Here is a 111656-nt window from a genome sequence, read left to right on the forward strand (position 1 = left end):
ACCTACGACGCCATCATCGATGCCGCTTGTCAGGCATGGCGAAATCTCGTCGACCAGCCGACAACCATAACATCGATCGGCATGCGTGAATGGGCACACACCGGTCAATCGTGAGCGCCGTTGGTATGATACCGGTGATCTTCATCCTCTCTGACTTGATCTGATTTGCGGCAGCCTCTTGCGATAGCTCTAGCGGTTGGCGCGCGGCGACCTATCTGACAGGGTAGACGTTAAGCCACCGAGGAATTGCCGATGAAGCTGTCCACGCGCTGCCTGCTCCCCGTTGCCGCTGCACTGGGACTCACCGCCCCGGCTTTGGCCGATCCCGGCATGTGGGAGGTACGCGATGGCGACAGTGCAATCTGGCTGTTCGGCTCATTCCACATTTTACCCAACGGGCTGCAGTGGCGCACCGCGCTGTTCGACAAGGTGCTGACTGACGCCTACAAGGTGGTGTTCGAGACCGATATCGGACCGGCAGCCATGGCCCAGGTCGGTGCGGCGGCCTTCGTTCGCGGCATCTATATGGATGGCACTCTGTTGACCGACGTGATCGACCCGGATCTCGAGGCCAACTTGCGGCAGCAGGCGCAAACTATCGGCCTGCCGCTGGGCCCGGTACTGGCGATGAAGCCATGGATGGCAGCTAATGCCATCAGCGTCGCCGCGCTGGCGGCCGAAGGATATTCCGAGGAAGGCGTTGAGTTCGTGCTGCAGCCTGAACTGGCGCCCGGGCGAATGGAATTTCTGGAGACCGGTGACGAGCAGCTGGATGTGCTCGCGGGGGCGTCCGAGGCCGAGCAGATCGCCATGCTCGAATCGACGCTGGATGAAATTGCTACCCTGCCAAAGGTGATGGACAAGATGCTTGGCAGTTGGGCCGATGGCACGCCTGAGCGGCTGTCCGAAATGTTCAAGACTGAAATGGGCGGCTTCGAGACGGCGTTTATCGACCGGCTGCTTTATACGCGAAATCGCAACTGGATGGCACCGTTGGAAACTATGCTGGCGGACAATCAGGAAAATCTGGTGGTGGTCGGTGCAGCCCATCTGATCGGAGATGGCAGCGTGCTCGACCTGCTCGACAAGGCCGGCTACGAGGTCGAGCGCATTCAATAAATAGGGCACCGCGAACGGTGCCCTATGATTATTAGACCTCGCTGAGCTTGGTCCACTTGCCGTCGTTCTGGCTCGACTGCACCGAGGCCACGATGAACTGCATGCCTTCGACGCCATCGGCCAACGTGGGCAACAGGCCCTCATAGGCCGCTCCATCGCCGCGGATAACGGCTGCGAACTGGCTGTATAGCGTCGCAAAAGCTTCGAGGTAGCCTTCGGGATGTCCGGACGGAATGCGGACATTCATTGTGGAGGCGGCATTGCCAGAGATGGCGCCGCCACGGGTCAACAACTGCTTGGGCTTACCGAATTCGGTGAACCACATGTAGTTGGGGTTGTCCTGACGCCATTCGAGGCCGCCCTTGTCGCCGTAGATGCGGAGCTGCAGGCCATTCTCGCACCCAACTGCCACCTGGCTGGCCCAGAGCATACCCTTGGCACCGCCTTCGAAGCGCAGCATGATGTGGACGTTATCATCGAGCTGGCGGCCGGCGACGAAGCTGGTGAGATCGGCCGAAACCGCGTCGGTCTTCAGACCGGTGACGAAGCGGGCCAGGTTGTAGGCATGGGTGCCGATATCGCCGATGGCGCCGCCAGCGCCGGATCGGGCCGGATCGGTACGCCATGAGGCCTGCTTGTTATCGTCGCTGGTCGCTTCGGTGAGCCAATCCTGCGGGTATTCAGCCTGGACGACACGGATGTTGCCCAGCGCGCCCGACGCGACCAGTTCCTTGGCCTGACGGATTAGTGGATAGCCGGTGTAATTGTGCGTCAGAAGGAATTTGGCGCCGTTCTTGGGCTTGATCTCGGCTAGCTTGCGGGCGTCTTCCAGCGTCGAGGTGATCGGCTTGTCGCAGATGACGTGGATACCGGCTTCAAGGAAGGCCTTGGCCGGGCCATAGTGCATGTGGTTGGGCGTCACGATCGACACCGCCTCGATGCCATCAGGACGGGCAGCTTCGGCGCGCGCCATCTGCTCATATGAGGTGTAGATGCGGTCTTCGGCGAGGCCGAGATTGCGACCGGACTCCTGGGCCACGTCGGGGCGCGACGACAGGGCGCCGGCCACCAGATCGTAGTCACCATCGATGCGGGAGGCCACGCGGTGCACGTAGCCGATGAAGGCCCCCGTGCCGCCGCCAACCATGCCGAGGCGAATGCGCTTTGCGCCATTTTCAGCCATAATTGTTCCCTCTTGCCTAATGTGTCTCGGGGGCAGCGATCGGATCGATGCCGATATAGAGATCGTGCGGTGTAACTGTTCCATCGGCCTGATAGCCGAAATCGAGCTTGAAGATGCCCGCCGGAATGCCAAGCTCCTCTGCGTCGTCATAAATCGTCTGAAACGTCGCTGCTATTGCCCTGAGCGGCCCAGTGTGGCGACGATGCCGATAATTATTGGCAGGAATGTGTAGCAGCTTCAGTCCTGCCGGAGCCGCCTTGCACCCGAAGACGCGCTGGCCGACAAATTCAAAGAAGGTGCCGTCTTCCATGGCGAGGCTGACGCCGACATAAGCGTCCACTTTGCGGGCCAACGCGGCAACCGCGTCCGCTTCGGCGAAGAGGCGTCTCCACCCCTCCGGCACGATTTTCGGCAAGTCCTGCCAGCCCCCTGAGACCGGGAGGCCGACAAGCGTCAATGCGTCCAGCGATACGGTTTCGATCTCCGATCCGGTCATCAGCTCAGACCCAGAATCTTCCGGTTCGCCGCCAGATCAGTGCCTGCCGAAGCGAAGTCATCGAAGGCGTGTTCGGTGACGCGGATGATATGGTTCTTGATGAATTCGGCGCCTTCGCGGGCACCGTCCTCGGGGTGCTTGATGGCGCATTCCCATTCGAGCACCGCCCAGCCGGCGAAGTCATACTGCGCCATTTTGGAGAACACCGAGGCGAAATCCACCTGACCATCGCCGAGCGAACGGAAACGTCCTGCCCGGTTGATCCAGCTCTGATAGCCGCCATAAACGCCCTGGCGGCCGGTCGGATTGAACTCGGCGTCCTTGACGTGGAACATCTTGATTCGCTCCTGGTAGATGTCGATGTAGTCGAGGTAATTGAGCTGCTGCAGCACGAAATGGCTGGGATCGTAGAGCAGGTTGGCGCGCGGGTGATTGTTGACGCGCTCCAGGAACATCTCGTAGGTGACGCCGTCGTGCAGATCCTCGCCGGGGTGAATTTCATAACAAAGGTCGACGCCATTCTCGTCCATGGCATTGAGAATAGGCATCCAGCGGCGCGCCAGTTCGTCGAATGCTTCTTCGACGAGGCCAGCGGGACGCTGAGGGAACGGATAGAGAAATGGCCAGGCCAGCGCGCCCGAGAAGGTTGCGTGCTCCGTGAGGCCAAGATTTTTTGATGCCTTTGCCGCCCAAAGTAGCTGTTGCACGGCCCATTCCTGACGAGCCTTGGGATTGCCATGCACCGATGCGGGCGCAAAGCCGTCCAGCATGGTGTCATAGACAGGATGCGCGGCGACGAGCTGGCCCTGCAGATGGGTCGACAGCTCGGTGATTTCGAGGCCATGGCTGGCGACGACGCCCTTGAGCTCGTCGGCATAGGTCTGGGAGGTCGCGGCCTTTTCCAGATCGATCAGGCTGCCGACCCAGGTCGGGATTTGCACACCCTTGTAGCCATAGTTGGCGGCCCAGCCGCAGATTGCGTCGAGGGAATTGAACGGGGCATTGTCGCCCGCAAATTGCGCCAGAAAGATTCCCGGCCCCTTGATGGTGCGCATGTTGTTTCTCCTCTGTCAGGCGCTTGGCGCCATGGTCTTTTATTGCTTGATAAGAAACAGGCGGCGGGTTGGCCGCCGCCTGCTGGTATTACCTGAAACGCAATGTTGACCGGCAGATGATGCCTGTCAATGAGGTGCGCACCTCACTACTTCAGCAGGCCTGCCGCGTCGGCCGGGCTGAGCGCCAGCGGGCGTTCGCAGGTGGTCGACAGCGTAAGCACCTGGCCGCTTTCGCCGGCCTTGAGCAGGCTGGTCATTACGTCCACGGCATGCAGCGCGACGTCGAGGCCGCAACGGGCGCGATAGCCACCGTCGATGGAGGCCATCATGTCTGCGAGACCGGCCGTGCGATAATTGGCGCGCGGGTGATCCTTGTCGAGGTCCTGGTTGAGTTTGCCGAAGGGGTGATCCCACGGCGTGACGTTGGTGCGCGTGCCAGAGATATCGGTCGTGACCAGATCGCCGCCGAAGAAGTTCGGATCTGGAACGAAGATCGTGCCGTCGGTGCCGTAAAGCTCGATATTGTGGTGGCCATGCGCCGCCACGTCCCAGCTTGCGCCAATGGTGATGATGGCGCCCGAATGGAACTCCAGCAAGCCGTGGATGGTAGTGGGGGTCCCGACCTTGACGAAGGTGCCCTTGTAGGGGCCTTCGGCCGTCACTTCGCGTTCCGCACGCGCCTTATTGGTGAAGGCGGAGACCCGCTTCACCGGTCCGAGCAGATGAATAAGATCGGTGACGTAATAGGGCCCGATGTCGAGGATGGGACCAGCGCCAACCTGGAAGAAGAAATCCGGATTGGGGTGCCAGTGTTCCATGCCGCGGCTCATGACGTGGGTAGTGCCGCTCATGATCTTGCCGAGCTTGCCACTGTCGATGATTTCGCGCGCTTGCTGGTGCGCGCCACCAAGGAAGGTATCGGGGGCCGAGCCGACCTGAAGCCCGCGATCATCGGCAGCCTTCTTGAGGGCCATGCCCTCTTCGAGCGACAGCACGAACGGCTTTTCGGAATAGGCGTGCTTGCCGGCCGAGATGATGTCCATCGAGACCGAATAGTGGGTCGATGGAATCGTCAGGTTGACGATGACGTCGAGTTCGCTGTTCTTCAGCAGCTCGTCGGGAGTCTGCGCCTTGACGCCATATTCATCGGCACGCTTCTGTGCGGCGGCCGGCAGGATGTCAGCCACAGCACGAACTTCGAGCCCCTTGAACAAGGGCGCGAGCTTAAGATAGGCGGCGGAGATGTTGCCGGCACCCATAATGCCGACGCCAAAGGTCTTTGCCATCTGGATTACTTCCACTTGGTGGCGGTTGCGATCGAACGCGTTGCGAAACGCACTTCGTCGGACGGCTTGTCGTGTTCGGCAACGAAATATTCGGCCTTGGTCTTGGCCTGTACCTTGCCGATTAGGTTGTCCCAATCGAGCACGCCGTGGCCGACGTCGGCCCAGCCGTCTTCATCGGCATTCTGACCCGCGGGGGCTATGTCCTTGACGTGGACAGCGGTGATGCGGCTGCCATAGCGATCGAACCAGGCAATCGGATCGGCCTTGCCACGCACCACCCAGGCGACGTCGCATTCCCATTCGATGGCGGGCGCGGTTTCTAGGATGATTTCCATCGGGGTACGGCCGGACGAGGTGGGCACAAACTCGAAGTCATGGTTGTGCCAGCCGAAAGCGTAACCTTCCTTGGCATAAGTTTCGCCATGCTTGGCCAGCATCTCTGCCAGTTCGAGCCATTTGGACTCGTCGGTGCTGCGGCCTTCTGGACCAATATGTGGCACGATGATCTTCTTGATGCCCAACGCTTCGGCGGTCTTCAGTGTGGTCGAGACGTCAGCCACCTGGGCGGGGCCAAAGTGGCCGGTCGGCATGGCCAGGCCGTTCTTCTTGAGCGTGGCGGCAAGCGCTGCCGGGTCGCCATAGAGACCGCCATAGCCTTCGACCTGCGTGTAGCCGAGGGCGCCGAGCTTGGCGAGGAATTCTTCCTGATTGGGGTAGTTGCGGGCGCTGTACAGCTGGAATGACAAAGTCGTCATTGTGGCCTCTTTTGTAACGTTAGAATGGGCAAGGGCATCGCATTGGCGGTGCAGGACTATCGGTATTTTCCGGATGCTGTTGCGCCCGCCGGACAGGCCAACCAGCGCAAAAGTTACATCGGGCCTAATGGCATCGGTTGGGGAGTGCGGCGCCCACCGGCGCCGCACTATTAGCCGTTAGAGGCGGTTGGTGGTCTCGGCGCTGAAAATAGAGCCACGGGCCGGATCGAAACCGATGCGGACCTTGTGGCCCGTCGCAATGACCACGTCGCTGTCGCAACGGAAGGTAATCGCCTGGCCACCGATCTTGGTCCAAGCCAGCGTATCCGAGCCCATGGGCTCGACGATCTCGATTTCCACATCAATGGTGAAGGGCATGCCCGCCGTCTCGTCACCCAGGACGATATGTTCAGGACGGACGCCGAGCACCGCCGCTGTGGAACCGGTCGCCGGAGTGTCGAAAGCGTAGGTTTCCACGGGGATAACGATGCCATCTTCAGTGGTGAACGTGGAGTCCGACAGCGTGCCCGTGAACATGTTCATCTGAGGCGAGCCGATGAAGCCCGCGACATAGAGGTTCACCGGCCTATTGTAGATGGTGTGCGGATCAGCCAGTTGCTGGATGACGCCGTTCTTCATCACTGCGATGCGGTCGGCCAGGGTCAACGCTTCGATCTGGTCGTGCGTCACATAGATCATGGTGTTCTTGAGCCGGTGATGCAGCCGCTTGATCTCGACGCGCAGATCCGAACGGAGCTTGGCATCGAGGTTGGACAGTGGCTCATCGAACAGGAACACGTCCACGTCACGCACCAGGGCGCGACCAATGGCAACGCGCTGGCGCTGGCCGCCGGACAGGTTTGCAGGCTTGCGCTCCAGCAAGGGCTGGATCTGGAGGATTTCCGCGGCGCGAGCAACGCGCTTTTCGACCTCGTCCTTCTTCATGCCGGCTACACGCAGGCCAAAGGAGAGGTTCCGCTCGACAGTCATCTGCGGATAGAGCGCATAGGACTGGAACACCATGCCGATGCCACGGTCCTTGGGCTCAAGCCAGGTGACATTCCTGCCACCGATGAAGATCTGCCCGTCGGAAATGTCCAGCAAGCCGGCGATACAGTTGAGCAGGGTGGACTTTCCGCAACCCGAGGGCCCGAGCAGGACGATAAACTCGCCCTGCGCGATTTCGAGGTCGAGGTGCTCGAGCACCTTCACGCTGCCAAAATTCAGTGAAAGATCGCGGATGGAAACACTGTTTTGCATTCGAATTATCCCTTCACCGCGCCAGCAGCGACACCGCGGACGAACCACTTGCCGGACACGAAATAAACCGCCAGCGGCACGAGGCCGGTCAGAACGGTGGCGGCCATGTTCACGTTATATTCGGGCGTGCCCTGGGCCGAGTTGACTATGTTGTTGAGCTGCACGGTCATCGGATAATTCTGCGTGCCGGCGAAGACGACGCCGAACAAGAAGTCATTCCAGATACCGGTCACCTGCAGAATGAGCGCCACCACGAAAATTGGTAGCGACATGGGCAGCATGATCTCAAAGAAGATGCGCCAGAACCCTGCCCCGTCCACACGAGCCGCCTTGAACAATTCCTGGGGCAGCGACGCGAAGTAGTTGCGGAACAGCAGTGTCAGGATCGGCATGCCAAAGATCGTGTGGACGATGATGACGGCTTGCAGCGTGCCGAAGATGCCCAGTTCGCGGGCGATTATCACCATCGGATACAAAAACACCTGGTAGGGAATGAACGAGCCGAAGATCAGGATAGCAAAGAATATTTCCGAGCCCTTGAAGCGCCAGTTGATCAGCGCATAGCCGTTCACAGCCGCGATAAAGATCGAGATGATCGTGCTCGGGATGGTGATCTTGACAGAGTTCCAGAAGCCCGGCGCGAGGCCCTGGCAATTGAGACCCGTGCAAGCGCTGGTCCAGGCCTTCACCCAGGCGTCGAAGTTTGGTGCCACCGGCAATGCGAAGATGTTGCCAAAGCGGATTTCCGGCATCGACTTGAGCGATGTGGTGAACATCACGTAGAGCGGAAACAGGTAGTACATCGAGAAGACCACCAGCAGAGAATAGATGATGATCTTGCGTGGGGTGAAAAAGGGCTTTGGCCGGGGGCCGCGCGCTTCTTGCACTGCATTGGTAGCGGCGACGCGAGAAGCGCCGGCCATGGTTGAGGTCTGACTCATGTGCGACGCCCCTTTCCGCCGAATTCGAGATAGGCCCAAGGGACCATGATGATGACGACCGTCAGGAGCATCATGGTGGCGCCGGCCAGGCCCTGGCCGATATTGCCGCCCGAGAACATGTAGTTGAAAACGTATTTTGCCGGCACTTCCGAGGAGATGCCCGGGCCGCCATTGGTCAGCGCCACCACAAGGTCATAGAGGCGGACGATGCCGGAGCCGATGATCACCAGCGCCGTGACCAGCACGCCGCGCATCATTGGAAGGACGATGGAAACGTAGGTACGCCAAGTCGGAATGCCGTCGATACGGGCAGCTTTCCAGATTTCTTCATCGACGCCGCGCAGGCCGGCCAGCATCAGCACCATGCAGAAGCCCGTGCCGTGCCAAAGACCGGCGATGAGCAGCGCGAACAGAACCATTCGCGGATTGGCGATCCAGTCGAAGGAGAAATTGGTCCAGCCCAGGTTGCGCAGGGTAGTCTGCAGGCCGAGGGTGGGGTTCATGATCCACTGCCACACCAGGCCCGTCACGATGAACGACAGGGCGAATGGGTAAAGCATGATGGTGCGGAAGGCGCTTTCGAAGCGGATTTTCTGGTCGATCAAAACCGCAAGGATGAACCCGACAACCAGCGTGAAAACCAGCGACATCGCGCCGTAGGCGATCAGGTTGGTTACCGATACGTTCCAGCGTGAGGTTGCGAACAGGCGCTCGTATTGATCGAAGCCGACAAATTTGCCGGTCGGCAGAAGCTTGGAATTGGTGAACGAGTAATAGATCGTCCAGATCGTGCAGCCGACGAAGACGACCAGCACGGTGACCATCATGGGCAGCGCGGCGATCTTGGCGGGCAGGTTATTGAAGAGGATTCTTTTCAGCAGGCTGGGTCGATTGACCGTTGTCTCAGCGCCTGCGTCCAGAGGAACGGCAGCGTCCGCCATATGAGTATCTCCAAGAAAAGGTGGCCGACCTTTAATGATCAAGGCCGACCACCATTTTTATCGACGAGAGCAAACCCTCGCCTTTACAGGCGTGTCGTTACTCGTCGGACTCGAGGATCGAAGCGTAGCGCTCGATGTAGTCATCGACAGTGATGCTGTCGTCATCGAGGAACTCGGTGTTGAGATCCTGGAACTGCTGCTGGGTGTCGCTGGAGAGCGAAAAGTCACCGGAGGGCAGCAGACCGTTCTTGAGCATGCCAAGCGCCTTCTGCATGCAGGGGTTGGCTGCAGCCAGATCGATGTCGGTACGGATTGGCATCGAGCCCTTGACCAGGTTGAACTTCAACTGGGCTTCGGGGGAGATCAGGATGCGAGCGAGGTCGGCCTGAGCCTGCAGAACTGCGGGGTCGGTGCCTTCAGGCAGTTTGGGGAAGTAGAAGGAGTCGCCGCCGCCGGTCAGCTTGTCGCCGAGGCCGAGAGCTGGGAGACATTCGTAGTCCTTGCCGGGTACGCCGCCAGCAACCTGAAGGTCGCCCTGGAGCCAGTCACCGTGGATATTACCGGCAGCAGTGCCTTCGAGAAGCTGATTGCCGACGTCACCAAACGACGGAACCATGGTCTCAGGCGAGATCACCTTGCGAAGCGAGTCAAGAGCCTCAGCAACCTTGCGGAACTGCGGTCCACGAACGGCTTCGACATCCTTGTCGCGGTTGATGGCCAGGACCAGGTCGGAGCCGCCGATACCGGACATCAGGACACCGGGAATGCCGGAGAAAGGCCAGCCGGTTGCGAGACCGAAGGGCAGGATGCCAGCTTCTTCCAGAGCAGGCCAAGATGCGACGTATTCGTTCCAATCCTTTGGAACGGGCTGGCCGATTTTTGTGTAGGCCTTTGTCGACAGCCACAGCCAATCCCACGAGTGAATGTTCACGGGCAGGCAGTAGAGGCCACCCTCGTAGCGGCATGGGGTCAGCAGGGATTCATCGACGTAAAAACTGTCGATGTTCATGTCGGCGACGACGTCGGTCAGATCGCGCATCAGGCCAGCCTTGATGAGCTCCTCGGCGTCACGGCCGGTGTTCATCTGGGTTGCGCCCATTGGATCGCCGCCGATGATGCGGCTGATGATGACTGGGTTGGCGCCAGTGCCCGAACCGGCAAGCGCACTATCGACCCAGGTATTGCCGGTCTGTTCTTCAAAGACCTTGGCGAATTCAGAAACGGCCGCTGCTTCGCCGGCCGACGTCCACCAGTGTGTAACCTCAAGGTCCACGGCCATGGCGGCCGTCGAGCTCATCAACGCGGTTGCCATGACGGCAGCCACTGCAAACTTCTTCATAGGGTGTCCTCCCAAACGATCACTTGGAGCGATGATCGCTCCCGCGAAGCTGCCAGCCGCAAAGTTGCCTTCTGTGAGGCATCCCGAGCTGACCGCATGTAATCGATTGCATCCCTCGTTTCCGAAACCTCTGCAATCGATTGCATTACTTTCCTACACGTCTTGCGTGGCTGTCAATACAGATTTACATAGAATGCATAGCTGACAGCGGAAGGGGGCGCTGGCAGACATGAATTTGATCAAGAAAACGCCGACGATACAAGAAGTTGCACGTTTCTCCGGAGTATCGACTGCAACTGTGAGCCGAGCCCTTTCAAACCCTGAAAGAGTGAGCGAAAGTACTCGTTTGCGAATAAGCGAGGCGGTTCGGGTCACCGGCTACACGCCAAACCAGTCGGCGCGCTCACTGCGCCAGAAAACCGCTCGAACCATCCTCGTTGCCCTGCCCGATCTCCGCAATCCGTTCTTCTCGACCATCCTCGATTCGATCGAGCGGGAAGCCGTTTTGCGCGGCTATGGCGTGCTGATTGCCAACCGGTTTTCCGGCGACGATTCGGGCCGCAGGATGCGTGACTACTTTCTCTCCAACCGCGTTGACGGGCTGTTGCTGTTCGACGGATCGGTCGACCTGGCGCAATTGATGATGTTGACCGGCAACCCTGCCCCGGTGCCGCTGGTGGTCGCCTGCGAGGAGATCCCCACCGCGCCGTTCCACACGGTCCGGACCGACAATCTCTACGCTGCCGAGCAGGCGACGCGTCACCTGATTGGACTTGGCCACCATGGAATCGGCCACATTCGCGGACCCGTCGGCAATGTGCTCACGGGCGAGCGCGAGGCGGGCTACCGCAAGGCCATGGCCGATGCCGGGCTAGCAGTGCGAAGCGACTGGATATTTAAGGGAGCATTTGACATGGACGCCGGGCACGCGGCCGGGCAACTGTTCGCCGCCCTGGCCGACAGGCCAACCGCGGTGTTTGCGGCCAATGATGAGAGCGCCATCGGTTTCCTATCGGCGCTTAACCAGCATGGCATTGCCTGCCCGCGCGATGTTTCGGTAGTGGGTTTCGACGACCTCGGCATTGCCGCTCATGTGCTGCCGCCGCTGACCACGATGCGCCAGCCACGCGAGGCCCTGGGCCGCATCGCTGCCGGAGCGTTGATCGACGTCATCGAGGGCCAGCGCCGCAGTCGCTTGCCCATGCATATGGTGCTTAGCTCCGAGCTGATCGTGCGCGGCAGCACGTCCCCGCCTGCCCACCGGGCGATCGCGCCCGAGGCAGCGGTCCAGCTGCAATAGCGGCCAAAAGCCGGTTCCCTTTGCGCTGAAATGGGGTAAATGGGTTTATCTGCGTGGGTCCCGTAGCTCAGCTGGATAGAGCAGCAGCCTTCTAAGCTGTTGGTCACAGGTTCAAGTCCTGTCGGGATCACCAGATTTTCGGTATCGCTGTGGCTTCAGAGGCACCGCCCGCGTGACTGAAGGGGCAGGATTATGCTCGAGGTCAACTCGTCAACCGCACCCTACAATTGCGAATGCGTCGGCGGCTGGTCGTGTGAATCCAGTCCGCTACAACAATGCCGGTTCGTCCGATGGACCCGCTAGGTCGACGGCCAAGGCGTTGTCGCGCCACAAACTTCATCTGAGATCGTATGGGGTACGCGACCAACCGCACCACATTGCCAACGGCCAGACTGCATTCCCAGACAAGCCTTCATTTCTCGCTCAATCGCGCTGAGGCATTTGGGCAACAATCATTGCCGCATGGCTGCCAGTCATGTGGAAACGTATTGTGAAGCAGGTAAGGTAGGGGTAGTTCCGGTGCAGAATATCTAGGAGACTCAAATGTCCGTACGTGCACTACTCGCTGGCGCCTCGCTCGCCATTCTTGGTTCGGTTGCTGCTCAGGCCGCTGACCTCATCATCCCAACCACGCCTGCACCGATCATGGAATCGGCTGGCTTCAGCTGGGAAGGTCTCTATGCAGGCGTTCGCGCCGGCGGCCAGTTCATCGGCACCGATGCTAGCCTCTATGCTGGCTCGCCAGCTAACTCCACTGCAGGCGTCCTCGGCGCTTCGGTTGGCGTGAACTTCCTGCCAGTCGAGCCTTTCCTGCTCGGTGCTGAAGTTACCGCTGACTACATCTGGAACAACGCTGCTCCGAGCACTGGCGAGTACTTCGTCAACGTGCGCGCCGGCGCTGTCGTGACCGACTCGGTTCTGGTCTACGCAATCGGCGGCGTCGGCACCAACAGCCGCACTGGCTTCAACCAGGGCGTCTATCAGCTCGGTGGCGGTGTTGAACTTGCAGTGACCGACTCTGTGTCGGTTCGCGGTGAAGTTGTTGGCCAGGGCGACTTTGACGGCGCTTCGGACTCGTTCTTCGAAGCCGCCAAGGCAACCGTTGGCGTTGCTTACCACTTCTAATAACCGCTTTACGAACCGATCAACGGCTGCCTTCGGGCAGCCGTTTTTTTTTGCTTGCGATCTGGCGCCAAGCTGGAACTAGCCAAGGTCGCAGCGATATCGAACATCATCTTGCTGCATGTGCCCGGAGGCCAGAGTAGCACTGACGCGTTGCATGGTGGGCAATCGGGACAATCGGCGTAGCCTATCTCGATCTCACCTAGAAATCGAAGCCCATCTGCGAAACTGAGGCAGCCGGCCGAGCTTTACGCGCGGCATGCGCCACAGTGGTTTGCGCTGCGGTGACGGTTTCAGGCGCCGTTATCGGCGCCAGGACGGGTTTGGGGTGAGGCAGCGCGCTTGACTTCGGAACGAGCTTTTTTGCAGGTGGCTGATCTGCGGTCACCGTGTAGGAGGCTTCCGAACCGCGCATTTTGGCAAGCCAGTCTGCTATCGGCTTCAATTTTTCGGCATGTAGCGCGTAGCGGTTTTCGCGGCCGGTCTTCTTTTCGCTGATAAGCTTGGCCTGTTTCAGCACGCGCAGATGGCGTGAGATCGCCGGGCGGCTGATCTTGAATGAGCCCGCCAGCACATGCACCGGTTGTGGGCCGTCATGCAGAATTTCCACAATCCGGCAACGGGTTGGGTCGGCCAGAGCGATGAGGATTGCGATGGGCGGCATGCTGGATTCCATGGGTGCACAGGCCCATTAGTAATGCCGACGTTACGCGTCAAGCGCGGTACGGCGCAGGCAACCGGTTATTCACCAGAAGCGTTGAGTTGAGCTTTACCGTGCCATACGATTGGCCGGTTTGTGAAATCTATGGTCATGTTGCCCTGCCAAGCTGGGCTAAGGAGTAACACGCCGGTGAACGAGATAAAGACCAGCTATTCATGGTGGAGCCGCGAGCAGCGGCCGTTTACCGTCGCCGAAATGGTGGTCGACGGCATTGTCCATGTGCTTGGGCTGATCGTTGCCGTTGCGGCAGGCTCAGTCCTTCTAGCCTACGCTATTCTTGAGACGGCGCCAGAGGCGGTCCCTGCCCTCGCGGTCTATGTGGGTTCGCTGGTCGCGGTGCTGGGTGTTTCGCTAGCCTACAACATGTGGCCGGTGTCTCCGATCAAGATGTGGCTGGCGCGCTTCGACCAAGCCGCGATCTTCCTGTTTATTGCCGGCACGTATACGCCTTTTCTCGCGGTACTTGGTGGCACCACCTCGGGCATCGTGATGACCACTTTCGTCTGGGGCGCTTCGCTGATCGGTGTGGCCCTCAAGCTTATTGTACCGGAGCGCTTCGGGCGGCTTGCCATCGCGCTTTACCTGGCGATCGGCTGGAGCGGGATCCTCGTGTTCCAGTCGTTGGCGCAGAGCCTGCCGTCATCCACGATGATGCTGCTGCTGGCCGGTGGCGTTACTTACTCGCTCGGTATCATCTTTCATCTCTGGGAAAAACTGAAGTTCCAGAACGCTTTATGGCACGTCTTCGTAGTCGGAGGCGCCAGCCTGCATCTTTGGGCCGTAATCGACTGCATGGTCATCCACAGGCTTTGAATTCGCTGATGCTGTCTGCAAATGTCGGTTCGTTGCGCTTCCGGTGCTCACGTACCGCTAGGTACGCTGCGCTTCGGTTCTCACAAACCAACATCTTCGACTCAGCCTGAGAAAATTGGGCCGTGCGGCGCCTAGTTTGCAGCCGGTACGGCGATGCGGTCATGGTCCATCTTGTCGCCGGGCTTGAGGCCGATTTCTACCGAACGGCCGCCCGGGATTTCCAGAACGTATTGCACAGGGCCTTCAGAGGGGATGCCCGTCGGGTCGTGGGGGTGGGCGTTGACGTGCACATTCTTCACAATGCCATTGGCATCGACAAATATCATATCGAGCGGGATGAAGGTATTGCGCATCCAGAAGGAGACGTCGCGCTCGTCCTTGAAGTCGAACAGCATGCCGGCGTCTTCCGCCAGTTCGGTTACATACATCAGGCCCTTGGCGCGGGTTGCGTCAGTATCCACCACTTCCACATTGAAGCTGTAATCGCCCGTGCCGGTATGCAAGGTCAGCCTGTTCTCATCGGCAAAAGCGGACAGCGGCGCCAGGATTGCGGCGACAGCAATTGCAACTCCAGCGCGGCGGAGCGCTGGAGACAGACCTTGGGCGAACAGCATCATAACGGGAATTCCTAGTGGGAGGACGGCGCGTCGCCCCAACCATCAGGCCGGATTTCGGCGACCATAAGGCCCTTTGGACCATTGCCGTAACGCACCAGCACATATTGTCCGGGGCGCAATTCGGTAATGCCGAAGCGGCGCAGCGTTTCCATGTGCACGAAAATGTCCGGCGAGCCGTCGCCTTCGGAGAGAAAGCCGAAGCCACGAATGCGGTTGAACCACTTTACCTCAAGGCGAACCATTCCCGAGGTTGCCTCGACCACCACATGGGTGCGCGGTGCCGGCATCTGGGCTGGGTGGCGGGCAGTGGATTCGTCCATTGAAAGGACGCGGAAGGCTTGCAGGCCACCGGGCCGGTTGAGCGCTTCGACAACGATGCGGGCGCCCTCATAGGCGGTCTGGTAGCCGTCGCGGCGCAGGCAGGTAACATGCAGCAGAACATCGGCCATGCCATTATCGGGCACGATGAAGCCAAAGCCCTTGCCGGCGTCGAACCACTTGATAGCGCCGGTGACCTCGATGGTGTCGAGGCCTGCATCGCCAGACGAAGCGGCCGCATCGGGGTGATCAGACACGCCCTCGCCGGTTTCGTGATCGCCAGTAAACTTGGCCCCCATGCTTCCCCAAAGCCCTTCGTACTCGCCTCGCCGCCGCGAGGTACTAAACAAGACAAAGCTCACTGTGGCCGATTCAAAGGCAATTGTTAAGACTTTGTTTGGAAATGCACCGGTTGCGGTGCATTGCCTGACTTGGTAGGCCTCGGACAACGCATTTGCCAAGGAGAACAGCGATGAAATACCTGCACACCATGGTCCGCGTGACCAATGTCGAGGATAGCCTGCGGTTTTATTGCGAAGGTCTGGGGCTCGAAGAAGTGCGCCGGCGGGAGAGCGAACAGGGCCGGTTCACCTTGATTTTCCTGAAGGCGCCGGGCGACGAGGGTGGCGAGGTCGAGCTGACTTACAACTGGGATCCCGAGGAATATACCGCCGGGCGCAACTTTGGCCACCTGGCCTATCGCGTCGCGGATATCTACGCACTGTGCCAACATCTTAGTGACATGGGTGTCATCATCAATCGCCCACCGCGCGATGGCTACATGGCTTTCGTCCGCTCGCCCGATGGCGTCTCCATCGAGCTAATCCAGGACGGATCGCTGCCGCCACAGGAGCCGTGGTTGTCGATGCCCAATACCGGCAAGTGGTAGCCATCGGTTAGCATTTTGCTAACGTTTCAGTAGCGTTTTGCTAACCGTAGCGCTTAGCCCGCGGTTAGCAAAGCCGATCGTATTTTAGCGACTTCACAAAACGGGTCATTGTCTGTTGCCCAGGCGCAACGACGGCCAGTCGGAAGTCGCGATGCATACCCCTCTCCGCTCGATAATCGCCGTCATGGTCTGCGCGCTGTCGCTGGCGGCGTGCATGCCCATGGCCATGTTCGCGAGCAGCAGTGGCGCCTCCTACTCGGGCAAGAAAAACGACTGGGGCACCTTCGTCTCGAGCCGAGAGGTCAATGCGCTCTGCCTCGCGCCCAAGCTGCGTTTCCTGATCTGGGAATTCGAGGGTCAGTTCGGCCGCAAGGTGATCATGAATTCGGGCTACCGAGACGGACAGCATAATTCAGCGGCCGGCGGCGTGGATAACTCCTATCATACCAAATGCATGGCGGCGGATTTCTACATCCCCGGCGTCGACAAGCAGACGCTGATCTCCTTTGCTATCAACCGCAGCAGCGCTGGTGGCGTGGGCTGTTATCCGGGCCGCCAGTTCATCCATGTCGATGTACGCGACCGCCCACGCGGCTACAATCGTCCGGTGACATTCTCGGGCTGTTGAAAAAATTGAACTATCTGTCGCAAATGGGTTGCGCGGATCAAACCGCCCCATTATACGACCCTCACAAGCGCTTAGGCGCCCTTCGTCTATCGGTTAGGACGGCACCCTTTCACGGTGCAGAGAGGGGTTCGACTCCCCTAGGGCGTACCATTCCTTCCCAGCAGGGAATGATATAAACTAAGTCTGCTAGTTCCTAGGTTCGCGGCCATCGTCTATCGGTCAGGACGGCACCCTCTCACGGTGCAGAGCGGGGTTCGATTCCCCGTGGCCGTACCAGGAACACATTCACTCAAGTCACCTTCGTTCACGGGAGCCGAACTTGGCTCTCTTCGAAGGCGAGTCACCCCTTGCTGGATGGCAACGGGTGACTGGTCAATGCGCTACATGGCGACGCGCCATCGGTGGCTGTTGCACATAGCAAGGTAGTACCGAAGGTTCAGGCTCAGGCTCTGAACGGTGCTAATGCCGCCACGGGAATTATCGAGCAGGACAGTGCCGCGGTCTGTCTGCACGCCCAGGATCGAATGCCATCACCGGTTACCCAGCGTGCCGATCAGGATAACCATTGCCGAAACAGCGATGCCCCGATCGCGCAACTCCAGTATCTTTGCCAGGACAAAATCATCGCAGTCAGCGGCGTTGCCTAAAGGCACGGTCCAATAATCGCTGACTTCGTAAGTCCCTCGGTCAGATTGGTACTGGTAGCGGGCATTTACTTCGGTATTGGCACACGAGAGGGACGGCGACAGTTCCTCATTGAAAGTAAGCTGCTCAGGACCGGGAAACGTACCGCAAAAGTCCATGGGCTGGTCGTTGCGCCGGCACATGGCGTCTCAGCCGGCCTGCCTTGCCTGACGTAGATCAGCGGCAGATAAATTAGGCACGGGCAAAAATTTTGCAAGAATCGTACACAGTATTTTTCCAGTTTTTGTTTTACTTGCCATTGAAAGTAACCAATATTTCCGGTCAAAAGTTCTCCACTTTTTGAACTGACCGGCAGGAAAAATCCTCCATAGAACCTTTGTTATTGAGCTTATGCGAATTATAATGACATCCAGAGCTATCAATCCTCAACGTAATTTTTCGTTGCTAATTATTACTGCATCGATTTTTTTAAATATGCAGGTGGGGGCCGGGTGATGCGATCAGCTTTCGATAACTGCCCGACCAGATGTGCCTGCACATGATGCCGCATAATGGGGACGAAATTGCCGGCTTTGATGGCAACGATGTGATTGGCGTAGCGGCAGGCGGGTTGTGATGCCGCCCATCATATTTTGAGGGGTTGTGCTGATCCAAATCGTGGCGCACCACGTACAGGGCTTACACAGGCGGAGCAGCCGATGTATGCGGTAGTCATGACGAATTCAGATATTGGCCAGCCGCCTGTCCTGCCAGGGATCGATGACCCTGCATCGCTGATGCTTCGCATTGCGCAGCAGCAAGACAAATCTGCCTTGGCCGCCTTGTTCGGGCTGTTCGGCCCACGTGTCAAATCGATGATGATCAAGCTGGGTGCCGGCGATGCCTTGGCCGAAGACCTGGTGCAGGAAACTTTCCTCACCGTCTGGCGCAAGGCGGCGCTTTATTCGAACCAGCGCGGTGCAGCGAGCACCTGGATTTTCACGATCGCCCGCAACCTGCGCATCGACCAGCTGCGCCGACAATCGAACAAGCCCTATGAGGACTTGGAAAAAGTCACTCTGGCCAGCGACAGCCCGACCGGCAGCATGCTGGTCGAGCGGCATCAAGTGATCGATCGGGTGACCGCCGCTCTGACAACGCTTTCGGAAGATCAACAGGAAGTCGTTCGCTTGAGTTTTATCCACGACATGCCGCACGCCCGGATTGCCGAAACCATCGGCATTCCCCTTGGCACAGTGAAATCGCGACTTCGTCTCGCCTATGAACGGCTCCGGCCTATGCTGGAGGATCTGCAATGACCATTGAACACCACCCCGATATTGCCACCTTGATGGCCTTCAGCGCCGGTACGCTTGACGGACCATACGCAACCGTGATCGCGACCCATCTCGCCATGTCCGAGGGCGGCCGCGAGACTTTAAGTCATATGGACTCCATCGGGGGCGCGCTGCTGACGGCAGAACCGGCCGCGCTTATGTCGTCCGGCTCCCTGGACCGGCTGCTAGGCACTTTGGGTGACGAGAAGATCGAAGTCGTGCCGCATGACGAGCGCGGCGACGACGCGCTTCCCCTGCCCGTTCAGAGCTATCTGCCTGAGGGGCTGGTTGCCGTGCGCTGGAAATGGACCGGGCCGGGCGTGGCGACGGCTGATCTTGCCTGGGGCGATGACGGCAAGTCTCGCCTGATGCTCCTGCGGGTGGGTGCCGGCCGTCGCGTGCCTGAGCATGGCCATGGTGGCCATGAGCTGACGCTGATCCTGCAGGGCGCCTATCGGGACCGCTTTGGCGTGTTTGCCAAGGGCGACATCGCCGACCATGACGAGGATATCGAGCACCAGCCGATCGCCGAGCCTGGCGAGGACTGCATCTGCCTCGTGGCGGTTGACGCGCGCCTCACGTTCCGCGGCCGGCTGATGCGGGTGCTGCAGCCGCTGTTTGGGATTTAGCGATGAAACCAGGTGTTGCATGGATTATCGGCGGCGGCTCGGGGATCGGCGCCGCCGTGGCGAAACTATTGGCCGCACGCGGCTGGACGGTAGCTATCTCGGGCCGTCGGCAGGAAAAGCTGGGTGAGGTTGCGAAGGCTAACCTGGCTATTCGCCCTTATGTACTGGACGTCACCGACAGCAATGCGATCAAGGCGACTATCCAGTCCGTGGTGGCCGACCTGGGGCGGATCGATCTGTTCATCTTCGGTGCCGCTGCCTGGCAACCGATGGATGTCGGCGATTACGCTTTCGAGAAGTTCGAGAAGGTCATCGATACCAATTATCTCGGCCTGCTGCGCATTGCCGATCCGCTGCTCAAGCAGATGGAAAGCCAAGGCGGCGGACATTTTGCGGCTATTGCCTCGGTGGCGGGCTATTTTGGCCTACCCCGCTCGGCCGCCTATTCGTCGACCAAGGCCGGCATAATCAACCTGCTGGAAACGATGCGGGCGGAACTGGCGCCGCGCAATATCACGGTGCGGATGATCGCGCCGGGCTTCGTCAAGTCCGAATTGACCGACAAGAATGATTTCCCGATGCCGTTCCTGATGGAGACCGATGATGCGGCGCGGCGGATCGTCGATGGGCTGACTCGGTCGGACCGGTTCGAGATCGCGTTCCCCAAGCGCATGGTCTGGCTGATGAAGACGATACGGTGGCTGCCCTATCCGGTGTTCTTTTGGCTGACGGGGAAGATGTTGCCGAAGCAGTGATGGCGAGCACGCCATTTCCACCGACTTTTCCCTAGGGCTTGACCCGAGGGGCCACTCTCAACACGGCGCAGGCCGCGATAGGTCCTCGGATCAAGCCCTAGGGAAAAGTCGGTGGGTGGGAGACTACTGTACCCAGCAGCGCAGCAGTCCGCAGTGACTCAAGCCGGCTTGCGGTATTGGTAGATACCCACGTCGATTGAGCCTTCGATAAATCCGGCTTCGCAATAGCTGAGGTAGTAGACCCACTTGCGCTTGAACTCCTCATCGTAGCCGAGAGGAGCGATCATCGGCCAGCGCTCGAGGAAGCGTTCCCGCCAAAGCTTGAGCGTCTTGGCATAGCTCAGGCGGAAGGTATCAACGTTCTCGAGCACCAGATTGTACTTGTCGCCAAACTCTTTCATCACCGTTTTGGTCAGCAGCATGCCGCCCGGGAAAATGTAGCGCTGGATGAAGTCGGGACCGCTGCGATAACCGACGAAATCGGCCTCATTGATGGTGATTGCCTGGATTGACGCAGTGCCGCCGGGCTTGAGGCGATCGTGCACCGTCTGGAAATAGCTCGGCCAATTGTCCTCGCCCACGGCCTCGATCATTTCGATCGAGCCGATGTGGTCGAACTGGCCTTCGGTATGGCGATAGTCCTCGAATACCAGCGTGGCGAATTCGTCGAGACCCTGGCGCGCCAGGCGCTCCTGTCCATATTTCAGCTGCTCGGCCGAAAGAGTGATGCCGCGTAGGTGGGCCTTGTAATCGCGCGCAACGGTTTCGGCAAAGCCGCCCCAGCCGCAGCCGATTTCAAGCACTGAAGACCCCGGCGTCACGCCAGCCATGTCGGCGACGCGGCGATATTTTTCGCGCTGCGCCTCTTCGAGACTTTGATCGCCAGAGGTAAAAACGGCCGACGAATAGGTCATCGAGCCGTCTAGCCACTGACCGTAGAAATCGTTGCCCAGGTCATAGTGCTCGGCGATGTTCTTCTTGGAACCTTCGAGCGTGTTGCGACGCGACAGGTGATAATGCAGGTCGCCGGCTGCCTTGCGGAAGAAACCCGGATTGGCTTCTTCGAACATGTCACGGTTTTGCAGGAAGAATCGGAACAGCGCGGTGAGGTCATCAACCTCGATATCGCCTCTCATATAAGCGGACGCAAAGCCAACTGTGCCTCGCTGCATGGCCTCGGTGATGACTTTGAAATTGTTGAGACGAAGCACCGAATGCTCACCCGTCGCCGGATCGCCGACTGTGCGCGTACGCCCGTTGGGCAAGATGACGGTTACGGCGCCGTGCTTGGGGTGGCCGACCAGCCGGTAGCCGATTTTTTCGACGGCCCAAGAGGCAAATTTGGCCCACGGCGCGACGCCGGTATTGCTGTTTTCTGCAACGGTCTTGTTCATCGTGCCGCGTGATCCAAAATTCTCTAGACTTGACGATGGCGCTTAGGCTGCCGTCTCAGTTTGAGCGTCGGCGGCACACCCTTCAGCCACAAAAGTAGCGCTTCCCAGTAAATGCCCAGCACCACTTTAGCGGTCATAAAGGGATATGCAAGGAGCAGTTTCAGCAGACCGAAGTCGCTCAAAAGACGCCGTTCACCCTTAAAATAAGCAGTCAGCAGGCCGCCCTCATCGTCCGACAAAGTAATGCCGAGAAACACCGTTTCAGCGGGCGGACGCACCGAAAAACGATAGCGCCCCTCAAGCGTATTGAAGGGAGACACGTAGAAGGCCTTCCTGGCTTCATGCTGGATTTCGCCCTGCTCGGGTAGCACGCCAGCTTGATAGAAGTGGTGCTCGCCGAAGGTGTTGCTGACCTCGTAGGCCATGAACCGCACGACGCCTTCGGCATCCTCGCAATAATAGACCGTGATCGGATTGAAGGCGAAGCCGAACAGCCGCGGGTATGCCAGCATGCGGATGCGGGTGACGTCCAAGACGCCGGCCGCAGCGGCCCTGCGGCGGATGAAGGCCGCGATGCTGGTGCCGTCGCGTGGACCAAAGTCCCTGGTCACCAGCGACACAAGGTTGAATCTATCCAAGGAAAATAGACGTAGTTTTTCATCTATTGATTCAAGCTGGTCGAGATCCACCAACATGGAAAAAACCCGGTAGCGCAGGGAATGTCGCTTCGGCCGCGCGCGCTTGTGCACGACGTCGCCGACATAGATGGCGCCGAGCGCCGAGATGCCCTCGCCTATTCCGCGGCCCACAGGTGCTGGTCTCCTTCGACCCAGTTGTGAGCGATACGGCCGCGCTGTTCGGGCACCTGCCAGGGGCGCTGCACCGGCCCAATGCGCTCGGCCACTTCCAGGCCCGACTGCAGCCCATCTTCGTGAAAGCCGTAGCCCATCCAGGCGCCGGCGAACCAGGTGTTGTTGACACCTTGAATTTGCCAGAGCTGCGGCTGCGTTGCGATCGCCTCGGCATCGAACAGCGGATGCTCGTAGTCAACGTCGTAGACCACCGACTCTGGCGCGATGTCGCGATGCGGGTTGAGCGTGACGAACAAGTTCTGCGTGGTGGGCAGCGGCTGCAGCTTGTTCATCCAATAGGTTAGGCTGAGATCATCTTCGCCCCCGGTGCCACGCAAGTAGTTCCACGCGGACCACAGATGGCGGCGCTTCGGCATGAAGCTCGCATCGGAATGAAGCACAGCGCGATTGTGGGTGTAGCGGAAGGCGGACAGTACCCGCTGCTCGGCTTCGGACGGGTCGGCAATCAGGGCCAGGGCCTGGTCGGCGTGAGTAGCGAACACGACCTGATCGAAGTGACGATGGCTACCGTCTTCGAAGTAAACCTCGGCGCCCTGGGCGTGGCGACGCACCGATGTGATCCCGGCATTGAGCACCGTTTCCATTTTGGTCTGAGCGACCAGCTTGTCCACATATTGGCGCGAACCCGATTTTACCGTACGCCATTTGGGCCGCCCGCCGACCTGCAGCAGCGAATGATTGGCAAAGAACTCGATGAAGGTCCGTGCCGGAAAGTCCAGCATGCCACGCGATGGGGTGGACCAGATAGCCGCCGAAATGGGCAGGATATGATCATCTATGAAGGCGCTGGAATAGCCGAAGCGCTCCAGGAACTGGCCGATCGAGATATCGTCGGAGCATAACTCAATCTGCTGCTCGGCCTCGCGGAAGAACCGCATGATGTCGCTGACCAGCTTCCAGTGGCGCGGCCGGATAATGTTGCGGCGCTGGCCGAACAGGCCCCAGAGATATTCGCCGGAATATTCCATCTGGCCTTCGCCAACCGAGACCGCAAAGCTCATGTAGGATCGCGTCGTCTCCACGTCGAGATGGTCAAAGAACGCCGTCAGGTTTGGATAATTCTTCTCGTTGTAGACGATGAAGCCCGTATCGACCGGCACCGGCCCCTGCGGGGTGGGAGCGAGAACCGTATTGCTATGGCCGCCAAGGACCGCATTTTTTTCGAACAGGGTGACGTTATGAGTCCGCGAAAGCAGCCAAGCCGCTGAAAGTCCTGATATTCCCGATCCGATGATGGCGATATTGGAGGCGGTCATGATCAGGGCAGGTCTCCGCGTGGCCGCAATGGTCTTATTACGCACACAGCAACGGGCTGGATCAGCGAAAAGTTTCTTCTATCCCTTGGGTTTAGCCATGTCCGTCAAACGGAACTGTACCTGCTCGCGGCCCTGATAATAGTCGACCGAAAGCGCTCCTGCGAAATGAAAGACCGCGTCGGCATCGCGCAGCAGGGCATCGCCAAGGGCGGTATTTGCCGCACGGAAGGCGATGGCCTTGAGGCGGGCGCCGTCTTCCGAAGTCAGGGTGAAGCTTACATGGCCGCCCTTGCCGACGATCTGAGCATAGCGGGCGCGATGAGCGGGGAAGGCAAACAGTGGGCCGGGATTGCCCGAACCGTAGGGTCCGGCGCGCTCCAGCGCATGCACCAGATCGAGCGTCGCCCCCCGAGCGGTAAGCGCTGCGTCGACCGGCATGGCAGTCACGGCGCGGGCCGCCGTCACATCAAGCGAAAGCTTTTCGATCAGGAAAGCGCGGAAGGGGCCAAGCTGGCCGGGCTTGATCGAGACACCCGCCGCCATGGCATGGCCTCCACCTTTGGGAATGAGGCCCAGTTCCACCGCTTCGATGACGGCGCGACCGATATCGACCCCGGGCATGGAGCGGCCCGAGCCGGTGCCGGTGCCGTCGGGCTGCAGCGCAATGGCGAAAGTCGGACGCTCGAAGCGTTCGCGCAGCCGGGAAGCAATGAGACCGGCGACGCCAGGGTGCCAATTAGCCGACGCCAGCACCAGGACGGGCGGTCCCTCGCCGCTGCCGATTTCCATTTCGGCCACGGCTGCCGCCTCTTCGACGGCCTCGACCTCGATGCGCTGGCGCTCGGTGTTGAGCTCGTCAAGCCGCGCAGCGATGACCAGCGCGTGGTGCTCGTCGTCAACGGTGAGCAGTTCAGTGCCGAGCGCGGCATTGCCGATACGGCCACCGGCATTGATGCGCGGGCCGAGCAGGAAGCCCAGGTGATATGGATTGATCGGGCCACTCAGGCGCGCGGCCAGCGCCAAGGCCGCCATGCCCTTGTTGTCGCCGCGGCGGGCGACTTCCAGCCCCCGCACCACGAAGGCGCGGTTGAGGCCGGTGAGCGGGACGACGTCGCAGACTGTGGCCAGGGCCACCAGATCGAGCAGTTTCAGCAAATCCGGAAGGCCGGTATCGCCGCGCTGACGAAGCGCCCGATTGACCGCTACGAGGACCATGAAGGTCACGCCGGCAGCGCAGAGATAGCCGAGGCCGGAAATGTCGTCGGGGCGGTTCGGATTGACCAGCGCATTGGCATTGGGCAGGTCGTGGTCGCTCAGATGGTGGTCGATGACTAGCACGTCAGCGCCGCGGCCGCGCGCATGGGTGATGGGCCCCTCGCTGGTGGTGCCGCAGTCGAGCGTGATGATCAGCGTGGCGCCCGCATCGATCAGCTTGTCCATCGCCGCGACATTGGGGCCATAGCCCTCGAATATCCGGTCGGGAATATGCACCTGGGGCTCGATGCCGAAATGGCGCAGGTAGCGGGCCATCAGCGCGCAGGAGCAAGCGCCATCGACGTCATAGTCGCCAAACAGCGCCACGGATTCATTGTCGGCAATGGCCTTGGCGAGCCGGTCCGCCAGCGGATCCATGGCCATCAGGGTCGAGGGATCTGGCATCAAGCCGCGAATGGTCGGCTCCAGATAGGTATCGGCTTCCTCGATGCCGACGCCCCGCCCCGCGAGGATGCGGGCAAGAATTTCCGAAATACCGGTGCGCTGGGAGATTGCAGTGGCCGTCCGCGTGCCCGCGAAATCCAAACGGTCGGTCCAGGCCCGTCCGGTCAGTGAGCGGGAGACATCAAGAAATGGTCGCGGCGCATCGAGCATGGAGGGAGAGGTAGGCGATTTGGACGGTGGTGGGAAGGGCGCCTATAGCGACAGTGGCGGCCCGACCACCTCCATGCCGTGCTTGCGGCTCAGGGCGCGAAATTCCTCGGAGCGCGGATCGAGCAAGGCATGAGCAAAAAAGGCTTCCATCGAACCGGCAGGTAAGAAGGCGACCAGCAGCCTCGCGGCAGGCGTCAGGTTGAGGAAAGCGTGGGGAATGCCCTTGGGGCCGAGGATGGTATCGCCGGGCCCGAGCTCGTGTAGTGCCTCGCCGACCTGAATGCGAAAGCGGCCGTCCTGCACCAGGAACCACTCGTCCTGATCGTGATGGTAGTGCAGCGGCGGGCCACCATGGCCGCTGCGCACCGTATCGACGACGAAAATTTTGCCGCCGCTGTCGGCAGTCGATAGCTTGATGTCGAAGCGACCGTTGAGAAATTGTACCGGCCGGTCGAAGCGGTCGGCGTCGTGGCGCACGAGAATGGCCGGATCGACGGTGTCCATGGCTTGCACCTCATCGCAACGACAGCGCTGCAGCGTCTGCTCATTGCCGACGGACGTCAAGGCTCGCCTCACCTCGCGTGCTGCGCCCTGATCCAGCGGACTGTCTGGCTCCAGCTTCGCATGACGATGGTGTTGGTTTCGACCGAGTTGCGGCGGAGGCGGATGCCGTCGAGCAGGGTGCCGTCGGTGACGCCAGTGGCGGCGACGAGCACATCGCCGGAGGCCAGTTCGGATACATCGTAGATGCGGTTGGCGTCGGTGATACCCATGGCGATGGCGCGTTCGCGCTTGGCCGAGGTGTCGAGGATCAGCTTGCCCTGCATCTGGCCGCCGATGCAGCGCAGGGCCGCAGCGGCCAGCACGCCTTCGGGGGCGCCGCCGGAGCCGAGATAGATGTCGATGCCAGTGTCTTCGGTGTTGACCGCATGGATGACGCCGGCAATGTCGCCGTCACTGATCAGCTTGACGGCGACGCCGGTGGTGCGCAGTTCCTCGATCAGGCTCGCATGGCGCGGACGGTCAAGCACGATCGCGGTGATTTCGCTGAGCGGACCGCCCTTCGCTTTAGCAAGCGCCTTGACGTTTTCGGTTGCCGTCCAGTCGATATGGACGGTGCCCGGGGCGTATTCAGCACCGATGGCAATCTTGTGCATGTAGACGTTGCGGGCGACGTTGAGTAGTCCGCCGCGTTCGGCCATGGCCAGCACAACGATGGAATCGGGCTGGTTCTTGGCGCAGAGCGTGACCCCTTCGAGCGGGTCCACGGCGATATCGACTTCAGGCCCCTGCCCGTCGCCAACGTGCTGGCCGATGAACAGGTCATCACATTCGTGCTCTTCGCCTTCGCCGATGACAATACGGCCCGAGATTGCGACCGTGTCGAGTTCGGACTTCATCGCCTTGACGGCGGCCTCGTCGGCGGCTTGTTCGTTGCCTTTACCGCGCCATTCGGCGGCGGCGATGGCGGCGCGTTCGGTGACGCGCACGAGTTCAAGGGTCAGGTTGCGATGCAGATTGGCGGGGCTTCTATCACCCTCGACCTTGCTCAGTCTCATATGTCCTCCCGGGCCTGACTTGGCCCGGGATCGGGTGTCAGAACGTTTCGATCCGGATCAGTTGCGGTTCACCCACGATAAACCCGTCAGCGGCGATCTGTGCAAGCGATTCACGTACCGATGATTCCAAAGTCTGTTGAGTGATCATCACTACGGTCCGCGTCGGCGCGCCATCGGATGAGACTGCCTTAGCGTTCAAATCCGACCGCTGGATGACACTGTCGATGGAAATGCCCCGCTCGCCCATCCGCGTCGTGATCGCTGCGAGAGCACCGGGCACGTCCTTGGCATTGAGGCGAATGTAGTACCCACCCTCGTGGGCACGCATCGGCGCCTGCTTATAGGGCAGCAGTTCCTCACTCGGCACGCCCAGCGGCGGCACGCGGGTGCCGCGGGCGATGTCGAGGATATCGGACAGCACCGACGACGCCGTGGGCGGGCCACCGGCGCCGGGACCGGCCAGCAGCAGCTCATGCACATGGTCGGTTTCGAGCGCCACGGCGTTCATCACGCCATCGACGCCGGCGATGGCTGAGCCTTTGGGCACGAAAGTCGGGTGCACGCGCTGCTCGATACCTTCATCGGTACGCTGGGCAATGCCGAGCAGCTTAATCTTGTAACCAAGCTCGGCGGCCACCTTTATATCGTGCTGGGTGATGCGGGAAATGCCCTCGACGCGGATCTGGTCGGGAGCGATCTCGTAGCCGAAGCAGAGCGTCGAGAGGATCGACAGCTTGTGCGCCGTGTCGAAGCCTTCGACATCGAAGGTCGGGTCGGACTCGGCATAGCCGAGTGCCTGCGCGTCCTTGAGGCAATCGGCGAAGCTGATGTCTTCGTTGCCCATGCGAGTCAGTATATAATTGCAGGTGCCGTTCATGATGCCATAAACCTTGGCGATCTTGGCCGAGCCCAAGCCTTCGCGTAGTGTCTTGATGACTGGGATGCCACCGGCAACAGCGGCTTCAAACCCGAGCTGAGCGCCGGATTCCTCGGCCATGCGGGCCAGCGCCACGCCATGCTTTGCAAGCAGGGCCTTGTTGGCGGTGACGACCGGACGGCCAATTTGCAAGGCAGCTTTGACGGCGGCAAAAGCCGGGCCGTCTTCGCCGCCGATCAGTTCAACAAACAGGTCGATGCCGTCGGACTTGGCCAAAGCCACCGGATCGTCGAACCACTCGAGGCCGGAAATATCAATGCCACGGTCGCGAGAACGCGAGCGCGCGGCAACCGCTGTCACGACCAGCTGTCGACCGAGCTTTTTGGTGAGTTCGGCGCCATCCTTCTGCAGGATGCGCACCAGTGTCGCCCCGACATTGCCGAGGCCGGCGACGCCAACGCGCAACGGCGCCTGGGCTTGGCCATCGCCGAAATCCTGCATTGCCTTGAGAATTCGCGTCCGCGTATCGGAACGTGGTTCGCGGCCCTCCCGCAGGTCGAACACAAACAGCGGATCGCCCGCCACGGTGCGGCCGAAACGGGTCGGCGTCCAACCCCGGGCTGAGATGAAAGTTTCGACGGCATGGCGGAAGGAAGCAATGTCACTCATGGTGGCGCATCTGCATAGGAATTCGCCTAGCCGTCAATAGGAGTTTGGACGGCATTGCGGCCGACCAAGGCTTTATTTGGTGGCAGGGTTAGATGGAGATGGCACGGCTACTTTGCTGTATTCCCTCGGGCTTGACCCGGGGGTCGTTCGCCGCTTGGGCCGTGGGGAGAGTGGCCCTCGGGTCAAGCCCGAGGGAGAAAGCGTGGGTGGGATGGATAGGCGGTGACGGAAGAGACTTTAGCCGACCAGCGGGACGACGTTGCCGGAGCCGGTTTTGGAGCCGAGCAGCTTCTTGATGTTGCGGGCAGCCTGGCGAATGCGCTGTTCGTTTTCGACGAAAGCGAGGCGGATATACTGATCACCATATTCGCCGAAGCCGACGCCCGGCGCGACGCCGACCCCGGTTTCCTTGATCAGCAGCTTGGCAAACTCCAGCGAGCCGAGATGGGCAAACTGCGCGGGGATCGGCGCCCAGGCAAACATGGTGGCTTTTGGTACGGGAATGTCCCAGCCGGAGCGGCCGAAGCTTTCGACCAGCACGTCGCGGCGCATCTTGTAAACCTTGCGAACTTCTTCGATGACATCGTCCGAACCGTTCAGCGCAGCTGTCGCCGCAACCTGGATCGGGGTGAAGGCACCATAATCGAGATAAGACTTTACCCGCGCCAGCGCCGCGATGAGGCGTTCATTGCCGACGGCGAAACCGACGCGCCAGCCGGGCATGGAGTATGTCTTGGACATCGAGGTAAATTCCACCGTGATGTCGATGGCACCGGGCACCTGCAGGACCGATGGCGGCGGCTGGTCGGCGTCGAAGTAAATCTCGGAATAGGCCAGGTCGGACAGGATGAAAATGTCATTGGCGCGGCAGTACTTGACCACCTCGGTGTAGAAATCGAGGTCGGCCGTGTAGGCGGTCGGGTTGGCCGGATAGTTTAACACCAGCGCGATAGGCTTGGGGATCGAGTGCCGCACGGCACGATCCAGCGAGCGCATGAAGTCTTCGTTGGGATCGGCGGGCATGGAACGAACGACGCCGCCGGACATGATGAAGCCGAAGGAATGGATCGGATAGGTGGGGTTTGGAACCAGCACCACATCGCCCGGCGCCGTGATGGCCGAGGCCATGTTGGCAAAGCCTTCCTTGGAGCCAAGCGTCGCGACGACCTGGGTGTCGGGATTGAGCTTCACGCCGAAGCGGCGGCCGTAATAGCTGGCCTGGGCCTTGCGCAGGCCGGGAATGCCGCGCGAGCTGGAATACCGATGGGTGCGGCCATCCTTGACGGTTTCCTGCAGCTTTTCGACGATGTGCTGCGGCGTCGGCATATCGGGATTGCCCATGCCGAGATCGATGACATCGACACCTTCGGCGCGCGCCTTGGCCTTGAGCGGGTCGATATGGGCAAAGACATAGGGGGGAAGACGGCGGATCTTATGGAAGTCTTCGCTCATGATTTCCTCGACGGTCCTTCCAGGGACCTGAACTGGGCCGCGACGCGCTGACGCGCTACGCCTCTCTTTGAGGCGTGGATTATCGCGGAATTATGGTTGTGAACGGGTTAAACAGCCCATTACGGGCCGTGATATGGTGTTCGGCTCTTCCCGGCCCGGCTTGGGCCACGCGGGAAGAGCTAGCGGGCGTTCGCCGCCGCCAAACGGACGGCCGCAGCCACTGCACCAATGGCGAGCGAGGCTCCAACCTTTGCAACAGTGTACAGAGACTGCATGTCCCTTGCCCTTCGGACGTGATTTTTGTAAGGAAATCAGCTATCGACAAGCCGTTCATAATTCCTCTGTCAGTTATTGTAAATGGTCCCGGGGACGCCAACCTTCGGCTCCAGAGCGGCATATGGTGAGGTAAAATCTTGAAGCGCATTGCCCTCGTCACGATCGGCACGCAAGGCGACGTTCAACCCTATCTGGCCCTTGCTATCTCCCTCAAGGAGCGTGGCTACTCTGTTGTCCTTGGGGCTTCGGAAGAATTCCAGGTCATGGTCGAGGGGCATGGCCTCGAGTTCCACACGCTGGGACCGTCGATTCAGGCCTTCCTGTCGCAGCAGCGATTCGAAAATGCGATGAGCCAGTCCATGCTCATCAACGGGCCTTCCCTGCTGCGCCAAGGTCAGCAGATCGTCGATACCGCAGCGCGTCACGCCTGGGATATGTGCCAGGGCGCCGACATGCTGATCCTGAACATGAACACCAGCTTCGGCATCGACATTGCCGAGGCGCTGCATATCCCCGCCATCATGGTGGCCCTGCAGCCGCTGAACTCGACCAGTGAATTCCCGCTCTGCATCTATTACGGCGCCGATTTTGGCCCGGCTTTCAACAAGCTGAGCTACGCGACGATGTCGGTGCAGCAGATTTATTACAATCTGCCGCGCAACAAGCTGCGCCGGGAGTTGATGGGTCTCGATGCGCGCAAGAAGGGCGGCTTCTTCCGCAATACCGACGGTACGGCGATGACCACTCTATACCCGTATTCGCCGGTGGTTTCGCCGCGTCCGCGCGATTGGCCCAAGAGTGCCATCGTCACCGGCTACTGGCAGCTCAAGGATAGCACCGACTGGCAGCCGTCGGCCGAATTCCAGAAGTTCCTCTCCGAAGGCGAGGCACCGGTCTATATCGGCTTCGGCTCGATGCCGTTCGGCGCCGAGCGCAATACCAAGATTCTGAAGGAAGCGGTCGCCCTGTGGGGCGGCCGTGCCGTGGTGGCGCGCGGTTGGGGCGGCATCAATCCGCAGGATCTGCCTGACAGCATATTTGCCATCGAGAAGGCGCCGCACGACAAGCTGTTCAAGTATGTGTCGGCGGTCGTGCATCATGGCGGCGCCGGCACGACCTCGGCGGGCCTGCATCTCGGCCGTCCGACCTTCGTCGTGCCACAGGCAGTCGATCAGCCCTATTGGGGCCGTCGCGTCTATGAACTCGGGTGCGGTCCCAAGCCCGTGCGGCTGCGCAAGCTGACCTCGGAAATCCTCGCCGGTGCGCTAGCCGACCTCACGACGAACGAAGACTATCGCCGCAACGCCGCCGAGATAGCCGAGCAGTTGCAGGGCGAAGATGGCATCGAAAAGGCCATCAAGGTCATTGAGCGCGTCATGACCAGCTATGTGCCGCGCGTGCCGACGATCAAAAAGGCCAGGAAAGTCAAGGCGCCGCTGAAGCTGGTAGGCTAAGGGGCCGCAAGGCCGGACCCTTAATGCCTTCGCGTTGCCAACGTCGCGAGCCCGGCCAGCACCGGGGGGATCAGCACGGCAGCTGCGTATGCAAGAACCAGCATCCCTGCCCCGGCGTCCAGCCACGCCAGCATTGCGAGGCCGATGGCGGCCAGCCCGAAGGCTATTCCGGCGACTCGATGAACCAGCCGCCAGGCGTTGTCGGTGCGGATGGGCCACGGCATGCGCAGGCCGGCATAGGTATGCCGCTCTGCCTCGAACAGCACGACTGCTACCAGTAACAGCGCGCCGCCCAGGCCAAAGCCGGTAACGCGGATAAAATCCAGGTCAGAGCCTATACCTGTCAGCAGCATGCCAAGCTGGCAGGCGGCGACGAGCAGCATCAGGAACGTCAGCATCGGGTCGAAGATGTGCTGGGTCTTGGCATAGTGGTTTTTGGTCAGCGACTTGCCGAGCGCGAAGAACGCTACCAGCAGCACGGCTTGGATGATTGGGGCCACCAACATGGCATTGCGCGGCCATAGCCAGTCGGCAGCGCTGCCGGCCCAATGGGCGGGGAACAGAAAGTCGGCCGGAATGCGAAACAGGCCCACGCCTGTCAGCGCCAGCGTTACGGTCAGCAGCAGCAGATGAAAACGGGTGACGAGGATTTGCATGGCGTGGTGGATATGGGCTGTGCGAGGCAAAAGAAAAGGGCCGGTTTCCCGGCCCTTTGCATGATCTGAATTCGAAGCTTAGCGCTTGCTGAACTGGAAGGACTTGCGGGCCTTGGCCTTGCCGTACTTCTTGCGTTCGACGACGCGGCTGTCGCGGGTCAGGAAGCCACCCTTCTTCAGCAGCGGGCGCAGGCCCGGCTCGAAGAAGTTCAGCGCCTTGGAGATGCCGTGACGAATGGCACCGGCCTGGCCGGAAAGACCACCGCCGGCAACAGTGACGACAACGTCGTACTGGTCGGTGCGTTCGGTCGCGACGATCGGCTGCTTGACGATCAGCTGCAGAACCGGACGAGCGAAGTAGGTAGCGAACTCACGGCCATTAACGACCACAGTGCCCTTGCCCGGCTTGATCCAGACGCGAGCGACAGCGTTCTTGCGCTTGCCGGTTGCATAGGCACGACCCTGCGCGTCGAGCTTCTGGGTGTGCACCGGAGCGGTGTTGATCACAGGAGCAACGGTCGAGGTGCCGAGTTCTTCGAGGGAGTTGATGGTTTCAGCCATATTACTTCACCCGCGCATTCTTGGGATTCATCGCAGCAACGTCCAGCGTAGCCGGGTTCTGCGCTTCATGGGGATGCTCAGCGCCCGAATAGACGCGGAAGTTCTTGAGCTGGGCACGGGTCAGCGGGCCGCCAGGCATCATGCGGCGAACGGCGTTCTCGAGCACGCGCTCTGGAAAACGGCCTTCGAGGATTTCGCGGGCCGTACGGTCCTTGATGCCGCCGGGGAAGCCGGTGTGCCAGTAGAACTTGTGCTGGTCGAGCTTGCGACCGGTAAATTTCACCTTGTCGGCATTGATGACAACGATGTTGTCGCCCATGTCCATGTGGGGGGTGAAAGTAGGCTTATGCTTGCCGCGCAGGCGTGCGGCAATGATCGAAGCAAGACGACCCACGACGAGGCCATTGGCATCGATCAGGATCCACTTCTTTTCGATCTCGCTCGGTTTTGCCGAGTAAGTGCTCATGCTTGAATTCCCTAGATAATTTGGGCTTGCAGCCTTCATCCAAGGAAGAAAGCGGCACGTTCGGCGGTTCGTGTAGGGGGGATTCTGCGATGCGTCAATAGGCTTGTTTTATAGCAGTAAAATCAACGACTTACGTTTGCGGTATTATATTACCGCAGGCGACGAGCCCGGTGCATGTCCGCAATATAGGCGATGGTGACGCCGGCCAGCATAAAGGCGAGGGCCTGATGTCCGACCGCCAACGAGATCGGCACTGAGTGCAATAGCGTCATGATGCCGAGCACCACCTGCAGCAGCACGAGGATCGCTAGGCGCGGCAGCCAGCCATGCACACCCTTGAAGCCGCCCGTGGCATGCTGTTGCCAGAGCAGGACGGCGACATAGGCGGTGATGAGGTAGGCGATAGTGCGGTGGATGAACTGCACCGTCAGGTTGTTCTCGAACAGATTGCGCCAGAGCGGCTGCATGACGCCGAGACCGTCCGGGACCAGGGCACCATCCATCAGCGGCCAGGTGTTGTAGCCCATGCCGGCATCGAGCCCGGCAACGAAGGCCCCTGCCCCGATTTGCATGATGATCAGCACCAGCAGGATCATGGCGGAGGTTAGGTTCTGTCCGGTGACAAGGCCGGTTACCCGGCCCGGCTCAAGCGAGCGCGGCACATAGATCAGCGCGATGAACAACAGCGAGGCCGCCGTCAGATGCGCGGCAAGGCGATATTGCGAAACGGACGTCAGCTCGGTGAGGCCCGACGATACCATCCACCAGCCGAGCAGCCCCTGGAAACCGCCGAGGATGAACAAGGCAAACAGCGGCAAGGCTAGCTGCGGAGTGAACCGCTTCTGGATCAGGAAGACCACGAAGGGGATGGCGAACAGCACACCGAGGACACGTCCCAGCAGGCGGTGCAGGTATTCCCAGAAGAAGATGTATTTGAAGTCGTCCAGTGACATCCAGCTATTGTTGACCTGGTATTGCGGGATCTGCTTGTAGGCGTCGAACTCGGCCTGCCACTGCGCGGCATTGAGCGGCGGCAGCGTGCCGGAGATCGGTTTCCAGCTGGTGATCGAGAGGCCAGACTCGGTGAGCCGGGTGATGCCGCCGACAATCACCATCAGCAGCACGAAGGCCGCCATGCCATAAAGCCAGATGCGCACGGGGCGGAGTCGATCGTTGGCAAAACGAGATTCACTCAGTGCGGCATTTTGGGCGGTGGTCACGGTCGTTTCCCGGTGTCGGTCAGTGGCCGGGAGTGGTATTCCCGGTTGACCATCCCCGCAATAGCCGCGTTGCCGCACATGACCCAGCGTAGTCGCAAAGCCTTCGGAATCCTGTTGACCCTCGGCTCGATCATAGCCTGGCTATCGGTGTTCACCTCTGTCTATCTGGCGTTTCCGCCCGACCTGCCGATCTGGATCCTGATGCCGTATTTCATCGTCGCGGGCGTGGGCTGGCTGTATCCGGCAATGGCGATCATCCGCTGGATGGCAAAGCCCGACGCCTGATCAGCCGGTGAGCCTGCCGATGGCCGAGAAGATCGCGCCAGTCGCGAAAACATCGACATAGCGGCGGGACTGGAAGTAACCGTTGAGCGAAATACGCGGCAAAGCGTGTGGCGTCTTCGCGTGGCGCGCATAGAGCCCGCCGGGGCGCGTGGTGACGGCGGAGCGGAAACCGAGCTCCTGCGCCAGGTCGAATTCGCGCTGACCGGCCGATAGCGGTCCGCCAAGTGGATACGAGAGATGGATCGGGCGCTGGCCGAACTGCGCCATCAGGATATCGGCAGATTGCACGATTTCGTTACGGGCCTTCTCCAGCGGCAGCTTGGCCAGTTCGTAGTGATGCACGGTGTGGGCGCCGATGGTGCAAAGGGGATCGCCGGCAAACAGCCGCAGCTCCTGCCAGTCCATGATCAGCTCGCGGCATTGCTTGTCGAGGTCATAGCCATATGAGGTGGCAAAACTGCGCACCAGCTTGACCCGTTCGGCCTCGGGCATGTTGCGCATCTGCCAGTATAGCGCATTGAAGGCCTCGGCTTTTTCCGAGGTGGTCAGCGTATCGACATAGTCGGTTTCGCCACCCGAAGTCAGCGCGATGGCCTCCTGACGGGCGATGATGTCCTCGATCGCCTGCCACCACAGCTCGCCGACGCCATCGACCATCGCGGTCGGCACATAGAGCGTGAACGGCGCCTCATGCCGACGCAGGATCGGCAGCGCGTGGCGAAGGTTGTCCTTGTAGGCGTCATCGAAGGTCAGCACCACGAACCGCTTGCCGGGTTTGGGCGCCGCCAGTCGTTCGAGCGCTTCGTCGAGAGACACTATGTCGAGATCGAGATCGCGCACTCGCTCGATGACATAGTCGAGAAAGTCTGGCTGCACCTGCAGGATCGCATTGGGCGAAAAATCCGCAGGCTCATCCGGCAGCACGCGATGCAGGGTGAAAATCACCCCACGCGACGATGACAAGCTGCGGATAAGATGGGGCAGCCGCGACAGCCACATTGCCTCGAACATGGCCCGGATGGCCGTATATTTCATCGACATGCGACGGTTCCCGTCAGGCGGCAACCCGGGTGGGGGCGGTCGCGACTTCGCAACGCTCAAAGCCCGCATCGAGCAGCATCTGGCGTTTTTCAGCGACCGCATTGAGATCGTCGTTCGGCCCGGCAACCAGCACCAGCCGGCCGTCGATACCGCTGAAGAACGGCAAGCTTGAGTTCATGCCGACACGACCCGTTATAAGCACGACAACCTCATAAATGTCGCCCAGAGCCTCAACCAAAGTCAGTGGCTTGGTGGAGCTGCGAGACAGCACACGGCCGGTGCCCCACGGCACTTCGGCAAAGCTGTTATCGGCCGACTTGTGCACGACATCGCCAAAGCTGGCGGTATCGGCGCTTAGATCGGTGAGGCCAGGTGCGTCGGCAATGCGGGCGCTGCCGGCATCGACAAGAGCCACGCTCAAGCCGCGGGCGAGAGCGTCCTCGGCGAGTTCTTCCGCCAGCAGTTCGCAGTCTGCGTTGGCATTGGTGGCCGCGAGGATGACCAGATGCGTGCGACCCAGCACAAGGTCCGAAGCCAGCTCGGAAAACTGCACCAGACTTACAGCCGGGCGCGGCGGCGTGGCGACTGTTGCGACTGGCTCAGGAGCCTTGGGCGCAACCTCATGCTCGACCTTCGCAGCGATTTGGCCCCGCATGTTTGCAAGACGCGAGAAGCGCTGCTTGAAGCCTTGAATAGCTGGCTCCTGCACCGGGGCGTCGTCGATGACGGCAACAGGCTCGACCTCTGCAAGTGTCACGTATGGAGCTTCAGGCTGCGCAACGGCATAGGCATCGGGGTAATCTACGGCTGCGTCCGGCTCCATTTCCTCGGCGACAACTGCAGCTTCGTCGAGTTCGTCCTGCTCCTCAGGCGGGCGCACCTTCACGATGGCACGGCCGGACGTCAGGTCGCCAAATATCACCAGGCCAACCTGGACTGCGAGTGACACAAAGCCGACCGATATCAGCAGCAGCGCGGTCTTTGGCGAGGCTGGGGTAACCGACGGGGCGGCAATGCTGACGACGCGCACGTCGGGTAGCGCCGAATTGGTATCGGTGCGGGACACGGCTTCGCTGTAGCGCTGCAGATAGCCTTCCAGCAAATCGCGCTGTGCCTTGGCCTCGCGCTGCAATGCGTCGAGGGTGACGGTGTCCTGCGTCACGCTCGACGAAGACGACTTGGCGCGGGTCAGGTCAGCCTGCAGCGAAGCCTCCAGCCCGGCTTCGACCTGAGCCTCGGCTTCGAGCGCATCGGCAACGCGACGCCCCTCGATGCCGATCTGCTTATCCAGCTCGGCAATCTGTGCAGTGAGTGCCTGAATGGCGGGATGGTTGTTTAGCAAGGTTGCGGCGCGCTGGGCTTTCTCGCCCTGCAGGCGGCCCTTCTCTTGGCTAAGCTGCTGGATCACCACGGAACCACGCACGTCGGCGACGCCATCGATCGACTGTCCGTTTCCGAGCATCGTGCGGATCAGGGCCGCACGCGACAGCGCCGTGTTCTTGCGCTCCTGCGCAGCGGTAATCTGGGAGGCGACAGCAGAGACCTGCTGATCGGCCAGGCTGGTGTTGTTCGAGCCAATAAACAGGTCATTGTCGACCTTGAAGTTGGCAACTGCCGTTTCGGCGTCGGTCACCGTGATGCGCAGCTTCGCAATCTCGTCGCGCAGCCAGGCCGATGCCTCGGCGGTATCGGAGAGCGACAGTTCGGCGCGGCGGGTTACGTGTGCATTGGCAACGGCATTGGCGATATCGGCCGCCAGCTGCGGATCGGTCGAGCTGACGACAACGGAGATCAGGCGTGAGTCCCGCTCCTGGCTGACGTTCAGGCGTTCATAGAGGGAATTGAGCACGGTTTCGTCGATGCTCATGGGCGTCGATGCGCCGCGGCCCAACAGGCGCGTAACCATGCTCATCGGGGAGAAGCCGCCGCTACCGGCGCCGTTGAATTCGGGCACCGAGCGCAGATCAAGCAGGTCTATGACCTTGAGCAGCGTATCGCGCGACTTGATCAGCTCGATCTGGCTGGAAACCACACCGGCCTCGCCGCCGCTCGATGATGGCGCCTGCTCGTTGAGGGCACGCGAGTAGACGTTGCCGCGGGGCTCAACCAAAATCGACGCCGAGGAGTCGTAGGAGCGCGGCACGAAGAGGAGCAGGACAAACGTCAGCGCCAGCAGCGCCAGCGTAACCAGCAAAATTCTTGGGAGGCGCTGCACGACACCGCCAAACAGTGCGGCGACGTCGATGCGCGCATCCTGCGCCTCTGGTGACTCGTAGGTCATTTTGCTTCCTCGGTTATCGCCTCAGTTATTGTCACCGCGTAGTAAGTATTTGGTAAACGCGCCGCAGAGATAGCAGACGGCGCGAAGGGCTTTATTAACCAAGACAAGAGAGAGTGGCGGCATTGTAAAAGTGCGTGAGAGTGGAATGCGCTGGTTACCCCTACTTGCCCTAGCCCTGTTGCCGCCGCTTGCCGGCTGCGCCACTACACGCCCTGCCAGTTACCTGGTGGAGACCAAGGGGCCGTATCAACTCGACACCGGTGACGCCCTGCGCGTCAGCGTTTATGGCGATGCCGAACTCAGCAACACCTATCGCGTCGATGACAGCGGTTCGATCGCATTCCCGCTCGTCGGCCCCGTGCAGGTACGTGGCGCCACGACCAAAGTCGCCGCCGGTCGCGTCGCTGCGGCCCTGGCCAATGGCTATATGCGCAATCCTGATGTTGCAGTGGAAGTCGCCGAATACCGGCCCTTCTTCATCCAGGGCGAGATCAAGAATGCCGGCCAGTTCCAGTATGTTTATGGCATGACCGTTCGATCCGCGATCAGCACATCCGGCGGCTTTTCCGACACCGCAGATCGCGACCGTGCCGTGGTGTATCGCCGCCAGGACGACCAGATGGTCAAGGGTACTGTCGATATGGATTTCCCGCTTTATCCGGGTGATACCGTCGTCATTCTCGAACGCTGGTTCTAAAGTGCCTGCCGGACCGGGGTTGCGCATCCTTCAGGTGATGCGGGCGCCGGTCGGCGGCCTGTTCCGCCATGTGGCAGACCTGACGCGGGAGCTGACCGCGCGCGGCCACAGTGTGGGCCTCGTCGTGGATAGCCTGGCCAATGATGCCCAGACCGAGAGCAGGCTGAGCGACCTGCTGCCCCACGCCGCTTTGGGCATTCACCGCTTTGCAATGCCGCGCCTGCTGGGTCGCGGTGATCTCACCACACCGTTTGCCGTGCGCAGGCTGGCGCGCGCTCTCGACATCGACGTCATGCACGGCCACGGCGCCAAGGGCGGTTTTTACGCCCGCCTGGCCCGTCTTGCCGGCAGCAAAGCTGCGGCGCTTTATACGCCTCACGGCGGCGTGCTGCACTTTTCCACGAGCTCGGTCTCCGGACGGATTTTTCATCGGCTCGAACGCGCGTTGATGGCGCAGACCGGCGCGATCATTTTCGAAAGCGCCTATGCGCAGACCATCTATTCGGCGCTAATCGGAGCTCCCACCTGCCCAACCGAGGTCATTCACAATGGCCTCGCGCCCGAAGAATTTGTGCCGGTCACCGCTTTGCCCGACGCTGCCGATTTCGCCTTCGTCGGCGAATTGCGCGAGCTCAAGGGCATTCATGTCCTGATCGACGCATTGGTGGGTCTGAGCCTGCCGGATACTCGACCCGCGACGCTGGTGATGGCCGGGGACGGCGCCGCCCGCGCCGAACTCGAAGCCCGGATTTCCAAGCTCAACCTGTCGCAGCGCGTTACCCTGCTCGGCGCCCAGCCGGCTCGTCCAACGTTTGCCAAGGGCCGCATCGCCGTAGTGCCCTCCCTGGCAGAGTCCCTGCCCTATGTGGTGCTGGAGGCCGCGGCCGCCCGCTTGCCGGTCATCGCGACGCGTGTCGGCGGCATTCCCGAAATCTTCGGCCCGACCGCAAACAGCCTGGTGCCGGCCGGCGATGTAGCCGCTTTGCGGGCTGCAATGCAGGCCGCGCTCGACCAACCCGCGCAAGCCGAAGCCGAAATGGAAACCCGTCTGCGGCATATCGAGCAGAACTTCTCGCTGTCGGTCATGGCAGACGGTATCGAGGCGCTTTATCAGACGGTGTTGGGTAGAGCTTAGTCGGTCAACTTCACCGACTTTAAACCCCTTGGCGCCAGAATGGGCGCTAGAATTCCTTGCCGGAAGCGTCCCATGTATCGAGTAGACCCCAAGCAGGCCGTGCTGGATCACGTATCCAAGCAGACCGCTGCCGGTGAATCCGGGCGGCAACTGTCGCCTCAGGCCGAATCCATCATTGCAGCTCCCGTCGAGCGCAGGATCTCCGGCGCGGTGGTTGCGGGCGTTGCCCAGGTCGTCGAGGCGGTGCTGCTGGCCCTGCTTGGCTACGGCATTTACGAGTTTTATGTCGAAATAGGCCACCCGGCCTTTTACATTCCCGTGATCCTGACCGCTTGCTTGCTTGCCAACGTGCTGTTCAACGCCGTTCGAGCGCATCGCATTGCCGCCTACCGCATGGTTTTCACCCAGCTTGGTCGTGTTCTGGTGGCCTGGACGGTGGTGATGACCATACTCACCGTCGGGCTGTTCCTGCTCAAGGCCGGTGATCATTTTTCGCGAGTCTGGCTCGTGGGTTGGTTCATCGGCGGCGCCGTTCTATTGCTCAGCTACCGGCTTGCCTTGCGCGCTTTGGTGCAGCGCTGGACCGCGCAAGGGCGCCTGCGTCGTCGCACCGTCGTGGTCGGCGGCGGCAAGGATGCCGAAAATCTGATCGAGCAAATCCGCGCCAGCGCCAGCCATGATATCGAGTTGCTCGGCCTGTTCGATGATCGCATCGATGACCGATCGCCCGAGACCGTTGCCGGCTATCCCAAGCTTGGCAAAGTGGTCGATCTGATCGAGTTCGCGCGTCGTACCCAGGTCGATCTTGTCATCGTGTCGATGCCGCTCTCGGCCGAAAAACGCGTGCTCGACATGCTGACCCAGCTCTGGGTGTTGCCGGTGGACATCCGGCTGTCCGCCCATATGAGCAAGCTCAAGTTCACCAACAAGGCCTATTCTTATGTCGGTGACATAGCCGTTTTCGACATGGCTGACCGTCCGATCTCGGATTGGAACCTGGTCTTCAAGTGGGTGTTCGACAAGATCGTGGCGCTGACGGCGCTGATCCTTCTGTCGCCCATCATGCTGGCGACGGCGATTTCCATCAAGCTCGAGAGCCCTGGCCCGGTGTTCTTCCGGCAGAACCGGCATGGCTTCAACAACGAGTTGATCAAGATCTACAAGTTCCGCTCGATGCGAACCGACATGCTCGACGAGGCTGCCACCAAGCTGGTGACCAAGGGCGATGCGCGCGTCACGAAAGTCGGCAAATTCATCCGCCGCACTTCCATCGACGAACTGCCGCAGTTGTTCAACGTGCTCAAAGGCGAGTTGTCCATTGTCGGACCACGGCCGCACGCGCTGCAGGCCAAAGCCGATAACCAGCTGTATTACGAAGCGGTCGAAGGCTACTTCGCGCGCCATCGCGTCAAACCGGGCATGACCGGCTGGGCCCAGATCAACGGGTGGCGCGGCGAGACCGACACGATCGACAAGATCATGAACCGGGTGAACCACGACCTTTATTACATTGAGCACTGGTCGATCTGGTTCGACGTCTACATCCTGGCCATGACGCCGATCCGGCTGTTCGACTCGGAAAACGCCTACTGATGAAAGCCGCCCTGCTCTCCGCTGCAGGCTTCATTGCCCTTGCCGTCCTGGGGATGGCTGGGTCTGCGCAGGCCGAAAGCGATATCTGCGTGGATTGCCTGCGGGTGCGGGTGGGGTCGCCCGTGGTCATCCGTGGGCCGTTTCCGGACGAGCTGGATGCAACTTTCACTGCGCTGAAACTGGCCGACGGATCGTTTCGCGGCTTCAGCGCCAATGGCGCTACCTACGCCATCGACGGCCCCACAATTTGGGACATGGGTGGCGAGCGCCGCGCCGTTCTGCGGGGTGGCGAGCCCGGAAGCATCAGCGATTGCGGGCGCTGGCTGACCTCCACCACGAGATCTGGCGACGAGGTGATTGGCCTGGTCCACCAGGAGCGCGACTGCGACTACGAAGTGGGGCGGACTGGAAAGTCGATGGCCATCGCCACATCGCCCGATGACGGCCTGAGCTGGAGCGAGCCACAAACAGTGATTACCGGCACCGACACGCTGCAGCCCGACAGGATCACCGGCGAGGGCGACTGCTCGATGGTCGATGGAATGGACGGCTATTTATACGCTTATTGCCTGCGAAATTCCGACTGGCAGACCATCGTGGCCCGGGCGCCGCAAAGCGATTCAACGAACTGGCACAAGTATTACGAGGGCGGCTGGACCGAGCCGGGTCTCGGCGGCAAGGCGACGGCCATCGGGTTTCTCGGACCCGGTGCGGGCTATCTGCTGAATGATGGCTGGGTAGCCGCGGTTGCGACCGACCCCTGGTTTGGCGGCGTGCGATTGTCCCTGTCGGCGGACAAGATATCCTTCGTCGACCTCGACGAGCCGCTGCTCACCATCGACGGGTCCAACTGGGACCGGCCGGCAGAAACCGACCTGATCGCCTATGGCACCATTCTCAATCCGGATAATGGCAGCAACGCCGTCGATCAGGATTTCCTGCTGAGCTACATTTACGTGCCTCCCGGCAAGGGGTTCGAAAGCCGCTACCTCGTGTTCCACGAAGTATCAGTGACAGTTCAGGACATCCCGCTGCCAGTCCAGGCCGGGATGGCGCTGACGCGCTGGTCGGATCCTGGGCAGCAAATCTATGTCACCTCCACCGGACCGCTGACCGGCGACCGGCAGGCCTATCGCCGCGACACGACTGTCGCCTACATGCTGACCCGCGCGCCCGAAGGCATTGCGAGCGTCAAGTTTGCCGAGTGTTCAAGCAACTGGGCCGGGCATCTGGATCAGATGCTCGCCGCGGACGGCAGCTGTGGGGCCGGTGGCTATGACCGGGAGCGCACCGCCGGCTGGCTATTTGCCGATGAGCAACCGGATGCCGTGCCGGTGTATCGTTGCGTCAACGAGCAGGCGCGGACGCACTTTGCTTCGAGCGCGCCCGACTGCGAAGGGCTTGGAAACATGGAATTCCTGCTTGGCTATGGACTGGCCCCATGAGCATGACCGCCGACAGCCGCAACGAAACGCACGCGGTCGGGGTGAGCCTCGACGGGTTGCGATTCGCCATTTTCTCGACGCGGAACATGGTGTTCCTGGTCGCCGTCCTCGCCATGAACTACACGCTGATGCGGCCCTCGCCGGTCGATATGCTGTTCATCGGGTCGTTCCTGATCACCCTAATTCATATGACGTTGTTCAAGAAGCAGCAGGTGACGCGGCGCGCTATCATGCTCGTGCTGCTTTTGCTGGCATGGGTGGTGTCTTACTCGCTGGCGTCGTTTCCCCATATCTCCGAGGAGTTTGTCGCTTTCGAGCTGCTGGCCAAGACCTTTGCCATTTCGATCGGCGTGATCGGCGCCATTGTATCGATGAGCTGGAGCCGACGAAACTTCGAGACCTTCATGAAGGTCTACATCTTTTCCTGCGTTATCGCCTCGATCCTCGGCACCATTGGCTTTCTGACCCAGATGGAACTGTTGACCTGGGACGGGCGCGCCAAGGGGCTCATCGACGACCCCAACATGTATGGATCGTTCCTGATCCCGGCCGTGGTTTTCTGTGCCTACTTCCTGTCGCGCGGCCGGGATAGCAAGGTGCTGCTTAGTGGGGCGCTGGTGATTGTGCTGCTGGGCATTCTGCTCTCATTCTCGCGCATTGCCGTCGTCGCCTCGCTGTTCTGCCTGTTTGCCTACATCTTTTTCCACAACCGCGGCCACCCAAAGCGGCTGCTGCTGATTGTCGGCGGCCTTTTCGTAACCGGCATCGTGCTGTTCGTCTTTGCCAGTCTCACCTCGGCGGAGTTCACCGCCAAGCTGATGGATCGCCTGACCTTCGCCAAATCCTACGACCTCGGCGAGGAAGGCCGGTACCACCGCTATCTGCTGGTGTTGCCAATGATCGCCCAGAACCCAATTGGGATCGGGGTGCTGCAGCTCGAGAAAATATTCCCGGAGCCCATCCACAACATCTGGCTCAGCTCCTTCGTCAACTACGGCTGGGGCGGCGGCATCGCTTATGTAACCATCGCAGTCGGCAGCGTGGTCGTATCGCTGCGGAATTACCGGCGGACAAAAAACGAACTCGCGATTGTGCTGCTCATCTCACTCGTGGGCATCATTTTCTGCTCGACGCTGCATGAGGGTGAACACTGGCGGCATTCATGGTTGTTCTACGGACTGGTATGGGGCTTTAACGCCTTCAATCCAGGCATGAGCGCCAAGCCGGTCGCGGCACGGCAGGCCGTGGCGAGCCAGCGTCCTCCCCCGCCCCGCACACGCGTGGCGACGGCGGCACGCCCTAACGGCTAATGGGCTACGACCATATCCGGCCGCGCAGGTAGCGCTCGGCCAGTTGCGCCGTACCATCGGCAAAGCCGCGCATATGTTGCTGGGCTAGCTTGGTTTCGGCATGCGAGCCGATCCAGGCAAGCAGTGCCATGCGACGCAGCATCACCATGGAATCGATGGCGGCGATGTCCTCGGCCTGCAGCGGGCGGACAGCCTGATAGCCCTGGATCCAGCTCGCCTTGAGCGCCGGAATGGCGGGATTGGTCTCATGAAACGAGATCGCGGCGGCGAAGTCATAGGCAAACCAGCAGAAGCCGCAGTCATCGAAATCGATCAAGTGGGTGGTGTCGCCATCGACCAAAAGATTGCCCAGCCGCATATCGGCATGGATCAGGCCGTAGCGATCGGCAGTGGTGCCGTACTCGGCAAGCCGGTGCCAAAGGGCCGCATCGAGGCGATCAAGGATCGCACGGTTGCCGGCATTGACACCCGGCGCTATGCGCCAGTCACCCCACGGGGCATCGGCGTCGAGAATGGTGGAGGCCTGCCAAACCTGCCGCTGAAAGCCGGCCGGCCGCTGCCACCGCGTCACATGATGGTGCATGATTGCGGCATAGCGCCCAAGCGTGCCGAAAAGATTGCCCATATTGCTGTCCGGAGACGGCTCACCACCCGGCAGGTGCCTGAACAACACGGCAAGTCGGTCGCCACGCGGCGTTGAAAAGTGCTGCAGCAGCGCGCCGTCGGTGCCGACAACTGGCTCCGGAGTCGGTAGCGCCGTGTCACGCCGCAGCGCCGTCAGCCATGCCAGTTCACTGTCGATGGAAATACGCGACTGGTAACCGATGCGATGCACACGCAGGGTGAAACTGCCGCGTTCGGCAGTGTCGATCTGAAACGTCTGGTTCTCGGAGTGATTGATGAGTCTGGCGCTACCACCATCAACATCGGTCCAGCATGACAGGGCGGGCTCGACCTCAAGCGCCGTCAGAGGCATTTGCAAGGCTCCAGACTGCAGCAATGAGCCCATGCAGGCGCATCGCTATGGCACAAAGGAGAGATAATGGTCGGAGCGACAGGATTTGAACCTGCGACCCTTTGTCCCCCAGACAAATGCGCTACCAAGCTGCGCTACGCCCCGACTGCGCGGAGACATAGAGAAACGGGGCTTTAGGTGCAACCCTGATTTCTCGCTTGGCGAGAACAAAGTGCGATTTTCCGATGGGTACCGACTGCGTAGGAGAAAAAATCCTACGAAGTCCCACGGATGTTCGGCACTTATTCCCTCTCCTTCCCTCCTCTGGGGCCAGCGCCGGTGCACCGCGAGGTTTGTACGAGCCTCAGCTAGCAGGTTCGGGGGGTACATCGGCGCAAAGTGCAAACTGTTCCTGTTCAGGACAGCCCACGCTTTCGTACGACCTGCTGCCCTTGGCGCGGGCGGCCGGGGTTTCGAACGAAACAATCTATGCCGTGTTCGGCAATAAGCAGGCGCTGTTGCGCGCCGTGCTTGAGCGTGCGGTGCGGCGGCCGGAACCAGCCGTGCCACTTCTGAAACAGGCCGCGTCACAGGCCATCGCAGCAGCGGCAAACCAGCGAGCGCAGATCGCGCTCCTTACCGAGGACATTACGCGCCAATCTCTAAGTCACAACTCTGTCACAGCGCTGGTAGATGTTCCGCGGGTGCAGCGCGAAACCAGCAAGAGTATTACGGCAGAGAAATTGCAGGCTGCCTGTGAGGACCTGCTTAACACTGCTGAGCACCCCGACGAGGTCACCGTGCGCAATATTGCACAGCGAGCCGGGGCCGGCGTGAGCGCGATCAGCTATCATTTCGGCAGTGTCGAGCATCTGATTTTCTCGGTCGCCGAGCGGGTCTATCTGCGGCTGAATGCTGAGCGTCTTGCCTTGCTGCAGGCGGCGATACAGCGGGCGCATCCCGCGCCTGCCCGCATCGAAGATCTGATCGCGGCGATGGTCGGCCCGTCCATCCGCTGGAGCCTTGATGCCACCTCAAGCTACAGCGTCTTAAGGCATATGACGAGCCTGGCGCAATCCAGCGACCACCCGGAAATATTTCGTCCGATGATCGAGGATATTGACCATCACCGCCTGTTTGTGCCGCACTTTCGCAAGATTTCACCGTGGCTGAGCGACGTCGATATCGGCTTCAGGATTTCCTGCCTGCTGGGCGTTCGCTCGCAGATGACGCGTAATCGACGCCGTACCGACGAGTTGACCAATCATATGCTCGACCTGGGCGATCCACAGGTTGTGCTGGACAACGTCATTGCGGCCACAGCGCCTATCTTCACGACGCGTCCGCCAGCCAATTCAAACACTGTTCCAAACTCGTCACGTCACTGAGACGGGAGGAGTCTAGGTCGTGCCCCAGCAACGGAGCATGGCTTATGGGCGAGACTACTTTCATTCACCTCACCGACCTGCACGTCGGCAATCCTGCCGTCGCGGACGATCATCTGTTCAGCGATACGTCGGCAACACTGGCCCGCGTTCTCGAACTGGTCGGCAGCATGGACCAGGCGCCCCAGTTCATCATCGCAAGTGGCGACTTGACCAATCGCGGCGATGCCGACAGCTATCGCCAGCTCAAGACCATCATGGCGGCGACCAACCTGCCGGTGGTCTATGCCATCGGCAATCACGATACCCGTACCGGTTTTTACGAAGGCATGCTGGGCCGTAGTAACGGTCTCGACCTGCCCTATGATCATGAGCAGGTCATCGCCGGCGTGCATGTCATCACGCTCGATACCACGACGCCCGGCCAGATTGGCGGCAGCCTCGAGCCAGAGCAGTTTGCGTGGCTGCAAGCAACTCTCGACAGCCATCCAGATCTGCCCAAGCTGATCGTCGCGCACCATGCTCCTGCGCTGGGCGATGCGCCGCCGTGGGATCACTGGCGCACCATTGAGTTCAACCAGTCGCAGACGCTGGCGGCCATGCTCAAGGGCCGCAACGTTCTGGCCATCCTGTCCGGTCATATCCACCACGACCGCTTCTCGGTCTGGCACGGCATTCCGGTGATCGTCGGCATGGGCCAGCACGCGGCTACCGACATCCTGACCGTCGATGTGCTGCGCATGGTCGAGGGCTCGTCCTTCGGCATCGGCACCATCAGGAGCTCAGGCCTCACCATGGCGCTGGTGCCCCTGCCCCAGACCCGCGCGGAGCTCAACCGCTACGACCTCAAATTGCTGCGGCAGAAGCAGGAAGCTGCTCTCGCCGAAGCCACTGCCGGCTGATCCCCTCCCTTAAGGACACCTTCCCATGATCAAACGCAATTTCCTGAAACTGCTGGCCGCCGCCAGCCTGGGCTTTACCGCTCTCTCCGGTACGGCCTTCGCTCAGATGGCCGATGCCATCACCGAGCCGGTGACCATCACCTTCTACAATTACAACCTCGCCACCGCGAGCGCCGGGGCTGACGCGACGCGCGAACTGTTGGCCAAGTTCGAAGAAGAAAATCCCAACGTCAAGGTCGAGACGGTCGGCGTGCCGTCCAACGAGATTGTCACGCGCCTGCAGGCCGACATGGCCGCCGGCCAGCAGCCCGACGTGGCGCAGCTAGTGTTCCGTGACCTCTACTACATTGCCAGCGACCTAGGCGCCAATGCGCTCGAAGACATGGCCGGCCCTGAGGGTTTCGCTGCCCTTACCGAGGGTATGTTCCCGCGCGGTCTCGATCTGGGCAAGATCGACGACAAGACCTATGGCCTTGCATACACGTTCTCGACGCCCGTCCTGTTCTACAATGCAGACCTGTTCCGCGAAGCCGGTCTTGACCCGGAAAATCCGCCCAAGACCTGGGCCGAAATAAAGGCCGCTGCCGACGCCATCGTCGAAAAGACCGATGCCGAGGGCTTCTTTCCCGGCGCCTATGGCCCAGCCGACGGCACCTTTGTGTACCAGGCGGTACTGATGTCGAATGGCGGCAAGGTCCGCGACGGCAACACTCTGACCTTTGCCGAGCCCGAAGGTGTCGAAGCCGTGCAGATGCTGCGTGACATGGTGGATAGCGGTGCTCACGCCAAGATTGACACCGCCGGTGCCAACGAAGCAATGGCAGCCGGCAAGCTGGGCATGTTCCTCTACACCAGTGCAGTGCAGAGCAGCCTCTCGACGGCGTCGGAAGGTAATTGGGAACTGCGCGTCACCGGCATGCCAAGCTTTGGCGACAAGCCCACCGCACCGACCAATTCGGGCAGCGCGCTCTATACGTTCTCTAAGGACCCGATCAAGCAGCGGGCTTCCTATGAGCTGATGAAGTTCCTCACCAGCAAGTATGGCTACACAATCATCACCAGCAAGATCGGCTACCTGCCGCTGCGCCTCGACATCGTGGATGATGCCGAATATCTGGGCGCCTGGACCGAAGCCCATCCGTTGATCCGTCCGAACCTGGAACAGTTGTCCCGCCTCACCCCCAATGTCGCCTTCCCCGGCCCGAACTACCGCCAGGCCGAATCGATGATGAAGGAAGCCGTGACGGAAGCCGTGCTCGGCACCGGCGACGTCACCGAAGTCCTGACCGTCGCCCAGCAAAACGCGCAGAGCCTGATGCCCTGATAGCGACCGGGCGCGGTTCCAAGGACCGCGCCCCCTTCCCTTAGACTTGACTGGAGGCCGCCATGACCATGGCAGCGATGCGTCACTGGCCCCTGCCCGATACGCACAATATCCGCGACCTGGGCGGCTATGCCCGCAGCAGTGGTGGCACGACGCAATGGAGCCGCATCCTGCGCGGCGAAGCGCTACACTACCTCAGCCGGCAGAGCGCAACAGAGCTCGCCGAACACGACCTGACGTTGGTGATCGACCTGCGCGGGCCGCATGAGACCACCGTCACGCCACACCCTTTCCGCGATCACGCCACGGTCTCATATCGCAACATAGTCCTGTTCGACGCGCTGGCGCCGATCGAGATGACACAGACGCCGTTCGACATGGCCCGGCGCTATTGCGATGCCCTCGACACTTGCGGACCACAAGTCGCCGAAGTGCTGCGCGCCATCATCCACGCGCCACCGGGCATCGTGTTGTTTCACTGCACCGCCGGCAAGGACCGCACCGGCATCATCGCCGCGCTGCTATTGCTCGTCGCCGGTGTCGCCCGTGCCGACATCGTGTCGGATTATGCACTCACTGCCGAGGCACACGGCCTGATCGGAAAACTGCGGGAACGCGCGCTCGAAGCCGGCGGCCAGCCCGAACATATCGACAGCGTCCTCGCCAGCGATGCCGCCACCATGACGAGCATGCTTGACCATCTCGACACCGAACGTGGCGGTACCCAAGCCTATCTCGCGGAAATCGGACTAACCTCGGCCGAACTATTCAGACTGGTCGACCGGCTATGCGCCTAAACCGATCATGCTTTGATGGCGGCCCAGCACATGTCGGCGACGACTTGCTTTTCCGCCGCGGCAAGCGTGCCATCGGTTTGGCGTCGGCGTTTCAGCGCGTTGCGGATCGAACCGCGCACAAAGCTCATGATCATCGAAGCCGGTCCGGCTCGGACGAACCCCGCCGCCTGTGCCGCCTCCATGATCGCAATGCCATGCAGCACATGCGTGCCGAAAATAGCCTTGGCTGCGGTCAGGGTAATGAGCGGCGTGTTGTCGAGATAGTCGAACAGCCGGGCGCGGTCCGGGTCCTCCCAGATGAAGTCGATGTGAAGCTCGATATAGCGCCGCACTTCGCCTTGCAGCGTCAAACCATCGGACGCCGGAGCCGCCGCAAGACGTTCGGACATCTCCATGCTGACCCGCGTGTAGACGCCCAGCACCAGCGCTTCCTTGGAGGCGAAATGGTTGTACAGCGAGCCGGTAGCGACACTCGCTTCCTCGGCAATCGCCGCCATCGAGCATTGCAAACCATGGCGAACGATCGGCCGGGCCGCCGCGGCCAGGATGCGCTCGCGCTTGTCGAGTCGAATGTTAAAAACTTAGGCGAAACAGTTAGTTACCGCAAAAATTTGCCGTTTTGGTGTCTGCCAGAACAAGGAGAGCGCTCGTGTCCGATCCCGTGACCTTCATCGATCTCACCGACCTGCATGTCGGCAATCCGGCCGTGCAGGACGACCATCTTTATTCAGACACCACCACCACGCTTCGCCGCATCCTGGCCGAAGTGAAAACCCTGGTGCCACAGCCAAGCTTCATCGTCGCCAGCGGAGACCTTACCAATCAGGGCGACGCTGGCAGCTACGGCAACCTCAAGGTCATCGTGGCAGAAGCCGGTCTTGGTCCGCCGGTCGCAACAGCACTGCCGGAAAGCTCCCTCCCTGGCTTTCCCGACAGGCTGCAGCACGACTGGCGGGCCAGACCGTCTTCTCGAACGGAGCGCGACATGGCAGATGTTTCCGCCGCCCCCAAACGCCTGCGCCGTGTCAGCAGCACGCGCTGGACGCCATGGCTCTACCTCGCCCCGGCATTGATAACCCTCGTGGTCTGGATCTATTGGCCGCTGGTCGATGCACTGCGCCTGAGCTTTTTCCAGTGGAACATGCTGCCAAATTCGCCACAGCTGTTCGTCGGCTGGGAGAACTACCAACGCATTTTCGCACTGCCCAAATTCTGGCAAGCGCTACGCAATACCGGCGTCTACATCCTGGGCCTGCTGCCGCTTGCCGTGCTGATTCCGCTGGGCATCGCGATCTACACCCACGACCTGCCCGAGCGGTCGCGCAACATCTACCGCGCCATCATCTTCGTGCCGATGATCATCGCGCCGGTGGTTGGCGCCGCGGTGTGGCGCTGGCTGCTCGATCCGAGCTACGGCCTTGCCAACCAGATGATCAAGGGCGTCGGCCTTGATCCGGTGAAGTTCCTGTCCGATCCCAATGTGGCGATCTGGACCATCATCGTCATCACCGGCTGGAAGCTGATGGGGTTTTCGACGCTGATCCTGTCGGCCGCCAATGCCAATATCAACCCGACGCTGATCGAAGCGGCCCGCATGGATGGCGCCAGCAAGTGGGAGGTCATCCGCGACATCCGCCTGCCGCTGCTCAGTTCCACCGTGCTGTTCCTCGTGGTGATGACCATCCTGCTCGGGGCGCAGTGGAGCTTCACCTATATCAACGTGCTCACCGGCGGCGGCCCGCTCGGCTCCACCACCAATATCTACTACCTGCTCTGGGATTTCGGCTTCTCCACCATGTCGGTGGGTTGGGGCTCGGCCTCGGCGGTCATCCTTTTCCTCGGCTTCGGCGTCATAGCCTTCGTGCTGTTCCGCCTGATCGACAGGTATTCCTTCCATGACAATTGATGCTCTCGCCCGCCCCGGGCTTGCCAAGCCAGTCGCGCTGCGCCGGATTTCGGCCCGGTCGGGTCTGAACAGCGCCGCCGGTCACCTGATGATGGTGCTGCTGTCGATCTTCTGCCTGTTTCCGGTGTACTGGATGCTGGTCAGCTCGTTCCGCCCGGCCAATACGATGTTCGAGACCAGCCTGTGGCCGACGCAGCCGTCACTGGACAACTTCACCCGCGCCATCGACGCCATCCCGATCGCGCGGATGCTACTGAATACGCTGGTGTTCTCAGCCATCTCGACGGTGTTCCAGTTGCTGACCGGCATTCTGGCGGCCTTCGCCTTTGCCCGCTGGAAGTTCCGCTTCGATACCCTGGTCTATACCGCCATCGCCCTCACCTGGCTGGTCCCCTTCCAGGTGGTGATGATCCCCAACTACCTGCTGATCGCCCATATGGGCCTGCTCGACAGCATCCTGGCGCTGATCCTGCCCAATGTCGCAGCGGCCCTTGCCATCATGCTGCTGGCCCAGGCGATGCGTGGTTTCCCACGCGAGGTAATCGAAGCGGCCCGCATGGATGGCGCCAGCAACTGGCGCATCCTGTGGGAAGTGCTGGTGCCCAACCTGCGCGGGACTATCGCGTCGCTGGCCATCCTCATCTTCATCTCGACCTGGAACGAGTATTTCTGGCCGCTGCTGCTGAGCCGCACCGCTGAAAACAGCGTCATCCAGATCGGCATCCAGATGTTCATGACCGCCGAGGGCAACCAGTGGGGTCCGCTGATGGCCGCATCGACCCTCGCCAGCCTGCCCGTTCTCATCATCTATGTCGTCCTGCAGCGCCAGGTCGTCCAGTCCTTCATGAAATCGGGAATTCGCTGATGCAGCCCGCACTCACTCGTCACCTTCCGATCGCCGGCACCTATAATGTCCGCGACCTCGGCGGCTATCCGGTCGCCAATGGCCAGACCCAGTGGCGCCGCATGCTGCGCGCCGATGCGATGCACCGGCTCGACACCGGCGTCACCACCGTCATCGACCTGCGCCACGGTGATGAGTTGACCCACCAGCCCAACCCGTTCACCGACCATCAAGATGTCGCCTATTACAATGTCTCGCTGCTCGAAGGCCTCGCGCCCAACCTGATGGGCGAAGGCGACCTGCTGCTGGAACTGTACCAATTGGCACTGACGCATCGTCAGCCGGCCCTGGCCCAGGTGCTGACCATCATCGCCGATGCCCCGCCCGGCGCCGTGCTGTTCCACTGCACCGCCGGCAAGGATCGGACCGGCATCGTCGCGGCTCTTTTGTTGCGCATTGCCGGCGTCGAAGCCGGGCTGATCGTCGAGGACTACGCACTGACCGCCGGCTACCTCGCCCCGATCATGGCCGAAATCACCGCCGGGGCCGTGGCACGCGGCGCCGACCCGGTCGGTTTCCAGCGCCTGCTGGCCTCCGAGCCGGCGACCGTGAGTGCCACCCTCGCCTTCATCGACGCCGAGTTTGGCTCGGTCGCTGCCTATCTCGACCGTATCGGGCTCGCACCCGCCACGGTTGACCGTCTGCGCAATCGTCTCGTGGGAGAAATCTGATGGCCGATCTGTCGATCACCAACGTCAAGAAAACCTATGATGGCAAGCCCGTGCTGCATGGCATCGACGTCACAATCCCGGATGGTCACTTCGTGGTCATCGTGGGCCCCTCCGGCTGCGGCAAGTCCACGCTGTTGCGCATGATCGCCGGCCTCGAGGACATCACCTCGGGCACTATCGAAATCGGCGGCATAGTGATGAACGACATCGAGCCTTCCGATCGCGGCTGCGCCATGGTGTTCCAGAACTATGCGCTTTATCCGCATATGACGGTGCGCCAGAACATTGCCTACCCGCTGCGCATCGCCAAGCTCCCCGTCGCAGAGCGCGACAAGCGGGTCGCCGATGCGGCAAAGATCCTGAACCTCACCGACTATCTCGACCGTCGCCCGGCCCAACTGTCCGGCGGCCAGCGCCAGCGCGTTGCCATGGGCCGCGCCATCGTGCGCGAACCGGCGGTGTTCCTGTTCGACGAGCCGCTGTCCAACCTCGATGCCCTGCTGCGCGTGCAGATGCGCATCGAGATCAAGCGGCTGCACAAGCGGCTCAAGGCGACCTCGATCTTCGTCACCCACGACCAGGTCGAGGCGATGACGCTGGCCGACACGCTGATCGTGATGAATGCCGGCCGGGTCGAACAGATCGGCTCGCCCGCCGAAATATATCGCCGTCCCGCCTCAGTGTTTGTTGCCGGTTTCATGGGCGCGCCCGCGATGAACCTGCTGTCGGCCACCGTTGTAAAAGGCGGCAGGGTCACGCTCGACGGCATCGCCAATGACGTGGCAGTCGGGCAGTCGACCCTCCCGGCGGGCACCACGCTGACCATCGGCATCCGCCCCGAAAATATCGTGCTCTCCACGGTGACTGGCCAAGGCCTGCCGGCGATTGTCGAACTGGTCGAAGAGCTGGGCGGCTCGCGGGTAGCCTATTGCAGCCTCTACGGCAGCGAAGTCGCCGTCGTCCTGCCGCCCGGCGATGAAAATATCGACGGCAGCACGGTGTGGCTGACCTTCCCGCCCCATACCATCCAGAGCTTCGACCGCATCACCCGCCTGCGCCAAGACCTGGCGTTGACAAGTGCAACTGCTCGCAGCAAGCAGCGAGAAGACGTCTGAAGTGCGTCGGCAGCGGCCGATACGGAGTGGGCGCAAACTGTCCGCTCACGTCATGAAAAAGGCAAAAATGGACATCTCTGATCGCCGCGCGGGAGGCCGGAAGCAGGTTGGCACTGCCTGGCGTCCAGAGGGCCAATGTCCGACGTGCAGACAGATTAAACCAATCTCGAAATTGCCGGCCGAGGCGTTCCATTTTTCTCAGCGTTGGTCCGGCAGGAATGCGCTTTCCACTTCGGCGAGGACTTCCAGCATTCCGGCGATGTTGGCTTCGGCGATGATCCTGCCTTTGTCGGCAGAAGCGAGGGTTGCGTCCCCCACAGCACCCGCGGGATTGATGTCGGAGGCGATCCACGCATAGACGTGGCCAAAGGCTCCTGTGGGGCGCAGGTACTTGAACTGCTGTTCGTCACGGGCTGCGATCGAGACGAAGTTCTGTGCCAGAGCCATGTCCACCAGGTGTGGCTTGAAGTGCAGGATCAGCGAGGTCTCGGCGTCGCCCCCATGGATGCCGTGGCGGCGTTCGAGATCGGTCAGCACATCGGGCGGAGTGAAGCGCCAGCCGCTCTTGACCGCCAGCATGCCGGCCCGAACGCGCAACTCGCGCGCCACGATGCCCATGATTTCCTCGTTGCCGCCATGGGAATTGACGAAGACGATCTTGCGGATGCCGGCGCGCGCCACTTCCAGCCCGATCTGCGTCCAGGCATCGATGAGATTGGTCGCGCCGTGGGTGATCGTGCCCTTGGCCCAAATATGCTCGTTGGACTTGCCGATGGCCTGCACCGGCAGGATACGGATGTCGAGTGCTGCGGGGGCGCGTTCGCCGAGCAGGTCCATCATGGATTGATTGATGATGGTATCGGTGCCGACCGGAAGATGGGGGCCATGCTGCTCCACAGCGGCGATCGGCATGATGGCAATGGTCTTTCTGGGGTCGATATGATCGAAATCAGCGGCCGTGAAGTCGGTCCACCAGATCTTGCGGGTCATGGATTGTCCTTAGGCTGGGCCGGCGGCGATAGCTTCGATCTCGACGACGAATTCGGGCCGGGCAAAGCCGGAAACCAGCATGAGCGTCGAGGCCGGGTATGGTTCTGCGAACAGCGCGTTGCGTATCGCCATATAGGCGGCGAGATGCTCACGGCCGGTCACATAGGCATTGATGCGCACGATATTGCCAAGACCCATCCCGGCCTCCGCAAGTATCGCGGCGATATTGTCAAAACAGATCCGGGCCTGTTCGGCACAATCGGGGGGAACAATCTTGTCCGCCGCGATACCCAACTGACCCGAGCAAAATACCAGTCGCTGCCCCGCCGGCACCAAGACACCATGGCTGTAATGCGCGAACGGAGGATGGATATGCGAGGGATTGAGCGGAATGGCCATTTGGAAATTCTGTGTGAGGGGGAATGCTAGCGGCAGGCCAGTCCCTTGCCTAGCCCAAATCGACATCTGCTGCACGCATAGCAGGCATTTTTGTTTGATGCCCATTTGTTGACTTCACAAAAGCCCGTAACCGGGGCAGGATTTGTGCAGACGGCACTGTCGCATAAAAAATAGGCCTCGGCGGTGTCTGCCAGGCCACGGGAGCGCAAATGCATAAGAGCACCAAACTGGTTTCGTCCTCGGCCGCCCTATTCGGTTTGCTGACTGCCGGCGCCATGGCGCAGGACAAAGTGACTTTCGCCACAAACTGGCTCGCCCAGGCCGAGCATGGCGGCTACTATCAGGCGATTGCCGACGGCACGTATGCCGAGTACGGCCTCGACGTCACCATCATGCAGGGTGGCCCACAGTCGCCCGGACGGCCCCTGCTGGTCAGCGGTGGCGTGCAGTTTTATATGGGCGGCGCGACCGGGGCAATCAACGCGGTCAAGGAAGGTATTCCGACCATCACGCTGGCCGCGATCTTCCAGAAGGATCCGCAGATCCTGATGTCGCATCCCGGCAAGTTCGCAACTTTTCCCGAGCTGGCAGGAGCCTCCAAGTACATCCTTAGCGCCGATGGTTTCAGCGGCTATTTCAGCTGGATCAAAACGGAATGGCCCGACTTCGTCGATGAAAAATACGAGCCCTATCAGTTCAACCCGGCCTCGTTCCTGGCCAATGACATGGCCATCCAGCAGGGCTACCTGACGTCCGAGCCGCTCTCGATCGAGCGCGAGGCAGGGTTTGCCCCCGATGTCTGGCTGCTGGCGGACCAGGGGTACCACCCCTATTCGACCACCATCGAAGCGATGAAGCCATGGGTCGATGCCAATCCTGATGTCGCCAAGCGTTTCGTCGAAGCCTCGATCATCGGCTGGACCAACTATCTTTATGGCGACAACACCGCGGCCAACGCGTTGATCAAGACCGACAATCCGGAAATGACCGATGACCAGATCGCCTATGGCATCGAAAAAATGAAGGAATATGGCATCGTCGTTTCGGGTGATGCCGAGACCAAGGGCATCGGCTGCATGACCGACGCCGGCTGGAACGACTTCTATACCAGCATGGTCGAGGTCGGCGTCTTCGAAGCCGGCATCGACGTGAGCCAGGCCTATAGCACCGAATATGTGTGCCAGGGCCTTGGCGTGGACCTGATGAAGTAATCTCCTGACGCAAATCGGCGCGGGCACATCGCCCGCGCCGTTCCGACCCCAATCCGGGCGACCTTGATTTGACCGACCTGACCCTAACCGAGCCGACCCGTCCCGGCGTAACAGCCGCTGCCCGCCTGGTGGTTTCCATGCGCAACGTCAGCAAGCAATTTTCCAATGGCACGCTGGCGCTCAAGGACATGTCGCTGGACGTTCGTCGCGGCGAGTTTTTGAGCCTGCTCGGTCCCTCCGGCTGCGGCAAGTCTACCGCCCTGCGCATCATCGCAGGACTGGGTGCGGCCAGCGCCGGCAGCATCGATTGGCCATCATCCAAGATCAACGCACGTGGGCTTCCCGAAGGCGATATCGGCTTCGTTTTTCAGGAGCCGACGCTGATGCCCTGGCAGACAGTGTGGGGCAATGTCTACCTGCCGCTGCGCCTGCAGCGCGTGTCCAAGTCCGATGCCAATGGCGTCATCATGGAGACCCTGGCCTCGGTGGGGCTGGCCGATTTTACCAAATCCTATCCGCGCGAACTGTCCGGCGGCATGAAGATGCGCGTCTCGATCGCCCGTGCGCTGGTGACCAAGCCCAGACTGCTGCTGATGGACGAGCCGTTTGCTGCGCTCGATGAAATCACCCGCCAGAGGCTCAACGACGACGTGCTGCGCCTGTGGCGCGAAACCGGCATCACGGTGATCTTTGTGACCCACTCGGTGTTCGAAAGCGCCTTTCTCAGCAACCGCATCGTCGTCATGCGCGCGCGCCCCGGCCAGGTCTATGCCGACCTGCCACTGGTGACGTCCGCCGCCCGCGACGAGCACTATCGCACCTCCGAGGAGTATCGCGCGACGACCGACACCGTGTCGCGCGCCCTGCAGGAGGCCATCATGCGCGGAGCCCAGGCAAAATGAGCCAAGTAATTGCCGCCATGAACGCAGAGGCCGTCAACGCAGAAGCCGGCACCGACAGCGCCGTAGCCATCGTACTCAGCCGCACCAGCTTGATCGAGCGCATCTTCTCGGTGGCCATTCCGGTGTTGATGGTGGTTCTGGCAATTGCCGCCTGGCAGGCCCACATCACATTGAACCAGGTACCGCGCTACATCATGCCAGCGCCGCTCGATGTGATCACGGCTCTCGGGACGGACTGGGGAACGCTGTATCCGTCGCTGCTGGTGACGCTGCGGATCACCGTCCTTGCGCTGGGGATTGCACTGCTGGGCGGCGTCGGCCTGGCGATCATACTGGTGCAGAGCCGCTGGATCGAGCTGGCCTTGTTCCCATTTGCGGTGATCCTGCAGGTTACGCCGATGATCGCAATCGCCCCGCTGCTGATCATCTACATGCCCGACACACAGTCGGCTCTGCTGACATGTGCATTTGTCGTCGCGTTCTTCCCGATCCTCTCCAACATGGTGGCGGGCCTCAAGAGCGTGGACCACAACCTGCTCAACCTGTTCGAGCTTTACGGCGCCAGCCGCTGGCAGACCCTGATCCACCTCAAGCTGCCATCGTCGCTGCCCTATTTCGCCACCGGCCTGCGGATTGGCGGCGGCCTTTCGTTAATTGCCGCCGTAGTCGCCGAATTTGCCGCCGGCTCGGCCGGCAGGGGCTCAGGCCTCGCCTTCCGCCTGCTGGAATCGGGTTATCGGCTCAACTATCCGCGGCTCTATGCGGCGCTGCTGCTGCTGATGGGGACGGGCGTCGCTATCTTTGCACTGACCTCGCTCATTTCGTGGCTGATGCTGCATCGCTGGCACGAAAGCGCCATCAAGCGGGAGAACTGATGTGGACGTTATTATTCCGGCCGATGGCCACTATGTCATCGCCAATGCTTCGGTCCCGGTATCCGTTATGGGTAATGCGTCGTCGGGCGCTCTGGCCCGGGTCGACATTACCATTGCTGACGGCCTTATCGCCGCCATTGGGCCGGCGGGCTCAATCACCGCGCTCAATATCATCGATCTCGATGGCGGCATCGTCCTGCCGGCATTCGTCGATCTGCATACCCATCTCGACAAGGGGCATATCTGGCCACGCAAGCAGAACCCCGACGGCACCTGGCTTGGTGCCCTGATGGCGGTGCTCGATGATCGAACGGTCAACTGGGCCGCAGCCGATGTCGAGCGGCGCATGGATTTTTCGCTGCGCTGCGCCTTTGCCCATGGCACCGCTGCCATCCGTACCCATCTCGACATGGCACCGCCCCAGCATGAGATTACCTGGGAGGTGTTCGAGGCCATGCGCGCTCGCTGGGCGGGCCGCATCGAGTTGCAGGCTGCCGGGCTGATGGGGCCCGACACCATCCTCGATCCCGAGAAGCTCCGTGCCGTCGCAACCCGCACCAAGACTGCTGGCGGCATTCTGGGCGGCTCGACCGCTGTGCACCCCGAAAACCACACCATCATGCGACGGCTGGTCGAGATCGCTGGCGAGCTCGATCTTGCAATCGACCTTCACACCGACGAATCCCCCGATCCCACTGCCAATGCGCTTGAATGCCTCGCGGACGCCGTGATCGAGGCTGGCTTTACGGGCAAGGTGACCGCCGGCCATTGCTGCTCGCTCGCCGTGCAATCGGACGACGTCGCCAAGCGCGTCATCGACAAAGTCGCGCGCGCAGGCGTCGCCGTCGTGTCGCTACCCATGTGCAACATGTATCTGCAGGATCGCGACAATGGATCGGGCGTGCGCACCCCGCGCTGGCGCGGCGTCACTCTGCTCAACGAGCTCAAAGCCGCCGGCGTTACCGTCGCCATCGCCTCCGACAATACCCGCGACCCATTCTATGCCTATGGCGATCTTGACGGGTTCGAGGTGCTGCGCGAGGGCGCCCGCATCCTGCAGTTCGATCACCCGCAGGCCGACGCCTTTGTCTGGGCACGCGCTGTTGGCGCCGATGCCGCAGCCATCGCCGGGTTTGCCCATAGCGCCATCATCGCCGAGGCGCTGCCTGCCGACCTGATGCTGTTTGGCGCCCGCAGCTGGACCGAGCTGATGTCGCGTCCACAGGCCGACCGCACCGTATTGCGAGGCGGCCTGGCGATCGACACCACCCTTCCCGACTATCGTGAACTAGACGACCTTATGGGGACCCGATGAGCATTTCTGCATTCCGAGCCGAACTTGGCGACATTCCGCAGGAGGACAATCCAAGACTTGTCCAGCAGCGCAGCCGCGACCATTACTGGTACTCGCCAATTCTCAAGGCCAAGCTCGATCATGTCACCGCCGAAGTGGTCGTGTCGCCGCGCAGCAATGACGAGGTCAAGACCGTCCTCGCTGCCGCCTTCCGGCACGGGGTTGCCATTACGCCGCGCGGCGCCGGTACCGGCAACTACGGCCAGGCCATGCCGCTTTCAGGCGGCGCCATGCTCAACCTCATGAACATGGACAAGGTGCTCGATATCAAGCCGGACCGTGTCCGCGCTCAGGCCGGTGCAGTGCTCGAAGAGATGGACCATCAGACGCGAGCGGCCGTGCACGGCGAGTTGCGCTTCCATCCCTCGACCTACCGCATGGCCTCGATCGGCGGCTTTATTGCCGGCGGTTCGGGTGGTGTCGGTTCGGTGCGCTGGGGTGGGCTGCGCAACCTTGGCAGCATTCTCGGGCTGAAGGTCATCACCTGCGAGGCAGAGCCGCGCGAACTCGATCTTGAAGGCGAGGACATCCTCAAGGTTGCCCATGCCTATGGCACCAATGGCATCATCGTCGAGGCCGAAATGCCGCTTGCACCAGCGCATGACTGGATCGACATGATAGTCGGCTTCGACGACTTCATGGCTGCTGCCCGTTTTGCCGAGGCCGTCGCTCTACAGGATGGCCTTCTCGTCAAGGAAGTTGCGCCTTGCGCCGCACCGATCCCGGAAGCCTACTTTAACCGCCACAAGCCCTATATAAAGGCAGGCCAGTCGGTCGTGCTGATCATGGTGGCGCCGGTTTCGGCGGCAGCGATGACGCTGTTCACCAGTCATAGCCGGGGCGAAATGCTGTATCGCTCCGACAGGGCAAGCGAAGAAGAACTCAAGCGTCTGCCGCCGGTCTATGAGCTGGCCTGGAACCACACCACGCTGCGCGCGCTCAAGGTCGATCCCTCGATCACCTACCTGCAGACCCGCTACCCCACCATCGACCATGTCGAAAAAATCGTCAGCCTGCTCGGCGACGAGCTGCCAATGCATATCGAGATGACGCGGCAGGATGGCATTGTCACCTTCGCAGGGCTTCCTCTAGTGCGCTACACCACCGAGGCACGCCTCGAAGAGATCATCCGCATCCACGAGGACAATGGCTGCAACGTCTTCAATCCGCATCGCTACACGCTCGAAGAAGGCGGCATGAAACGGACCGACCAGAAGCAGCTCGACTTCAAGCGCGAGGCCGATCCCAGGGGCATCCTCAACCCCGGCAAGATGGTGGCCTGGGAAAACCCTGACTTCGACTTCAAGGCCGGCAAGGCCTGGCTGTTCGACGGCCTCAATCCGGTACATGCCGCCTGATGCGCGTCCACGTCATCCACGCCCACCCGGTAGAAACCAGCTTCAATCGCGCCCTGTTTGATGCTGTCGTGGATGAGTTGACGCGCAAGGGGCACGAGGTTGACGCGCTCAACCTCTATGACGCCGGTTTCGATGCCGTGTTGAGCCGCGAGGAACGCCTCAACTACCACGACGTGCCCGGCAACCTGACCCCGCTGGTCAAACCCTATGTGGACCGCCTTGTGGCTGCGGAAGCGCTGGTTTTTGTGCATCCGGTCTGGAACTACGGCTACCCCGCCATACTCAAGGGATATTTCGACCGCATCTTCCTGCCCGGCGTATCCTTTGTACTCGAAGGCGGAGTCGATCGCGGCCGGCTGGTGCCCAATTTCAAGAACATCAAAAAGGTTGCTTTCGTCACCACCTATGGCGGCAATCGCTGGCGCACGATGGTGATGGGCGATCCACCGCGCCGGCTGGCCCGGCGCTGGGCATGGGTCACCTTCGGCACGCGCAATCCGCCGAAATACCTGGCGCTGTACGACCTCAACAACTGTACGCCTGACGGGCTTCTCCAGTTCCTCGCCAGGGTGCGGCGGGCGATGTCGGACTTTTGAGCAGGCAAGTTGCCAACAGACTAAGCCGTGATGGCGCCTAATCCGGTAGATTCCTGCGGGATGGGCGAAGCTCACTGGTCGCCAAGGGCTCCATAGCCTCCGATATCCTTTGAATGCGTCATTCATGAAGATGTGAAGAGGCCGAAACGTAGCGCCGCCAAAATCGAACGGCCATGTCGGCGCATTTTGTGCATCTCAAGCGGTTAGCTGGATCGCTCGTCGGGCGGCAGGCCGGCTGGAACATCATAACCTCTGCGACCGGCGAGAAAAGCTATGGCGCCGCGCCTCTGCCCGACCAGGACGTGCGGTACGAGCAGGCTGCCGAGTTTGTCGAGATCACCAAGCGGCTTTGGGATAGCTGGGATGAGCAGACGCTGAAGATCGACCGTGCCAGCGGCGTCTTCGGCGACAGCTCCGATATCCTGCCGACCGATTTCCATGGCAAGTTTTTCGATGTCAGCGGCCCGCTGAATATCCAGCGCCCACCGCAGGGCTGGCCCGTGCTGTTCCAGGCCGGCGCCTTGACGACGGCTGGACGCTGCGTGAACTGGTCAAGCTCACCGGTCGCTCCGGCGGCCACTGGACGCTCACCGGCAGCCCGGAGCAGATCGCCGACCAGATGGCCGAGCGCTTCCTGGCCGACGTCTGCGACGGCTATGTGGTGATGCCGACATTTCATCCCGAGGGGTCAAGCCTGTTCTTCAGCGACGTCGTGCCAATCCTGCAGCAGCACGGTTTATTCCGGAAGGAGTAAAAGGGAACTACACTGCGGTCGCATCTCGGACTGGACGTACCGGCGCGCAGGGGCAGGTAACGCCAAACATAGCACCACACGCTCAGGCCGCCTACGCGCGCGCGGGTCGAGCAGCACGCCACATTTGCCTAGTTCATCGGCGCGGTAGCATTGGTCCGCACGATGGGCGCCGCACTTGGTCGGCAGCGCACGTCTCGACGGAAATCGCTGGGTGACATGCCGGCGATCTTGCGGAACGACTTGTTGAAGGCGCTGAGCGAGCCGAAGCCGCTGTCCATCGCCACCTGCAAAACATTGGCGTCGTCCTGCATCAGCAAGGCCTGGGCATAGCTCAGCCGCATCAGGTTCACATAATCGTTCAGCGTCATGCCAGTCGATTTTTTGAACACGTTCATCGCGTACTTTGGATGGATATCGGCCGCTTGGGCAATATCGGAGGAGTCGATCTCCTCGCGGAAATTGTCGGCGATGAAATCGCAGATCCGCACCACGATGGGCGAAGAATGAAGGTCCAGCCCATCTACCGCACTCACCACCGCAGCCGGTCCCGGCAGCAAATCGTAGGGGTTGAAGCGCACGCGTTCGATACGCAGCAGGAGTTCCTCCACCGCCATGCTGGCCTTCATCGTGTCGCCTGAGCGAGCGTATTCATTCCAGCGCTCGAAGTTCAGTGGGTCGGAGGCATCGGTGGCCTTGGTGACCAGTGTGGCGCCCTGCATCAGCCGCGATTGCACATTCTGCGGCAGGCGCAGCCGAAAGAAATGCACCAACGGCAGATGACCGCCGCCATAGATCAGGTCATCGGAAGCGTCGTCTAGCCAGTGCGGCAGCCCGCCCCAGAAAAGCGCCAAGTCTCCGGCGTCGAAGCGCACGTCGTGGCCACTCATTTTATAGTGGGCCCAGCCGCGGACGATGTAGTTTACCTCGACCTGCGCGTGCCAGTGCGCGGCTCGCATCACCAGGGGCGATGCGAGGAACATCTGCAGTTCTGTCGGCAGGCGTTCGACCCCATTCGCCATGGGCTCGTAGTACGACTTTTCAGCGATCTTACTTTCCGCCAACTCTTCATGCCTTTTGGGATGGACGCCCTGCGCCAGAAGCATAGCTTAGGAAGCGCTCGGCATAAGAGCAAACGAAAAGGGAGGACTGTTATGAACCGCATTATCTCGCGGCGCGGCCGCATGTTTGGCATCGCCATGGCCAGCGTCAGCTTTCTAAGCGTCGCGGCTGTTTCGGCCGGCGAAATCTCGGTCTGGGTATGGGACGCAAATTTCAACGGCGCCGCCATGCGTGAAGCCGGCAGCCGCTACACGGCGCTAAAGCCCGACGCCACTGTCGTCGTCGACGACACCGCCAGCCAAGACGATATCCGTGCCAAGCTGCAGACGCAGCTACTGGCAGGTAGCACTGATGGCCTGCCCGATATCGTGCTCATCCAGGACGACGTTGCTCAAAAGTATCTGCAGTCCTTCCCCGGCGCCTTCGAACCGCTTTCGGACTCGATCGATATGTCGGCCTTCGCCGAATATAAGGTCGCGGCAGCCACTCTGGACGGGAAGTCTTATTCCCTGCCCTTCGATTCGGGCGTCACCGGGCTGTTCTATCGCTCCGACTATATCAAGGAAGCCGGCTTCACCGCTGAAGACCTCAACAACATCACCTGGGATCGCCTTGTCGAGATCGGTACCGTGGTCAAGGAAAAGACTGGGCATCAGCTGCTCGATCTGGATCTAAACGACTCCGGCCTCATCCGCATGATGATGCAGCAGGCCGGAACTTGGTATTTCAACGAGGACGGCAGTCTCAACATCATTGGTAACGCCCCACTCAAGAAGGCGCTCGAAACCTACGCGAAGTTCTATCAGGCTGATCTGGTCAAGCCAGTGTCCGGCTGGGCCGAATATACCGGCGCCTTCACATCGGGCGAAGTTGCTACTGTTCCAGTCGGTGTCTGGATCACTGCGACGATCAAGGCCAATGCCGATCAGTCCGGTCTCTGGGCCGTTGCGCCCATTCCACGTCTCGACATCGAAGGCTCGGTCAACGCCTCCAACCAGGGCGGTTCCAGCTGGTACGTGCTGGCCTCTTCGGACAACAAGGCTGAAGCCGTCGATTTCCTGAAGACCGTCTGGGCTGGCGACATCGACTTCTACCAGAAGATCCTCGTCAACCAAGGCGCTGTTGGCTCGCTGCTCGCGGCTCGTGAAGGCGAAGCCTACAAGGCAACCGACGAGTTCTTCGGCGGCGCGCCTGTCTGGCAAGACTTCTCGACCTGGCTGAGCCAGATTCCAAGCGTTGGCTACGGCGTCTTCACTGCGGAAGTCGATGCTGCCCTCCAGGCCCAGCTCCCCACGATCATCCAGGGCGGCGATCTCGACGCCGCCCTGCAGGCGATCAACGACCAGGCCACGCAGCAGATGCAGTAATCTGACGGAAGGAAGCGGGTTCAGGCCCGCTTTCTCAGCCGGGTGCTCATGGCACCCGGCCCCGATTGGCCATGACGACAACACCGGGGAGGGTGACAATTGGCACAGGCGCGACTTGATCGCAGGGAGCAGATTACCGGCTGGGCATTCATTGCCCCGGCTCTGATCCTGCTCGGATTATTCATGATTTACCCCATCGTCTGGTCGCTCTGGATGAGCTTCCAGGTCGGCAAGGGGATGAATCTCAGCTTCGGCGGCTTTGCCAATATCGTAAGGCTGACCAAGGACCCTGTGTTCCTGCGTGCCCTCGGCAACACCTTCACCTTCTTTATCTTCCAGGTGCCGATCATGATCGGTCTGGCGCTGCTGTTCGCCGTCGCGCTCAACGATTCCACATTGCGCTTTCGCGGTATCTTCCGCACTGCGATCTTCCTGCCCTGCGTCACCTCGCTGATCGCCTATTCGACCGTCTTCAAGTCAATGTTCGCCACCGACGGCATCTTCAACCAGGCGCTTATGGCGGTGCATCTCATCGCCTCGCCGATCTCGTGGTTCGGCGACCCCTTCTGGGCCAAGGTCGCCATCATCATCGCCATCACCTGGCGCTGGACCGGCTACAACATGATCTTCTACCTGGCGGCGCTGCAAAACATCGACCGCTCGATCTATGAAGCCGCCCGCATCGACGGCGTGCCCGCATGGGCGCGTTTCCGATACCTCACCATCCCGATGCTCAAGCCGGTGATCCTGTTCACCACGGTGATCTCCACCATCGGCACGCTGCAGCTGTTCGACGAGGTGTATAACTTCACCGCCGGCACCGGTGGCCCGTCCGACTCGACGGTCACGCTGTCGCTCTACATCTACAACCTGACCTTCAAGTTCATGCCCAGCTTCGGCTACTCGGCGACCGTCTCGTGGGTCATCGTGGTGTTGGTCGGCATCCTGACCTTCCTGCAATTCCTCGTGGCGCGTGACCGGAAGATCAAGCAATGACCGTCTCCCCGATGATAGCAGGGGCCGCTGCACGGCCCGTCGCAAGAGCATTCGTACCCGGCAATGCCTGGGCGCTGGCCCGTCGCGGCCTGGTCTATGTCCTGCTCAGCGTTGCGGCCTTCCTGTCGATCTTCCCGTTCTTCTGGATGATGGTAGGCGCCACCAATACTTCTGCCGAAATCATCAAGGGCAAGGCGTGGTTCGGCGGCGCCTTGCTGACCAATGCCGCGACTTTCTTCGCCCAGGTCGACGCGCCCCGCATCTTCTGGAATTCGGGGTTCATCGCCGTTGTTGCCACGGCCCTTACGCTGGCGATCTCGTCACTCGCCGGTTACGGCTTCGAGATGTTCCGCTCGAAAATCCGCGAACGCATTTTCGGGCTGTTGCTGCTGCTGCTGTCGATCCCGTTTGCGGCGATGATGGTGCCGCTGTTCGTGATGTTTTCGCAGGCCAAACTGGTGAACACCTTCGCGTCGGTGATCCTGCCCACCGTGGCGTCGATCTTCATCATTTTCTACTTCCGCCAGGCCACCAAGGCCTTCCCCAGCGAGCTGCGCGACGCCGCCAAGATCGACGGCCTCAAGGAGTGGCAGATTTTCCTGTTCGTCTACCTGCCGGTTATGCGCTCGACCTACGCGGCCGCGACCATCATCGTCTTCATGACCAACTGGAACAATTATCTCTGGCCGCTGATCGTACTGCAAACCGCCGAGAACAAGACCATCACATTGATCCTCTCGGCGCTGACCTCGGCCTATACGCCCGATTACGGCATGATCCTGTTTGGCACCGTGCTCGCCACGCTGCCCACCCTCGTCATCTTCTTCCTGCTCCAGCGCCGCTTCGTCGAAGGCATGCTGGGAGCTGTCAAATAGCCTGCTGAACGCCAGTTGGAGAGTTAAGTCATGTCTAGTTTGAAACTGCGCGAAATCCGCAAGGCGTTCGGATCGCTCGAGGTGATCAAGGGAGTGAACCTCGATATTGCCGACAAGGAGTTCGTGGTCTTCGTCGGCCCCTCTGGCTGCGGTAAATCGACCCTTTTGCGGATGATTGCCGGCCTCGAACAGATCACCGCCGGTGACCTGCTGATCGGCGATGAGCGAATGAACGATGTCGATCCGAGCAAGCGCGGCATCGCCATGGTGTTCCAGACCTATGCGCTTTATCCGCATATGACGGTGCGCGAAAACATGGGCTTTGCGCTCAAGTTCGCCGGCGTGTCAAAGCCCGATATTGCGAGGCAAGTCGATGAGGCCGCGCGCATCCTCGAGCTTGGCCCACTGATGGATCGCTTGCCCAAGCAGCTGTCCGGTGGCCAGCGCCAGCGCGTCGCCATCGGTCGCGCCATCGTGCGCCAGCCCGAAGTGTTCCTGTTCGACGAACCGCTATCCAACCTCGATGCAGAACTGCGCGTGCATATGCGCATCGAGATCGCGCGGCTGCACAAGGAACTGCAGACCACGATCATCTACGTGACCCATGACCAGGTCGAAGCCATGACGCTGGCCGACAAGATCGTCGTGCTGCGCGAAGGCGTGGTCGAGCAGGTCGGACGGCCCCTCGAGCTGTATGACAACCCGGCCAACCAGTTTGTCGCCGGCTTCATCGGTTCGCCCAAGATGAATTTTCTGGCCGCAACCGTCGTCGATAAATCAGCCGACAGCGTCAGGGTGGAACTAATTAACCACCAGGGCACGCGGCTCAGCATTCCAGCTACCGGCGGCACGGTCGGCGAAAAGGTCACACTGGGCGTCCGAGCCGAACATTTCGGCGAAGCAGGCGCGGGCGATGCCGACGTTACGCTCAAGATCGATGTCGCCGAACACCTCGGCTCGACCAGCTATGTCTATGCCAATTCCGGCGTCGAACCGCTGGTGATCGAGCGCGAGGAATCCCGCCACCAGTTCGGCGAGGATCGCATCGTGGTCTCGATCAGTGCCGACCAGGCCTATCTGTTCGACAGCAAAGGCCAGCGCATCCGTTAGCTCTGGATGGCCAGATGGCCATCCCCAAACACCGGCGTCTCCCTCGGGCTTGACCCGAGGGCCCCTCGCCACCCTCCCGCGCTGAGAAAGTCGCCTGGACCAAGTCCGAGCGCAGCGCGGAGTTTTCACGACGATCAGGAACACCAGCCACTTGGTGTCCACTTGAAGGATATGACTATGACCGATCAAAAAATCCGCTGGGGCATCATCGGGCCAGGCAGCATTGCCAAGGCTTTCCAGGGCGGCGTCGCCGGCTCCAAGCATGGCGTGCTCGCCGCAGTTGCCACGCGCGACCCGAACAAGCCGGGCCTCGCCACCGATTTCCCGGGCGCTAAAGTCGTGCATGGTTATGACGCCCTGCTCGCCGATCCCGAAATCGACGCCGTCTATATTGCAGTGCCCCACACCGGCCACGCTGAATGGGCGATCAAGGCGGCAGAAGCGGGCAAGCATGTGCTAGTCGAAAAGCCCCTCGCCCTCTCGTCCTTCGAGATCGACGCGGTGTTCCACGCGCATCGCAAGGCCGGCACATTCGCTGGCGAAGCTTTCATGTACCGGCTGCATCCGCAGGCCGCCAAGCTGGCCGAATTGATCCAGTCGGGCGTCATCGGCGAAGTGCGCATGATTCAGTCCAGCTTTGGCTTCAACATGGGCAAGTTCCAGCCCGAACATCGCCTGTTTGCCTCAAAACTCGCCGGCGGCGGCATTCTCGACGTCGGCGGTTACCCCGTCTCGATGTCCCGCTTCATCGCCGGCGCCGCCATGGGCAAGCCGTTTGCCGATCCCATCAAGGTTGCCGGCACCGCCAAACTCAACGCCGAGGGCACCGATGACTGGGCCGCCGCTGTCCTCACTTTCGAGAACGGCATCGTCGCCCAGGTGTCCTGCGCTGTAATGGCCAATCTCGATAACGTGCTGCGCATCCACGGCTCGGAAGGCCGCATCGAAGTGCCGGACTTCTGGTTTGCCGGCGGCGACCGCACCACGGGTGTCGGGCGCATCGACATCGTCAAGAACGGCCAGACCGAGACGATCAGCGTCAACGAGGAGCGCCACGTCTATTCCTTCGAGGCCGATGCGGCTGCGGAAGCGATCTTCGCCAAGCGCCAGGAACTCGCGGCACCGGGCATGAGCTGGGCCGACAGCCTCGGCAATGCCCGCGTCCTCGACGCCTGGCGCAAGGATGCCGGCATCGAATACTCGGTCGAAAAGTCAGCCAACCGCGTCAATACGCTGGATAACCGCAAGCTCGGCCCCAATACCGGCGTTATTCCGAAGCGCTCCATTCCGGGCCTTGGCAAGCAGGCTTCCGCCGTCGCGCTCGGCTTCGAGGATTTCCGCAGCTTCGCCTCAGGCGCCATTCTGCTCGATGCGTTCTGGGAAAAGGGCGGCAATATCTTCGATACCGCCTTCGTCTATGGCTCGGGCTACACCGAAAAGCTTTTCGGCGAATGGCACCGGAGCCGTGGCACCCGCGAAGGCGCCGTGCTGATCGGCAAGGGCGCGCATAGCCCGCTGGTTTATCCCGACGTCATCGCCAAGCAGCTGACCCAGTCACTTGACCGCCTGCAGACCGACTATCTCGATGTTTATTTCATGCATCGCGATAATCTCGAAGTGCCGGTTGGTGAATTCGTCGATGCCATGGATGCCGAAGTCAAAAACGGCCGCATTCGCGGGCCGTTCGGCGGTTCCAACTGGACCAAGGAACGCTTCGACGAAGCCGTTGCCTATGCCGAGCGCACCGGCAAGACCAAGCCGCAGGCGCTGTCCAACAACTTCGCGCTCAGCGAAATGCTGGTACCGATCTGGGATGGCTGCGTCACCGCGTCTACCGACGAGTGGAAAGCGTGGCTCAAGGCCCGTCAGGTCACCAACTTCTCCTGGTCGAGCCAGGGCCGCGGCTTCTTCACCGACCGCGCCGGTCGCGACAAGCTCGACAACGAAGAACTGGTCCGCTGCTGGTACAATGACAAGAACTTCGCCCGCCGCGACCGCGCCATCGAGCTCGCAAAGCAACTCGGACACAACCCGATCCACATCGCCCTGGCCTTCGTGCTGGCCCAGGATTTCCCGTCCATCCCGCTGATCGGACCACGCACGCTGGGTGAGCTGGATGACAGCCTCAAGGCGTTCGAAATCAAGCTGACGCCGGATCAGGTCAACTGGCTCGATAACGGGTAGAAGCCTCCGGGCTCTATTTCCCACGCTTTCTCCCTCGGGCCAGACCCGAGGGCCACTCTCAACCCGGCACAAGCGGCCAATGGCAGCAAGCAAGAATACCCCCACCTAACCTCCCCCTGAAAAGGGGGAGGAATCTGGCCGGTGGTTGAGCTTAGATGTTGCCTCAGACTCGATGAAGTCCCTCCCCCTCATCAGGGGGAGGCTAGGTGGGGGTACCCCAACAAAAACTCTTCCAGCCGCTCCCCCTCAACAAAACTTATCCCCACCCACCGCCGCCTCCCGCATACTCCCCCCATCTTCACAACAGAGCTAGTCATGACGAGTGACGAGCGTGGAGACTGCCGGGAATGGGAGGTCGCTCCTGTTGCGTGCGGGGAAATCGGGCGCGCTGGTCTGCGATAATGGCCAGCACGATCCCAACCCACGACAAATCCCGACTTGGTGGCGAGGCAACTGCCTCACTTCCTACTACCCTACCCCGAGGCAGTCGCCTCGCCACCATCGCTCACCTTGATAACCGCAGCCAGGCGGCGCTTCCGCACGCATAAACATTTTGCATTGTTCACAAACGACGCACAGTTACACCCGTGTGTCTACTTGCCCAGCGGCAGCCCCTGCCCTATCTTCATCGTCGCGGTACGATAGTTCCGCATAGTTCTCAGGGCGGGGTGCGATTCCCCACCGGCGGTAAGGCGGCAACGTCAAGCCCGCGAGCGCTTGGTGAAAATCAAGGTCAGCAGATCCGGTTAGATTCCGGGGCCGACGGTATAGTCCGGATGAAAGAGAACGGGACCAACGCTGGCTAGCGCACGTCCGTATCCTTTTGGGTGCGGGCACTGGCTGCGGCGAGACTTCCCGTAACCCTGAGGAAACTGGTTACGGAAAGGACTTCACATGAACCAGGTTTCCTCTACCCAAAATGCCGGCACCGCGGCGCTACTCATGGTCACGGCCGCCGTGGTCTTCGCCGGTAGCAACGTACTGCAATCGGTGCTGCCAACGCCTGCGGAATACGGTGGCTTCGGCATGAGCTCCACCGGCATGGCGTTCTGGCAATATGTCATCGCGTCCCTACTGGCGCTGCCGCTGATCCTACGCATCGGCATCGACAAGCTACGCACCCACCACCCATTGGCCCATCAAGTGCGTGCCTTCGTCTCGGCGCTGGGCGTCCACGTCTTCGTCTACGGCTTCGCCTCAGGCGTGCCGATCTGGCAAATGGTGACGCTGCTGGCCACCGGCCCGCTTTTCATCATCCTGGGCTCGACGATTTTTCTCGGAGAGCGCGCCACGCCCATCCGCATCATTGCGGCCCTGATGGGTTTTGCCGGCGCTGTCATTGTCTCCGGCGTCGGGGCTGAAGGGCCGGGCTGGACCACCCTGGTGCCGATCGTCGCCTCGGCGCTATGGGCAGGCACCGACATCCTGACCAAATACCTCTCGCGCGAAGAACCGCCGGAAACCCTGACTATTTCGCTGCTGGTTCTGATGACGCCAAACCACCTGCTGATCCTCCTGGCAGTTAACGCCTTCGCCTGGCTGGCTCCTACCGTCCTGCCGGCCGGCATTGCCACCGGCTTCCCGTTCGCCCTGCCATCGGGCATTGCCCTGGGGCTGCTGTTGCTGCTTGGCCTGCTGACCGCTGCCGCGCAATATCTGCTCGGCACTGCCTACAAGCTGGCCGACGCAACCTACCTGCAGCCGTTCGGCGACCTCAAGGTACCGCTCGGCGGCCTGTTGGGCTGGGTCGCCCTTGGCCAGGTGCCATCGGTGTTGTTCTGGCCCGGCGCGACATTGGTGCTTGCCGGCTCGCTGCTGATTTTCTGGGCCGAAGGCCAAAAACGCCCGGCCCTTAGCATGGCCTAGGCCACACCTGCTCCCGGTTCGCCGGGAGCAGTTATCCCCGCCAAGCCGATTGCGGTTATGGTGATCGCGAGGAGCGGTGTTGATGGGATCAGAATGCCAACGGCGGCAAGCCGTCAGTTCGGTAGCTGAGGCTATACTTCTCGCCGGCCTTGTCGGTCGCGTCACAGGCAATCAACGCCGCGCCGTCCGCCGGGTTTTCATAGCTGCAGGTTCCGGAAACGTCGCGCGTATCGAGGGTATCGCTGGCGCGGGTGCCGAGCAGTACGAATTGCACCGGATGATCGATCCAGGCGCCTCCGGCTTCCGTAGATTGCCCGCGAAAAATCACCATCCGCTCCGGGTCATCAAGACCGAAAAGGCCCTGCCCGCCTGTGCTGACAAAGACATCGACAACGCCGCCTTCGAGAATCTGCACGAGCGCAGTGCCGCATTCCGCGCTGAGGTCTTCGCCAGCAATGACCAGCCGATCGCAACTGCCATCGACGGCCAAGGCCTGAGCGGTGGTCTCCTGCGCAACGGCGGCGTCAATCGAAAGCGACGCCAGTCCCGCCAGTATGATGCGGAGAATGTTCATTGGTCAGATCCGGCACGCAGGCGGCTCAGTTTTCCCGAGCACGCTCAAGAATGCGCTTACACTCTAGCAGTTCGCGCAGCACACCGGAGAGTTTGTCACGCGACTCGCGGTCGAGGCCAGGGTTAGCCAGCATTACCGCCTCTTCGATTTCAGCCTCGTCGCCAGCGGCTTCCGCCTGTTCGATCATCGGCAGGATATCTTCGAGCGGCTTGCCTTCGCCGACCGCGATCACATAGCGGCTACCCTGATCCTTGAGGATGCGCTGCACGCCCTTGATGGTGAAGCCTTGATCGTACAGGAGATGACGAATGCCGCGCAGCAGCAAGACGTCCTCAGGGCGATAATAGCGTCGCCCGCCACCGCGTTTCAGCGGCTTGATCGTCGCGAAACGAGTCTCCCAGAAGCGCAGGACGTGCTGAGGCAAATCCAGCTCATCGGCAGCTTCTGATATCGTGCGGAATGCGTCTGGAGACTTGTCCACGAAGGCTTAGACTCGCTGGATGGCTTTATTTTCCAGTACGAACCATAGATTTGTTGATCTTGGACTTCAACACATTGGAAGGTTTGAACACAAGAACCTGCCTTGGCAGGATCGGCACCTCTTCACCCGTCTTCGGGTTACGGCCGATGCGCTCGTTCTTGGAGCGGACCTGGAAGGACCCGAAAGAGGAAAGTTTGACGTTGGCGCCAGTGATAAGGGCGTCCCCGATCAATTCGAGAACCCGTTCCACCAGTTCTGCCGACTCGGTGCGAGACAGGCCAACCGTGCCGTAAACGACTTCTGCGAGATCGGCTCGCGTAATGGTCTTCTGCGTCATTCGAACCCCCGTGTTGCCGAAAGGTACAAATCCCCACGCGGGACAACCCAATGTCCCCGATCAAAGTTGCTGACGGCCCGCCCCATATTCGAGGCAAGCCATAGCGCGGGAATTTTCCCATTCGTTCAGCGCCATCGACCGTCACAAACCCTCGTGCGGTCCATTTTCGGGCGCTGCGTTCCTCCGCCCAAAAGACACTAACGCCTTGAAACGGTTAAGGTCAATGAGGTGAAACCGGTCCTACCAGCGAATGAGCGAGGCGCCCCAGGTGAAGCCACCGCCCATGGCCTCGAGCATCACGAGGTCACCCTGCCTGATGCGGCCATCGGCAACCGCGACGCTCAGTGCCAACGGCACGGAAGCGGCTGACGTATTGGCATGCAGCGCCACGGTCATCACCACCTTCTCGGATGGCAGTCCAAGCTTCCTGCCCGCCCCTTCGATGATGCGCTGGTTAGCCTGATGCGGCACGAACCAGTCGAGATCGGCCACTGTGTAACCAGTCTTCTCAAGCGTCGCATAAACCACGTCGGTGATCTTGCCGACCGCGTGGCGAAACACTTCGGGGCCTTGCATATGCACATGGCCGGTGGTGCCGGTGGTCGATGGCCCGCCATCGACATAGAGCTTGTCCCAGTGGTGACCATCGGATCGCAAAGCCGAAGCGAGGATGCCGCGTTCTGGTTCATCGTCGGCCAGTTCGACGCCTTCGACGACCACAGCCCCTGCCCCGTCGCCAAACAGCACGCAGGTGGTGCGATCGGTCCAGTCCAGCAGACGCGAGAAGGTCTCGGCGCCGATCACCAGAGCACGCGTGGCGAGGCCGTTCTTGATGTAGCTGTCAGCCGTCGCCAAAGCATAGACGAAGCCCGAGCACACCGCCTGGATGTCAAAGGCCATGCCGTGATGCATGCCAAGCTTCATCTGCACCAGCGTCGCGGCCGCCGGGAAAGTGTAGTCGGCAGTGGTCGTGGCGACGATGATCAGGTCGATGTCATCCGGCGTCACGCCTGCTGCGGCCATGGCCTTCTTGGCCGCTTCGACCGCGAGGTCGGAGGTGAACTGGCCTTCGGCAGCGATATGGCGTTCCTTGATGCCGACGCGCTGCTGGATCCACTCGTCGGAGGTGTCGACCATGGTCGCCAGTTCGGCGTTGGTCAGCACCTTTTCAGGCAGATAGCCGCCGACGCCACGGATGATGGTACGCGTTCTGGTCACGCCGGTTTCGCCTCAGGTTCGTCTTCGATTACGGGTAGCGCTGCCTTGATCGGGAAGCGTGTCATGGTCTCGCCGATCTTGTCGATCAGCTTGCTTCGGGCCATCTCATAGGAGAGGTTCAAGGCACTTTTGTAACCGATCTCGTCGGTGCCGCCGTGCGATTTGATCACGATGCCGTTGAGGCCCATGAACACGCCACCATTGACCGTACGCGGGTCCATCCTGCGGCGCAGGGCCTTGAGCGCGGAGATAGCAAATACGGCGCCGATCTTGCTCATCAGGTTGGAATTGAGTGCATTGCGCAGGTAAGTCCCAACCTGCCGCGCGGTTCCCTCGGCGGTCTTGAGGGCGATATTGCCGACAAAGCCTTCGGTGACGACAACATCTACCGTGCCCTTGCCGATATCATCGCCCTCAACGAAACCGTGGTAGGTAAAGCCATGACCGCTCGCATCGGTCAGGATTTTGCCGGCTTCCCTGATATAGTCGAGCCCCTTGACCTCTTCGGTGCCCACATTGAGCAGCCCGACGGTCGGGGCGTCGTCATCGAACAGGCACCGCGCCAGCGCTGAACCAAGAATGGCATAGTCCACCAGTTGCTGGGCGTCGGCGCCTATGGTGGCTCCCACGTCGAGCACGATGATGTTGCTGCGCAGGGTCGGCCAGATGGCGGCGATACCGGGGCGGGAAATGCCCGCCATCGGTCGCAAGCAAAAGGTCGACATCGCCATCAGCGCGCCAGTGTTGCCACCGGAAATCGCGACATCGGCTTCCTTGTCCTTGACCGCCTGGATGGTCATCCACATCGACGATGTACCCTTACCCTTGCGCAGGGCCTGGCTGGGCTTCTCGTCCATGGCGATGACGACTTCGCTGTGCCGGACCGTGGACGCAGCCTTCAGCTCCGGGAATTCGTCGAGCAGCGGAGTGATCTGCTCCTGCCGCCCGTGAAAGATAAATCGTGTGTTCTGGTGTTCGCGCAGGGCCAGAGAGGCTCCGTGGATGACCGCACGAGGAGCGTTGTCCCCGCCCATGGCATCCACTGATATCGTTATTGTATCGGTCATTTCAGCCTGTTCTGTGCCCCGCGAGGAGGCGCGCAAACATATCCCATCAGGGAGTCGGTGCAAACCCGCAGCTTGCTCTCAGCTTTCACTATCGGTGGACCTTTTGAGCTTTTCGAGGCCGGCAAACGGACCCGACGGCTCATTTCCCAGATCCACACCAAGAGAATCGAGGCTTTCCTCAGCGTGTCGTGGATAGGGATCGATAGCGAGAGCCAATGTTTCGATCAGCAAGGCGCTCAAGTCGACCTCGGGACCATCTATATGGTCGGGAAAGTCATCGTCTTCCAGATCGACGAACAGCTCCGAACCGGGTGTCGGCTTTTGGTAGCCATGTGGCTCGGGCAGGAATACGCGATCGACGACCTCATCGACATGCTGGCCGACAGGCTCGAAGGTCACGACCGAGGGCTGCACGATTTCAGCGACCAGCCGGCCTAAGGCACGGATGCCGCCGCGTAAGGGGGCCACCACCAGAGTGGCTTCAAAGGAGTCAATCGCACTGAGCTTGAGCTCCATGGCCAGCGCGGCGCGGGTCGGCTCGTCAAGGGAGACCTTGATTTCGCGCCCAGTTGCAGGCAGGCGATCGATACGAACCACGGCGTCGAAAAGCGGCGAATCCTGGTTCACGCTGCAGCCTCGAATTTTAGAGTGCCGCCTGTGATAGCTTGGGCAGGCTGGCCCGACAGAACACGATCTTGGGCCAGCAGGTATTGGGCGAGCGCACCGACATGCTGGGCCGTTGCCTCGCCGAGGATATTGCGCGCCAGAACGCCTTCAAGCGCCACCGCATCGTTGCGATCCATCGCCTCGTTCATCGCGGCCAGCAGCCCAAAAAAGATATTGCCCATCTTCTGGATGCGTTTCGGTACGCCGATATCCCCGACGCCCATTTCGCGCAGCGAGCGGTCCATATCCTTGAAGAACAGGTCGAACACCGCCTGGCTGAAATCCTTCTGTGTACCGGATTCGGCACGCAGGCGGCGGAACAGCAAAGCCATATGCAGGCTGATCATGTCGAAACGGCCCGTTACAGTGTCGGGAACGCCCCAATCCGCGTAGAAAATGGGCTGCCGGGATTGCGCCACAATGGCGCTATAAACGGCATAAACGGGTTCGGTAGCAGTGTTCTTGCGAAACAGGGACAGGATCATGGGTTTGCGCTCAGCATTTTGATCGGCCTTTGAAGTGGCAAACAGTCTCGCCGGACCAATGCCAGCTTGCCAGACGAACAAGTTGGCAGCTACACATTCCGGCGGCTACAAGGGCCGCAGCCTTGTTGTCGTGCCTATAGTCGAGAGCCATCGGGAAAGTCAAATTCATGCCCTTGCGTACTGCCTCCGGTAAATTTGTGCCGCTCGCCGCTGCCGCCCTGCTCGCGACTGCCTTGGCGGCCTGCTCGACCAGCAGCACGGCACTGGTCACCTCGCGCACCCAGGGCTACGAAATCTCGGACAGCGCCATGGCGCAGATCCGGCCCGGCCAGAGCCAGGAGTTGGTGACGCTGGTTTTGGGCTCGCCACAGTCGACTAATACCTTCGGCGACCAATCTGCATTCTATTATGTCGAGACCAAGGTACGCCAGACTTCGTTCGGCCTCACCATGACCGACTCGCGCACCGTTCTCGTCATCTATTTCGACAAGAACCAGAAGGTCATCGACAAGGCCGTCTACGGACTGAAGGACGGCAAGACGGTTACCGTCGAGACCCGCCGCACTCAGTCGTTCGGCGAGGACCGCAGCTTCATCGATTCGATTCTCAAGAGCTTCTAAGGCCTCAGGCTTTGGTAATTTGGAGGCCTCGGGCAACCGGGGCCTTTTTTGTTTAGGAACTCGTATGCAAAACAACAGCGATGACCACCATGCCTTGGCTCTATGGGCGGCGGACTGCGCCGAGCGCGTGCTGCCGCTGTTTGAAGCAGCGCATCCCGCTGACAAGCGTCCGCGCGACGCCATTTCGGCAGCTCGGCGCTGGGCCAAGGAAAAGCTGAGCATGGTCGCGGCGCGCCAGTTTGCCTTGGAGGCTCATGCGGCGGCACGAGAAGCCAGTACCGAGGCAGCGCGACAGGCAGCGCGCGCCGCGGGCCATGCGGCCGCAACCGCACATGTGCCCACCCACGCAGCCCACGCTGCCGAATACGCAGTAAAGGCGGTGACGGCCCAAGGGGGCAACAGCGCTGCCGAAGAACATTGGCAAGACCAAAAACTGCCCCAGTTAAGCCCAGACGCTAGCGGGTCTCAGTCAGGCTAGAGCCCGCTTCGCGCGCTATCGCGTCCAGTGTCGCGTTGACCAGGCCGGAGGCGTCGTCTTCGTAGAATGCCTTGGCGACATCGACGTATTCGGTGATCACGACCCGAGGCGGGATGTCCTTGCGACGCAGAAGCTCGAAGGCAGCGGCACGAAGGATAGCCCGCAAAGTTGCATCGACGCGTTCAACCGGCCAACCATCGGAGAGGGCACGATCGACGGCCGGGTCAATCTCCAGCTGGTGCTTGGTGACGCCGGTGACGATCTGCTTGAAGAAATCGGCATCGGCCGGAAGATACTGCTCACCCTCGATCTCACGGCCCAGATGGAACGCGCCGAACTGGGCAAGCGTGTCTTCGAGGGTCGCGCGGCCCACGTCCATTTGATAGAGCGCCTGCACCGCGGCAAAACGGGCCGCCCCGCGCTGGTTGGCAGGACGTTCGATTTGCGGGTCGCGTTTGGGGGCCTCGGCCATGACTGCTTTCATCTTCATTGGGCGGCTCGGCGCCACGCTGCCACTCGGGGCGTCGCAACCCCATAATCTGCCGCGGGGGGAAGTTCAACTCAAACTGGCGCAGACGGTCGCCCGTAACGCACCAGTGTATCGACACCAAGGCACTGCTGTTCCAGTTCGACCAGCCCCGCCGCAACCAATAACTCGGCAATCGGACCGTCTGGACTTGCCAGCAGGCCAGCGTCGCTGAGCGAACCCAGTGTGTTTATCAGTGCCACAGCATCGACCAGATCCGCTTCCAGCAAGGCCGCCAACAGGCGCTGTCCAGGTTCGACCAGTAAGTTATGGACGCCCTTGCCACTCAGTGCCGCCAAAGCCAGCTTCAGGTCGGGACGTCCCTGTTTGCCGTTAACGCGGATCGTTTCGATGGACACAGGCGGGTCCACGGCAACCGAGGTTTCCGCAATGATTGCAGTCCGGTAGCCGGAAAAGCCACCAATCAGATTCATCCTGCGATCGACGCCCGAGGCGCCTGACAGCACGACGCGCAATGGTGTGCGCGTGGCGAGACCCGGCAGCTTGACCGTCAGGTCAGGATCATTGTTGGCTGCAGCCGCGCCGACGAGGATGGCGTCCGACCGTGCCCGCAGCATGCCGATCCAGTCGCGCGCCTCGGAGCCCAGCAGAGAGGTTTTTGCCTCGTCGCTGCGGTCGATGCGGCCATCGGAGGATAGCGCCAGAGCGACAGTGACAAACGGCCGCTCGGCTGTTTGTCGCAACAGGTGGCCCGCATGCAGCGCCAGCGAAGGGGCATGATCGGCGATGATGGTTTCGATGCCTGCCGACTCGAGGAGAGCGGCACTGCCGGCATGACGCGGATCGGCAGAGCCGATCACTACGCGCATGATACCGGAGCGAATGATAGCATCGACGCAAGGTGGCGTGCGACCCCATGCGGAGCAAGGCTCGAGCGTCACATAGAGCGTGCGATTCGCAGCCTCATAACCCGCCGCCTCGATTGCCTGTGCTTCGGCATGCGGGCGACCGCCCTTTGCCGTGACTGCGCGGGTTACCAGGGTTTGCGACAGCGGCTCGACGATGAAGGCGGCAACGGCGGGACTGTCCGCCGTCGTTCCGGCAAATGGCGTTGCATAGCGCACAGCGGCATCAAGCCAACGCTTGTCCTCGGGGGAAAGCTCGTTCACTCGTCGTCGCGCAGGGTGCCCTGCCCTTCGGCAAGTTCAGCCAGAAAATTGCGGAAGTCGTCTGCGGCGGAGAAGTTCTTGTACACCGAGGCGAAGCGCACGAAGGCCACGTCATCGAGGCCCTTGAGACCTTCCATGACGTATTCGCCGATCTGGTCGGAGGTGACTTCGACATCGCCCAGGCTTTCAAGCTGGCGGACGATACCGGAAATCATGCGTTCGATACGGTCCGTTTCGACGGCCCGCTTGCGCAAGGCGGTGTAGACCGAGCGGGCCAGCTTTTCGCGGTCAAATGGTACCTTGCGGCCACTCTTCTTAACCACGGTAAGTTCGCGTAGCTGCACACGCTCGAAGGTGGTGAAGCGGCCGCCGCATCCGTTACAGACGCGGCGACGGCGAATTGCACCGGAATCCTCAGTTGGCCGGCTGTCCTTGACCTGCGTGTCGTCATTTCCGCAATATGGACAGCGCATGAGAAAACCTTAGAAGCCGTAGATCGGGAAGCGGTCGGTGAGAGTCTTAACCTTGTCGCGAACCTGCGCTTCGACAGCGCCATTGTTCTCTTCCCCGTTTTCCTTAAGGCCATCGAGCACTTCGATTATCAGCTCGCCGATCAGCTTGAACTCGGCCTCGCCGAAGCCACGCGACGTACCCGCGGGCGTGCCCAGGCGAATGCCCGAAGTAATGGCAGGCTTTTCCGGGTCGAAGGGCACGGCATTCTTGTTGCAGGTGATGTGCGCGCGTTCGAGCGCCTTTTCAGTGGCCTTGCCAGTGAGGCCCTTAGGGCGCAGATCGACCAGCATCAGGTGGTTATCGGTTCCCTTGCTGACGATATCGACGCCGCCCTTGACCAGGGTCTCGGCCAGTACCTTGGCATTGGCGACGACCTGCGCTGCATAGAGCTTGAACTCAGGCTGCAGCGCTTCCTTGAACGCCACCGCCTTGGCCGCGATGACATGCATCAGCGGACCACCCTGGATGCCGGGGAAAATTGCCGAGTTGATCTTCTTGGCGATATCTTCGTCGTTGGTAAGGATCAGGCCACCACGCGGTCCGCGCAAGGTCTTGTGGGTCGTGGTGGTCGCGACATGGGCATGCGGGAACGGGCTGGGATAAACACCGCCAGCGACAAGGCCTGCAACGTGGGCCATGTCGACGAACAGAATGGCCCCAACCTCATCGGCGATGGCGCGGAATTCGGCCCAGTCCATTACGCGCGAATAGGCGGAGAAGCCCGCGATTATCATCTTGGGCTTGTGTTCGCGGGCGAGTTGGCGAACCTGATCCATGTCGACCAGTCCATCCTGCTTGCGCAGGCCATACTGAATGGCATTGAACCACTTGCCGGACTGGTTTGGCTTGGCGCCATGGGTCAGGTGACCACCGGCGTCGAGCGACATCCCGAGGATGGTATCGCCGGGCTGGATCAGTGCCTGATAAACGCCCTGATTGGCCTGCGAGCCAGAATTGGGCTGCACGTTGGCATAAGCGACGCCAAACAGTTCCTTGGCACGCTCGATGGCAAGCGTTTCGGCAACGTCGACATATTGGCAGCCGCCATAGTAGCGGCGGCCGGGGTAGCCTTCGGCATACTTGTTGGTGAGCACTGAGCCCTGTGCGTCCAGCACCGCCTGCGAGACGATGTTCTCGGAGGCGATCAGCTCGATTTCGTTCTGCTGGCGGCCAAGTTCGTTCTTGAGCGCCGCGGCCAGCTCAGGATCGGTCTGGCTGACAGAATTGGAAAAAAAGTTCGGGAATAGCGAGGATGAAGTGGTGGTGGTCATAGGGTCGTTACCTCGCGTTCGACGAAGTGCAATTGCATGGCTGTGGCCTTAACACGTCGCAACCTGCGATTCCAAGGCCGGGATAATGGTGCTGAATACATGGGGCTCCCGTGAGTGCGGATGGGTGCCCAGGCGAGCGGCATTCTTGGGTTCGCGTTCCCCGATGGTACGCCATCTCTTCTCGCCAGTAGCGCGAACCAGTGGATTATGCCGCAGAACTGTCAGCGGAGGCAAGGCGCTTGCGGGGAAAATAACAGAACATCCGCAACCTGCGGCCCCCGAACCGCATTGAAAGAGCAAATGGCTGGCGTGGCCGGCCCATTGAGCAGGAGATGCAAATGAGTGCCGCACGAAACGGGATTGTCGCCGCCGTCATGACCGCCACCATTGCAGTGGCTTCCATCGTCCCAGCCCAAGCCCAGAATGTAACGCTAAGCTTTGGACAGCGGACACAGGTGATTGAAACTTATTGTGACCGATATCCCAACGACCGCGATTGCCGCGGCTATAATGGCGGCAATTGGCGGGATCGCGATTATGATCGCTTTTACAATTCCCGCCGGCAGGATCTGGACCCTATAGCCACCGGCATCTTTGGCGCGGCGTTCGGTGCGATCATTGGTGGCGCAATCGCCAATGGCAATCGCGACCGCGTTGTCGGACGCAGCTATGACAGCCATGTAGACGCCTGCTATGCCCGCTATCGGTCATATGACGAGCGTACCGACACGTTCATGGGCTACGACGGTGCTCGGCACCGCTGCAATCTTTAGAGACGGCTAAAACAGACGGCGTGGCGCTTCTGGCGCTACCGCCGGGGCGCCGAGCTTTTTTCGCAGCTTGGCCAGCCCCATTTGCTGCATTTGATGCTTGGTGGCGGCGGCAGGCATGATGACGATCACTTCGATGCCGGTAGCGGCATCGATGGCCGCAACCCGCATTTGCTGGCCGACTTGTACGAACTCGAAATAGACTTCACCGTCAGCCATGGCAGCCCCCTGCCCGATACTTTAGCAAGATTCTCTGGCGCTCAAAAGCAAACGCCCTCTGCGAGGAGGGCGTTTCTATTTCTGTCGCTTGAGGCTTAAGCTTGCTCGAAGCTAACCTTGCCCTGAGCATCGAACTCATAGACATCGTCGCGGAAGCTGACGGTGCCCTGGCGATTGGCCCAGGCGGTGATGTAAGTCGTCAGCAACGGTACGCGTGCCTTGCATTCGACATCAAGGCGCTCCAGCGAATCGAATGTCGTATCGACCTTGGTCTGATCCCAGTCGCCATTGTCGCGCAGCAACCAGTTGACCAGCGCGTTGACGCCTTCCACGCGGACGCAGCCCGACGAATGGAAGCGGGCATTCTCCCCAAACAGCGCCTTGGACGGCGTGTCGTGCAGGTAGCAATCGTAGGGGTTGAAAAAGTTGATCTTGCAATGCCCCATCGAATTGGCGGCACCCGGCTCCTGGCGATACATATAGTTGATCGCGTTGCCGAGGTTGTTCCAGTCGATGGAAGAAGCAGCGACTTCCTGCCCGCCGCCGTCATAAATATGAATGTTTTGCTCGGTCAGGTAGTTCGGATTTTCATTCATGTACTTGGTCAGGTCGCGTTCAACCAGCGACTTTGGCACATGCCAGTATGGGTTGAAGTTGATCTGGCTGACCTTGCTGGCCATGATCGGGGTGGCGCGATCGACGCGACCGACAACCGCCGTATGGCGCTGTTCGACCATGCCGTCATTCACCGCTTCGATCGTCGCAGCCGGAATATTGACCACGACGTAGCGCGGACTAAGGTTCGGCGCCATCGCCTGAACGCGCGTAAAATTCAGATAGAGCTGCTGCAGGCGGGTCGCGGCCGGCACATTGAGTGCATACCAAGTCGGCTCATCGACCTGACCATTGACGATCAGGCCATGGCGCGCTTGGAAAGTACGCACGCCGCGATCGGTGTCTTCGTCGAATAGTTCGTTGATATTCGGCAGAAGAACCATGTCGCCCGAGGCAATCAGGCGACGCTTGAGCTGGATAACCGCAGCGCCGGAATTACCAAGCAGCAAGCGGAATGCCTCTTGCGGCACCTCTTCCCAGCCGCCATTGGCCACAAAGGGCTCATATTGCGAAATGGCGAGTTGCAGGTTGTGAACCGTATCGAACGACAAGATCGGTTCATTGGTGGCGATCAGGGCCTCCGCCGCGGCCGTATTGCCATCCTTGTCGGCGTTCCGCAGCACATTGCCGCGGTTCATCATATCAAAAATGGATTCCTGACCGCGAACTACCGAGGGCATGGCCAGAGATGCACCGGCCATGGCCGTGTACTGGAGCAAGGAACGTCTATTGAGCCGCATAAAGTCTCACCCGAAATTGCTGGCTGCCGAACAAGGGCAGTTTTTACCATCCCGCTCAATGGCTCACAACGCGGTCAACCGCATGTGAACCCTCTTGAGAATTCGTGAACCAAGAATAGTCGGGAAATGGTTTCAAACCACGTAACGAGCTCAATTACGCTGATTTGCGGCGCAAATGTGAACGCCGGCCCAATGGGCCGGCGTTTGCTCGCGGAAGTGGCGTAGCCGCAACAGATGCCCCGCTAAACCGTCAATTAGAGCTTGTAGAGGATCTGGTCGACCCAGAAACGCTCAAGGCGGGCGAGGGCCTTGTTGAGGCCTTCGAACTCGTCGTCGCCCAAGCCGCCGACCTTGTCGATCGACTTGAGGTGGCGATCATAGAGCTCGTCGATGACTTCAGCTACTTCCTCGCCCTTGGGGGTCAGCTTGATGCGGACCGAGCGGCGGTCGGAACGCGAACGCTCCTGGAAGATGTAGCCGGTTTCGACCAGCTTCTTGAGATTATAGGAGACGTTCGAGCCCAGGTAGTAGCCGCGGGAGCGCAACTCGCCAGCAGTCAGCTCGGCATCGCCGATGTTGAACATCAGCAGCGCCTGAACCGGATTAATGTCATCCCAGCCCATACGGTCGAACTCGTCCTTGATCAGGTCGAGCAGACGGCGGTGCAGACGCTCTACGCGGGAAACAGCTTCCAAATAAAGCGGCTTCAGGCTCTTGGGACGTTCCGAAACCAGGGCCTCGGCTGCGTTGGATTTGATCGCCATTTGTGCCTCACTGTTTTGCAGTCTGTGCGATTTTTCGCATCTCATGAGGCCAAACTACGGCGTGCGGGCTAAGATCACCCTAAGTGGCGTGATTAAGAGCATCTTACTGGAATGCAATGAGAATTTGGCTTAATTCCTCGTTACACCGGTGCACAAATTTGTAACCTTACGGGAGTGTGAACGACCCCGCGGCCTTTGCCTAGTCGGCAGCGCGGGCGCGTTCCAGCCGGATCGACAGAATGAAAATGATGAGGATAGAAGCCAGCAGGACGAGGCGTACGGCAAAGCCCAGGGCGGACATCCGAACGTCGGTATTGCCGAACAGATAGAGGCCTAGTTCCACGGCCGTCGCGCCGACCAGCAGCACGGCTCCCCAACTGGCCTTGATCCACAGGCCAACAGCAGCAAACAGTCGCGACAAGCCAAAAATGCCGAGATAGACGAAACCTGTCATGCCCATTGTGGCAACCGGGCTGACGTCCCCCAGGCCGACGCCGAGCAGGCGCGCGGCATCGTTGAGGCCGAGCAAGAGGCTGATGATCGCGACGACGCGGATGTAGATGCCGATGGGCTGGGCGTTGAAATCCATGGTGGGTTTCTACCCTTGCTCGAGGGATGCGACAAGCGGGAGCTTGGACGGTGCACCCGCCACTGATAAACGAAAGCCCAACACAAGGAGCCGCCCCATGGCCGAGACCTGGCACAAGCACGACATGGACTTCCTCGGCGGTCGCCGCCTGCGCCGCAGCCGCCGTACCGCGTGGAGCCGCGCCATGGTGCGCGAAAGCCTGCTGACTCCGTCCGACTTGATCTGGCCGCTGTTCGTCATCGACGGCCATAATGAGAAGACGCAGATCCGCACCATGCCGGGCGTCGAACGGCTCAGTGTCGATCTTTGTGTCGAAGCAGCCAAGGCGGCCCGCGATGCCGGCATTCCAGCGCTGGCGCTGTTTCCCAATACACCAGACCATCTGCGCAGCACGAATGGCGCCGAGGCTTATAATCCCGACAACCTGATGTGCCGCGCCTTGAGCGCCATCAAAAGCGCCGTACCCGGGATCGGGCTGATCGCCGACGTGGCGCTGGATGAGTATTCCAGCGATGGCCAGGATGGGCTGGTGCGGAATGGCGAAATTCTCAATGACGAGACTGTCGCCGTGATGATCCGCTCGGCTTTGGTGCAGAGCAAGGCTGGTGCCGACATCATCGCCCCGTCGGATATGATGGATGGCCGCGTTGCAGCAATCCGCGATGCGCTGGATGGCGAAGGTTTCGAGCAAACGCAGATCATGGCCTATGCAGCCAAATATGCGTCGTTCTACTACGGCCCGTTTCGCGAGGCTGTCGGCACGGGTAGCCGCCTCGTGGGTGACAAGCGTACCTATCAGATGGACTATGCCAATTCCGATGAGGCGATGCGCGAAATCGAGCAGGACATCGCCGAGGGCGCCGACAGCGTGATGGTCAAGCCCGGTCTGCCTTATCTCGACATCGTGCGGCGTGCCAAGGACAGTTTCAACATTCCGATCTACGCCTACCAGGTGAGCGGCGAATACGCGATGATCGAGATGGCCGCTGCCGCCGGTGCGATCGACCGCTATGGGGCAATTCTTGAAAGCCTGTGGGCGTTCAAGCGGGCTGGGGCCAGCGGGGTGCTGACCTATTATGCGCTTGAGGTGGCTCGGAAGCTGGGCGCCTAAGGCCACAAATTTGTAACCTGCCCTCTTGCGCGCGGCCCCAGCCATGACAATCTCCCAATCATGAACCAGACCGACGCACCTCGCTCCGCCCTGCCCGATCCTGAAACCGCTCCCGAGCTGTTCGAGGGTGTGCTGACGCGACGAGTGTTTGCCTTTGCCATCGATCTGATCGTGATGGGCGCAATGATCCTGGCTTTCAGCCTTGTTGGGTTGATCGCCGGTTTCCTGACCTTTGGTCTGGCCTGGCTCGCCCTGTTCCTCGTCGTGCCGGCGACCATCGTGCTTTACTATGGCGCGACCCTGGGTTCGTCCAAGCGCGCCACCATCGGCATGCAGGTGATGGATATCGTGCTGACACCGACGCGCGGACAGCCGCTCGATGGCTGGATGGCGATCATCCATGCCGGCGTGTTCTGGCTGACGACCTGGATTTCCTGGCCGCTGTCGTTGCTGTTTGCCCTGCTCACCCCACGCCGGCAGATGATCCACGACCTTGTCGTCGGGACGTTGATGGTGCGCCGCTCGCCCATGGTCGCACACTGGCGCGCCCAGACATCCCAGGCGTATTGAACCGTTGCGGGGTATGATTGGTGAGCGTACACTCAACTGATCGCACTCAAGGGTCTTTGATGACCGACCAGACGCCCGAGACAACACAGCTCTTCCTGACTGCGGCCATGCCGTGCCCCTACCTGCCCGGCAAGCAGGAGCGGAAGCTGTTTACCCATTTGTCGGGCCGGCGGGCGTCCAGCCTGCATCATTTGCTGAGCGAAAATGGTTTCCGTCGCAGCCAGAACCTGATCTATCGCCCGGCCTGTGAGGGCTGCAACGCCTGCCAGTCGGTACGAATTGTCGCTAACGAGTTCGAGCCTTCCAGCCGGTTCCGGCGGGTGCTGCGGGCCAACGACGATATCGCGATCGAGGTCCGCCCCACGACGGCGACCAGCGAACAATATGACCTGTTCAAGCGCTATCTGGAATCGCGTCATGCTGGCGGCGGCATGAACCAGATGAGCTTTGTCGACTATGAGTACATGGTCGAGGATACGCCGGTGCAGTCCGTGCTGGTCGAGTATCGCCTGCGCGACCATCCGGACAACGCGCTGGTAGCGGTAGCTCTGACCGACGTGATGCCCGACGGGCTCTCGATGGTGTATTCCTTTTACGACCCCGATCTGGCGCATCGCAGCATGGGGACGTTTGTCATTCTCGACCACATCGCCCAAGTCCGCTCGGCGGCGCTGAACTATGTATATTTGGGCTACTGGGTAAAAGAGTCGCCCAAAATGGCCTACAAGGCGCTGTATCAGCCGCTCGAAGTGCAGCGCGGCACGCTGGGCTGGTGCCCGCTCGATTAGCGGCTGCTGCGCTCTCAAAGATGTACGGCGCGCTGCGCATCTGCTTGACCCTCGCCCATTCCCGTCTCCCGCCAGCAGGAGCAGCTTAACGCGCTTTCAGAGGTGGTGGACAAGATCGATGGGCCGATGATCCTGGCCGGGGATTTCAACACGACGACCTGGTCGTATTCGCTGCGCAACTTCGCGGCGCGGAACGGGTTTGTGCGGGAAGCGCTGAACATGCTCACATTCCCGATGAGCTGGTATTATTTCGACGCTTCGCGCGACACGCTGCCGTTCTTGCCGATGGATCATGTCATGACGCGGGGCGGCGTGGTGGTGCATGACATTCATACCGGGCGACCGACAGCGAGCGATCACCTGCCGGTGGTATTCAAGTTTTCGGTGAACTAGCCAAGCTTCATATCGAACACGATTAGCCCATCGGTGCCGCCTTCTAGCGCCGCGACGAGGCGTGAACCCGCAGCCTTGTGGGCTGGATGTTCGAGGTAGCGATCACGAGCCGCTTCGTCGGTCAAGTCCATGATGAAACCGTCATTTAAGCCCTGCCCTAGGCCCTCCGGCGAGACGTTGGGGCCGAATTCGGCAGAGATCAGGCCGTCGATCTGGCCCACCAGCGCGACGAGGCCTGCATAGATTTCCGCCCGCTCGTCGGAGCTGACGTCGGAACGGAATTTGACGAAAACGCAGTGGCGAATCATCCGACGAACCTGTTGTTGCGGGGGAAGCCGTTGGGGGGTTGGCGGCCGGCGGTGGCGCGGTCGGCGAGCCAATCGGTCAGCTCTTCCATCGGCTTGGTGTAGGTGCGGCCCGAACTGTCCGTCCAGGTCAAACCATCGGCCGCGTAGAAGGTCTTGAGGTCGGAGATGCCGCCGTCCTTATAGCGCTGCAGGCGGACGCCTTTGCCGCGGCCCATCTCGGCGAGCTGGGTTAGTGGGAATACCAAGAGCTTGCGATTTTGTCCGATGACGGCGACGCGGTCGCCATTGAGCGGCACCAAAAGGGCCGCTTCGTCGGGGGCACCGACGTTGAGGACCTGCTTGCCCTTGCGGGTATTGGCAATCATCTCATCTTCGCTGACGATGAAGCCGTAGCCCGAGGAGGAGGCGATGACGCGCTTCTGGCCGGGCTTGTAGACAAAGATATCGACGATATCCTGGCCCTCTTCGATATCGACCATGATGCGCACCGGCTCGCCCTGGCCGCGTCCGCCGGGCAGCTTGTCGCCGGCCAGCGTGTAAACCTTGCCGCCGGTGGTCAGCATCAGCAGCTTGTCGGTGGTCTCGCATTTGATCGAGAGCTTCAGGCGGTCGCCGGCCTTGTAGCCCTTCTCGTCGTTGACATCGACGGCATGGCCACGCGGCGCCCTGATCCAGCCCTTTTCGGACAGGATGACGGTGATCGGCTCGCGCTCGATGAAGGCTTCGGTGACTTCGTCGGCATTGGCGGTGGGCGTATCGCCCAGAATGGTGCGGCGGGCGCCGAGGAAATGCGGCGTACCGTCCGGATTGGTCAGTGGGTAGGCCTTTTTCAGCGCCTCGATTTCGCGGCTGATGACGCCCCACTGCCGCTTGTCGGAGCCGAGCAACGTTTCGAGACGCCCCTTTTCCTCGTTCAGCGTGGAGTGCTCCTTGCGCAGCTCGATTTCCTCGAGCTTGCGCAGAGACCGCAGTCGCATGTTGAGGATGGCTTCGGCCTGCACATCGGTGAGCTCGAAAGTGCTCATCAGGCTGGCCTTGGCATCATCCTCTTCGCGGATAATGCGGATCACCTCGTCGAGGTTGAGATAGGCGATGATGTAGCCGGCCAGCACTTCGAGCCGGTGCGCGATCTGTTCCAGCCGGTGCGTCGAGCGGCGGATCAGCACTTCCTTGCGGTGGTCGAGCCAGGCTTTGAGCACCTGCGGCAGGCTCATCACCTTGGGCGCGGTACCGCGATCAAGGACGTTGAGGTTGAGCGGGAAGCGCGTTTCAAGATCGGTAGTCTTGAACAGCTGCTCCATCAGGATCACCGCGTCGACGGTGCGGGCGCGCGGCTCGAGCACGAGACGGATGTCGTCGGAGCTTTCGTCGCGCACGTCCTTGAGCAGCGGCAGTTTCTTGGCCAGCAGCAGTTCGGCGATCTTTTCGACCAGCCGCGACTTCTGGATGCCGTAGGGAATTTCGGTGACGATGATGAGATAGACGCCGCGGGCGCTTTCCTCGATTTCCCACTTGGCGCGCAGGCGGAACGAGCCGCGACCGGTCTCATAGGAATGGGCAATGGAGGACGCGGATTCAACCAGCAGACCACCGGTGGGGAAGTCGGGGCCCTTCACGAACTGAGTCAGATCGTGGGCGGAAGCTGCTGGATTTACATTGATAAGATGCAGCGCGGCGTCGCACAGCTCGGAGACGTTATGCGGTGGAATGGACGTCGCCATGCCGACGGCAATGCCGGTCGAGCCGTTGGCCAAGAGGTTCGGGAAATTGGCGGGGAGGACGATGGGCTCCTCGTCTTCGCCGTCATAGGTGTCCTTGAAGTCGATGGCATTCTCGCCGATGCCTTCGAGCAGGCGCGTCGCCACGTCGGTCATGCGCGATTCGGTATAGCGCATGGCGGCAGCGCCATCGCCGTCGATATTGCCGAAATTGCCCTGGCCATCGACCAGCGGGTAGCGTAGCGCGAAATCCTGGGCCATGCGAACCAGCGCGTCATAGATCGACTGGTCGCCATGCGGATGGAACTTGCCGATTACGTCGCCGACGATACGGGCGGACTTCTTGTAGCCTTGGCCCGGATCGAGCTTGAGCAGGCGCATGGCGTGAATGATGCGGCGATGCACGGGCTTGAGCCCGTCGCGCGCATCGGGCAGTGCGCGCTGGGTGATGGTGGACAGGGCATAGGAGAGGTACCGCTCCTCGATGGCCTGCTTGAGATCGACGATGCGCTGGTCGTCGGCTGGCGGGAGGGTATCGCTATCAGACATAGGCAGGCATTCCGGGGGAACGAATCAGGAAAGCACTATAGCCGGTGAGGCCAGGGAGCTCATAATTTGCGGCGGGATTGCTGGGGTTCTACACGGTTTATGGACGTGCAGAGGCGCCGCCTGGGTGCGGGTTTCGAGGAGAGCAACGGTGGCGAGGCGCTTGCCTCGGGGTATTGGTTTAGTAATGAGGCAATCGCCTCGCCACCAGGTCGGGATTTGTCGTGGGTTGGGATCGTGCTGGCCATTATCGCAGACCAGCGCGCCCGATTTCCCCGCACGCAACAGGAGCGACCTCCCATTCCCGGCAGTCTCCATGCTCGTCACTCGTCATGACTGGCTCGAACGTGAAGATGGGAAGAGTATGGGGGATGGCATGGTGGGTGGGGATAAGTTTTGGTGAGGCAAGCGGCTGAAGAGTCTTTGTTGGGGTACCCCCACCTAGCCTCCCCCTGATGAGGGGGAGGAATCCGGCCGGTGGGTTTGATTGGATTGTGCCACAGACTGGATCGGCTCCTCCCCCTTTTCAGGGGGAGGTTGGGTGGGGGTATGCTTGCTTGTTTCGTACCATTCCCATTGCGGCTTTCAGAACGAGGTGATCAGCGTTTTGAGCACGGCGATCTCGCCGCGTGGGAAACATCTAGGATGGATTCCGGCCTTCGCCGGGATGACACGGCGCGTGGGGATATCGAAGATATATTTAGTCCCGCTCGCGGCTCAGCAGTTCCACGAGGCTATGCCGCATCGCTGGGCGTTCGACTTGCCTTGGGCCCCAGACGTGGGCCTCGAGGAAGTGGCTGGTGAGTTTGAGCGCGTCGGCGATGTCGTGGGGGCTGGCGTTGCCGCGGCCGGCGAGGAAGCTGGGGAGCGGCAGCAGGCGGTCGAGATAGGGTTGGGCGGCGGTGCGGGAAACGGCGCGGCCGGATTTTGGGGAGACGTGGGTGAGATCATCGGTGACGCCGGTGGCGGCGCAGGACGAGAGGTCAAGGCCGAAGCCGAGGTCGTCGAGCAGGGCCAGTTCGAACCGGGCCAGGTCGGCACCATCAGGGGTGCCGACGATCAGCCGAACGGCCATGCCGAGCAGGCGGTCGTTTGGGTCGCGTTCAGGCAGCAGATGCAGCAGTTCGCAGATGGTCTGGCTGAGATAGAGCCTGGTGCGATCGGCGATCAGTTCGGCGGCGCGGGCTTGCAGCAGCTCGACGGTGAACATGCCAAGCTGGTTTTCGAGGCGGGCACGCCAGGTGAGCTGGACGGTATTGCCAGGCTGCAGGGCCGCCGCCAGCCGCGTCGAGCGGCCACCGCGCACCAAGCCCAGATGGCGCCCCCTGCCCGCGACCATGGCCTCGGCAATGACGCTCGATTCGCCGTGGCGGCGGACACCGATCAGCAGGGCTTCAGCGGTCCATTCCATGGCGCGCTACAGCAAATTGGTGAACATGGCCACGAGCCAAATAGTGGCCAGTAGCCAAAGCAGCATGACAAGCGCCAGGCCGACGCGGCTAACCGGCTTGGCGGCGACCAGAGTGGCTGCGGCACGAAGTTCGGCCATCAGCGGCGGCGGGATCAGCTTGACGACCGCCAGAATGCCAAGCGGCACGATCAGCAGGTCATCGAGATAGCCCAGCACAGGCACGAAATCTGGAATCAGATCGATGGGCGATAGCGCGTAGGCAGCCACACATGTCGCCAGAATGCGCGCGGTCCAGGGCGTGCGGCTATCCTTGGCCGCCAGCCAGATGGCGATGACGTCGCGCTTGATCGAACGAGCCCATTGCTTGGCGCGGTCAAGCGCGGATGCCATCGCAGGTCAGTCCTTGCCGTGCGGGTATTCGAGGCCCATCTCGCGGTAGCGCTCGGGGTCGTCGCCCCACTTTTCGCGAACCTTGACGAACAGGAACAGGTGGATCGGTACTTCATACATGGCCATCAGTTCCTTGCGCGATTCAGCGCCGATCGACTTGATGGTCTGGCCGCCGGCGCCGAGCACGATCTTCTTGTGGCTCTCGCGCGAAAGGTAGATCACCTGATCGATCTTGTAGGAGCCATCCTTCTGGATCTTGAAGCTCTCGGTTTCGACGGTGGAATTATACGGAATTTCGTCATGCACGCGCAGGAACAGCTTTTCGCGGGTGATCTCGGCGGCGGTGATCGCCATGGTCAGGTCGGTGAGGTGATCCTCGGGAAAGTGCCACGGACCGGGCGGAATATGCTTGATGCACCAATCCATAAAATCGCTGACGCCATAGCCCTTTAAGGCGGAAATCATGAAGGTCGCTTCAAAGCGCAAATTGGCGTTGATCGCCTCGGAGAGCTTGAGCAATTCCTCGTTCTTGATGGTGTCGATCTTGTTGAGGATCAGGATGCGCGGGTGATTGATGTTGTCGAGACCCTCGAGCAGCTTTTCGAGTTCGGGGGTCAGTCCGCGGTCGACGTCGACGATCAGGGCGACGATGTCGGCGTCGCCGGCGCCGCCCCAGGCGCTATCGACCATGGCGCGGTCGAGCCGGCGCTTGGGGGCGAAAATGCCGGGCGTATCAATAAAAACCAGCTGTGACTTGTCGGTGGTCACGACGCCGCGCACCTGGCTGCGGGTGGTCTGCGCCTTGTGGGTGACGATGGAAACCTTGGTGCCGACCAGGGAATTCAGCAGTGTGGACTTGCCGGCATTGGGAGCGCCGACCAGCGCGATGAAGCCGCAGGAGGTGTCGGTGGGAGTTATTTCGGTCATTTGTCGTGCCTGTCGGTTTCTTGCCACACCTTCTGGGCGATCAGGAACAGTTCGGCGGCCTTGTGTTCGGCGATCTTCTTGGAAGGGCCGATAGCGCTCAACGGTTCGTAATCACCAAGGGTGACGGTGATGGTAAATTCGGGGGCGTGGTCGGGGCCGCGCCGCTCGGTCTGCGTATAGGTCGGGGGTTCCAGGCCACGGGCCTGGGCCCATTCCTGGAGGGTGGTCTTGGCATCGGCCTTGTTGGCAGAACCGTCGGCGAGGAATTCCTCGAACATTCGCTCGACGAATTCATGCGCCTTGGCCATGCCGCCGTCGCAATAGATGGCGCCGATCACGGCCTCGGTGACATCGCCGAGAATGGCTTCCTTTTCGGCGCCGCCGGTGCGGGCCTCGCTCTCGCCCAGGATCATGACCTGGCCGAGGTCCAGCGTGCGGGCGATGATGGCGCAGGTTTCCTTGCGGACCAGGGTGTTCAGCGTGCGGCTGAGTTCGCCCTCGTTGGCCTTGGGATAGCGGCGATACAGCATATCGGCCACAACGAGACCCAGAACCCGGTCGCCGAGGAATTCAAGACGCTGATAGGACTTTTCGATGCGCTTGGCGGGCGAAATGGCGCTGGAATGGGTAAGCGCGCGGTTCAGCAGGTCCGGATCGGCAAACTTGTAGCCGAGCCGGAACTGGAGTTTTTCAGTGTTGTGCGCGCCACGGCTCATTGATGCTGGGTGTCGACCGACTGGAACATGCGATCCCAGCGGACATTGGCCGGCCACTGCCACAGCTGCCACGGCGGAATATTGTCGGTGATGGAGAAGAAGCGGGCTTCGGCCTTGGCGATCAGGTTGACGGCCGGAACATAGCCGACCTGGCTGAGCACGCGGCTATCGGCCGAGCGGTCGCGATTGTCGCCCATCATGAAATAATGGCCGGCCGGCACGACATATTTGGAAGTGTTGTCGAGTGCGCCATTATCCGAGATTTCCTGGATGATGTGGTTGGTGCCCTCGGGGAAGGTCTCGCGGTAAACCGTCACTTCGCGGGTATCGCCACTGCTGTCGGTATCCTGAGCTTTGCCGACCTCTTCGCGCTCGACCATCACGTCATTGATGTAGAGACGGCCGGCGGTGACCTGGATGGTATCACCGGGCAGGCCGACCACGCGCTTGATATATTCGATATTCTGCGGCACCGGACGGAACACGGCGATATCACCGCGGTTCGGTTCGCGGCCGAAAATGCGGTTGCTGATCGGCAGCTCAAAATCGAGGGCGGTGAAATCGCCATAGCGGCCGAGCGAGAAGGAGTGCTTGCCGTAGCCCCAGACGAACTTGTTGGCGACAAAATAGTCGCCGATCATCAGGGTCTGCTGCATCGAAGCCGTGGGGATCGAGAACGGCTGATAGAGGAAAGAGCGCAGCACGATGGCGATCAGCAGCGCCTCGACCACGACAACAATGGTCTCCCACCATTCGCTGGCGGCAGACTTCTTGATAGACTTGTCGGCGGGCTGACTCATGGAATTCCCCGGAAATGCGTGGCGCAGGACTATTCCGTTGCGGAAGCCCGGTCAATCGGCAGCGCTTCGATGATGACGAAGGCTTGAGCGAGCCCGGCGTCGTCGGTGATCGTGATGTGGATGTGGGGTTCATGGCCGGGCGGCACAAGGCGGGCCAGGGCCTTTGCCGCGCCATTGGTCAGCCGCATGGTCGGCTTGCCCGATGGCAGGTTGACCACGCCCATGTCGCGCCAGTAGACGCCCCAGGAAATGCCGGTGCCCAAGGCCTTGGAGCAGGCCTCCTTCGCCGCGAAACGCTTGGCGTATGACGCTGCGCGCTGGGCACGGCGGTCGGATTTCTTCTGTTCGATATCGGTGAAGCAGCGCTGCACAAAGCGGTCGCCGTATTTTTCCAGCGTGCCGGCGATGCGGTGAATTTGGATCAGGTCGGACCCGAGGCCGATGATCATGGGGTGGCTCCCTTTGTTAGAGGGCACCCCCACCTAGCCTCCCCCTGACAGGGGGAGGGACTGCATCCAGTTTGGGACAAAACGGTGCCAAACTCACCCCACCTCCCCCTGTCCGGGCAAAAACTCACTTCACACCCTGGATGCCACGACTGCCCGGCTTGATTGCCGGGATGGCGGCCAGTTCGGGTGGCAATTGGTCGGCTGGATAGGCGGGGACCTTGAATTCGATCAGGCTGACCAGCGGTACGCCGACATCGGCTTCGCCGCCGGAGCGGTCGATCAGGCAGGCGGCAGCGACTACATTGGCGCCGATGCCGCGCAGGGCCTCGACGCATTCGCGGATCGAGAGGCCGGTCGAAACGATGTCTTCGACGACTATGACCTTGTCACCCGGCTCGATCTCGAAGCCGCGGCGCAGTTCGAACTTGCCTTCGACGCGCTCGGTGTAAAGCGCGGGCACACCAAGATGGCGCGAGGTTTCGTAGCCCGGGATAATACCGCCGATAGCGGGGGAAACGACCTTGGTCACGCCGGGGACTTCGGCCTTGATGCGTTCGGCCAGCGCCTTGCAGAGCTTTTCGGTCTGGTGAGCATATTGGAACACCTTGGCCTTTTGCAAAAAGACCGGCGAGCGCAGCCCCGAGGACAGGATGAAATGGCCTTCCAGCATGGCGCCGCATTCGCGGAAAATGGCGAGGACTTCATCTTTCGTCATCAGCAAACCTCTTGTCGACCTTGCCGTCCCATTCCAGCGTCGAGATCATGCCCGCTTCGCGGACCCCGGCGCGCTGAACGGCGGAAAGGCCGGGACTGCGCTTGAGCGTTGCCAGAACATCGGTGAGTTGCGCAAGGTCGCGCACTTCGATTTCAAAGATCATCTGGTGAAAGTCCGGCGAAATCATGCGCATCACCAGATTATTGATGTTGGCCTCGCAGGCGGCAATGGCGGCGGAAATCTGCGCCAGCGAGCCAGGCTTGTTGACGCTCTCCATGGTGATGACCGTGGGATAAAGCTTGTCGTCGGCGCTCTTGATGTTCCAGCGCACATCGACCCAGGCGACATCGCTGTCGTGCAGGTCGATCAGCGCTTCGGAATGGATTGGATAAACCAGCATGGGCTTGTCGGGCTGCAAAATGCCGACCAGCCGATCGCCCGGCACGACGCCCTCCCCCGATACCGATACCCGCATGTGGAAATCGAGTTGGGCCAGAGCCGTCTTGGCGTGCGGACCGGAGCGCTGGCCGCCGGGCACGCGGAAGCGGAACAGGTCGGTCGAGCGGAGCGCGAACCAACCATCGGCGGTATCGGCGACTGGCAGGTCAAGTTTGCGGCGACGCTTGCGCAGGCCCTTCACCTTGGCCAGTTCGACGCCGAGCGGCTCGGAGCCGATCTTGCCTTCGCCCACGGCAATCAGCAGTTCGCGGCGGCCGGGAGAGCCCAGAGCCTCGGCCAGCGCCTTGGCTTCGGAGTCGTCGAGCATGACGCCTTCACGTTCCAGCATCATGTTGAGCACATTCTCGCCCAGTGAGAAGGCCCGCTGAATGGTGGCGTGGCGCACTGAACGTCGAATGGCGGCGCGGGCCTTGCCGGTAGCGGCAATGCCCAGCCAGTTCATCGGTGGAACATGGTTCTGGTCGCGAATGATTTCGACTTCATCGCCCGATCGGAGCTGGGTGACCAGCGGCAGGATGGAGCCGTTGATCTTGGCACCCACGGTGGTGTCGCCGATATCGGTATGCAGCGCATAGGCAAAGTCGATCGGCGTCGCACCACGCGGCAGGGCGATCAAGCGACCGCGTGGCGTGAAGCAGAACACCTGGTCCTGGAACAGCTCCAGCTTGGTATATTCCAGGAAATCCTCGGTGGTGGAATTGCCGGTGGTCAGGTGGGCAATGGTGGAACGCAGCGAACCGTAGGCCTGGCTCTCATTCTCGATGCGGCTGAGGTCGGCCGAGGCGCCGTCCTTGTACAGCGCATGCGCAGCGATGCCGAATTCGGCGATGCGGTCCATTTCCTCGGTGCGGATCTGCAGCTCGGCGCGCTGGCGGCCGGGGCCAACGATGGTGGTGTGGATCGATTGGTAGTCGTTGTGCTTGGGGACCGAGATATAGTCCTTGAAGCGGCCGGGCACGACCTTCCACTTGGTGTGGACCACGCCGACGGTGTGATAGCACTCGTCAATCGAACCGACGATGACCCGGAAGCCGATCATGTCGGACAGCTGTTCCAGCGCAATCGACTTGCGCTCGATTTTGTTGAAGATCGAGAACGGCGACTTCACCCGCGCCTTGACCCGGGCGGCGATGCCTTCGGCGGAAAGGCGCTCGCTGAGCTCGGTCGAAATGGTCGAAATGGTCTCGCGATACTCGGCCTGCATCTCGTCGAGACGCGCCATGATCGCTTCGTAGTGATCGGGCTGGAGAATCTTGAACGAGATGTCTTCCAGCTCGTTGCGCATGTCCTGCATACCCATGCGGCCAGCGAGCGGGGCATAGATATCCATGGTTTCCTGGGCAATACGCGTGCGCTTATCGGGCGGCATGTATTGCAGGGTGCGCATATTGTGCAGGCGGTCGGCAAGCTTGACCAGCAGCACGCGCACGTCCTGGCTGATCGCCAGCAGCAGCTTGCGGAGGTTTTCGGCCTGCGCCTCCTCGCGCGAAACCAGGTTGAGGCGTTCGATCTTGGTCAGGCCATCGACGATGGCGCCAATTTCAGGGCCGAACAGCAGATCGATCTCGGCGCGGGTGGCGTCGGTGTCCTCGATGGTGTCGTGTAACAGCCCAACGGCGATTGAAGCATCATCGAGCTTGAGCTCGGTCAGGATGGCCGCGACTTCGAGCGGATGATTGAAATAGGGGTCGCCCGAGGCACGCTTCTGCGAGCCATGCTTTTGCATGGCGTAGACATAGGCCTTGTTCAACAACTGCTCGTCGACGTTCGGGTTATAGGCCTGAACGCGTTCGACAAGCTCATACTGACGCATCATGGGAGGAGATCGCCGCAAGCTTAAAAAATGAGCTTAGCGCTTTGAAAGAAAATGGGAAGAGTGAGTGGCGGAGTATCTGAGTTGTGGCGGGATGGGAAGGCGTTGCGGTGACGCTGCCGCTGCTTCGGTGACGCACCTTAGTATCGCACACACAGTCAGCTCTGTGGCTCCCATCACCCCACCCTCAGTCCCTCCCCATTCAGGGGAGGGAGGCGCCAGCTCAAACGCAAGTGTTCATCGCCTCCCTCCCCCTTGTGGGGAGGGAATGAGGGTGGGGTGGTTGGGCCCAAATGCGGGTTCAACATCCCACAAGCAAAAACACCCCCGGCTTACGCCGAGGGTGTGAAATGCATTGAGCGACCAGTCTTAGTCGTCGCGGCGTTCTGGGGGTGCGAGGCTTTCGATGCCGCGCAACAGTTCTTCTTCGCTGATGGTGTCGAAGTTCATCGAATCATCGCCATTGGCGCTTTCGATCATTGGGGCGGCGTGCTCTTCGGGCTCGTCCACTTCGACATACTTCTGCAGCGAGTGGATCAGGTCTTCGCGCAGATCGTCCGGCGAAATGGCGCCGTCGCCGATTTCACGCAGGGCAACCACGGGATTTTTATCATTGTCACGCGAGACGGTGATCTGCGCGCCAGAGGAGATCATGCGCGCACGGTGCGCTGCCATGAGAACGAGATCGAAGCGGTTTTCGATCTTTTCGATGCAGTCTTCAACGGTGACGCGTGCCACGAACGTCTCCAAAATTTGTGGAATGAAAGCTTCCCATACACGACCCCCCTTCCCGGTACAAGGATGCCGTGTCCGATTAAGCGGTACGCCGGAAAGTAATTGCGACGGCTACCTCTCGTTTCAGGAGAAGCAAGCAGCCCTACCCCCGGCCACCTTCTTTCATGATGCGGGATTTGTCGCGGTTCCAGTCGCGGTTGCGCTCGGTTTCGCGCTTGTCGTAGTTCTTCTTGCCCTTGCCGACGCCGATCAACAGCTTGGCGCGGCCCTGGTCGTTGAAGAACAGTTTTAGCGGCACGATGGTATTGCCGGCGCGGGAGACTTCTTCGCCGAGATGGGCAAGCTGCTTGCGCGAGACGAGGAGTTTGCGCGGGCGCTTTTCCTCGTGGTTGAAGCGGTTGGCCTGCAGATATTCGGGAATGTGGCAGTTGATCAGCCACAGCTCGCCCTTTTCAGGCGAGGCGTAAGATTCGGTGATCTGGGCCTTGCCCAGGCGCAGGGATTTGACCTCGGTGCCGGTCAGCACGATGCCGGCTTCCATGGTTTCACCGATTTCGTAATCGTAGCGCGAGCGACGGTTTTCAGCCACGAGACCGTGGCTGATCACACCGTTCTTTGCTTTGTCGTTTTTAGGAGTCATAGGAGGTTAGATAAGACCTGCGTGGGCAATTGCAAAGTCCATGGCGTCGGCCGTGGGCTTGGTTACCGGGGTGAGCGGCAGGCGCAGCTCGTTGGCGCAGAGGTTGAGCCGATTGGCCACATATTTGGCCGGGGCCGGATTTGGCTCCATGAACAAGTCCTTGTGCAGATAGGCCAGCTTGTCGTTGATGGCGCGGGCGCCGACGAAATCGCCGGCCAGCGACAGTTCCTGCATCTGCGAGCAGAGGCGCGGCGCAACGTTGGCGGTGACCGAAATGCAGCCGTGACCGCCATGGGCGTTGAAGCCGAGCGCCGTGCTGTCATCGCCGGAGAGCAGGATGAAATCATGGCCCAGCTTGAGGCGCTGCATGGTGGCGCGCTCGAGATTGCCGGTGGCATCCTTGACGCCGATAATATTGGGATGAGCTTCATGCAGCCGCGCGATTGTATCGACGGTGAGGTCGACGATGGTGCGACCCGGCACACTGTAGAGAATGACCGGAATACCGACAGCCTTGGCCACGGCGGAGAAGTGCTGGAACAGCCCTTCCTGGTTGGGCTTGTTATAATAGGGCACGACCGACAGGACGGCATCGGCGCCGGTGTCTTCGGCGAACTTGGCCAGCGATACGGCTTCGGCAGTCGAATTGGAGCCGGCACCGGCAACAACCGGCACGCGCTTGTTGGCGACTTCGACGCAGATTTCCACGACGCGGCGATGCTCTTCGTGGCTGACGGTCGGGCTTTCGCCCGTCGTGCCGACCGGCACAAGGCCATGGCTGCCTTGGGCAATCTGCCACTCGACAAAGCTGGCGAAGGCTTTCTCATCGACTAACCCATTGAGCATGGGAGTGATGAGCGCCGTAATAGATCCTCGCAGCATTTGCCGAAAATTCCTCAAACTGGATTGCCACAGTTCCGTCGTGGCAGGGTGTCATAAAGCGGCTTGAACGCCGTTTTCACGCGGCGCACCATAGTTTTTATCGGGCAGCATCACAACGCTTTGTTGCGCCCAAACCAGCACGGTCCATGGAGTGGCAACGCGATGTTTACCCAATGCGGGTAACGTCGGGTTAACCGCGAGGATGGGGCAACCTTGCTGGACCTAGTAGACGCGTACCAGCAGGACGGCAGATGCAGCAGGGCTTTCGAGCAGGCGTCATCGCAGCGGTTTTGGGTCTGGCGAGCTTTGCCCCCCTTTTCCTTGTGACGGCCAACGAAGCGATCGACGGGATGACCACCGGCTCCATTCCGGCGAGCGTCGCCGTGCCTGCAGTGAATGCCAAGGGCAGCGCGGAGTTTCAGGCGACTTTGAAGGTGCTGACCGACGGCGCTGCGGGCGCGGCGTTTGCGCAGGCGGAAAGCCTGACCGACGTCGTGGAGCGCCAGGCCATTCAGTGGGCGGCGATCCAGTTCAACAGCGGCAAGATCGGCTATCGGGCGATTGCGGATTTCGCGGCGGATGCGCCGGAGTTTGCGCCGGAAAGCCTCTATCGCACGCGGATCGAGCAATCGCTACTTGATGCCGATACAACCGGAGCGGCGGTGGTTGCGGCATTCGATGGGGCGACGCCAGGCACGGTGGATGGCAAGATCATGCTGGCCGTGGCCTGGTTGGCCGAAGGCGATACGCAGCGTGCTGCGAGCCTGGCCAGGAGCCTGTGGATCGACAATTTTCTGACGGAAAAGCAGGAAGCCGAGGTTAGCGAAAAGCTTGGCAGCCTGCTCGATCGTGACGCCCATTGGGCGCGCGCTATCCACCTGATGATGCATGACCGGGCGCGCGGCAGCGAGCGGCTGCTGCCACATCTGACCGCAGCGCAGAAAACGCTGGTGGTGGCGCGAGCCGCCGTGTCGCGCAATGATGCGGACGCCAAGGCGCTGCTCGACAAGGTCGATCCGAGCCTGCGCAGCAACCCGGTCTATATCTATTCGCGGGCGCAGCGCGCCCGGCAGTTCGAGCTGTGGAGTGACGCGGTCGCGTGGCTCGACAAGGCGCCCGAAATACTGCCTGACGCCGACGAGTGGTGGTATGAGCGGCGCGCATTGCTGCGCAAGCTGCTCGATGCTGGCCAGCCCAAACTCGCCTACCGCGCCGCCGCTGGCTACACCAATGGGCCAGAAGGCCGCATGGTGGATGCCCTGTTTCAGGCCGGCTGGATTGCGCTGTCTTTTCTTGACGATGCCGAAGCCGCGCGCGGTCATTTCACCCAGCTGACGACGCATACCACCCTGCCCGACAGCATCAGCCAGGCGAACTATTGGCTGGCTCGCGCTCAAGTCGCCTTGGGCGATACCGAGGCGGCCCAAGCGGCGCTGGAAAAGGCCGCGGCGTTCAGCACGGTCTATTATGGGCAGTTGGCCCGGACTGAACTGGGCCGGAATGGCGTGGGCATTCGCCCCTTGCCCGAAGCCGGCACCAGCCCGACGCTGTTTAATGCAAAGCCTGTCGTGCGGGCGGTGCGCCTGCTTGCGACCAATGGCCAGACGCGGCTGGCGATACCGCTGCTGCGCCATTTCGGCACCACGCTCAGCCATGGTGGAGACCTGCTGCTGGCCGCGAGATTGGCCGAGGAAATCGGTGCGCATCAGGTGGCCATTTCAATCGCTGCCATTGCCGACCAGCGTGGCACGCCGCTCGATGCGTTCAGCTTTCCCAACGACGCGCGCCTCGCCAAAGCGGAACTCGCGGCCGACAGGGCGGCGGTCTATGCGGTGATGCGGCAGGAATCGATGTTCCAAGTCGATGCGGTGTCATCGGCTGGCGCGCGGGGCCTCATGCAGTTAATGCCCGGCACGGCCAAGGAAGTGGCCCGCAAGGTGGGCGTGGATTATTCGCCGGGACGGCTGGTCAGCGACCCAGCCTATAACGCCCTGCTCGGCTCGACCTATCTTGGCACCCAGCTTGAACGTTATGACGGCTCGCTGGTGCTGGCGGCAGCGGCGTACAATGCGGGGCCGGGGAATGCTAACAAATGGATCAAGGCTTATGGCGACCCGCGCACGGACAATGTGGACCCGGTGATCTGGGTCGAGCTGATCCCGTTTCAGGAAACGCGGACTTATGTGAAGCGCGTGCTGGGCAATTATCTGGTGTATCGCGAACGGCTCGGAGATGAGCCGCTGCCGTTGCAACAGGCGCTGCGCACAATTCGATAGTGGGGTAACTGCATTTGCCCGCTTGAGGGGGTGTTGATGCTGCCTCTACACTGCCGGAATGGCTCGCAAACGCACCGTCCCTACCGATCACCCCGCCTTTTCCGGCATGCCCGTTACCATGGTGACGCTGGCCGCAGGGCTAAGCGCTGTCGTGCATATCGCCGGAAGGTTGTCGAGCCGTCGCCTTCCGGTGGTGTGCATCGCCGGCTATCAACGCAACATGAGCGATTTCGCCGACTTCGCCGCCTATTTCCGTCGCGCCGGCGGTGGGGAATGGCCGGTGGTGCTGATGGACCTGCCGGGTCGCGGTCGGGCCGATGATCGGGCCAAGGCAGCGGACTACAGCTCGCTGGCGGATGCTCGCGATGTTGCTTCGGTGATGACCGCCCTCGGCATTGGCCGGGCTATCGTGCTTGGACAGGGGCATGGCGGACAGGTGGCCATGGCGCTCGCTGCCAGCCATCCGCTGCTGATCGCCGGAACGGTATTGCTGGATTCCGGGCCGGTGACAGATTCACGCGGTCTCGTGCGCCTGCGCAACAACTGGACGCATATAGAGGCCCTGCGCGGCGCCAAATCCGTGACCTCAGGTTTCAGGCGCATTCTAGGGGGTGACTATCCCGGCCTGCCCGATGCTCGCCTCGATGCCTTGATGGGCCGCACCCATTATACCGATAATCGCGGGCGCGCCCGTCCGCTCTATGACCGTCGGCTGATCGAGGCTTTGGCCAGCATCAATTTCGATGACGTGCTGATGGCACAGTGGCCGCTGTTCGATGCGTTGAGCTGCGCACCGCTGATGCTGCTGCGCACGCAACTGACCGACCAGTTGCGTCGGGAAACCTACGACGAAATGACCCGGCGGCGGCCTGACGCAATGGCCTTGACCATTGCAGGCCAAGGCTCGCCGGCGCTGTTCGACCAGCGTGAGGAAATCGAGGCGGTGGCCGAATTCGTCATCCGCACCAGCAATCGCTTGCTGGGCAAGGCGGCCTAGGCGTCGGCTTTCACCCTGGTCATTTTGGCCGCCTGTTCGACCCAGCGTTCGCGGCCAATACGGCCCTTGAAGGCCAGTTGGTCATCGACCCAATCCACATTGGCCTTAGTCCAGCCGGCGATCTGGTCAAAGTGGTAGATGCCCAAACCGTTGAGCGACGCTTCGATCTTGGGGCCGATGCCCTTGATCTGCTTGAGGTTATCGGCAGCTTTACCGCGCGGCGCCAAGAGAGCCGCCGGTGCTCGATCCATAGATTTGGTCGTACGGCTGGACGGTTGGGGCCGCGAAGCAATGACGGGCGGTTCTATGACGCGTGGCTGCACCACCCTCGCCGGGGCCGGCATGGGTTCATCAACCCTCGCAGCCAGCCGAGCGGCAGGACTGCGGCTGCGTTTGATTTCTGGCAGCGCCATGGCCGCGGCGGAGGTGGCAATCGCCGTCCGCTGGCGTGTGCCCCTCGCGGCATAAAGCACTCGCCTTATGCCATAGCCGAGCACGCAGCCCAACAGATAGGCCGCCAGCACCAGCAGCGCCGTCTCCATCAGGTGGGTGGTGTCGAGCAGCATCGGGTCAAGCCTTTGGCGGGGCGAAACTGCGCCAGCCGACCACGAGGCCGATCAGTGTAGCCGCCAGCAGGTAGGGCCAATAGACGCCCAGCAGATAGGTCAACCCGTCCCAGTCCATCTTAGCTTCCTAGTCTCCAGCCCTCACCGTAACCACTATGCGGCGGTTGATGTGCTTGCCCTCGGCCGTCGCGTTGTCGGCGATGGGCGCGGATTCGCCATAGCCCACGGCATAGAGCCTATCGGCAGCGACGCCGCGCTGGATCAGCGCATTGACCACGGCCTCGGCCCTCCCCACCGACAAGGCCATGTTTAGCGCCTCGTCGCCATCGGCATCGGTGTGGCCTTCGATATGCACAGTGGCGCTGGGACAGGCCGCCAGATCGATTGACAACTCATCCAGTGCGGACATGGATTCGGCCGCGATAGCGGCGGCACCAGACTTGAAGAAGATTGCATTGCGGGCGGAGAACTGCGCCACGGGGGCCGCGCAGGCGACCACGTCAGGCGACTCTGGTGCAGCGGGGGTGGAAGCCGGTGCGGTCGGTTCGACCACGGGAGCTACGGGTTCAGGTTCGGGAACTGGAGTCTGTGCCACGACGCCGGGTTCGACAACGGCGGGTTCTACAGTTGGCGCCGGCTCGGGGAAGGTTTCGGCCGCAACGGCAGGCTGGTAGACGTCGATGTTCCACTCATCGGGTGGCGTAGATCCGGAGGTAATGGCATTGCCAACCACATCGGAGGCGCCGTTATCGACAAGTTGTCCCTCGACGGACCAGGTCTTGCCATCAAAACTCGCGACCCCCTCGGAAAGACCCGCCAGCGACGACACTGCCGCCAATGCATCTTCGATGAAACCCTGCGGCGCGCCGGGGCTAACGCTGGTTTGATCAGCAAAGCCCTGTCCTGCCCGCACCGCCATGACGCGCTGAAACGCGGCGGCCGGTACATTGCCGGTCGCGGTGATGGCGCCGTCAGCCGCCTTCGTCGCCGACCAGAGATAGGGCTCCATGGCCGCCGGCTCCGGCGCCGCTTCGGCGACAACGGGAGCTTCGGCGACGGCCATGGACCAGCCCGCCGCAGCGAGCTGCTTGCCGGAAAACTCGGCATCGATGGCGGCACGATCCTCAGCAGATTTTGCGGTACCGGCAATGGTCCAGCCGCTGCCGTCGAAGCTGATAGAGCCGTTGTTCAATCGGTTAATCAGGTCCAAGGCCGTTTCGGCCAAGCTGAGGAAATTGTCCGGCTCGCCCGATGCATAGATTAGCGCTTCGGCGGCGGTTGTGCCTACTGCAGCGAGCAGCGTGGCTTTCGCCTCAGGGCTCGGCACGAGGCCAGACAAGGCTATCGCCCCGGCCTCGTTCTTGCTTACCTGCCAATTATAGGTGGACGCCATGGGGGCCCGGATTTCGGCTTGCGCCAGGACCAGACCTTGCGGGGCACCATTGGACAGGCTGGCGCGCAGTTTTTCGTAATCCTCGCCCGACCGCGCCACGCCCGACAGGGTCATGATGTTGTCGCGCAGAGCAAAACGTCCCTCCGCCATCATGTCGAGCGCGGCGAGACCAAAATCTGCTGCAGACTGGTAGCGCTCCGGCGCACCGCGGCCGAGTTTGAGGTAATTGACATCGGCGCCTTCGCGCTGGCCAAAGGCCTTACGGGTCGCTTCATCGGGTGCATAGCCGTCAAACACCACGACACCGCCGGCCTGGCGCGATGCGCTCATCCAGTAATCAGGGATGCGGGGCGGCTCGAGCGTGATGATGCTGCCCGATGGCTGCAGCGCGTCGATCACGGCCTGGGCGATTTCCAGGCTCGGCGGCGCGCCGGTCAAGGTGCTCTGGGTGCCGCTGATGGAAACGGCGCCATGTTCCAGCCTCGACAATTGCTCGATCAAAGTCTGGGAAAGCTCTGAGAAACCTGCAGGTTCACCTGACCCTAGTGTCAAACCTGTGGCCACTGGAATGCCCGATACATCGGCCGTGCGCAGGCGTTCGGCCGCGGCGTCATCCGGCACGAAACCGGTGACATCAATGCGCTTGCCGTCGAACGCCGCACTCCACTCATATGGATCAACGAGTGCCGGCGTGATCTTCACCTCACGAAGGGTCAGCCCCGCCGGAGCGCCGGCGCGCATGACGATCAGCAGATCGCGATAATCCCGTTCGGATTTGGCGCGTCCAGTCACGTCTAGCGTGGTGTCGGAGACACTGATCTGCCCCTGATCGAAGTATTTTAGGTTGTCGATGGCGAATTCTGCCCCGGCGATCCACATTCGCCGCTCCGGCATGCCAGACCGCAATTCGAGCGGCGCGATATCGAGCCCTGCCCTCTGCACCAGCCGTTGCTTTGTTAGCTTGTCAGGAACCGCGCCCGTCAGTTGGGTTCCCTCCGGCACAACCGTCGCCGTGAACGCATATGGGCTGGCGAGCGGTGCCAAGGTTACGTCGCTCATCACACTACGGACACCTTGAACCGCGTCGAGCCGAGTGATCGCAGCCTGCAAGATGGCCTGATCGGTAACGGTACCCGACAGTTTCAAGGCGAGGCCATCGAGCGCTACCTCTGCCCAGGCGTAGCCGCCGGACTGCATGGCGTCCGTGGCCCGCGCTGTCAGATCGTTACTGATGTCGGCCGACGTCATCGCCAGGCACAAGGTGGTGCCGCCCAAGACAGTGGCAAGTCCCGGCACGACCCACTTGACGAGGTCCCTGATCATTCTCAATCCATTAAATGTCCGCAATTGCAGCAACGCTAGAGCATTTCGCTTCCTCATGGGAACCAAAATGACGCCCGCAACCATTTGATTTTACAGGATTATTCTGGGCGGCGGAGAAATCGCCCGTAGCCCGTCCGAGAAAATCGAAGAATCACGCTTTTCGAAGCAAGCTTCGGATTGCTTTCGCACAAAAGCAGAAAGGCCCGGCGTGAGCCGGGCCTTTCCGTATAAGTTAGTGATCCGAAGATTACTGGAAGGTCTTCTTCGCGTTGAAGGTAACCTTGTAAGCGCCGTTCTGCTGAGCCTTGGCAGTAACAGCGGACGAGAAACCGCCGCCGACTGGAGTCCAACCAAGCGAAGCCTGGCCGTAGAAGTCGGAAGTGGCCACCGCAATGCCTTCGGCAGCATTGCCGAACACACCGATTTCGCCGGTCAGCTTGATGGTTTCGGTCAGCGCAGCGATCAACTGAGCAGCGACCTGGTAGCCAGCGCCGAGATTAGCAGTGCTGTCGTTGCTGAAGTAACGGCCGCCGATGTTGATTTCGACGCCTTCAGTAACGGTGGCGCCGATGGAGCCGCCGAAGCCGTAGTCGGTGACGAGTGCGCCACCAGTAGCATTGGTTCCGCCAATGGCTTCAGCCGACAGAGCAACCTTGAACAGGTCGAAAGTGGCTTCACCGGAAACCAGACCGTTCCAGTAGTTCCAGTTGACGCCTGGAGCAACGTAACCGCCGCCAGCCGCACCAGCAGCACGGAGCTTGAAGGCATCGAACGTGCCGGTAACGCCAGCGTGCACAGCATAGGTGTCGCCGGTGTTCTGGAGGCCATCGAGCAGACCGCCAACGGAACCGCTGATGTGTGCAGTGACGCCTTCACCAGCGTATTCGAGAACGCCGATCAGGCTGCCAGCCTGGCTGTCGGAACGATCAAGAGCTTCAAGACCGAGCTTACCAACGAAGCCTTCGCCGAACTGGGTCTCGAGCTGGATGACATGGCCACCCTTGCGGACAGCGCCTTCCCAAACGCCCTTGTCGGCGTCGCCGGAGTTGAACAGGCCAGTAAAATTGTAAGGCTCGTCGTCGCCTTCGTTAAAGATCGAACCCTTCTTACCAGCGGAGAGGATGGTGGTGTCACCGACCTGAACATAGGCGTCCTGGGCACGCAGCGCATGATTGTCCCCGTTTACCTGATCAGCAGCAACAAAGCCGCCGTTACGACCACGAGTGTAATCGCGCTGACGCAGGTTGATCACAACACGAGCCGGACCGAAGTCGCTCGATGCAGTGCCAACAAACTTCAGCAGAGTTTCGACCTTGGAGTCCCAATCGGTCGAACCCTGGCCAGCAGCAACCGCAGCAACCGGTGCCACAACAGAAACGAAACCAGCGGGAACAGCGCCAGTGTAAGACACGGCAGGGCCGCCGGCAGCAGGAACAGCAACGCCGGGAACAGCTACAACAGCCGCGTTCGAATTGGGAGCGTCGATGTTGCGATTGCCGTCCTGGTTGATGGCGAAACCACCAACGCGCGACGACAAGGTGTTAGCGATGCGGGTCGAGCCAGCGTAGTTACCGTATTCGAACGTGTACTCAACCGAGCCCGAAATCTGCAGGCAGTTGGTGTCGGACGAAATGGTCAGGCCCGACAGGCCCAGCTCGTCGCAAACGTCGAGCGAGGTGAGAACGCCGAGATCGGCAGCGAAGCCAGCGGTCGAGAGACCGGCAGCAGCAACAGAACCGAGGATAAGGCTCTTGAGTTTCATTAGGTGACCTCCAAAGTCAGTCATTTTTTGTGCCGGTTGCCCGGCGGTTTGTCGTAACGCGACCACACTTTAGTGGTGCAGTGTGTTGCCGTCGCGCTGCGACCGACAAACGATCCCATGCATGGATTCGCAAGACCCACTCTACGCATGGTTGAAGCCGACGCAATCTCGCAAAAGCCGTTTTGCCGGCCGCCAATATGGTTGCGATGCGGATGTTGCAGATTCAGCACACAGATCGAAAGCAGTTGTTAACTTTCCTGAAGCGCTGGTTAAAATCCGTTGGATTTGCTGGGGTTAGCGGGATTTTTTCGCCGGATTTTCGGACTTTGGCCCGCTATATCTCGTTCGGGCGCTTGTCACGCACGCAGCGAAGATAAGGCGGAAATACGCAAGGAATCGGGGCAGAAGAGGGCGCGGAGATCGATACCGCCACATTTGGAGGCAGCATGAACAACAAGGGAAAGGTCGCAGTCGTGACCGGAGGTAGCTCCGGTATCGGCAAGGCCGCGGCGCTGGGATTAGCGAAGGCGGGCTACGAGGTTGCCATCTGCGGGAGGCGGGCGGAGGCGCTTCAGGCCGTGGCAACGGAGACGCGTGGCTTTTGGGCGGAATGCGATGTCACCGACCCTAGCGCGGTCGCCGACTTCTTTGCCGGCATTAAGCAGAAGTACAGACGGCTCGACGTCGTGTTCAACAATGCTGGGCGTTTTGCCCCAGCGGTGTCATTTGGCGATCTCGACGTCGTTACCTGGCAGGAGATGGTCGATACCAACCTCAACGGCGCCTTCTATGTCGCGCGCGAGGCGTTCCGTGCCATGCGCGACCAGGCGCCCCAAGGCGGGCGGATCATCAACAATGGTTCAATCTCGGCCTATGCGCCGCGTCCGGGCGCTGCTTCTTATACAGCGACCAAGCATGCCATCACGGGGCTGACCAAGGCGATTTCGCTGGACGGGCGGGCTTTCAACATCGCCTGCGGGCAGATCGATATTGGCAACGCGGCCACTGATATGACCCGCCATATGAACAGCGGCTCGCTGCAGCCCAATGGTACGATGATGCCCGAGCCGACCATGGACGTGGCCCATGTGGTCGATGCACTACTCTATATGGCAGGGCTGCCGCTATCGGCCAATGTGCAGTTCATGACGGTGATGGCGACCACAATGCCGTTCGTAGGGCGCGGCTAAGCGCGCCAGACTTCCACGCCGTTGATCCAGGTGGCTTGCATTTGGCGGGCGTCGGAGAGGTGGACGAAGCTGGCCACGGCGCCGGGCTGGAGATGGCCAAACTCGGCGTCAATGCCCATTGCTTCGGCGGGGTAGAGCGAGGCCATGCGGATGGCTTCGTCGAGTGGCAGGCCTACCTCGGAATGCATGAACGCGACGGCGTCGATCATGTTGAGATCGGCGCCGGCAAGGGTGCCATCGGCGAGGCGCAGGGCGCCATCGACGCGGGTGATGGTGCGGCCGTTGAGGGTCAACGTGTCGATGTCGGTGCCGGTTTGAGACATCGAGTCGGTGACGAGGAAGATGCGGCCGGGGCCGGTCTTGGCGCGCAGGGCGATGTGGATGGCGGCCTTGTGTACGTGGATGCCGTCGGCGATCAGTCCCGCATGGATTGCGCCGTGGTGCAACACTGCACCGACGACGCCGGGTTCGCGATTGCCCAATTGGCTCATGGCGTTGAACAGGTGGGTGGCCATGCTGGCACCGGCATCGAATGCAGCGCCAGCGGTTTTTATCCCCGCATCGGAGTGCCCAATGCTGACGATGATTCCGGCGTCGGCGAGCCTGGCGATCTGCTCGGGGGTGACGGTTTCGGGGGCGACGGTGACCAGCAGGTTGGGCAGGTCCGCGCGGGCGTCTGCGAGGCGGGCGAGGTCGGCTTCGTCCATCGGGCGGATCAGAGCCGGGTCGTGCGTGCCCTTGCGCGCAAGGGACAGGTGGGGGCCTTCAAGATGGAGTCCGATGAAGCCCGGAACGCCTTGATCCTTCGCAACTTTTCCAGCGGCGATGGCGGCGACGTTAATGTCGACCGTGTCGGTAATCAGCGTCGGTAGCAGCGCCGTGGTGCCGAACTGGGCGTGGGCGGCGCAGATGATGCGGATGGATTCAAGGGTCGGGGCGTTGTTGAACAGCACGCCGCCACCGCCGTTGACCTGCAGGTCGATGAAGCCCGGAACCAACATTCCACCGTCCAGATGAACGGATTCTGAATTGGCCGGGACGGCGTCTGAACGGACAATGCCGCTGACATGGCCGAATTCGACCAACAGCGCCGCATCGTTGTGCCAAACATGCCCGTCGAAGATGCGGGCGCCGGTTATGGCCAGCAGGTCGCTCATACGGTTTCGGTGACCTTCTTGAGTGCCGGCGGAACATCGGGGTTGAGGCCGCGATGGCGCGACAGCGCTTCAACGAAGCCATAGAAGGAGACGATCAGCGACAGTGGATCGGTAATCGGGTGGCCGGTCGCGGCGAAGGGCAATGCGCGGGCGGCGCCGGGACGGTCGCTGGTCAGGAAGGCGAGTGCGCCCTGCCCGGCCAGCTTG

Annotated in this window: 112 protein-coding genes, 4 tRNA genes and 2 riboswitches (1 of these 118 running past the window's edge); of the genes, 50 read left to right on the forward strand and 66 right to left on the reverse strand. The window is 61.0% G+C overall.

Annotated elements, in window-relative coordinates; translation table 11 throughout:
• Positions 1-252 precede the first annotated feature (252 nt).
• Positions 253-1119, forward strand: coding sequence for a TraB/GumN family protein (locus WH91_RS16145; RefSeq protein WP_046172045.1), 867 nt, complete (start codon positions 253-255; stop codon positions 1117-1119).
• Between the two features lie 31 nt (positions 1120-1150).
• Here WH91_RS16145 and WH91_RS16150 read toward each other — a convergent pair whose 3' ends face one another.
• The 9 genes from WH91_RS16150 to WH91_RS16190 all read right to left on the reverse strand — a co-directional run bounded on the left by WH91_RS16150 (position 1151) and on the right by WH91_RS16190 (position 10375).
• Entirely contained in the window at positions 1151-2302 is a 1152-nt protein-coding gene (locus tag WH91_RS16150) for a Gfo/Idh/MocA family protein (RefSeq protein WP_046172046.1), read from the reverse strand.
• A 16-nt stretch (positions 2303-2318) separates the two neighbouring features.
• Positions 2319-2798: a GyrI-like domain-containing protein gene (locus WH91_RS22725; RefSeq protein WP_052952890.1), complete on the reverse strand. Its 480-nt coding sequence runs from the start codon at positions 2796-2798 to the stop codon at positions 2319-2321.
• Positions 2798-3853: a sugar phosphate isomerase/epimerase family protein gene (locus WH91_RS16160; protein WP_046172047.1), complete on the reverse strand. Its 1056-nt coding sequence runs from the start codon at positions 3851-3853 to the stop codon at positions 2798-2800. The genes WH91_RS22725 and WH91_RS16160 overlap by 1 nt, the downstream gene beginning before the upstream one ends.
• Positions 3854-3999: 146 nt before the next feature.
• A complete protein-coding gene (locus WH91_RS16165; RefSeq protein WP_046172048.1) occupies positions 4000-5139 on the reverse strand; it encodes a Gfo/Idh/MocA family protein in 1140 nt (379 codons plus the stop codon).
• Between the two features lie 5 nt (positions 5140-5144).
• Positions 5145-5894, reverse strand: coding sequence for a sugar phosphate isomerase/epimerase family protein (locus tag WH91_RS16170; RefSeq protein ID WP_046172049.1), 750 nt, complete (start codon positions 5892-5894; stop codon positions 5145-5147).
• A 177-nt stretch (positions 5895-6071) separates the two neighbouring features.
• Positions 6072-7154 carry an ABC transporter ATP-binding protein gene (locus WH91_RS16175; protein WP_046172050.1) on the reverse strand — a complete coding sequence of 361 codons (1083 nt, stop codon included), beginning with the start codon at positions 7152-7154 and terminating at the stop codon, positions 6072-6074.
• Positions 7155-7159: 5 nt separating this feature from the next.
• A complete protein-coding gene (locus tag WH91_RS16180; RefSeq protein ID WP_046172051.1) occupies positions 7160-8095 on the reverse strand; it encodes a carbohydrate ABC transporter permease in 936 nt (311 codons plus the stop codon).
• Positions 8092-9036 carry a carbohydrate ABC transporter permease gene (locus WH91_RS16185; protein ID WP_082102218.1) on the reverse strand — a complete coding sequence of 315 codons (945 nt, stop codon included), beginning with the start codon at positions 9034-9036 and terminating at the stop codon, positions 8092-8094. Before WH91_RS16185 ends, WH91_RS16180 begins: the two co-directional genes overlap by 4 nt.
• 97 nt (positions 9037-9133) lie before the next feature.
• Positions 9134-10375 carry an ABC transporter substrate-binding protein gene (locus WH91_RS16190; RefSeq protein ID WP_046172052.1) on the reverse strand — a complete coding sequence of 414 codons (1242 nt, stop codon included), beginning with the start codon at positions 10373-10375 and terminating at the stop codon, positions 9134-9136.
• A 229-nt stretch (positions 10376-10604) separates the two neighbouring features.
• Between WH91_RS16190 and WH91_RS16195 the strand changes: the two genes are divergently transcribed.
• The 3 genes from WH91_RS16195 (at position 10605) to WH91_RS16205 (ending at position 12800) form a co-directional block, all read left to right on the forward strand.
• The gene (locus WH91_RS16195) at positions 10605-11675 is read left to right on the forward strand and encodes a LacI family DNA-binding transcriptional regulator (RefSeq protein ID WP_143078119.1); all 1071 of its coding nucleotides are present in this window, start codon (positions 10605-10607) and stop codon (positions 11673-11675) included.
• A gap of 56 nt (positions 11676-11731) precedes the next feature.
• Positions 11732-11808 (forward strand) — tRNA-Arg (locus WH91_RS16200).
• Positions 11809-12218: 410 nt separating this feature from the next.
• Positions 12219-12800, forward strand: coding sequence for an outer membrane protein (locus tag WH91_RS16205; protein WP_046172053.1), 582 nt, complete (start codon positions 12219-12221; stop codon positions 12798-12800).
• Between the two features lie 199 nt (positions 12801-12999).
• Here the strand turns inward: WH91_RS16205 and WH91_RS22730 are convergent, their stop codons facing one another.
• A complete protein-coding gene (locus WH91_RS22730; protein WP_052952892.1) occupies positions 13000-13461 on the reverse strand; it encodes an ArsR/SmtB family transcription factor in 462 nt (153 codons plus the stop codon).
• A gap of 186 nt (positions 13462-13647) precedes the next feature.
• Between WH91_RS22730 and trhA the strand changes: the two genes are divergently transcribed.
• On the forward strand, positions 13648-14331 hold the full coding sequence (trhA, locus tag WH91_RS16215; RefSeq protein WP_046172054.1) for a PAQR family membrane homeostasis protein TrhA: 684 nt from the start codon (positions 13648-13650) through the stop codon (positions 14329-14331).
• A gap of 131 nt (positions 14332-14462) precedes the next feature.
• Here trhA and WH91_RS16220 read toward each other — a convergent pair whose 3' ends face one another.
• Both WH91_RS16220 and WH91_RS16225 read right to left on the reverse strand, forming a co-directional pair.
• Positions 14463-14948, reverse strand: coding sequence for a DUF192 domain-containing protein (locus tag WH91_RS16220; RefSeq protein WP_046172055.1), 486 nt, complete (start codon positions 14946-14948; stop codon positions 14463-14465).
• A gap of 11 nt (positions 14949-14959) precedes the next feature.
• Positions 14960-15565 carry a cold-shock protein gene (locus WH91_RS16225; protein WP_046172056.1) on the reverse strand — a complete coding sequence of 202 codons (606 nt, stop codon included), beginning with the start codon at positions 15563-15565 and terminating at the stop codon, positions 14960-14962.
• Positions 15566-15738: 173 nt separating this feature from the next.
• On the opposite strand from WH91_RS16225, the gene WH91_RS16230 reads away from it, so the two are divergent.
• From WH91_RS16230 to WH91_RS16245, 4 genes are all read left to right on the forward strand, one after another.
• Positions 15739-16155, forward strand: coding sequence for a VOC family protein (locus WH91_RS16230; protein ID WP_046172057.1), 417 nt, complete (start codon positions 15739-15741; stop codon positions 16153-16155).
• Between the two features lie 151 nt (positions 16156-16306).
• On the forward strand, positions 16307-16783 hold the full coding sequence (locus WH91_RS16235; protein WP_046172058.1) for a YcbK family protein: 477 nt from the start codon (positions 16307-16309) through the stop codon (positions 16781-16783).
• Between the two features lie 75 nt (positions 16784-16858).
• Positions 16859-16933 (forward strand) — tRNA-Glu (locus WH91_RS16240).
• Between the two features lie 51 nt (positions 16934-16984).
• A tRNA-Glu gene (locus WH91_RS16245) sits at positions 16985-17059 on the forward strand.
• A gap of 254 nt (positions 17060-17313) precedes the next feature.
• Here the strand turns inward: WH91_RS16245 and WH91_RS16250 are convergent.
• Entirely contained in the window at positions 17314-17610 is a 297-nt protein-coding gene (locus WH91_RS16250) for a transglutaminase-like cysteine peptidase (protein ID WP_046172059.1), read from the reverse strand.
• 531 nt (positions 17611-18141) lie between these two features.
• Here WH91_RS16250 and WH91_RS16255 point away from each other — a divergent pair.
• Genes WH91_RS16255 through WH91_RS16265 form a run of 3 tightly spaced genes read left to right on the forward strand, consistent with a single transcriptional unit; the run spans position 18142 to position 20128 of the window.
• Positions 18142-18726 (forward strand): sigma-70 family RNA polymerase sigma factor, encoded by a 585-nt coding sequence (locus tag WH91_RS16255; protein ID WP_046172144.1) that lies wholly within the window; start codon positions 18142-18144, stop codon positions 18724-18726.
• Positions 18723-19373: a ChrR family anti-sigma-E factor gene (locus tag WH91_RS16260; protein WP_046172060.1), complete on the forward strand. Its 651-nt coding sequence runs from the start codon at positions 18723-18725 to the stop codon at positions 19371-19373. Before WH91_RS16255 ends, WH91_RS16260 begins: the two co-directional genes overlap by 4 nt.
• Before the next feature lie 2 nt (positions 19374-19375).
• The gene (locus WH91_RS16265; protein ID WP_046172061.1) at positions 19376-20128 is read left to right on the forward strand and encodes an SDR family NAD(P)-dependent oxidoreductase; all 753 of its coding nucleotides are present in this window, start codon (positions 19376-19378) and stop codon (positions 20126-20128) included.
• 158 nt (positions 20129-20286) lie between these two features.
• On the opposite strand, the gene WH91_RS16270 is transcribed toward WH91_RS16265, so the two are convergent.
• The 8 genes from WH91_RS16270 to WH91_RS16305 form a co-directional block, all read right to left on the reverse strand.
• Positions 20287-21522, reverse strand: a complete 1236-nt coding sequence (locus tag WH91_RS16270; RefSeq protein WP_082102219.1) for an SAM-dependent methyltransferase — start codon at positions 21520-21522, stop codon at positions 20287-20289.
• Positions 21523-21545: 23 nt separating this feature from the next.
• Positions 21546-22331 carry a DUF1365 domain-containing protein gene (locus WH91_RS16275; RefSeq protein ID WP_052952894.1) on the reverse strand — a complete coding sequence of 262 codons (786 nt, stop codon included), beginning with the start codon at positions 22329-22331 and terminating at the stop codon, positions 21546-21548.
• Positions 22316-23650: an NAD(P)/FAD-dependent oxidoreductase gene (locus WH91_RS16280; RefSeq protein WP_046172062.1), complete on the reverse strand. Its 1335-nt coding sequence runs from the start codon at positions 23648-23650 to the stop codon at positions 22316-22318. The genes WH91_RS16275 and WH91_RS16280 overlap by 16 nt, the downstream gene beginning before the upstream one ends.
• 78 nt (positions 23651-23728) lie before the next feature.
• The gene (recJ, locus tag WH91_RS16285) at positions 23729-25519 is read right to left on the reverse strand and encodes a single-stranded-DNA-specific exonuclease RecJ (RefSeq protein ID WP_046172063.1); all 1791 of its coding nucleotides are present in this window, start codon (positions 25517-25519) and stop codon (positions 23729-23731) included.
• A 42-nt stretch (positions 25520-25561) separates the two neighbouring features.
• Positions 25562-26023: a cupin domain-containing protein gene (locus tag WH91_RS16290; protein ID WP_143078120.1), complete on the reverse strand. Its 462-nt coding sequence runs from the start codon at positions 26021-26023 to the stop codon at positions 25562-25564.
• Between the two features lie 68 nt (positions 26024-26091).
• Complete coding sequence (gene glpX / locus WH91_RS16295; protein WP_046172064.1) at positions 26092-27078, reverse strand: class II fructose-bisphosphatase; 987 nt, start codon at positions 27076-27078, stop codon at positions 26092-26094.
• Positions 27079-27115: 37 nt separating this feature from the next.
• Positions 27116-28456, reverse strand: coding sequence for a homoserine dehydrogenase (locus WH91_RS16300; protein ID WP_046172148.1), 1341 nt, complete (start codon positions 28454-28456; stop codon positions 27116-27118).
• A 405-nt stretch (positions 28457-28861) separates the two neighbouring features.
• Positions 28862-30076, reverse strand: coding sequence for an LL-diaminopimelate aminotransferase (locus tag WH91_RS16305; RefSeq protein ID WP_046172065.1), 1215 nt, complete (start codon positions 30074-30076; stop codon positions 28862-28864).
• A 413-nt stretch (positions 30077-30489) separates the two neighbouring features.
• On the opposite strand from WH91_RS16305, the gene WH91_RS16310 reads away from it, so the two are divergent.
• The gene (locus WH91_RS16310; protein WP_046172066.1) at positions 30490-31806 is read left to right on the forward strand and encodes a glycosyltransferase; all 1317 of its coding nucleotides are present in this window, start codon (positions 30490-30492) and stop codon (positions 31804-31806) included.
• A 20-nt stretch (positions 31807-31826) separates the two neighbouring features.
• Here the strand turns inward: WH91_RS16310 and WH91_RS16315 are convergent, their stop codons facing one another.
• The 4 genes from WH91_RS16315 to WH91_RS16330 form a co-directional block, all read right to left on the reverse strand.
• A complete protein-coding gene (locus WH91_RS16315; protein ID WP_046172067.1) occupies positions 31827-32462 on the reverse strand; it encodes an SdpI family protein in 636 nt (211 codons plus the stop codon).
• Positions 32463-32540: 78 nt separating this feature from the next.
• On the reverse strand, positions 32541-33023 hold the full coding sequence (gene rpsI, locus WH91_RS16320) for a 30S ribosomal protein S9 (RefSeq protein WP_046172068.1): 483 nt from the start codon (positions 33021-33023) through the stop codon (positions 32541-32543).
• Position 33024: 1 nt separating this feature from the next.
• Positions 33025-33489, reverse strand: a complete 465-nt coding sequence (rplM, locus tag WH91_RS16325) for a 50S ribosomal protein L13 (RefSeq protein WP_046172069.1) — start codon at positions 33487-33489, stop codon at positions 33025-33027.
• Positions 33490-33638: 149 nt separating this feature from the next.
• Positions 33639-34709, reverse strand: coding sequence for a COX15/CtaA family protein (locus WH91_RS16330; protein ID WP_046172070.1), 1071 nt, complete (start codon positions 34707-34709; stop codon positions 33639-33641).
• A gap of 78 nt (positions 34710-34787) precedes the next feature.
• Between WH91_RS16330 and WH91_RS16335 the strand changes: the two genes are divergently transcribed.
• Positions 34788-34994, forward strand: a complete 207-nt coding sequence (locus tag WH91_RS16335; RefSeq protein WP_046172071.1) for a DUF2842 domain-containing protein — start codon at positions 34788-34790, stop codon at positions 34992-34994.
• Here the strand turns inward: WH91_RS16335 and WH91_RS16340 are convergent, their stop codons facing one another.
• Positions 34995-36035, reverse strand: a complete 1041-nt coding sequence (locus WH91_RS16340; protein WP_046172072.1) for a polysaccharide deacetylase family protein — start codon at positions 36033-36035, stop codon at positions 34995-34997. It abuts the gene before it with no gap.
• 13 nt (positions 36036-36048) lie between these two features.
• Positions 36049-38316: a GumC family protein gene (locus WH91_RS16345; protein WP_046172073.1), complete on the reverse strand. Its 2268-nt coding sequence runs from the start codon at positions 38314-38316 to the stop codon at positions 36049-36051.
• Between the two features lie 145 nt (positions 38317-38461).
• On the opposite strand from WH91_RS16345, the gene WH91_RS16350 reads away from it, so the two are divergent.
• The 5 genes from WH91_RS16350 (at position 38462) to WH91_RS16370 (ending at position 44496) form a co-directional block, all read left to right on the forward strand.
• Positions 38462-39013: a polysaccharide biosynthesis/export family protein gene (locus WH91_RS16350; RefSeq protein WP_046172074.1), complete on the forward strand. Its 552-nt coding sequence runs from the start codon at positions 38462-38464 to the stop codon at positions 39011-39013.
• 19 nt (positions 39014-39032) lie between these two features.
• Positions 39033-40148: a glycosyltransferase family 4 protein gene (locus WH91_RS16355; protein ID WP_052952896.1), complete on the forward strand. Its 1116-nt coding sequence runs from the start codon at positions 39033-39035 to the stop codon at positions 40146-40148.
• A gap of 72 nt (positions 40149-40220) precedes the next feature.
• A complete protein-coding gene (locus WH91_RS16360) occupies positions 40221-41741 on the forward strand; it encodes an undecaprenyl-phosphate glucose phosphotransferase (protein WP_052952897.1) in 1521 nt (506 codons plus the stop codon).
• A complete protein-coding gene (locus WH91_RS16365; protein WP_046172075.1) occupies positions 41741-43186 on the forward strand; it encodes a sialidase family protein in 1446 nt (481 codons plus the stop codon). The genes WH91_RS16360 and WH91_RS16365 overlap by 1 nt, the downstream gene beginning before the upstream one ends.
• Positions 43183-44496, forward strand: coding sequence for an O-antigen ligase family protein (locus WH91_RS16370; protein ID WP_046172076.1), 1314 nt, complete (start codon positions 43183-43185; stop codon positions 44494-44496). The genes WH91_RS16365 and WH91_RS16370 overlap by 4 nt, the downstream gene beginning before the upstream one ends.
• A gap of 4 nt (positions 44497-44500) precedes the next feature.
• On the opposite strand, the gene WH91_RS16375 is transcribed toward WH91_RS16370, so the two are convergent.
• Both WH91_RS16375 and WH91_RS16380 read right to left on the reverse strand, forming a co-directional pair.
• Positions 44501-45472, reverse strand: coding sequence for a phosphotransferase enzyme family protein (locus tag WH91_RS16375; RefSeq protein WP_052952898.1), 972 nt, complete (start codon positions 45470-45472; stop codon positions 44501-44503).
• 67 nt (positions 45473-45539) lie between these two features.
• Positions 45540-45616, reverse strand: a tRNA-Pro gene (locus WH91_RS16380).
• 287 nt (positions 45617-45903) lie between these two features.
• Between WH91_RS16380 and WH91_RS24355 the strand changes: the two genes are divergently transcribed.
• From WH91_RS24355 to WH91_RS16400, 4 genes are all read left to right on the forward strand, one after another.
• The gene (locus WH91_RS24355) at positions 45904-46839 is read left to right on the forward strand and encodes a TetR/AcrR family transcriptional regulator (RefSeq protein ID WP_158409585.1); all 936 of its coding nucleotides are present in this window, start codon (positions 45904-45906) and stop codon (positions 46837-46839) included.
• A gap of 44 nt (positions 46840-46883) precedes the next feature.
• Complete coding sequence (locus WH91_RS16390) at positions 46884-47738, forward strand: metallophosphoesterase (RefSeq protein ID WP_046172077.1); 855 nt, start codon at positions 46884-46886, stop codon at positions 47736-47738.
• 25 nt (positions 47739-47763) lie between these two features.
• Positions 47764-49062: an ABC transporter substrate-binding protein gene (locus tag WH91_RS16395; RefSeq protein ID WP_046172078.1), complete on the forward strand. Its 1299-nt coding sequence runs from the start codon at positions 47764-47766 to the stop codon at positions 49060-49062.
• Positions 49063-49124: 62 nt separating this feature from the next.
• The gene (locus tag WH91_RS16400) at positions 49125-49859 is read left to right on the forward strand and encodes a tyrosine-protein phosphatase (RefSeq protein ID WP_046172079.1); all 735 of its coding nucleotides are present in this window, start codon (positions 49125-49127) and stop codon (positions 49857-49859) included.
• A gap of 5 nt (positions 49860-49864) precedes the next feature.
• Here the strand turns inward: WH91_RS16400 and WH91_RS16405 are convergent, their stop codons facing one another.
• The gene (locus WH91_RS16405) at positions 49865-50431 is read right to left on the reverse strand and encodes a TetR/AcrR family transcriptional regulator (protein WP_046172080.1); all 567 of its coding nucleotides are present in this window, start codon (positions 50429-50431) and stop codon (positions 49865-49867) included.
• A 77-nt stretch (positions 50432-50508) separates the two neighbouring features.
• Here WH91_RS16405 and WH91_RS16410 point away from each other — a divergent pair, with 77 nt between their 5' ends.
• Genes WH91_RS16410 through ugpC form a run of 4 tightly spaced genes read left to right on the forward strand, consistent with a single transcriptional unit; the run spans position 50509 to position 54455 of the window.
• Entirely contained in the window at positions 50509-51765 is a 1257-nt protein-coding gene (locus WH91_RS16410) for an ABC transporter permease subunit (RefSeq protein WP_244542373.1), read from the forward strand.
• Positions 51755-52630, forward strand: coding sequence for a carbohydrate ABC transporter permease (locus WH91_RS16415; RefSeq protein ID WP_052952900.1), 876 nt, complete (start codon positions 51755-51757; stop codon positions 52628-52630). Before WH91_RS16410 ends, WH91_RS16415 begins: the two co-directional genes overlap by 11 nt.
• Complete coding sequence (locus tag WH91_RS16420; protein ID WP_046172081.1) at positions 52630-53340, forward strand: tyrosine-protein phosphatase; 711 nt, start codon at positions 52630-52632, stop codon at positions 53338-53340. The genes WH91_RS16415 and WH91_RS16420 overlap by 1 nt, the downstream gene beginning before the upstream one ends.
• Positions 53340-54455, forward strand: a complete 1116-nt coding sequence (ugpC, locus tag WH91_RS16425; protein WP_046172082.1) for a sn-glycerol-3-phosphate ABC transporter ATP-binding protein UgpC — start codon at positions 53340-53342, stop codon at positions 54453-54455. The genes WH91_RS16420 and ugpC overlap by 1 nt, the downstream gene beginning before the upstream one ends.
• Before the next feature lie 198 nt (positions 54456-54653).
• Here ugpC and WH91_RS16430 read toward each other — a convergent pair whose 3' ends face one another.
• Both WH91_RS16430 and WH91_RS16435 read right to left on the reverse strand, forming a co-directional pair.
• Entirely contained in the window at positions 54654-55445 is a 792-nt protein-coding gene (locus WH91_RS16430; RefSeq protein ID WP_046172083.1) for a creatininase family protein, read from the reverse strand.
• A 9-nt stretch (positions 55446-55454) separates the two neighbouring features.
• On the reverse strand, positions 55455-55844 hold the full coding sequence (locus WH91_RS16435) for a RidA family protein (protein ID WP_046172155.1): 390 nt from the start codon (positions 55842-55844) through the stop codon (positions 55455-55457).
• A gap of 209 nt (positions 55845-56053) precedes the next feature.
• Between WH91_RS16435 and WH91_RS16440 the strand changes: the two genes are divergently transcribed.
• The 7 genes from WH91_RS16440 to WH91_RS16470 all read left to right on the forward strand — a co-directional run bounded on the left by WH91_RS16440 (position 56054) and on the right by WH91_RS16470 (position 62805).
• On the forward strand, positions 56054-57055 hold the full coding sequence (locus WH91_RS16440) for an ABC transporter substrate-binding protein (RefSeq protein WP_046172084.1): 1002 nt from the start codon (positions 56054-56056) through the stop codon (positions 57053-57055).
• A 137-nt stretch (positions 57056-57192) separates the two neighbouring features.
• A complete protein-coding gene (locus WH91_RS16445; protein ID WP_082102229.1) occupies positions 57193-57957 on the forward strand; it encodes an ABC transporter ATP-binding protein in 765 nt (254 codons plus the stop codon).
• Positions 57954-58832 (forward strand): ABC transporter permease, encoded by an 879-nt coding sequence (locus WH91_RS16450; RefSeq protein WP_244542374.1) that lies wholly within the window; start codon positions 57954-57956, stop codon positions 58830-58832. Before WH91_RS16445 ends, WH91_RS16450 begins: the two co-directional genes overlap by 4 nt.
• 1 nt (position 58833) lies before the next feature.
• Positions 58834-60147, forward strand: coding sequence for a cytosine deaminase (locus WH91_RS16455; RefSeq protein WP_046172085.1), 1314 nt, complete (start codon positions 58834-58836; stop codon positions 60145-60147).
• Positions 60144-61544: an FAD-binding oxidoreductase gene (locus WH91_RS16460; protein ID WP_046172086.1), complete on the forward strand. Its 1401-nt coding sequence runs from the start codon at positions 60144-60146 to the stop codon at positions 61542-61544. Before WH91_RS16455 ends, WH91_RS16460 begins: the two co-directional genes overlap by 4 nt.
• The gene (locus tag WH91_RS16465) at positions 61544-62140 is read left to right on the forward strand and encodes an NAD(P)H-dependent oxidoreductase (protein ID WP_046172087.1); all 597 of its coding nucleotides are present in this window, start codon (positions 61544-61546) and stop codon (positions 62138-62140) included. The genes WH91_RS16460 and WH91_RS16465 overlap by 1 nt, the downstream gene beginning before the upstream one ends.
• A 173-nt stretch (positions 62141-62313) precedes the next feature.
• A complete protein-coding gene (locus WH91_RS16470; RefSeq protein ID WP_046172088.1) occupies positions 62314-62805 on the forward strand; it encodes an LLM class oxidoreductase in 492 nt (163 codons plus the stop codon).
• Positions 62806-63022: 217 nt separating this feature from the next.
• On the opposite strand, the gene WH91_RS16475 is transcribed toward WH91_RS16470, so the two are convergent.
• The gene (locus WH91_RS16475; protein ID WP_425285343.1) at positions 63023-63913 is read right to left on the reverse strand and encodes a helix-turn-helix domain-containing protein; all 891 of its coding nucleotides are present in this window, start codon (positions 63911-63913) and stop codon (positions 63023-63025) included.
• A 132-nt stretch (positions 63914-64045) separates the two neighbouring features.
• Between WH91_RS16475 and WH91_RS16480 the strand changes: the two genes are divergently transcribed.
• From WH91_RS16480 to WH91_RS16505, 6 genes are all read left to right on the forward strand, one after another.
• The gene (locus tag WH91_RS16480) at positions 64046-65320 is read left to right on the forward strand and encodes an ABC transporter substrate-binding protein (RefSeq protein WP_046172089.1); all 1275 of its coding nucleotides are present in this window, start codon (positions 64046-64048) and stop codon (positions 65318-65320) included.
• A gap of 99 nt (positions 65321-65419) precedes the next feature.
• Positions 65420-66316, forward strand: coding sequence for a carbohydrate ABC transporter permease (locus tag WH91_RS16485; RefSeq protein ID WP_046172090.1), 897 nt, complete (start codon positions 65420-65422; stop codon positions 66314-66316).
• Complete coding sequence (locus tag WH91_RS16490) at positions 66313-67191, forward strand: carbohydrate ABC transporter permease (protein ID WP_082102224.1); 879 nt, start codon at positions 66313-66315, stop codon at positions 67189-67191. Before WH91_RS16485 ends, WH91_RS16490 begins: the two co-directional genes overlap by 4 nt.
• Before the next feature lie 30 nt (positions 67192-67221).
• Positions 67222-68301, forward strand: coding sequence for an ABC transporter ATP-binding protein (locus WH91_RS16495; RefSeq protein ID WP_046172091.1), 1080 nt, complete (start codon positions 67222-67224; stop codon positions 68299-68301).
• A 171-nt stretch (positions 68302-68472) separates the two neighbouring features.
• Positions 68473-70485: an aldo/keto reductase gene (locus WH91_RS16500; RefSeq protein WP_046172092.1), complete on the forward strand. Its 2013-nt coding sequence runs from the start codon at positions 68473-68475 to the stop codon at positions 70483-70485.
• 650 nt (positions 70486-71135) lie between these two features.
• Positions 71136-71277, forward strand: a riboswitch (FMN riboswitch).
• A gap of 102 nt (positions 71278-71379) precedes the next feature.
• A complete protein-coding gene (locus tag WH91_RS16505) occupies positions 71380-72351 on the forward strand; it encodes a DMT family transporter (protein ID WP_046172093.1) in 972 nt (323 codons plus the stop codon).
• An 88-nt stretch (positions 72352-72439) separates the two neighbouring features.
• On the opposite strand, the gene WH91_RS16510 is transcribed toward WH91_RS16505, so the two are convergent.
• The 7 genes from WH91_RS16510 to WH91_RS16540 form a co-directional block, all read right to left on the reverse strand.
• Positions 72440-72925 carry a hypothetical protein gene (locus WH91_RS16510; RefSeq protein WP_046172094.1) on the reverse strand — a complete coding sequence of 162 codons (486 nt, stop codon included), beginning with the start codon at positions 72923-72925 and terminating at the stop codon, positions 72440-72442.
• A 25-nt stretch (positions 72926-72950) separates the two neighbouring features.
• Positions 72951-73406 (reverse strand): MerR family transcriptional regulator, encoded by a 456-nt coding sequence (locus WH91_RS16515; RefSeq protein WP_046172095.1) that lies wholly within the window; start codon positions 73404-73406, stop codon positions 72951-72953.
• A 25-nt stretch (positions 73407-73431) separates the two neighbouring features.
• A complete protein-coding gene (locus WH91_RS16520) occupies positions 73432-73743 on the reverse strand; it encodes an integration host factor subunit alpha (RefSeq protein ID WP_046172096.1) in 312 nt (103 codons plus the stop codon).
• Between the two features lie 240 nt (positions 73744-73983).
• Complete coding sequence (locus WH91_RS16525; RefSeq protein WP_046172097.1) at positions 73984-74961, reverse strand: beta-ketoacyl-ACP synthase III; 978 nt, start codon at positions 74959-74961, stop codon at positions 73984-73986.
• On the reverse strand, positions 74958-76028 hold the full coding sequence (gene plsX, locus WH91_RS16530) for a phosphate acyltransferase PlsX (RefSeq protein WP_046172098.1): 1071 nt from the start codon (positions 76026-76028) through the stop codon (positions 74958-74960). The genes WH91_RS16525 and plsX overlap by 4 nt, the downstream gene beginning before the upstream one ends.
• Before the next feature lie 78 nt (positions 76029-76106).
• Positions 76107-76655 carry a YceD family protein gene (locus WH91_RS16535; RefSeq protein ID WP_046172099.1) on the reverse strand — a complete coding sequence of 183 codons (549 nt, stop codon included), beginning with the start codon at positions 76653-76655 and terminating at the stop codon, positions 76107-76109.
• The gene (locus tag WH91_RS16540; RefSeq protein WP_046172160.1) at positions 76652-77179 is read right to left on the reverse strand and encodes a ubiquinol-cytochrome C chaperone family protein; all 528 of its coding nucleotides are present in this window, start codon (positions 77177-77179) and stop codon (positions 76652-76654) included. The genes WH91_RS16535 and WH91_RS16540 overlap by 4 nt, the downstream gene beginning before the upstream one ends.
• A gap of 167 nt (positions 77180-77346) precedes the next feature.
• Between WH91_RS16540 and WH91_RS16545 the strand changes: the two genes are divergently transcribed.
• Both WH91_RS16545 and WH91_RS16550 read left to right on the forward strand, forming a co-directional pair.
• Complete coding sequence (locus WH91_RS16545) at positions 77347-77799, forward strand: outer membrane protein assembly factor BamE (RefSeq protein ID WP_046172100.1); 453 nt, start codon at positions 77347-77349, stop codon at positions 77797-77799.
• 64 nt (positions 77800-77863) lie between these two features.
• Entirely contained in the window at positions 77864-78277 is a 414-nt protein-coding gene (locus WH91_RS16550) for a putative immunity protein (protein WP_046172101.1), read from the forward strand.
• On the opposite strand, the gene nusB is transcribed toward WH91_RS16550, so the two are convergent.
• The 4 genes from nusB to glyA form a co-directional block, all read right to left on the reverse strand.
• Positions 78255-78767 (reverse strand): transcription antitermination factor NusB, encoded by a 513-nt coding sequence (nusB, locus tag WH91_RS16555; protein WP_244542375.1) that lies wholly within the window; start codon positions 78765-78767, stop codon positions 78255-78257. The two genes, WH91_RS16550 and nusB, sit on opposite strands and share 23 nt — an antisense overlap.
• Before the next feature lie 71 nt (positions 78768-78838).
• Positions 78839-79933, reverse strand: coding sequence for a bifunctional diaminohydroxyphosphoribosylaminopyrimidine deaminase/5-amino-6-(5-phosphoribosylamino)uracil reductase RibD (gene ribD, locus WH91_RS16560; protein WP_052952901.1), 1095 nt, complete (start codon positions 79931-79933; stop codon positions 78839-78841).
• Positions 79930-80406, reverse strand: coding sequence for a transcriptional regulator NrdR (gene nrdR / locus WH91_RS16565; protein WP_046172103.1), 477 nt, complete (start codon positions 80404-80406; stop codon positions 79930-79932). The genes ribD and nrdR overlap by 4 nt, the downstream gene beginning before the upstream one ends.
• A 9-nt stretch (positions 80407-80415) precedes the next feature.
• Entirely contained in the window at positions 80416-81717 is a 1302-nt protein-coding gene (gene glyA / locus WH91_RS16570) for a serine hydroxymethyltransferase (protein ID WP_046172104.1), read from the reverse strand.
• A 119-nt stretch (positions 81718-81836) separates the two neighbouring features.
• A riboswitch (ZMP/ZTP riboswitch) is annotated at positions 81837-81919 on the reverse strand.
• Between the two features lie 136 nt (positions 81920-82055).
• On the opposite strand from glyA, the gene WH91_RS22735 reads away from it, so the two are divergent.
• Positions 82056-82490 (forward strand): BA14K family protein, encoded by a 435-nt coding sequence (locus tag WH91_RS22735; protein ID WP_052952902.1) that lies wholly within the window; start codon positions 82056-82058, stop codon positions 82488-82490.
• Between the two features lie 6 nt (positions 82491-82496).
• On the opposite strand, the gene WH91_RS16580 is transcribed toward WH91_RS22735, so the two are convergent.
• The 4 genes from WH91_RS16580 to WH91_RS16595 form a co-directional block, all read right to left on the reverse strand.
• Positions 82497-82706 carry a DUF6898 family protein gene (locus WH91_RS16580; RefSeq protein WP_046172105.1) on the reverse strand — a complete coding sequence of 70 codons (210 nt, stop codon included), beginning with the start codon at positions 82704-82706 and terminating at the stop codon, positions 82497-82499.
• A 95-nt stretch (positions 82707-82801) separates the two neighbouring features.
• A complete protein-coding gene (locus tag WH91_RS16585) occupies positions 82802-84040 on the reverse strand; it encodes a L,D-transpeptidase family protein (RefSeq protein ID WP_158409587.1) in 1239 nt (412 codons plus the stop codon).
• Positions 84041-84315: 275 nt separating this feature from the next.
• A complete protein-coding gene (gene ldtR, locus WH91_RS16590) occupies positions 84316-84825 on the reverse strand; it encodes a transcriptional regulator LdtR (RefSeq protein WP_046172107.1) in 510 nt (169 codons plus the stop codon).
• A gap of 199 nt (positions 84826-85024) precedes the next feature.
• Positions 85025-85414, reverse strand: a complete 390-nt coding sequence (locus WH91_RS16595) for a DUF6163 family protein (RefSeq protein ID WP_046172108.1) — start codon at positions 85412-85414, stop codon at positions 85025-85027.
• 97 nt (positions 85415-85511) lie between these two features.
• Between WH91_RS16595 and hemB the strand changes: the two genes are divergently transcribed.
• From hemB to WH91_RS16615, 4 genes are read left to right on the forward strand one after another with little or no spacing between them, the layout of a single operon-like run.
• Positions 85512-86525, forward strand: a complete 1014-nt coding sequence (gene hemB / locus WH91_RS16600; RefSeq protein WP_199533534.1) for a porphobilinogen synthase — start codon at positions 85512-85514, stop codon at positions 86523-86525.
• Positions 86526-86585: 60 nt separating this feature from the next.
• Positions 86586-87095 (forward strand): RDD family protein, encoded by a 510-nt coding sequence (locus WH91_RS16605; protein ID WP_046172109.1) that lies wholly within the window; start codon positions 86586-86588, stop codon positions 87093-87095.
• Between the two features lie 59 nt (positions 87096-87154).
• Complete coding sequence (locus tag WH91_RS16610) at positions 87155-87883, forward strand: arginyltransferase (protein ID WP_046172110.1); 729 nt, start codon at positions 87155-87157, stop codon at positions 87881-87883.
• A 57-nt stretch (positions 87884-87940) separates the two neighbouring features.
• The gene (locus WH91_RS16615; protein ID WP_342028109.1) at positions 87941-88276 is read left to right on the forward strand and encodes an endonuclease/exonuclease/phosphatase family protein; all 336 of its coding nucleotides are present in this window, start codon (positions 87941-87943) and stop codon (positions 88274-88276) included.
• Here the strand turns inward: WH91_RS16615 and WH91_RS16620 are convergent.
• From WH91_RS16620 to dapA, 13 genes are all read right to left on the reverse strand, one after another.
• Positions 88273-88584 carry a Dabb family protein gene (locus WH91_RS16620; protein WP_046172112.1) on the reverse strand — a complete coding sequence of 104 codons (312 nt, stop codon included), beginning with the start codon at positions 88582-88584 and terminating at the stop codon, positions 88273-88275. The two genes, WH91_RS16615 and WH91_RS16620, sit on opposite strands and share 4 nt — an antisense overlap.
• Positions 88581-90851, reverse strand: coding sequence for a DNA topoisomerase IV subunit A (parC, locus tag WH91_RS16625; protein WP_046172113.1), 2271 nt, complete (start codon positions 90849-90851; stop codon positions 88581-88583). The genes WH91_RS16620 and parC overlap by 4 nt, the downstream gene beginning before the upstream one ends.
• 697 nt (positions 90852-91548) lie before the next feature.
• On the reverse strand, positions 91549-92259 hold the full coding sequence (gene recO / locus WH91_RS16630; RefSeq protein WP_046172114.1) for a DNA repair protein RecO: 711 nt from the start codon (positions 92257-92259) through the stop codon (positions 91549-91551).
• Positions 92260-92265: 6 nt separating this feature from the next.
• Positions 92266-92649 (reverse strand): YkvA family protein, encoded by a 384-nt coding sequence (locus WH91_RS16635; protein ID WP_046172115.1) that lies wholly within the window; start codon positions 92647-92649, stop codon positions 92266-92268.
• A gap of 6 nt (positions 92650-92655) precedes the next feature.
• Positions 92656-93576, reverse strand: coding sequence for a GTPase Era (gene era, locus WH91_RS16640; RefSeq protein WP_046172116.1), 921 nt, complete (start codon positions 93574-93576; stop codon positions 92656-92658).
• Positions 93573-94292 carry a ribonuclease III gene (gene rnc / locus WH91_RS16645; RefSeq protein ID WP_046172117.1) on the reverse strand — a complete coding sequence of 240 codons (720 nt, stop codon included), beginning with the start codon at positions 94290-94292 and terminating at the stop codon, positions 93573-93575. Before rnc ends, era begins: the two co-directional genes overlap by 4 nt.
• Positions 94289-95092 (reverse strand): signal peptidase I, encoded by an 804-nt coding sequence (gene lepB, locus WH91_RS16650; protein ID WP_046172118.1) that lies wholly within the window; start codon positions 95090-95092, stop codon positions 94289-94291. The genes rnc and lepB overlap by 4 nt, the downstream gene beginning before the upstream one ends.
• Positions 95093-95121: 29 nt before the next feature.
• Positions 95122-95541, reverse strand: coding sequence for a holo-ACP synthase (acpS, locus tag WH91_RS16655; protein WP_046172119.1), 420 nt, complete (start codon positions 95539-95541; stop codon positions 95122-95124).
• Between the two features lie 124 nt (positions 95542-95665).
• A complete protein-coding gene (gene pyrE / locus WH91_RS16660) occupies positions 95666-96256 on the reverse strand; it encodes an orotate phosphoribosyltransferase (protein ID WP_046172120.1) in 591 nt (196 codons plus the stop codon).
• Positions 96243-98531, reverse strand: a complete 2289-nt coding sequence (locus WH91_RS16665; protein ID WP_046172121.1) for a RelA/SpoT family protein — start codon at positions 98529-98531, stop codon at positions 96243-96245. Before WH91_RS16665 ends, pyrE begins: the two co-directional genes overlap by 14 nt.
• 366 nt (positions 98532-98897) lie before the next feature.
• On the reverse strand, positions 98898-99266 hold the full coding sequence (gene rpoZ / locus WH91_RS16670) for a DNA-directed RNA polymerase subunit omega (RefSeq protein ID WP_046172122.1): 369 nt from the start codon (positions 99264-99266) through the stop codon (positions 98898-98900).
• A 139-nt stretch (positions 99267-99405) separates the two neighbouring features.
• Positions 99406-99903, reverse strand: coding sequence for an SsrA-binding protein SmpB (gene smpB / locus WH91_RS16675; protein WP_046172123.1), 498 nt, complete (start codon positions 99901-99903; stop codon positions 99406-99408).
• A gap of 6 nt (positions 99904-99909) precedes the next feature.
• On the reverse strand, positions 99910-100785 hold the full coding sequence (gene dapA / locus WH91_RS16680; RefSeq protein ID WP_046172124.1) for a 4-hydroxy-tetrahydrodipicolinate synthase: 876 nt from the start codon (positions 100783-100785) through the stop codon (positions 99910-99912).
• Positions 100786-101036: 251 nt separating this feature from the next.
• On the opposite strand from dapA, the gene WH91_RS16685 reads away from it, so the two are divergent.
• Both WH91_RS16685 and WH91_RS16690 read left to right on the forward strand, forming a co-directional pair.
• Positions 101037-103061, forward strand: coding sequence for a lytic transglycosylase domain-containing protein (locus WH91_RS16685; protein WP_052952903.1), 2025 nt, complete (start codon positions 101037-101039; stop codon positions 103059-103061).
• A gap of 58 nt (positions 103062-103119) precedes the next feature.
• Positions 103120-104058 (forward strand): alpha/beta fold hydrolase, encoded by a 939-nt coding sequence (locus WH91_RS16690; RefSeq protein WP_046172125.1) that lies wholly within the window; start codon positions 103120-103122, stop codon positions 104056-104058.
• Here the strand turns inward: WH91_RS16690 and WH91_RS22740 are convergent.
• From WH91_RS22740 to WH91_RS16705, 3 genes are all read right to left on the reverse strand, one after another.
• Positions 104055-104624, reverse strand: a complete 570-nt coding sequence (locus tag WH91_RS22740) for a hypothetical protein (RefSeq protein WP_052952904.1) — start codon at positions 104622-104624, stop codon at positions 104055-104057. The two genes, WH91_RS16690 and WH91_RS22740, sit on opposite strands and share 4 nt — an antisense overlap.
• Positions 104625-104751: 127 nt before the next feature.
• Positions 104752-107340, reverse strand: a complete 2589-nt coding sequence (locus tag WH91_RS16700) for an OmpA family protein (RefSeq protein WP_046172126.1) — start codon at positions 107338-107340, stop codon at positions 104752-104754.
• Between the two features lie 247 nt (positions 107341-107587).
• Positions 107588-109102 carry a hypothetical protein gene (locus WH91_RS16705; protein ID WP_046172127.1) on the reverse strand — a complete coding sequence of 505 codons (1515 nt, stop codon included), beginning with the start codon at positions 109100-109102 and terminating at the stop codon, positions 107588-107590.
• Positions 109103-109548: 446 nt separating this feature from the next.
• Here WH91_RS16705 and WH91_RS16710 point away from each other — a divergent pair, with 446 nt between their 5' ends.
• A complete protein-coding gene (locus tag WH91_RS16710; RefSeq protein WP_046172128.1) occupies positions 109549-110292 on the forward strand; it encodes an SDR family oxidoreductase in 744 nt (247 codons plus the stop codon).
• Here the strand turns inward: WH91_RS16710 and nagA are convergent.
• Both nagA and WH91_RS16720 read right to left on the reverse strand, forming a co-directional pair.
• Positions 110289-111449: an N-acetylglucosamine-6-phosphate deacetylase gene (nagA, locus tag WH91_RS16715; RefSeq protein ID WP_046172129.1), complete on the reverse strand. Its 1161-nt coding sequence runs from the start codon at positions 111447-111449 to the stop codon at positions 110289-110291. The genes WH91_RS16710 and nagA overlap by 4 nt on opposite strands.
• Positions 111446-111656, reverse strand: partial view of an SIS domain-containing protein gene (locus WH91_RS16720; RefSeq protein WP_046172130.1) — the 3' portion only. Its footprint extends 821 nt past the window's final position; the window shows 211 of its 1032 coding nt (coding positions 822-1032); the start codon falls outside the window, past its right edge; the stop codon is at positions 111446-111448. The genes nagA and WH91_RS16720 overlap by 4 nt, the downstream gene beginning before the upstream one ends.

Origin of the sequence: Devosia psychrophila, from assembly GCF_000971275.1 — a bacterium.
Lineage (GTDB): Bacteria > Pseudomonadota > Alphaproteobacteria > Rhizobiales > Devosiaceae > Devosia > Devosia psychrophila.

What these genes read in the sequence shown, in the direction of transcription:
- WH91_RS16205 (WP_046172053.1), top strand. Translation starts at nt 12,219, where the DNA reads ATGTCCGTACGTGCACTACTCGCTGGCGCCTCGCTCGCCATTCTTGGT.
- acpS (WP_046172119.1), bottom strand. Translation starts at nt 95,541, where the DNA reads ATGATCATCGGCCTCGGGTCCGACCTGATCCAAATTCACCGCATCGCC.
- WH91_RS16610 (WP_046172110.1), top strand. Translation starts at nt 87,155, where the DNA reads ATGACCGACCAGACGCCCGAGACAACACAGCTCTTCCTGACTGCGGCC.
- WH91_RS22740 (WP_052952904.1), bottom strand. Translation starts at nt 104,624, where the DNA reads ATGCTGCTCGACACCACCCACCTGATGGAGACGGCGCTGCTGGTGCTG.
- WH91_RS16450 (WP_244542374.1), top strand. Translation starts at nt 57,954, where the DNA reads ATGAGCCAAGTAATTGCCGCCATGAACGCAGAGGCCGTCAACGCAGAA.
- WH91_RS16420 (WP_046172081.1), top strand. Translation starts at nt 52,630, where the DNA reads ATGCAGCCCGCACTCACTCGTCACCTTCCGATCGCCGGCACCTATAAT.
- WH91_RS16290 (WP_143078120.1), bottom strand. Translation starts at nt 26,023, where the DNA reads ATGGACACCGTCGATCCGGCCATTCTCGTGCGCCACGACGCCGACCGC.
- WH91_RS16170 (WP_046172049.1), bottom strand. Translation starts at nt 5,894, where the DNA reads ATGACGACTTTGTCATTCCAGCTGTACAGCGCCCGCAACTACCCCAAT.
- WH91_RS16415 (WP_052952900.1), top strand. Translation starts at nt 51,755, where the DNA reads ATGACAATTGATGCTCTCGCCCGCCCCGGGCTTGCCAAGCCAGTCGCG.
- nagA (WP_046172129.1), bottom strand. Translation starts at nt 111,449, where the DNA reads ATGAGCGACCTGCTGGCCATAACCGGCGCCCGCATCTTCGACGGGCAT.
- nrdR (WP_046172103.1), bottom strand. Translation starts at nt 80,406, where the DNA reads ATGCGCTGTCCATATTGCGGAAATGACGACACGCAGGTCAAGGACAGC.
- WH91_RS16270 (WP_082102219.1), bottom strand. Translation starts at nt 21,522, where the DNA reads ATGAACAAGACCGTTGCAGAAAACAGCAATACCGGCGTCGCGCCGTGG.
- WH91_RS16400 (WP_046172079.1), top strand. Translation starts at nt 49,125, where the DNA reads ATGACCATGGCAGCGATGCGTCACTGGCCCCTGCCCGATACGCACAAT.
- WH91_RS16580 (WP_046172105.1), bottom strand. Translation starts at nt 82,706, where the DNA reads ATGGCTGACGGTGAAGTCTATTTCGAGTTCGTACAAGTCGGCCAGCAA.
- WH91_RS16445 (WP_082102229.1), top strand. Translation starts at nt 57,193, where the DNA reads ATGCGCAACGTCAGCAAGCAATTTTCCAATGGCACGCTGGCGCTCAAG.
- parC (WP_046172113.1), bottom strand. Translation starts at nt 90,851, where the DNA reads ATGTCTGATAGCGATACCCTCCCGCCAGCCGACGACCAGCGCATCGTC.
- recO (WP_046172114.1), bottom strand. Translation starts at nt 92,259, where the DNA reads ATGGAATGGACCGCTGAAGCCCTGCTGATCGGTGTCCGCCGCCACGGC.
- recJ (WP_046172063.1), bottom strand. Translation starts at nt 25,519, where the DNA reads ATGCTCGATGCGCCGCGACCATTTCTTGATGTCTCCCGCTCACTGACC.
- ldtR (WP_046172107.1), bottom strand. Translation starts at nt 84,825, where the DNA reads ATGGCGATCAAATCCAACGCAGCCGAGGCCCTGGTTTCGGAACGTCCC.
- glyA (WP_046172104.1), bottom strand. Translation starts at nt 81,717, where the DNA reads ATGACCACCACCACTTCATCCTCGCTATTCCCGAACTTTTTTTCCAAT.
- WH91_RS16360 (WP_052952897.1), top strand. Translation starts at nt 40,221, where the DNA reads ATGTATCGAGTAGACCCCAAGCAGGCCGTGCTGGATCACGTATCCAAG.
- WH91_RS16520 (WP_046172096.1), bottom strand. Translation starts at nt 73,743, where the DNA reads ATGACGCAGAAGACCATTACGCGAGCCGATCTCGCAGAAGTCGTTTAC.
- WH91_RS16335 (WP_046172071.1), top strand. Translation starts at nt 34,788, where the DNA reads ATGACCCAGCGTAGTCGCAAAGCCTTCGGAATCCTGTTGACCCTCGGC.
- WH91_RS16145 (WP_046172045.1), top strand. Translation starts at nt 253, where the DNA reads ATGAAGCTGTCCACGCGCTGCCTGCTCCCCGTTGCCGCTGCACTGGGA.
- glpX (WP_046172064.1), bottom strand. Translation starts at nt 27,078, where the DNA reads ATGAGACTGAGCAAGGTCGAGGGTGATAGAAGCCCCGCCAATCTGCAT.
- WH91_RS16195 (WP_143078119.1), top strand. Translation starts at nt 10,605, where the DNA reads ATGAATTTGATCAAGAAAACGCCGACGATACAAGAAGTTGCACGTTTC.
- WH91_RS16185 (WP_082102218.1), bottom strand. Translation starts at nt 9,036, where the DNA reads ATGGCGGACGCTGCCGTTCCTCTGGACGCAGGCGCTGAGACAACGGTC.
- WH91_RS16260 (WP_046172060.1), top strand. Translation starts at nt 18,723, where the DNA reads ATGACCATTGAACACCACCCCGATATTGCCACCTTGATGGCCTTCAGC.
- WH91_RS16545 (WP_046172100.1), top strand. Translation starts at nt 77,347, where the DNA reads ATGCCCTTGCGTACTGCCTCCGGTAAATTTGTGCCGCTCGCCGCTGCC.
- WH91_RS16165 (WP_046172048.1), bottom strand. Translation starts at nt 5,139, where the DNA reads ATGGCAAAGACCTTTGGCGTCGGCATTATGGGTGCCGGCAACATCTCC.
- WH91_RS16550 (WP_046172101.1), top strand. Translation starts at nt 77,864, where the DNA reads ATGCAAAACAACAGCGATGACCACCATGCCTTGGCTCTATGGGCGGCG.
- WH91_RS22730 (WP_052952892.1), bottom strand. Translation starts at nt 13,461, where the DNA reads ATGCCGCCCATCGCAATCCTCATCGCTCTGGCCGACCCAACCCGTTGC.
- WH91_RS16710 (WP_046172128.1), top strand. Translation starts at nt 109,549, where the DNA reads ATGAACAACAAGGGAAAGGTCGCAGTCGTGACCGGAGGTAGCTCCGGT.
- WH91_RS16160 (WP_046172047.1), bottom strand. Translation starts at nt 3,853, where the DNA reads ATGCGCACCATCAAGGGGCCGGGAATCTTTCTGGCGCAATTTGCGGGC.
- WH91_RS16435 (WP_046172155.1), bottom strand. Translation starts at nt 55,844, where the DNA reads ATGGCCATTCCGCTCAATCCCTCGCATATCCATCCTCCGTTCGCGCAT.
- WH91_RS16175 (WP_046172050.1), bottom strand. Translation starts at nt 7,154, where the DNA reads ATGCAAAACAGTGTTTCCATCCGCGATCTTTCACTGAATTTTGGCAGC.
- WH91_RS16375 (WP_052952898.1), bottom strand. Translation starts at nt 45,472, where the DNA reads ATGCCTCTGACGGCGCTTGAGGTCGAGCCCGCCCTGTCATGCTGGACC.
- WH91_RS16315 (WP_046172067.1), bottom strand. Translation starts at nt 32,462, where the DNA reads ATGCAAATCCTCGTCACCCGTTTTCATCTGCTGCTGCTGACCGTAACG.
- WH91_RS16220 (WP_046172055.1), bottom strand. Translation starts at nt 14,948, where the DNA reads ATGATGCTGTTCGCCCAAGGTCTGTCTCCAGCGCTCCGCCGCGCTGGA.
- WH91_RS16225 (WP_046172056.1), bottom strand. Translation starts at nt 15,565, where the DNA reads ATGGGGGCCAAGTTTACTGGCGATCACGAAACCGGCGAGGGCGTGTCT.
- ugpC (WP_046172082.1), top strand. Translation starts at nt 53,340, where the DNA reads ATGGCCGATCTGTCGATCACCAACGTCAAGAAAACCTATGATGGCAAG.
- hemB (WP_199533534.1), top strand. Translation starts at nt 85,512, where the DNA reads ATGGCCGAGACCTGGCACAAGCACGACATGGACTTCCTCGGCGGTCGC.
- WH91_RS16255 (WP_046172144.1), top strand. Translation starts at nt 18,142, where the DNA reads ATGACGAATTCAGATATTGGCCAGCCGCCTGTCCTGCCAGGGATCGAT.
- WH91_RS16475 (WP_425285343.1), bottom strand. Translation starts at nt 63,913, where the DNA reads ATGGCGAATGGGGTCGAACGCCTGCCGACAGAACTGCAGATGTTCCTC.
- WH91_RS16300 (WP_046172148.1), bottom strand. Translation starts at nt 28,456, where the DNA reads ATGCAGGATTTCGGCGATGGCCAAGCCCAGGCGCCGTTGCGCGTTGGC.
- WH91_RS16190 (WP_046172052.1), bottom strand. Translation starts at nt 10,375, where the DNA reads ATGAAGAAGTTTGCAGTGGCTGCCGTCATGGCAACCGCGTTGATGAGC.
- WH91_RS22725 (WP_052952890.1), bottom strand. Translation starts at nt 2,798, where the DNA reads ATGACCGGATCGGAGATCGAAACCGTATCGCTGGACGCATTGACGCTT.
- WH91_RS16665 (WP_046172121.1), bottom strand. Translation starts at nt 98,531, where the DNA reads ATGATGCGTCAGTATGAGCTTGTCGAACGCGTTCAGGCCTATAACCCG.
- WH91_RS16465 (WP_046172087.1), top strand. Translation starts at nt 61,544, where the DNA reads ATGCGCGTCCACGTCATCCACGCCCACCCGGTAGAAACCAGCTTCAAT.
- WH91_RS22735 (WP_052952902.1), top strand. Translation starts at nt 82,056, where the DNA reads ATGAGTGCCGCACGAAACGGGATTGTCGCCGCCGTCATGACCGCCACC.
- WH91_RS16635 (WP_046172115.1), bottom strand. Translation starts at nt 92,649, where the DNA reads ATGGCATCCGCGCTTGACCGCGCCAAGCAATGGGCTCGTTCGATCAAG.
- era (WP_046172116.1), bottom strand. Translation starts at nt 93,576, where the DNA reads ATGACCGAAATAACTCCCACCGACACCTCCTGCGGCTTCATCGCGCTG.
- WH91_RS16495 (WP_046172091.1), top strand. Translation starts at nt 67,222, where the DNA reads ATGTCTAGTTTGAAACTGCGCGAAATCCGCAAGGCGTTCGGATCGCTC.
- plsX (WP_046172098.1), bottom strand. Translation starts at nt 76,028, where the DNA reads ATGACCGATACAATAACGATATCAGTGGATGCCATGGGCGGGGACAAC.
- WH91_RS16345 (WP_046172073.1), bottom strand. Translation starts at nt 38,316, where the DNA reads ATGACCTACGAGTCACCAGAGGCGCAGGATGCGCGCATCGACGTCGCC.
- WH91_RS16620 (WP_046172112.1), bottom strand. Translation starts at nt 88,584, where the DNA reads ATGATTCGCCACTGCGTTTTCGTCAAATTCCGTTCCGACGTCAGCTCC.
- WH91_RS16480 (WP_046172089.1), top strand. Translation starts at nt 64,046, where the DNA reads ATGAACCGCATTATCTCGCGGCGCGGCCGCATGTTTGGCATCGCCATG.
- WH91_RS16150 (WP_046172046.1), bottom strand. Translation starts at nt 2,302, where the DNA reads ATGGCTGAAAATGGCGCAAAGCGCATTCGCCTCGGCATGGTTGGCGGC.
- nusB (WP_244542375.1), bottom strand. Translation starts at nt 78,767, where the DNA reads ATGAAGATGAAAGCAGTCATGGCCGAGGCCCCCAAACGCGACCCGCAA.
- lepB (WP_046172118.1), bottom strand. Translation starts at nt 95,092, where the DNA reads ATGAGTCAGCCCGCCGACAAGTCTATCAAGAAGTCTGCCGCCAGCGAA.
- smpB (WP_046172123.1), bottom strand. Translation starts at nt 99,903, where the DNA reads ATGACTCCTAAAAACGACAAAGCAAAGAACGGTGTGATCAGCCACGGT.
- WH91_RS16430 (WP_046172083.1), bottom strand. Translation starts at nt 55,445, where the DNA reads ATGACCCGCAAGATCTGGTGGACCGACTTCACGGCCGCTGATTTCGAT.
- WH91_RS16700 (WP_046172126.1), bottom strand. Translation starts at nt 107,340, where the DNA reads ATGATCAGGGACCTCGTCAAGTGGGTCGTGCCGGGACTTGCCACTGTC.
- WH91_RS16690 (WP_046172125.1), top strand. Translation starts at nt 103,120, where the DNA reads ATGGCTCGCAAACGCACCGTCCCTACCGATCACCCCGCCTTTTCCGGC.
- pyrE (WP_046172120.1), bottom strand. Translation starts at nt 96,256, where the DNA reads ATGACGAAAGATGAAGTCCTCGCCATTTTCCGCGAATGCGGCGCCATG.
- WH91_RS16390 (WP_046172077.1), top strand. Translation starts at nt 46,884, where the DNA reads ATGGGCGAGACTACTTTCATTCACCTCACCGACCTGCACGTCGGCAAT.
- WH91_RS16440 (WP_046172084.1), top strand. Translation starts at nt 56,054, where the DNA reads ATGCATAAGAGCACCAAACTGGTTTCGTCCTCGGCCGCCCTATTCGGT.
- WH91_RS16370 (WP_046172076.1), top strand. Translation starts at nt 43,183, where the DNA reads ATGAGCATGACCGCCGACAGCCGCAACGAAACGCACGCGGTCGGGGTG.
- WH91_RS16350 (WP_046172074.1), top strand. Translation starts at nt 38,462, where the DNA reads ATGCGCTGGTTACCCCTACTTGCCCTAGCCCTGTTGCCGCCGCTTGCC.
- WH91_RS16500 (WP_046172092.1), top strand. Translation starts at nt 68,473, where the DNA reads ATGACTATGACCGATCAAAAAATCCGCTGGGGCATCATCGGGCCAGGC.
- WH91_RS16685 (WP_052952903.1), top strand. Translation starts at nt 101,037, where the DNA reads ATGCAGCAGGGCTTTCGAGCAGGCGTCATCGCAGCGGTTTTGGGTCTG.
- WH91_RS16180 (WP_046172051.1), bottom strand. Translation starts at nt 8,095, where the DNA reads ATGAGTCAGACCTCAACCATGGCCGGCGCTTCTCGCGTCGCCGCTACC.
- WH91_RS16395 (WP_046172078.1), top strand. Translation starts at nt 47,764, where the DNA reads ATGATCAAACGCAATTTCCTGAAACTGCTGGCCGCCGCCAGCCTGGGC.
- WH91_RS16340 (WP_046172072.1), bottom strand. Translation starts at nt 36,035, where the DNA reads ATGTCGATGAAATATACGGCCATCCGGGCCATGTTCGAGGCAATGTGG.
- WH91_RS16280 (WP_046172062.1), bottom strand. Translation starts at nt 23,650, where the DNA reads ATGACCGCCTCCAATATCGCCATCATCGGATCGGGAATATCAGGACTT.
- rpsI (WP_046172068.1), bottom strand. Translation starts at nt 33,023, where the DNA reads ATGGCTGAAACCATCAACTCCCTCGAAGAACTCGGCACCTCGACCGTT.
- WH91_RS16605 (WP_046172109.1), top strand. Translation starts at nt 86,586, where the DNA reads ATGAACCAGACCGACGCACCTCGCTCCGCCCTGCCCGATCCTGAAACC.
- WH91_RS16510 (WP_046172094.1), bottom strand. Translation starts at nt 72,925, where the DNA reads ATGAACATTCTCCGCATCATACTGGCGGGACTGGCGTCGCTTTCGATT.
- WH91_RS16505 (WP_046172093.1), top strand. Translation starts at nt 71,380, where the DNA reads ATGAACCAGGTTTCCTCTACCCAAAATGCCGGCACCGCGGCGCTACTC.
- WH91_RS16265 (WP_046172061.1), top strand. Translation starts at nt 19,376, where the DNA reads ATGAAACCAGGTGTTGCATGGATTATCGGCGGCGGCTCGGGGATCGGC.
- WH91_RS16230 (WP_046172057.1), top strand. Translation starts at nt 15,739, where the DNA reads ATGAAATACCTGCACACCATGGTCCGCGTGACCAATGTCGAGGATAGC.
- WH91_RS16460 (WP_046172086.1), top strand. Translation starts at nt 60,144, where the DNA reads ATGAGCATTTCTGCATTCCGAGCCGAACTTGGCGACATTCCGCAGGAG.
- rnc (WP_046172117.1), bottom strand. Translation starts at nt 94,292, where the DNA reads ATGAGCCGTGGCGCGCACAACACTGAAAAACTCCAGTTCCGGCTCGGC.
- WH91_RS16490 (WP_082102224.1), top strand. Translation starts at nt 66,313, where the DNA reads ATGACCGTCTCCCCGATGATAGCAGGGGCCGCTGCACGGCCCGTCGCA.
- WH91_RS16470 (WP_046172088.1), top strand. Translation starts at nt 62,314, where the DNA reads ATGTCGGCGCATTTTGTGCATCTCAAGCGGTTAGCTGGATCGCTCGTC.
- rplM (WP_046172069.1), bottom strand. Translation starts at nt 33,489, where the DNA reads ATGAGCACTTACTCGGCAAAACCGAGCGAGATCGAAAAGAAGTGGATC.
- WH91_RS16540 (WP_046172160.1), bottom strand. Translation starts at nt 77,179, where the DNA reads ATGATCCTGTCCCTGTTTCGCAAGAACACTGCTACCGAACCCGTTTAT.
- WH91_RS16305 (WP_046172065.1), bottom strand. Translation starts at nt 30,076, where the DNA reads ATGAGCGAAGACTTCCATAAGATCCGCCGTCTTCCCCCCTATGTCTTT.
- WH91_RS16705 (WP_046172127.1), bottom strand. Translation starts at nt 109,102, where the DNA reads ATGAAACTCAAGAGCCTTATCCTCGGTTCTGTTGCTGCTGCCGGTCTC.
- WH91_RS16235 (WP_046172058.1), top strand. Translation starts at nt 16,307, where the DNA reads ATGCATACCCCTCTCCGCTCGATAATCGCCGTCATGGTCTGCGCGCTG.
- WH91_RS16250 (WP_046172059.1), bottom strand. Translation starts at nt 17,610, where the DNA reads ATGTGCCGGCGCAACGACCAGCCCATGGACTTTTGCGGTACGTTTCCC.
- dapA (WP_046172124.1), bottom strand. Translation starts at nt 100,785, where the DNA reads ATGCTGCGAGGATCTATTACGGCGCTCATCACTCCCATGCTCAATGGG.
- WH91_RS16365 (WP_046172075.1), top strand. Translation starts at nt 41,741, where the DNA reads ATGAAAGCCGCCCTGCTCTCCGCTGCAGGCTTCATTGCCCTTGCCGTC.
- WH91_RS16595 (WP_046172108.1), bottom strand. Translation starts at nt 85,414, where the DNA reads ATGGATTTCAACGCCCAGCCCATCGGCATCTACATCCGCGTCGTCGCG.